Source organism: Pantoea sp. C1E2 (genome assembly GCF_056491465.1).
The window spans coordinates 1,381,050-1,492,427 of the sequence record NZ_JBSZHT010000002.1 but is presented as its reverse complement, the minus strand read 5'-3'; the positions used below and the strand labels follow the sequence as shown (position 1 = coordinate 1,492,427).

The 111,378-nt window shown below is 51.9% G+C and carries 127 protein-coding genes, 9 tRNA genes and 3 pseudogenes (2 of these 139 running past the window's edge); 81 read left to right on the top strand and 58 right to left on the bottom strand.

The window, feature by feature from the left end; genetic code table 11:
• The 9 genes from asnB to ACXI0A_RS07220 form a co-directional block, all read left to right on the top strand.
• On the top strand, positions 1-772 hold the 3' end of the coding sequence (gene asnB / locus ACXI0A_RS07260; protein WP_224930091.1) for an asparagine synthase B. The gene continues 896 nt to the left of window position 1, outside the view; only the last 772 of its 1,668 coding nucleotides appear in the window; its start codon lies off the left edge, out of view; its stop codon occupies positions 770-772.
• 215 nt (positions 773-987) lie between these two features.
• Positions 988-1,064 (top strand) — tRNA-Met (locus ACXI0A_RS07255).
• Positions 1,065-1,075: 11 nt separating this feature from the next.
• Positions 1,076-1,160, top strand: a tRNA-Leu gene (locus ACXI0A_RS07250).
• A 20-nt stretch (positions 1,161-1,180) separates the two neighbouring features.
• Positions 1,181-1,255 (top strand) — tRNA-Gln (locus tag ACXI0A_RS07245).
• A 34-nt stretch (positions 1,256-1,289) separates the two neighbouring features.
• Positions 1,290-1,364 (top strand) — tRNA-Gln (locus ACXI0A_RS07240).
• Between the two features lie 28 nt (positions 1,365-1,392).
• Positions 1,393-1,469 (top strand) — tRNA-Met (locus tag ACXI0A_RS07235).
• A gap of 6 nt (positions 1,470-1,475) precedes the next feature.
• A tRNA-Gln gene (locus ACXI0A_RS07230) sits at positions 1,476-1,550 on the top strand.
• Positions 1,551-1,580: 30 nt separating this feature from the next.
• Positions 1,581-1,655, top strand: a tRNA-Gln gene (locus tag ACXI0A_RS07225).
• 27 nt (positions 1,656-1,682) lie between these two features.
• Positions 1,683-1,757 (top strand) — tRNA-Gln (locus ACXI0A_RS07220).
• 85 nt (positions 1,758-1,842) lie between these two features.
• On the opposite strand, the gene ubiF is transcribed toward ACXI0A_RS07220, so the two are convergent.
• Positions 1,843-3,015: a 3-demethoxyubiquinol 3-hydroxylase gene (gene ubiF / locus ACXI0A_RS07215; protein WP_476149621.1), complete on the bottom strand. Its 1,173-nt coding sequence runs from the start codon at positions 3,013-3,015 to the stop codon at positions 1,843-1,845.
• A gap of 169 nt (positions 3,016-3,184) precedes the next feature.
• On the opposite strand from ubiF, the gene miaB reads away from it, so the two are divergent.
• The 9 genes from miaB to ACXI0A_RS07170 all read left to right on the top strand — a co-directional run bounded on the left by miaB (position 3,185) and on the right by ACXI0A_RS07170 (position 12,496).
• Complete coding sequence (gene miaB / locus ACXI0A_RS07210; RefSeq protein WP_476149622.1) at positions 3,185-4,609, top strand: tRNA (N6-isopentenyl adenosine(37)-C2)-methylthiotransferase MiaB; 1,425 nt, start codon at positions 3,185-3,187, stop codon at positions 4,607-4,609.
• 208 nt (positions 4,610-4,817) lie between these two features.
• A complete protein-coding gene (locus tag ACXI0A_RS07205; RefSeq protein WP_476149624.1) occupies positions 4,818-5,891 on the top strand; it encodes a PhoH family protein in 1,074 nt (357 codons plus the stop codon).
• On the top strand, positions 5,888-6,361 hold the full coding sequence (ybeY, locus tag ACXI0A_RS07200) for an rRNA maturation RNase YbeY (protein WP_224930103.1): 474 nt from the start codon (positions 5,888-5,890) through the stop codon (positions 6,359-6,361). The genes ACXI0A_RS07205 and ybeY overlap by 4 nt, the downstream gene beginning before the upstream one ends.
• 84 nt (positions 6,362-6,445) lie before the next feature.
• Positions 6,446-7,327: a CNNM family magnesium/cobalt transport protein CorC gene (gene corC, locus ACXI0A_RS07195; protein ID WP_034829075.1), complete on the top strand. Its 882-nt coding sequence runs from the start codon at positions 6,446-6,448 to the stop codon at positions 7,325-7,327.
• Between the two features lie 4 nt (positions 7,328-7,331).
• Positions 7,332-8,858 (top strand): apolipoprotein N-acyltransferase, encoded by a 1,527-nt coding sequence (lnt, locus tag ACXI0A_RS07190; protein ID WP_476149626.1) that lies wholly within the window; start codon positions 7,332-7,334, stop codon positions 8,856-8,858.
• 439 nt (positions 8,859-9,297) lie between these two features.
• A complete protein-coding gene (locus ACXI0A_RS07185) occupies positions 9,298-10,191 on the top strand; it encodes a glutamate/aspartate ABC transporter substrate-binding protein (protein WP_224930109.1) in 894 nt (297 codons plus the stop codon).
• A 161-nt stretch (positions 10,192-10,352) separates the two neighbouring features.
• Positions 10,353-11,093 (top strand): ABC transporter permease subunit, encoded by a 741-nt coding sequence (locus ACXI0A_RS07180; RefSeq protein ID WP_476149627.1) that lies wholly within the window; start codon positions 10,353-10,355, stop codon positions 11,091-11,093.
• The gene (gene gltK, locus ACXI0A_RS07175) at positions 11,093-11,770 is read left to right on the top strand and encodes a glutamate/aspartate ABC transporter permease GltK (RefSeq protein ID WP_476149629.1); all 678 of its coding nucleotides are present in this window, start codon (positions 11,093-11,095) and stop codon (positions 11,768-11,770) included. Before ACXI0A_RS07180 ends, gltK begins: the two co-directional genes overlap by 1 nt.
• Positions 11,771-12,496, top strand: a complete 726-nt coding sequence (locus tag ACXI0A_RS07170) for an amino acid ABC transporter ATP-binding protein (protein WP_038648298.1) — start codon at positions 11,771-11,773, stop codon at positions 12,494-12,496. It begins immediately after the preceding gene.
• Positions 12,497-12,591: 95 nt separating this feature from the next.
• On the opposite strand, the gene ACXI0A_RS07165 is transcribed toward ACXI0A_RS07170, so the two are convergent.
• On the bottom strand, positions 12,592-13,074 hold the full coding sequence (locus ACXI0A_RS07165; RefSeq protein WP_476149631.1) for a zinc ribbon-containing protein: 483 nt from the start codon (positions 13,072-13,074) through the stop codon (positions 12,592-12,594).
• 343 nt (positions 13,075-13,417) lie between these two features.
• Here ACXI0A_RS07165 and leuS point away from each other — a divergent pair, with 343 nt between their 5' ends.
• The 13 genes from leuS (at position 13,418) to lipA (ending at position 26,946) form a co-directional block, all read left to right on the top strand.
• The gene (leuS, locus tag ACXI0A_RS07160) at positions 13,418-16,000 is read left to right on the top strand and encodes a leucine--tRNA ligase (RefSeq protein WP_476149633.1); all 2,583 of its coding nucleotides are present in this window, start codon (positions 13,418-13,420) and stop codon (positions 15,998-16,000) included.
• A 14-nt stretch (positions 16,001-16,014) separates the two neighbouring features.
• Positions 16,015-16,614, top strand: coding sequence for an LPS assembly lipoprotein LptE (gene lptE / locus ACXI0A_RS07155; RefSeq protein WP_476149635.1), 600 nt, complete (start codon positions 16,015-16,017; stop codon positions 16,612-16,614).
• Positions 16,611-17,642, top strand: a complete 1,032-nt coding sequence (gene holA, locus ACXI0A_RS07150) for a DNA polymerase III subunit delta (RefSeq protein ID WP_224930126.1) — start codon at positions 16,611-16,613, stop codon at positions 17,640-17,642. Before lptE ends, holA begins: the two co-directional genes overlap by 4 nt.
• Entirely contained in the window at positions 17,635-18,279 is a 645-nt protein-coding gene (gene nadD, locus ACXI0A_RS07145) for a nicotinate-nucleotide adenylyltransferase (RefSeq protein ID WP_476149637.1), read from the top strand. The genes holA and nadD overlap by 8 nt, the downstream gene beginning before the upstream one ends.
• A gap of 91 nt (positions 18,280-18,370) precedes the next feature.
• Positions 18,371-18,688: a ribosome silencing factor gene (gene rsfS, locus ACXI0A_RS07140; protein ID WP_038648315.1), complete on the top strand. Its 318-nt coding sequence runs from the start codon at positions 18,371-18,373 to the stop codon at positions 18,686-18,688.
• A 3-nt stretch (positions 18,689-18,691) separates the two neighbouring features.
• Complete coding sequence (gene rlmH / locus ACXI0A_RS07135) at positions 18,692-19,162, top strand: 23S rRNA (pseudouridine(1915)-N(3))-methyltransferase RlmH (RefSeq protein ID WP_034829053.1); 471 nt, start codon at positions 18,692-18,694, stop codon at positions 19,160-19,162.
• Between the two features lie 34 nt (positions 19,163-19,196).
• Positions 19,197-21,101, top strand: a complete 1,905-nt coding sequence (gene mrdA / locus ACXI0A_RS07130; protein ID WP_476149640.1) for a peptidoglycan DD-transpeptidase MrdA — start codon at positions 19,197-19,199, stop codon at positions 21,099-21,101.
• An 8-nt stretch (positions 21,102-21,109) separates the two neighbouring features.
• The gene (gene mrdB / locus ACXI0A_RS07125) at positions 21,110-22,222 is read left to right on the top strand and encodes a peptidoglycan glycosyltransferase MrdB (RefSeq protein WP_476151128.1); all 1,113 of its coding nucleotides are present in this window, start codon (positions 21,110-21,112) and stop codon (positions 22,220-22,222) included.
• 10 nt (positions 22,223-22,232) lie between these two features.
• Positions 22,233-23,327 (top strand): endolytic peptidoglycan transglycosylase RlpA, encoded by a 1,095-nt coding sequence (gene rlpA, locus ACXI0A_RS07120; protein WP_476149642.1) that lies wholly within the window; start codon positions 22,233-22,235, stop codon positions 23,325-23,327.
• A gap of 122 nt (positions 23,328-23,449) precedes the next feature.
• Positions 23,450-24,661, top strand: coding sequence for a D-alanyl-D-alanine carboxypeptidase DacA (gene dacA / locus ACXI0A_RS07115; protein WP_034829047.1), 1,212 nt, complete (start codon positions 23,450-23,452; stop codon positions 24,659-24,661).
• A 159-nt stretch (positions 24,662-24,820) separates the two neighbouring features.
• Positions 24,821-25,084 (top strand): DUF493 family protein YbeD, encoded by a 264-nt coding sequence (gene ybeD, locus ACXI0A_RS07110; protein ID WP_034829045.1) that lies wholly within the window; start codon positions 24,821-24,823, stop codon positions 25,082-25,084.
• A 69-nt stretch (positions 25,085-25,153) separates the two neighbouring features.
• Positions 25,154-25,804, top strand: coding sequence for a lipoyl(octanoyl) transferase LipB (gene lipB, locus ACXI0A_RS07105; protein WP_476149644.1), 651 nt, complete (start codon positions 25,154-25,156; stop codon positions 25,802-25,804).
• Positions 25,805-25,980: 176 nt separating this feature from the next.
• Positions 25,981-26,946 carry a lipoyl synthase gene (lipA, locus tag ACXI0A_RS07100; RefSeq protein WP_038648336.1) on the top strand — a complete coding sequence of 322 codons (966 nt, stop codon included), beginning with the start codon at positions 25,981-25,983 and terminating at the stop codon, positions 26,944-26,946.
• A 133-nt stretch (positions 26,947-27,079) separates the two neighbouring features.
• Here the strand turns inward: lipA and tatE are convergent, their stop codons facing one another.
• The 6 genes from tatE to ACXI0A_RS07070 all read right to left on the bottom strand — a co-directional run bounded on the left by tatE (position 27,080) and on the right by ACXI0A_RS07070 (position 31,769).
• Positions 27,080-27,283: a twin-arginine translocase subunit TatE gene (gene tatE, locus ACXI0A_RS07095; RefSeq protein WP_034829040.1), complete on the bottom strand. Its 204-nt coding sequence runs from the start codon at positions 27,281-27,283 to the stop codon at positions 27,080-27,082.
• A 106-nt stretch (positions 27,284-27,389) separates the two neighbouring features.
• Positions 27,390-28,160, bottom strand: a complete 771-nt coding sequence (locus tag ACXI0A_RS07090; protein WP_476149645.1) for an ATP-binding cassette domain-containing protein — start codon at positions 28,158-28,160, stop codon at positions 27,390-27,392.
• A complete protein-coding gene (locus tag ACXI0A_RS07085) occupies positions 28,157-29,107 on the bottom strand; it encodes an amino acid ABC transporter permease (RefSeq protein WP_479485205.1) in 951 nt (316 codons plus the stop codon). Before ACXI0A_RS07085 ends, ACXI0A_RS07090 begins: the two co-directional genes overlap by 4 nt.
• Entirely contained in the window at positions 29,104-29,991 is an 888-nt protein-coding gene (locus ACXI0A_RS07080; protein WP_224930149.1) for an ABC transporter substrate-binding protein, read from the bottom strand. Before ACXI0A_RS07080 ends, ACXI0A_RS07085 begins: the two co-directional genes overlap by 4 nt.
• A 21-nt stretch (positions 29,992-30,012) precedes the next feature.
• Positions 30,013-30,807 (bottom strand): deaminated glutathione amidase, encoded by a 795-nt coding sequence (locus ACXI0A_RS07075; RefSeq protein ID WP_476151130.1) that lies wholly within the window; start codon positions 30,805-30,807, stop codon positions 30,013-30,015.
• A gap of 2 nt (positions 30,808-30,809) precedes the next feature.
• Positions 30,810-31,769: an ABC transporter substrate-binding protein gene (locus ACXI0A_RS07070; RefSeq protein WP_476149649.1), complete on the bottom strand. Its 960-nt coding sequence runs from the start codon at positions 31,767-31,769 to the stop codon at positions 30,810-30,812.
• Between the two features lie 135 nt (positions 31,770-31,904).
• Between ACXI0A_RS07070 and ACXI0A_RS07065 the strand changes: the two genes are divergently transcribed.
• Positions 31,905-33,260, top strand: coding sequence for an aminotransferase class I/II-fold pyridoxal phosphate-dependent enzyme (locus tag ACXI0A_RS07065; RefSeq protein ID WP_476149650.1), 1,356 nt, complete (start codon positions 31,905-31,907; stop codon positions 33,258-33,260).
• Here the strand turns inward: ACXI0A_RS07065 and ACXI0A_RS07060 are convergent.
• From ACXI0A_RS07060 to ACXI0A_RS07045, 4 genes are all read right to left on the bottom strand, one after another.
• Positions 33,238-33,669 (bottom strand): GNAT family N-acetyltransferase, encoded by a 432-nt coding sequence (locus ACXI0A_RS07060; RefSeq protein ID WP_224930161.1) that lies wholly within the window; start codon positions 33,667-33,669, stop codon positions 33,238-33,240. The genes ACXI0A_RS07065 and ACXI0A_RS07060 overlap by 23 nt on opposite strands.
• 359 nt (positions 33,670-34,028) lie before the next feature.
• Positions 34,029-34,238: a transcription antiterminator/RNA stability regulator CspE gene (gene cspE, locus ACXI0A_RS07055; protein WP_034829024.1), complete on the bottom strand. Its 210-nt coding sequence runs from the start codon at positions 34,236-34,238 to the stop codon at positions 34,029-34,031.
• Between the two features lie 150 nt (positions 34,239-34,388).
• The gene (gene pagP / locus ACXI0A_RS07050; RefSeq protein WP_414004069.1) at positions 34,389-34,961 is read right to left on the bottom strand and encodes a lipid IV(A) palmitoyltransferase PagP; all 573 of its coding nucleotides are present in this window, start codon (positions 34,959-34,961) and stop codon (positions 34,389-34,391) included.
• 608 nt (positions 34,962-35,569) lie between these two features.
• Positions 35,570-35,653 carry a small membrane protein YohP gene (locus tag ACXI0A_RS07045; protein ID WP_085982349.1) on the bottom strand — a complete coding sequence of 28 codons (84 nt, stop codon included), beginning with the start codon at positions 35,651-35,653 and terminating at the stop codon, positions 35,570-35,572.
• Positions 35,654-35,913: 260 nt separating this feature from the next.
• On the opposite strand from ACXI0A_RS07045, the gene ACXI0A_RS07040 reads away from it, so the two are divergent.
• Positions 35,914-36,159 carry a hypothetical protein gene (locus ACXI0A_RS07040; RefSeq protein ID WP_008103719.1) on the top strand — a complete coding sequence of 82 codons (246 nt, stop codon included), beginning with the start codon at positions 35,914-35,916 and terminating at the stop codon, positions 36,157-36,159.
• 108 nt (positions 36,160-36,267) lie between these two features.
• Entirely contained in the window at positions 36,268-37,350 is a 1,083-nt protein-coding gene (locus ACXI0A_RS07035) for a malate/lactate/ureidoglycolate dehydrogenase (RefSeq protein ID WP_476149653.1), read from the top strand.
• Between the two features lie 47 nt (positions 37,351-37,397).
• Here the strand turns inward: ACXI0A_RS07035 and gntT are convergent, their stop codons facing one another.
• Positions 37,398-38,714, bottom strand: coding sequence for a gluconate transporter (gene gntT / locus ACXI0A_RS07030; protein WP_224930167.1), 1,317 nt, complete (start codon positions 38,712-38,714; stop codon positions 37,398-37,400).
• 125 nt (positions 38,715-38,839) lie between these two features.
• On the opposite strand from gntT, the pseudogene ACXI0A_RS07025 reads away from it, so the two are divergent.
• Positions 38,840-40,152 (top strand): annotated as a pseudogene (locus ACXI0A_RS07025) (iron-containing alcohol dehydrogenase).
• Positions 40,153-40,305: 153 nt separating this feature from the next.
• On the opposite strand, the gene ACXI0A_RS07020 reads toward ACXI0A_RS07025, so the two are convergent.
• From ACXI0A_RS07020 to ACXI0A_RS07010, 3 genes are all read right to left on the bottom strand, one after another.
• Complete coding sequence (locus ACXI0A_RS07020; protein ID WP_476151132.1) at positions 40,306-41,133, bottom strand: Cof-type HAD-IIB family hydrolase; 828 nt, start codon at positions 41,131-41,133, stop codon at positions 40,306-40,308.
• A gap of 108 nt (positions 41,134-41,241) precedes the next feature.
• Positions 41,242-41,715, bottom strand: coding sequence for an RcnB family protein (locus tag ACXI0A_RS07015; protein ID WP_476149655.1), 474 nt, complete (start codon positions 41,713-41,715; stop codon positions 41,242-41,244).
• A 188-nt stretch (positions 41,716-41,903) separates the two neighbouring features.
• Complete coding sequence (locus tag ACXI0A_RS07010) at positions 41,904-42,248, bottom strand: hypothetical protein (protein ID WP_476149656.1); 345 nt, start codon at positions 42,246-42,248, stop codon at positions 41,904-41,906.
• A gap of 275 nt (positions 42,249-42,523) precedes the next feature.
• On the opposite strand from ACXI0A_RS07010, the gene ACXI0A_RS07005 reads away from it, so the two are divergent.
• A complete protein-coding gene (locus tag ACXI0A_RS07005; RefSeq protein ID WP_476149657.1) occupies positions 42,524-43,015 on the top strand; it encodes a 2-thiouracil desulfurase family protein in 492 nt (163 codons plus the stop codon).
• Here the strand turns inward: ACXI0A_RS07005 and ACXI0A_RS07000 are convergent.
• The gene (locus ACXI0A_RS07000) at positions 42,988-43,227 is read right to left on the bottom strand and encodes a DUF1272 domain-containing protein (RefSeq protein WP_224930181.1); all 240 of its coding nucleotides are present in this window, start codon (positions 43,225-43,227) and stop codon (positions 42,988-42,990) included. The two genes, ACXI0A_RS07005 and ACXI0A_RS07000, sit on opposite strands and share 28 nt — an antisense overlap.
• Before the next feature lie 182 nt (positions 43,228-43,409).
• On the opposite strand from ACXI0A_RS07000, the gene ACXI0A_RS06995 reads away from it, so the two are divergent.
• Positions 43,410-44,513, top strand: coding sequence for an AI-2E family transporter (locus ACXI0A_RS06995; protein ID WP_476149658.1), 1,104 nt, complete (start codon positions 43,410-43,412; stop codon positions 44,511-44,513).
• A gap of 63 nt (positions 44,514-44,576) precedes the next feature.
• Complete coding sequence (locus ACXI0A_RS06990) at positions 44,577-45,578, top strand: AI-2E family transporter (RefSeq protein ID WP_476149660.1); 1,002 nt, start codon at positions 44,577-44,579, stop codon at positions 45,576-45,578.
• Position 45,579: 1 nt separating this feature from the next.
• On the opposite strand, the gene ACXI0A_RS06985 is transcribed toward ACXI0A_RS06990, so the two are convergent.
• A complete protein-coding gene (locus ACXI0A_RS06985; protein WP_476149662.1) occupies positions 45,580-48,279 on the bottom strand; it encodes an HAD-IC family P-type ATPase in 2,700 nt (899 codons plus the stop codon).
• Positions 48,280-49,024: 745 nt separating this feature from the next.
• Here ACXI0A_RS06985 and ACXI0A_RS06980 point away from each other — a divergent pair.
• Together ACXI0A_RS06980 and ACXI0A_RS06975 are read left to right on the top strand one after the other, a co-directional pair.
• Entirely contained in the window at positions 49,025-49,648 is a 624-nt protein-coding gene (locus tag ACXI0A_RS06980; protein ID WP_476149664.1) for a response regulator, read from the top strand.
• Positions 49,649-49,655: 7 nt separating this feature from the next.
• Positions 49,656-53,264 carry an ATP-binding protein gene (locus ACXI0A_RS06975; RefSeq protein WP_476149666.1) on the top strand — a complete coding sequence of 1,203 codons (3,609 nt, stop codon included), beginning with the start codon at positions 49,656-49,658 and terminating at the stop codon, positions 53,262-53,264.
• 14 nt (positions 53,265-53,278) lie between these two features.
• On the opposite strand, the gene ACXI0A_RS06970 is transcribed toward ACXI0A_RS06975, so the two are convergent.
• Positions 53,279-53,905 carry a response regulator gene (locus tag ACXI0A_RS06970; RefSeq protein WP_476149668.1) on the bottom strand — a complete coding sequence of 209 codons (627 nt, stop codon included), beginning with the start codon at positions 53,903-53,905 and terminating at the stop codon, positions 53,279-53,281.
• A gap of 264 nt (positions 53,906-54,169) precedes the next feature.
• Entirely contained in the window at positions 54,170-55,054 is an 885-nt protein-coding gene (locus tag ACXI0A_RS06965; protein WP_476149670.1) for an alpha/beta hydrolase fold domain-containing protein, read from the bottom strand.
• Between the two features lie 101 nt (positions 55,055-55,155).
• On the opposite strand from ACXI0A_RS06965, the gene ACXI0A_RS06960 reads away from it, so the two are divergent.
• Positions 55,156-56,085, top strand: coding sequence for a LysR substrate-binding domain-containing protein (locus ACXI0A_RS06960; protein ID WP_476149672.1), 930 nt, complete (start codon positions 55,156-55,158; stop codon positions 56,083-56,085).
• Entirely contained in the window at positions 56,082-56,444 is a 363-nt protein-coding gene (locus ACXI0A_RS06955; protein ID WP_476149674.1) for a hypothetical protein, read from the top strand. The genes ACXI0A_RS06960 and ACXI0A_RS06955 overlap by 4 nt, the downstream gene beginning before the upstream one ends.
• Before the next feature lie 158 nt (positions 56,445-56,602).
• Here the strand turns inward: ACXI0A_RS06955 and ACXI0A_RS06950 are convergent, their stop codons facing one another.
• The gene (locus ACXI0A_RS06950; RefSeq protein WP_476149676.1) at positions 56,603-57,550 is read right to left on the bottom strand and encodes a hypothetical protein; all 948 of its coding nucleotides are present in this window, start codon (positions 57,548-57,550) and stop codon (positions 56,603-56,605) included.
• 716 nt (positions 57,551-58,266) lie between these two features.
• Here ACXI0A_RS06950 and ACXI0A_RS06945 point away from each other — a divergent pair.
• From ACXI0A_RS06945 to ACXI0A_RS06870, 16 genes are all read left to right on the top strand, one after another.
• On the top strand, positions 58,267-60,804 hold the full coding sequence (locus ACXI0A_RS06945) for a type VI secretion system tip protein VgrG (protein WP_476149678.1): 2,538 nt from the start codon (positions 58,267-58,269) through the stop codon (positions 60,802-60,804).
• Positions 60,801-62,945, top strand: a complete 2,145-nt coding sequence (locus ACXI0A_RS06940; protein ID WP_476149679.1) for a T6SS effector phospholipase Tle3 domain-containing protein — start codon at positions 60,801-60,803, stop codon at positions 62,943-62,945. Before ACXI0A_RS06945 ends, ACXI0A_RS06940 begins: the two co-directional genes overlap by 4 nt.
• The gene (locus ACXI0A_RS06935) at positions 62,939-63,691 is read left to right on the top strand and encodes a T6SS immunity protein Tli3 family protein (protein WP_476149681.1); all 753 of its coding nucleotides are present in this window, start codon (positions 62,939-62,941) and stop codon (positions 63,689-63,691) included. Before ACXI0A_RS06940 ends, ACXI0A_RS06935 begins: the two co-directional genes overlap by 7 nt.
• The gene (locus ACXI0A_RS06930) at positions 63,691-64,446 is read left to right on the top strand and encodes a T6SS immunity protein Tli3 family protein (protein WP_476149683.1); all 756 of its coding nucleotides are present in this window, start codon (positions 63,691-63,693) and stop codon (positions 64,444-64,446) included. The genes ACXI0A_RS06935 and ACXI0A_RS06930 overlap by 1 nt, the downstream gene beginning before the upstream one ends.
• On the top strand, positions 64,446-65,201 hold the full coding sequence (locus ACXI0A_RS06925) for a T6SS immunity protein Tli3 family protein (protein ID WP_476151134.1): 756 nt from the start codon (positions 64,446-64,448) through the stop codon (positions 65,199-65,201). Before ACXI0A_RS06930 ends, ACXI0A_RS06925 begins: the two co-directional genes overlap by 1 nt.
• Before the next feature lie 16 nt (positions 65,202-65,217).
• Positions 65,218-65,502, top strand: a complete 285-nt coding sequence (locus ACXI0A_RS06920) for a PAAR domain-containing protein (RefSeq protein ID WP_476149685.1) — start codon at positions 65,218-65,220, stop codon at positions 65,500-65,502.
• On the top strand, positions 65,503-66,927 hold the full coding sequence (locus ACXI0A_RS06915; RefSeq protein WP_476149687.1) for a hypothetical protein: 1,425 nt from the start codon (positions 65,503-65,505) through the stop codon (positions 66,925-66,927).
• Positions 66,928-67,626: 699 nt separating this feature from the next.
• Positions 67,627-69,720, top strand: a complete 2,094-nt coding sequence (locus ACXI0A_RS06910) for an AAA family ATPase (RefSeq protein WP_476149688.1) — start codon at positions 67,627-67,629, stop codon at positions 69,718-69,720.
• Positions 69,721-69,741: 21 nt separating this feature from the next.
• Positions 69,742-70,722 carry a WYL domain-containing protein gene (locus ACXI0A_RS06905; RefSeq protein ID WP_476149690.1) on the top strand — a complete coding sequence of 327 codons (981 nt, stop codon included), beginning with the start codon at positions 69,742-69,744 and terminating at the stop codon, positions 70,720-70,722.
• Between the two features lie 208 nt (positions 70,723-70,930).
• On the top strand, positions 70,931-71,593 hold the full coding sequence (locus ACXI0A_RS06900) for a dynamin-like protein LeoC (RefSeq protein WP_476149692.1): 663 nt from the start codon (positions 70,931-70,933) through the stop codon (positions 71,591-71,593).
• Positions 71,594-71,595: 2 nt separating this feature from the next.
• Positions 71,596-73,311 (top strand): DUF1269 domain-containing protein, encoded by a 1,716-nt coding sequence (locus ACXI0A_RS06895; protein WP_476149694.1) that lies wholly within the window; start codon positions 71,596-71,598, stop codon positions 73,309-73,311.
• Positions 73,283-75,013, top strand: coding sequence for a LeoA/HP0731 family dynamin-like GTPase (locus tag ACXI0A_RS06890; RefSeq protein WP_476149696.1), 1,731 nt, complete (start codon positions 73,283-73,285; stop codon positions 75,011-75,013). Before ACXI0A_RS06895 ends, ACXI0A_RS06890 begins: the two co-directional genes overlap by 29 nt.
• A 191-nt stretch (positions 75,014-75,204) precedes the next feature.
• The gene (locus ACXI0A_RS06885) at positions 75,205-75,951 is read left to right on the top strand and encodes an HNH endonuclease (protein WP_476149697.1); all 747 of its coding nucleotides are present in this window, start codon (positions 75,205-75,207) and stop codon (positions 75,949-75,951) included.
• An 82-nt stretch (positions 75,952-76,033) separates the two neighbouring features.
• Entirely contained in the window at positions 76,034-78,082 is a 2,049-nt protein-coding gene (locus ACXI0A_RS06880; RefSeq protein ID WP_476149699.1) for an AAA family ATPase, read from the top strand.
• A gap of 13 nt (positions 78,083-78,095) precedes the next feature.
• Positions 78,096-80,018: a UvrD-helicase domain-containing protein gene (locus ACXI0A_RS06875; RefSeq protein WP_476149701.1), complete on the top strand. Its 1,923-nt coding sequence runs from the start codon at positions 78,096-78,098 to the stop codon at positions 80,016-80,018.
• A gap of 229 nt (positions 80,019-80,247) precedes the next feature.
• Positions 80,248-80,868, top strand: a complete 621-nt coding sequence (locus ACXI0A_RS06870; RefSeq protein ID WP_476149703.1) for a poly-gamma-glutamate hydrolase family protein — start codon at positions 80,248-80,250, stop codon at positions 80,866-80,868.
• Between the two features lie 215 nt (positions 80,869-81,083).
• Here the strand turns inward: ACXI0A_RS06870 and ACXI0A_RS06865 are convergent.
• The 12 genes from ACXI0A_RS06865 to ACXI0A_RS06810 all read right to left on the bottom strand — a co-directional run bounded on the left by ACXI0A_RS06865 (position 81,084) and on the right by ACXI0A_RS06810 (position 90,718).
• Positions 81,084-82,204, bottom strand: a protein-coding gene (locus ACXI0A_RS06865) for an IS3 family transposase (RefSeq protein ID WP_476148337.1) whose coding sequence is annotated in 2 segments (ribosomal slippage) — positions 81,084-81,946 and positions 81,946-82,204 — 1,122 coding nt in all. Because the reading frame shifts where the segments join, the coding sequence is not laid out codon by codon here.
• Between the two features lie 115 nt (positions 82,205-82,319).
• Positions 82,320-83,576 (bottom strand): integrase arm-type DNA-binding domain-containing protein, encoded by a 1,257-nt coding sequence (locus tag ACXI0A_RS06860; protein WP_476149705.1) that lies wholly within the window; start codon positions 83,574-83,576, stop codon positions 82,320-82,322.
• 590 nt (positions 83,577-84,166) lie between these two features.
• Positions 84,167-84,487 carry a phage repressor protein gene (locus ACXI0A_RS06855; RefSeq protein WP_479485204.1) on the bottom strand — a complete coding sequence of 107 codons (321 nt, stop codon included), beginning with the start codon at positions 84,485-84,487 and terminating at the stop codon, positions 84,167-84,169.
• Complete coding sequence (locus ACXI0A_RS06850; RefSeq protein ID WP_476149709.1) at positions 84,487-84,726, bottom strand: hypothetical protein; 240 nt, start codon at positions 84,724-84,726, stop codon at positions 84,487-84,489. The genes ACXI0A_RS06855 and ACXI0A_RS06850 overlap by 1 nt, the downstream gene beginning before the upstream one ends.
• Positions 84,727-85,001: 275 nt before the next feature.
• The gene (locus ACXI0A_RS06845) at positions 85,002-85,424 is read right to left on the bottom strand and encodes a tail fiber assembly protein (protein ID WP_476149710.1); all 423 of its coding nucleotides are present in this window, start codon (positions 85,422-85,424) and stop codon (positions 85,002-85,004) included.
• Positions 85,424-86,761 carry a glycine-rich domain-containing protein gene (locus ACXI0A_RS06840; RefSeq protein WP_479485203.1) on the bottom strand — a complete coding sequence of 446 codons (1,338 nt, stop codon included), beginning with the start codon at positions 86,759-86,761 and terminating at the stop codon, positions 85,424-85,426. Before ACXI0A_RS06840 ends, ACXI0A_RS06845 begins: the two co-directional genes overlap by 1 nt.
• Positions 86,739-87,425 (bottom strand): baseplate wedge 1 family protein, encoded by a 687-nt coding sequence (locus tag ACXI0A_RS06835; RefSeq protein ID WP_476149714.1) that lies wholly within the window; start codon positions 87,423-87,425, stop codon positions 86,739-86,741. Before ACXI0A_RS06835 ends, ACXI0A_RS06840 begins: the two co-directional genes overlap by 23 nt.
• The gene (locus ACXI0A_RS06830; protein ID WP_476149716.1) at positions 87,422-88,660 is read right to left on the bottom strand and encodes a baseplate J/gp47 family protein; all 1,239 of its coding nucleotides are present in this window, start codon (positions 88,658-88,660) and stop codon (positions 87,422-87,424) included. The genes ACXI0A_RS06835 and ACXI0A_RS06830 overlap by 4 nt, the downstream gene beginning before the upstream one ends.
• 7 nt (positions 88,661-88,667) lie before the next feature.
• Complete coding sequence (locus ACXI0A_RS06825) at positions 88,668-89,027, bottom strand: contractile injection system sheath initiator (protein ID WP_476149717.1); 360 nt, start codon at positions 89,025-89,027, stop codon at positions 88,668-88,670.
• A 66-nt stretch (positions 89,028-89,093) separates the two neighbouring features.
• Positions 89,094-89,798 carry a Rha family transcriptional regulator gene (locus tag ACXI0A_RS06820; protein ID WP_476149718.1) on the bottom strand — a complete coding sequence of 235 codons (705 nt, stop codon included), beginning with the start codon at positions 89,796-89,798 and terminating at the stop codon, positions 89,094-89,096.
• A gap of 64 nt (positions 89,799-89,862) precedes the next feature.
• The gene (locus ACXI0A_RS06815; RefSeq protein WP_476149719.1) at positions 89,863-90,570 is read right to left on the bottom strand and encodes a P22AR C-terminal domain-containing protein; all 708 of its coding nucleotides are present in this window, start codon (positions 90,568-90,570) and stop codon (positions 89,863-89,865) included.
• Positions 90,560-90,718 (bottom strand): hypothetical protein, encoded by a 159-nt coding sequence (locus ACXI0A_RS06810; RefSeq protein WP_262287643.1) that lies wholly within the window; start codon positions 90,716-90,718, stop codon positions 90,560-90,562. The genes ACXI0A_RS06815 and ACXI0A_RS06810 overlap by 11 nt, the downstream gene beginning before the upstream one ends.
• 95 nt (positions 90,719-90,813) lie before the next feature.
• On the opposite strand from ACXI0A_RS06810, the gene ACXI0A_RS06805 reads away from it, so the two are divergent.
• Positions 90,814-91,173 (top strand): Arc family DNA-binding protein, encoded by a 360-nt coding sequence (locus ACXI0A_RS06805; RefSeq protein WP_479485202.1) that lies wholly within the window; start codon positions 90,814-90,816, stop codon positions 91,171-91,173.
• Positions 91,174-91,186: 13 nt separating this feature from the next.
• Here the strand turns inward: ACXI0A_RS06805 and ACXI0A_RS06800 are convergent, their stop codons facing one another.
• The 24 genes and pseudogenes from ACXI0A_RS06800 to ACXI0A_RS06685 all read right to left on the bottom strand — a co-directional run bounded on the left by ACXI0A_RS06800 (position 91,187) and on the right by ACXI0A_RS06685 (position 101,797).
• Positions 91,187-91,582, bottom strand: a complete 396-nt coding sequence (locus ACXI0A_RS06800) for a hypothetical protein (protein ID WP_476149723.1) — start codon at positions 91,580-91,582, stop codon at positions 91,187-91,189.
• Positions 91,582-91,932, bottom strand: coding sequence for a hypothetical protein (locus tag ACXI0A_RS06795; RefSeq protein WP_479485286.1), 351 nt, complete (start codon positions 91,930-91,932; stop codon positions 91,582-91,584). The genes ACXI0A_RS06800 and ACXI0A_RS06795 overlap by 1 nt, the downstream gene beginning before the upstream one ends.
• Before the next feature lie 84 nt (positions 91,933-92,016).
• Positions 92,017-92,223: pseudogene (locus ACXI0A_RS06790) on the bottom strand (DUF2184 domain-containing protein); the annotation flags it as partial.
• Positions 92,223-92,705 carry a structural cement protein Gp24 gene (locus ACXI0A_RS06785; RefSeq protein ID WP_479485201.1) on the bottom strand — a complete coding sequence of 161 codons (483 nt, stop codon included), beginning with the start codon at positions 92,703-92,705 and terminating at the stop codon, positions 92,223-92,225. The pseudogene ACXI0A_RS06790 and the gene ACXI0A_RS06785, both read right to left, overlap by 1 nt.
• Position 92,706: 1 nt before the next feature.
• Positions 92,707-93,687, bottom strand: a complete 981-nt coding sequence (locus ACXI0A_RS06780; protein ID WP_479485200.1) for a DUF2213 domain-containing protein — start codon at positions 93,685-93,687, stop codon at positions 92,707-92,709.
• Between the two features lie 19 nt (positions 93,688-93,706).
• Positions 93,707-93,871, bottom strand: coding sequence for a hypothetical protein (locus tag ACXI0A_RS06775; RefSeq protein WP_479485199.1), 165 nt, complete (start codon positions 93,869-93,871; stop codon positions 93,707-93,709).
• Positions 93,868-94,473: a recombination protein NinG gene (locus tag ACXI0A_RS06770; RefSeq protein ID WP_479485198.1), complete on the bottom strand. Its 606-nt coding sequence runs from the start codon at positions 94,471-94,473 to the stop codon at positions 93,868-93,870. The genes ACXI0A_RS06775 and ACXI0A_RS06770 overlap by 4 nt, the downstream gene beginning before the upstream one ends.
• Entirely contained in the window at positions 94,448-94,639 is a 192-nt protein-coding gene (locus ACXI0A_RS06765; RefSeq protein ID WP_479485197.1) for a protein NinF, read from the bottom strand. The genes ACXI0A_RS06770 and ACXI0A_RS06765 overlap by 26 nt, the downstream gene beginning before the upstream one ends.
• Before the next feature lie 98 nt (positions 94,640-94,737).
• Entirely contained in the window at positions 94,738-94,944 is a 207-nt protein-coding gene (locus ACXI0A_RS06760) for a hypothetical protein (RefSeq protein ID WP_479485196.1), read from the bottom strand.
• Between the two features lie 500 nt (positions 94,945-95,444).
• Positions 95,445-95,867, bottom strand: coding sequence for a NinB/YbcN family protein (locus tag ACXI0A_RS06755; RefSeq protein ID WP_479485195.1), 423 nt, complete (start codon positions 95,865-95,867; stop codon positions 95,445-95,447).
• A 153-nt stretch (positions 95,868-96,020) separates the two neighbouring features.
• Positions 96,021-96,215: a protein NinD gene (gene ninD / locus ACXI0A_RS06750; protein WP_479485194.1), complete on the bottom strand. Its 195-nt coding sequence runs from the start codon at positions 96,213-96,215 to the stop codon at positions 96,021-96,023.
• Positions 96,212-96,418, bottom strand: a complete 207-nt coding sequence (locus ACXI0A_RS06745; protein ID WP_479485193.1) for a phiTE_015 family protein — start codon at positions 96,416-96,418, stop codon at positions 96,212-96,214. The genes ninD and ACXI0A_RS06745 overlap by 4 nt, the downstream gene beginning before the upstream one ends.
• A complete protein-coding gene (locus ACXI0A_RS06740; RefSeq protein ID WP_476149727.1) occupies positions 96,415-96,627 on the bottom strand; it encodes a hypothetical protein in 213 nt (70 codons plus the stop codon). Before ACXI0A_RS06740 ends, ACXI0A_RS06745 begins: the two co-directional genes overlap by 4 nt.
• Positions 96,628-96,810: 183 nt before the next feature.
• Positions 96,811-97,347 (bottom strand): HNH endonuclease, encoded by a 537-nt coding sequence (locus ACXI0A_RS06735; protein WP_476149729.1) that lies wholly within the window; start codon positions 97,345-97,347, stop codon positions 96,811-96,813.
• Positions 97,326-97,754: a DUF551 domain-containing protein gene (locus tag ACXI0A_RS06730; RefSeq protein WP_476149731.1), complete on the bottom strand. Its 429-nt coding sequence runs from the start codon at positions 97,752-97,754 to the stop codon at positions 97,326-97,328. The genes ACXI0A_RS06735 and ACXI0A_RS06730 overlap by 22 nt, the downstream gene beginning before the upstream one ends.
• Positions 97,751-98,104: a hypothetical protein gene (locus ACXI0A_RS06725; protein WP_476149732.1), complete on the bottom strand. Its 354-nt coding sequence runs from the start codon at positions 98,102-98,104 to the stop codon at positions 97,751-97,753. Before ACXI0A_RS06725 ends, ACXI0A_RS06730 begins: the two co-directional genes overlap by 4 nt.
• 1 nt (position 98,105) lies before the next feature.
• Complete coding sequence (locus ACXI0A_RS06720) at positions 98,106-98,324, bottom strand: hypothetical protein (protein WP_476149734.1); 219 nt, start codon at positions 98,322-98,324, stop codon at positions 98,106-98,108.
• Positions 98,321-98,665 (bottom strand): LexA family protein, encoded by a 345-nt coding sequence (locus ACXI0A_RS06715; protein WP_476149735.1) that lies wholly within the window; start codon positions 98,663-98,665, stop codon positions 98,321-98,323. Before ACXI0A_RS06715 ends, ACXI0A_RS06720 begins: the two co-directional genes overlap by 4 nt.
• Positions 98,662-98,817 carry a hypothetical protein gene (locus tag ACXI0A_RS06710; protein ID WP_476149737.1) on the bottom strand — a complete coding sequence of 52 codons (156 nt, stop codon included), beginning with the start codon at positions 98,815-98,817 and terminating at the stop codon, positions 98,662-98,664. Before ACXI0A_RS06710 ends, ACXI0A_RS06715 begins: the two co-directional genes overlap by 4 nt.
• Positions 98,814-99,509, bottom strand: coding sequence for a replication protein P (locus ACXI0A_RS06705; protein ID WP_479485192.1), 696 nt, complete (start codon positions 99,507-99,509; stop codon positions 98,814-98,816). The genes ACXI0A_RS06710 and ACXI0A_RS06705 overlap by 4 nt, the downstream gene beginning before the upstream one ends.
• Positions 99,506-100,510 (bottom strand): replication protein, encoded by a 1,005-nt coding sequence (locus ACXI0A_RS06700; protein ID WP_476149740.1) that lies wholly within the window; start codon positions 100,508-100,510, stop codon positions 99,506-99,508. Before ACXI0A_RS06700 ends, ACXI0A_RS06705 begins: the two co-directional genes overlap by 4 nt.
• Positions 100,507-101,160, bottom strand: a complete 654-nt coding sequence (locus ACXI0A_RS06695) for a phage antirepressor KilAC domain-containing protein (RefSeq protein ID WP_476149742.1) — start codon at positions 101,158-101,160, stop codon at positions 100,507-100,509. The genes ACXI0A_RS06700 and ACXI0A_RS06695 overlap by 4 nt, the downstream gene beginning before the upstream one ends.
• A gap of 41 nt (positions 101,161-101,201) precedes the next feature.
• Complete coding sequence (locus ACXI0A_RS06690) at positions 101,202-101,498, bottom strand: CII family transcriptional regulator (RefSeq protein WP_476149744.1); 297 nt, start codon at positions 101,496-101,498, stop codon at positions 101,202-101,204.
• Between the two features lie 110 nt (positions 101,499-101,608).
• Positions 101,609-101,797 carry a Cro/CI family transcriptional regulator gene (locus ACXI0A_RS06685; RefSeq protein ID WP_476149746.1) on the bottom strand — a complete coding sequence of 63 codons (189 nt, stop codon included), beginning with the start codon at positions 101,795-101,797 and terminating at the stop codon, positions 101,609-101,611.
• 104 nt (positions 101,798-101,901) lie between these two features.
• Here ACXI0A_RS06685 and ACXI0A_RS06680 point away from each other — a divergent pair, with 104 nt between their 5' ends.
• A complete protein-coding gene (locus ACXI0A_RS06680) occupies positions 101,902-102,612 on the top strand; it encodes a S24 family peptidase (protein WP_476149748.1) in 711 nt (236 codons plus the stop codon).
• Between the two features lie 21 nt (positions 102,613-102,633).
• Here the strand turns inward: ACXI0A_RS06680 and ACXI0A_RS06675 are convergent, their stop codons facing one another.
• Positions 102,634-102,840 carry a DUF2767 family protein gene (locus tag ACXI0A_RS06675; RefSeq protein ID WP_476149749.1) on the bottom strand — a complete coding sequence of 69 codons (207 nt, stop codon included), beginning with the start codon at positions 102,838-102,840 and terminating at the stop codon, positions 102,634-102,636.
• Positions 102,841-103,081: 241 nt separating this feature from the next.
• Between ACXI0A_RS06675 and ACXI0A_RS06670 the strand changes: the two genes are divergently transcribed.
• The 21 genes and pseudogenes from ACXI0A_RS06670 to ACXI0A_RS06570 all read left to right on the top strand — a co-directional run.
• Positions 103,082-103,214, top strand: a tRNA-Arg gene (locus tag ACXI0A_RS06670).
• 22 nt (positions 103,215-103,236) lie between these two features.
• On the top strand, positions 103,237-103,482 hold the full coding sequence (locus tag ACXI0A_RS06665; protein ID WP_476149750.1) for a transcriptional antitermination N peptide: 246 nt from the start codon (positions 103,237-103,239) through the stop codon (positions 103,480-103,482).
• Positions 103,483-103,484: 2 nt separating this feature from the next.
• Positions 103,485-104,060 (top strand): hypothetical protein, encoded by a 576-nt coding sequence (locus ACXI0A_RS06660; RefSeq protein ID WP_476149752.1) that lies wholly within the window; start codon positions 103,485-103,487, stop codon positions 104,058-104,060.
• Positions 104,061-104,231: 171 nt separating this feature from the next.
• A complete protein-coding gene (locus ACXI0A_RS06655) occupies positions 104,232-104,498 on the top strand; it encodes a hypothetical protein (RefSeq protein WP_476149754.1) in 267 nt (88 codons plus the stop codon).
• Between the two features lie 63 nt (positions 104,499-104,561).
• Complete coding sequence (locus ACXI0A_RS06650; RefSeq protein ID WP_476149756.1) at positions 104,562-104,924, top strand: hypothetical protein; 363 nt, start codon at positions 104,562-104,564, stop codon at positions 104,922-104,924.
• 11 nt (positions 104,925-104,935) lie between these two features.
• Positions 104,936-105,160: a DUF551 domain-containing protein gene (locus ACXI0A_RS06645; RefSeq protein WP_476149758.1), complete on the top strand. Its 225-nt coding sequence runs from the start codon at positions 104,936-104,938 to the stop codon at positions 105,158-105,160.
• Between the two features lie 153 nt (positions 105,161-105,313).
• Entirely contained in the window at positions 105,314-105,466 is a 153-nt protein-coding gene (locus ACXI0A_RS06640) for a protease FtsH-inhibitory lysogeny factor CIII (RefSeq protein ID WP_476149760.1), read from the top strand.
• Positions 105,466-106,017: an NUMOD4 domain-containing protein gene (locus ACXI0A_RS06635; protein ID WP_476149762.1), complete on the top strand. Its 552-nt coding sequence runs from the start codon at positions 105,466-105,468 to the stop codon at positions 106,015-106,017. Before ACXI0A_RS06640 ends, ACXI0A_RS06635 begins: the two co-directional genes overlap by 1 nt.
• Positions 106,018-106,132: 115 nt before the next feature.
• Positions 106,133-106,438 (top strand): hypothetical protein, encoded by a 306-nt coding sequence (locus tag ACXI0A_RS06630; protein ID WP_476149763.1) that lies wholly within the window; start codon positions 106,133-106,135, stop codon positions 106,436-106,438.
• Positions 106,438-107,349, top strand: coding sequence for a recombinase RecT (locus ACXI0A_RS06625; RefSeq protein WP_476149764.1), 912 nt, complete (start codon positions 106,438-106,440; stop codon positions 107,347-107,349). The genes ACXI0A_RS06630 and ACXI0A_RS06625 overlap by 1 nt, the downstream gene beginning before the upstream one ends.
• Positions 107,346-107,828 carry a siphovirus Gp157 family protein gene (locus tag ACXI0A_RS06620; protein WP_476149766.1) on the top strand — a complete coding sequence of 161 codons (483 nt, stop codon included), beginning with the start codon at positions 107,346-107,348 and terminating at the stop codon, positions 107,826-107,828. The genes ACXI0A_RS06625 and ACXI0A_RS06620 overlap by 4 nt, the downstream gene beginning before the upstream one ends.
• Positions 107,829-107,838: 10 nt before the next feature.
• Positions 107,839-108,234: a hypothetical protein gene (locus tag ACXI0A_RS06615; protein WP_476149767.1), complete on the top strand. Its 396-nt coding sequence runs from the start codon at positions 107,839-107,841 to the stop codon at positions 108,232-108,234.
• Between the two features lie 11 nt (positions 108,235-108,245).
• Complete coding sequence (locus ACXI0A_RS06610; RefSeq protein WP_476149769.1) at positions 108,246-108,515, top strand: DUF7446 family protein; 270 nt, start codon at positions 108,246-108,248, stop codon at positions 108,513-108,515.
• Positions 108,508-108,804 (top strand): hypothetical protein, encoded by a 297-nt coding sequence (locus tag ACXI0A_RS06605; RefSeq protein WP_476149770.1) that lies wholly within the window; start codon positions 108,508-108,510, stop codon positions 108,802-108,804. The genes ACXI0A_RS06610 and ACXI0A_RS06605 overlap by 8 nt, the downstream gene beginning before the upstream one ends.
• Before the next feature lie 106 nt (positions 108,805-108,910).
• A complete protein-coding gene (locus ACXI0A_RS06600) occupies positions 108,911-109,099 on the top strand; it encodes a hypothetical protein (protein WP_476149772.1) in 189 nt (62 codons plus the stop codon).
• A 274-nt stretch (positions 109,100-109,373) separates the two neighbouring features.
• A complete protein-coding gene (locus tag ACXI0A_RS06595) occupies positions 109,374-109,934 on the top strand; it encodes an HNH endonuclease signature motif containing protein (protein ID WP_479485191.1) in 561 nt (186 codons plus the stop codon).
• Positions 109,924-110,148, top strand: a complete 225-nt coding sequence (locus ACXI0A_RS06590) for a hypothetical protein (RefSeq protein WP_479485190.1) — start codon at positions 109,924-109,926, stop codon at positions 110,146-110,148. The genes ACXI0A_RS06595 and ACXI0A_RS06590 overlap by 11 nt, the downstream gene beginning before the upstream one ends.
• Complete coding sequence (locus tag ACXI0A_RS06585; protein ID WP_476149776.1) at positions 110,145-110,351, top strand: hypothetical protein; 207 nt, start codon at positions 110,145-110,147, stop codon at positions 110,349-110,351. The genes ACXI0A_RS06590 and ACXI0A_RS06585 overlap by 4 nt, the downstream gene beginning before the upstream one ends.
• A 45-nt stretch (positions 110,352-110,396) precedes the next feature.
• Positions 110,397-110,594 carry a hypothetical protein gene (locus ACXI0A_RS06580; RefSeq protein WP_476149778.1) on the top strand — a complete coding sequence of 66 codons (198 nt, stop codon included), beginning with the start codon at positions 110,397-110,399 and terminating at the stop codon, positions 110,592-110,594.
• 170 nt (positions 110,595-110,764) lie between these two features.
• Positions 110,765-110,857: pseudogene (locus ACXI0A_RS06575) on the top strand (helix-turn-helix domain-containing protein); the annotation flags it as partial.
• 134 nt (positions 110,858-110,991) lie between these two features.
• Positions 110,992-111,378: the 5' end (the start) of a tyrosine-type recombinase/integrase gene (locus ACXI0A_RS06570; RefSeq protein ID WP_476149780.1), read on the top strand. 777 nt of this gene lie beyond the right edge of the window; the window shows 387 of its 1,164 coding nt (coding positions 1-387); its start codon is at positions 110,992-110,994; its stop codon lies beyond the right edge, outside the window.

Below are 111,378 nucleotides of genomic sequence, written 5' to 3'. Positions count from 1 at the left end.
CTTCACCGTGCAGGAAGGTCTGGATGCGATTCGCGATGTGATTTACCACATCGAAACTTATGACGTCACGACGATTCGTGCCTCCACGCCAATGTACTTGATGTCACGTAAAATCAAGGCGATGGGCATCAAAATGGTGCTGTCAGGTGAAGGCGCGGACGAAGTGTTTGGCGGCTACCTGTACTTCCACAAAGCGCCAAACGCTCAGGAATTCCACGAAGAGAACGTGCGCAAACTGCTGGCCCTGCACATGTTTGACTGTGCGCGTGCCAACAAAGCGATGTCGGCATGGGGCGTTGAAGCACGCGTTCCCTTCCTCGACAAGAAATTCCTCGATGTGGCGATGCGCATCAACCCGGAAGACAAACTGTGCGGCAGCAACGGCAAAATGGAAAAACACATTCTGCGTGAATGCTTCTCTTCTTACCTGCCGGAAAGCGTCGCATGGCGTCAGAAAGAGCAGTTCTCGGATGGCGTAGGCTACAGCTGGATCGATAGCCTGAAAGAAGTGGCCGCGAAGCAGGTCACCGATCAGCAGTTGTCTACCGCGCACTTCCGCTTCCCGTACAACACGCCGAACTCGAAAGAAGCGTATTTGTACCGCGAAATCTTTGAAGAGCTGTTCCCGATTGCCAGCGCTGCAGAGTGTGTACCGGGCGGTCCATCCGTTGCCTGTTCTTCAGCGAAAGCCATTGAATGGGATGAAGCCTTCAAGAACATGGATGACCCTTCAGGTCGTGCTGTCGGTGTGCATCAGTCCGCCTACAAATAAGCTTGTGAATGAGTAGGATAAGGGGTCTGAATAGGCCCCTTTTTGTTTTTATCGTCGATGTTGCGATCGAAAACTGCTGAATAAATCGCCACCCTGGTTACAAGCCAGTCAAACAGGCGTTTTAAGGCAAAAAACGGCAAAAAACTTGTTGACGCTACAAAGCTCAATACGCATAATGCGCCCCGCAACGCCGATGAAGGTTAGCGAAAAAAGATGGCTACGTAGCTCAGCTGGTTAGAGCACATCACTCATAATGATGGGGTCACAGGTTCAAATCCCGTCGTAGCCACCATCTTTTTTTTCGCGGGAGTGGCGAAATTGGTAGACGCACTAGATTTAGGTTCTAGCGCCGCAAGGTGTGCGAGTTCAAGTCTCGCCTCCCGCACCATTTCAGTCTCGGCAGCCGGATGGGGTATCGCCAAGCGGTAAGGCACTGGTTTTTGATACCAGCATTCCCAGGTTCGAATCCTGGTACCCCAGCCAATCCGATATTTACTCGTGGATACGAGTCGACAGATGGGATATCGCCAAGCGGTAAGGCACCGGTTTTTGATACCGGCATTCCCTGGTTCGAATCCAGGTATCCCAGCCATTATCGGAAGTAATAAGCAGTAAACTCAGGCTACGTAGCTCAGCTGGTTAGAGCACATCACTCATAATGATGGGGTCACAGGTTCAAATCCCGTCGTAGCCACCAAATTTTTGGGGTGTCGCCAAGCGGTAAGGCTCTGGTTTCTGATACCAGCATTCCGGGGTTCGAATCCCTGCACCCCAGCCATATTTAAGAAGAATTTGTAACACCATTAATTGGGGTGTCGCCAAGCGGTAAGGCTCTGGTTTCTGATACCAGCATTCCGGGGTTCGAATCCCTGCACCCCAGCCAATTAAAGACAATTTGAAAACGCATTATTGGGGTGTCGCCAAGCGGTAAGGCTCTGGTTTCTGATACCAGCATTCCGGGGTTCGAATCCCTGCACCCCAGCCAAATTGCACAATAAAGCCCGCTTTTGCGGGCTTTATTGTTTTCTGCATCCGGGTAAAGCAAAGAGCGCCTTGCGACGCTCTGACACTTACAAGCCCAACGCGTATTTCAGCGCCTTGCGTTTCAACGCTCCGGCATTCTCCGCCGCAATCAATGCCAGATTTCGCGCAAATCGCAACGGTGAAAGCGCATTGCTGAAGGCAAAATAGAACAAATCCATTCCGCCCTGCATCAGCAAATTATCTTTATAGCGTTGACGATGATAACGCTGTAACACCGCATCAGATGACCACAACTGAGCCTGGCTGCGCGCATCAACCAGTGTATTGATTAAGGCATCAACATCACGATAGCCGAGATTCACGCCCTGTCCCGCGAGGGGATTGATGGTGTGTGCCGCATCACCTACCAGCGCTAATCCTGGCAAGACATAGCGCGAAGCGTGGCGACGCACCAGCGGGAATGAGGCCGCCTTCTTCACCCGAATCCGCCCTAAACGTGCCGGGAAGTGGGCATGAATCTCTTTTTCAAGCTGTGACAATGGCATTGCCTGTAGCTGGCGAATACGCGCCGGTGCGTCATACCACACCAAAGAGGCGTGATGATCAAACAGCGGCAGGAACGCGCGAGGTCCCTCTGGCGTGAATTGCTGCCAGGTCGAATCCCCCACTTCCTGCTCGCACTCGACGCTGATCAGCATACAGGACTGGGCATATTGCCAGCCACGTACCCCAATCCCCGCCAGTTGGCGCACGCGCGAGTTAGCACCATCAGCACCGACCACCAGACGTGTATCCAGCGTGGTGCCATTATCCAGTTGAACATGCCAGCCGCCACTGTGCGATTGAAGCTGTTGCAGGCTGGCGGGACAGATCAGCGTGATGCCCTCTTCCTGCATCTTTTCCCATAACGCACGTTGCAGCACGCTGTTTTCCACCATATATCCCAGCTCTGGCAGGCCCAGCGAGGCAGCATCAAAGGTCACATGCGCACTTTGCCACTCCCAGGTTTCGAGTTTACGGTAAGGGGCACAACGCATCGCCTCTACGCGCTCCCACACATTCAATTGACGCAGCAGTGCCACCGACGAAGCACCGATAGCAGAAATGCGCACATCGGGCGGGCTTGCGGCATCAAACACAGTGGGTTCGGCGCGTTCAATCACCGCCACGCGAAATTGCTGCTGTGCCAGGCCACAGGCAAGCGCCGCGCCCACCATGCCGCCACCCACCACCACCACATCAAAATGTGAATCCTGCATTGACTCTAATCCTTCTGCTTGCCGTGATTGCTCACGTCATCACGTTGATAGATAAAGTGTACCGGAAATTGGCTGCACAATCTCAGGCCCTGCTGTGCTGGTCACAACAGCAGCAAAGCATTACAATACGCGCCCTGCACTTCCCTGCACTGAATCAATGGCTAGTTCGATGACCAAAAAACTGCATATTAAAACCTGGGGCTGTCAGATGAATGAGTACGATTCATCAAAGATGGCCGATCTGCTGAACAGCACGCACGGTTACACTCTGACCGAGGACGCTGAAGAGGCCGACGTACTGCTGCTCAACACCTGCTCGATCCGTGAGAAGGCGCAGGAGAAGGTTTTCGCCCTGTTAGGACGCTGGAAGAAATTGAAAGCGATAAATCCTGACGTGATTATTGGCGTCGGCGGCTGTGTCGCTTCGCAGGAAGGCGAACGTCTGCGTGAACGCGCCAACTGCGTGGATATTGTGTTTGGCCCACAGACGCTGCATCGCCTGCCAGAGATGCTTAATCAGGTGCGCGGGACGAAAAGCCCGGTGATTGACATCAGCTTCCCGGAAATCGAGAAATTTGACCGCTTACCGGAACCGCGCGCAGAAGGCCCGACTGCCTTTGTGTCCATTATGGAAGGCTGCAACAAATATTGTACTTTCTGCGTGGTGCCTTATACGCGCGGCGAGGAAGTGAGCCGTCCGTGTGACGATATTCTGCTGGAAGTTGCGCAGCTGGCCGCGCAGGGCGTGCGAGAAGTGAACTTGCTGGGTCAAAACGTTAATGCCTATCGCGGCTCGACCTTTGATGACCAAATCTGCAGCTTCGCGGAACTGTTGCGTCTGGTGGCGGCCATTGATGGCATCGACCGCATTCGTTTCACCACCAGCCATCCCATTGAATTCACCGATGACATTATCGATGTCTACCGGGACACGCCAGAGCTGGCGAGCTTCCTGCACTTACCGGTACAGAGCGGTGCCGATCGTATCCTGACGCTGATGAAGCGTGCGCACACCGCGCTGGAATACAAAGCCATCATCCGCAAGCTACAGAAAGCCCGCCCGGATATTCAGATGAGTTCAGATTTCATCATTGGTTTCCCTGGCGAAACGCAGCAGGATTTTGAGCAGACCATGAAACTGGTGGGCGACGTGAATTTCGATGTCAGCTTCAGCTTCATCTATTCGGCACGTCCGGGAACCCCTGCCGCTGATTTGCCTGACGATGTTTCCGAAGAAGAGAAAAAGCAGCGCCTGTATATTCTGCAGGATCGCCTCAATCAGCAGGCGATGGCCTGGAGCCGCCGCATGCTCGGTACCACGCAGCGTGTGCTGATAGAAGGCATCTCACGTAAAAATGTGATGGAGTTGACCGGACGCACCGACAACAACCGCGTGGTAAACTTCGAAGCGCCTGTGGAGATGATCGGCAAGTTTGTTGACGTAGAAATTGTCGATGTTCATGCCAACTCGCTGCGCGGCAAACTGATCCGCACCGAAGATGAAATGGCGTTACGCGTCAGCCTCAGCCCCGATGCCGTGATAGCCCGCACACGCCGCGAAAATGACATCGGCGTAGGTCTTTACCAGCCTTGATGCCCCCTCGCTTTGCGCGGCAGTGCACAAGGTGCTGCCGCCTGTTTCATCCCGTACCCCTTGCATTCCGCCTGCAACGCCCAAATATCGCTTTTGCAACTTGCAGCCGGGCCTTGCCCCATAAATAATTCCGTATAGATGCTTATCTCTGTGATGAAGCATTGGATACATCTTCTTCAACTGGCCCTGAGTGACCCAAAGGATTCAATTGAATATCGAAACTCGTGAAATCGCCCTTGAACCGGCCGATAACCGCCGACTGATGAGCCTGTGCGGTCCGTTTGATGACAATGTGAAGCAGCTGGAAAAACGTCTCGGTGTCGAAATCAACCGCCGGGACAATCACTTCAAGCTGGTGGGCCGATCGCTCAGTGTCGACGCGGCCATCAATATTCTGCGCGACCTGTACGTGAGCACCGCGCCTGTGCGTGGCCAAATCCCGGATATTGAACCGGACCAGGTGCATCTGGCGATCAAAGAGAGCCGTGTACTGGAGCAAACCGCCGAAAGCGTGCCGGAGTTTGGTAAAGCCATCCACATCAAAACCAAGCGCGGTGTGATTAAGCCTCGTACGCCAAACCAGGCGCAGTACGTGGCGAACATCCTCGACCATGACATCACCTTTGGTGTGGGTCCTGCGGGTACCGGTAAAACCTATCTGGCGGTTGCCGCTGCCGTTGATGCACTGGAACGTCAGGAAATTCGACGTATTCTGCTAACGCGTCCTGCGGTTGAGGCCGGTGAGAAACTGGGCTTCCTCCCGGGTGACCTGAGCCAGAAAGTCGATCCTTATCTGCGTCCACTCTACGATGCCCTGTTCGAAATGCTCGGCTTTGAGCGCGTGGAAAAGCTGATGGAGCGCAACGTTATCGAAGTGGCTCCGCTGGCTTATATGCGCGGTCGAACGCTCAATGACGCCTTTGTGATTCTCGATGAGAGTCAGAACACCACCACCGAACAGATGAAGATGTTCCTGACCCGTATCGGCTTCAACTCCAAAGCGGTGATCACCGGTGACGTCACGCAGATTGACCTGCCGCGCAGCACCAAATCCGGCCTGCGCCATGCCATTGAAGTATTGGCGGAAGTCGATGAAATCAGCTTTAACTTTTTCCACAGCGAAGACGTGGTGCGTCATCCGGTTGTCGCACGTATCGTGAATGCTTATGAAGCATGGGAAGAAGCCGACCAGAAACGCCGTGACAAACTGGCAGAAGAGCGCAAGCGTGAAACGCTGACGACTCAACTTGCTACCCCATCCAGCCCGCAGGAGCCTTCATGAGCGCGGTGATTTTAGATCTACAGTTGGCTTGTGCCGATGAAAATGGCCTGCCAGCCGAAACCGCTTTCCAGCGCTGGCTTGAAGCCGCAGTAACGCCTTTCCAGCCGGAAAGTGAAGTGACCATCCGTCTGGTGGATGAGGCAGAGAGCCATGAGCTTAATCTGACTTATCGCGGTAAAGATAAGCCGACCAACGTGCTCTCTTTCCCGTTTGAAGCGCCACCGGGAATTGAACTGCCACTGCTGGGCGATCTGATTATTTGTCGTCAGGTTGTTGAGCAAGAAGCGGAAGAACAAGGCAAAACCGTTGAAGCCCACTGGGCACATATGGTGGTCCACGGCACGCTACATCTGCTGGGCTATGACCATATTGAAGATGAAGAAGCCGAAGAAATGGAGGCGCTGGAGACCGAGATAATGCTTGCTCTTGGTTATCCTGACCCGTACATTTCGGAGAAAGAAGACGCCTGAGCCCATTAGGTTCAGGTTATTGCGCTGCTGGCGCGGATGCCAGCAGTTACTTTCCCTCACCAGAGAGAACGAAATAAAAACGCCATGAGCGACGACCATTCTCAAAACAGCGACGCACCCAGTAGTAAAAAGGGATTTTTCTCCCTGTTAATTAACCAACTTTTTCACGGTGAACCTAAAAACCGTGATGAGCTACTGGGACTGATCCGCGATTCTGAGCAAAAAGAGCTGATCGACCAGGATACCCGCGACATGCTCGAAGGGGTACTGGATATTGCCGAGCAGCGCGTGCGTGACATCATGATCCCGCGCTCCCAGATGATCACCCTTAAACGCAACCAAAGCCTTGAAGAGTGCCTTGCGGTCATTATTGATTCCGCCCACTCACGCTTCCCGGTGATCAGCGAAGATAAAGACCACGTCGAAGGCATTTTGATGGCCAAAGACCTGCTGCCGTTTATGAGCAGCGCGTCTGAGCCTTTCAGCATTGAGAAAGTGCTGCGCACCGCCGTGGTGGTGCCTGAAAGTAAGCGTGTCGACCGCATGCTGAAAGAGTTCCGTTCCCAGCGCTATCATATGGCGATCGTCATTGACGAATTCGGCGGCGTTTCCGGACTGGTGACGATTGAAGACATCCTCGAATTGATTGTCGGCGAAATTGAAGATGAGTATGACGATGAGGAAGATCGTGATATCCGTCAGTTGAATCGCCACACCTACACAGTGCGTGCGCTTGCGCCTATCGAAGATTTTAACGAGGTATTTGGTACCAGCTTCAGTGATGACGAAGTGGATACCATTGGCGGTCTGGTGATGCAGGGATTCGGCCACCTTCCCGCGCGCGGTGAAAGTATCGACATTGATGGTTACCAATTCAAAGTCGCGATGGCCGACAGCCGCCGTATCATCCAGGTGCATGTGAAAATTCCGGAAGATTCTCCACAACCGCAACTCGAAGACGAATAATTATATGGCATTAGCCTCTCTCTACTCGCAGCAGCGGGTTCGCCTGCTGCTGGCTTTGATTACGGGTGCCGTTGGCACCCTTTCCTTTTCTCCCTACGATTTTTGGCCTGCCGCATTAGTTTCCCTGGCGGGTCTGCAGCTGTTGCTGCTGGATCGTCGCAGCCCACAAGCTGCTGCCATTGGCTTCGTCTGGGGCTTTGGTCTGTTCGGCAGTGGCATTAACTGGGTTTACGTCAGCATCGCCACCTTTGGCGGTATGCCTGGCCCGGTTAACGTCTTCCTGGTGATATTGCTGGCCGCTTACCTCGCCATCTATCCGATGCTATTTGCGGCGGTGCTCAATCGCCTGTGGCCGCGCGCATCTATATGGCGTCTGGTGCTGGCCGCACCGGCACTGTGGCAAATCAGCGAATTCCTGCGTGGCTGGATCCTCACCGGATTCCCGTGGCTGCAGTTCGGCTATAGCCAGATCGATGGCCCGCTCAAAGGTCTTGCACCGCTGGCGGGCGTTGAGACCATCACTTTCCTGATGATGGTGATCGCCGGTCTGCTGGTGCATGCGCTTTACCACCGCACGGTGAAAAGCCTGATTGCGGCAGTCGTGTTATTGGTGCTGCCATTACCGCTGCGCATGTTGCAGTGGTATCAGCCATTGCCGGAACGCAGCGTGGATATCGCCATGGTGCAAGGTAACATCCCGCAATCCATGAAGTGGGATCCGCAACAGTTGCTGAATACGCTACGCGTGTATACCTCTTACAGCCAGCCTTACATGGGCAAAGCGCCGATCATCATCTGGCCAGAATCCGCCATCACTGACCTGGAAAGCAACCAGCAGCCGTTCCTGAAATCGCTGGATGCTGAACTCCGCGCGCGCGGCAGTACGCTGATTACCGGCATTGTCGATTCGCGTGTTGAAGGCGACAACCGTTACCACGATTACAACTCCGTGATTGTTTTAGGTGGTGACCAGCCCTACAGCTATCAAAGCCACAACCGTTATCAGAAGAATCATCTGGTGCCGTTTGGTGAGTTTGTGCCGCTGGAAGACCTGCTGCGTCCACTGGCGCCATTCTTCGACCTGCCAATGTCATCGTTCAGCCGTGGTGCCTACGTGCAACCGCAGTTAAAGGTGGCGGGTTATGACCTCACTAGCGCAATCTGCTACGAGATTGTGTTGGGTGAGCAAGTGCGGGCCAACTTCCGTCCTGACACCAACTTCCTGCTCACCGTGTCCAACGATGCCTGGTTTGGTCATTCCATCGGCCCGTGGCAGCACTTCCAGATGGCGCGTATGCGTGCGCTGGAGCTGGGCCGTCCGCTGTTGCGATCGACGAACAATGGCGTCACGGCGGTGGTAAATGCCAACGGTGATGTTGAAAAAGAGATCCCGCAGTTCACGCGTGACGTGCTGGAAGCCAAAGTCACTCCGACCACCGGTGAAACCCCTTATGCTAAAGCGGGCATCTGGCCGGTGTGGATTCTGACGCTGATTGGCTTGGTGCTGGCGATAATGCGTCGCCGGCACTGACACCCCGATCACATTTTGACAGGCGAAGTGCTCACTTCGCCTTTTTTTTGCGCTGTTTTCCGCTCCCCTCGGCTACGCTTTACCAGATTCTCTGCTGGCTTTTTTGCGCATTCCACCGTGCTGGCACGATCATTGCTATTTATTTCAGTGGTTTTCTAAACATCAGCGGTTTGTCAGCGTAATGCCATGTTCACGCACTACTATCTGGCACTGACACGCACCGAAACGGCGCAATGGCTTTTTATTGCCTCTTATTGGTGCGGAGCGGCTCGCAAAAAACAAACTTTTTTGTTTCATTGCGTTAACAATTCGCTATGTTAATCACTATCCTGCGCGCAGTTGCGCTAAGGGATAACTAAAAAAGCAGCACGAAATACACACAACATCACAATCTGCGCAGTTTATGTTCTGCGCGACATCCATTCAAAGGAGTAGGAACATGCAGACACGCAAAGTGGCATTATCTCTTCTGCTGTTGGGAGCAGCAGCGGGAGCGGCCCAGGCGGAAGATCTCACCGGCACCCTGAAAAAAATTAATGATAGCGGCGTGATCGTCGTTGGGCATCGTGAGTCATCAGTTCCCTTTTCTTACTACGACAACCAGCAAAAAGTAGTGGGCTACTCGCAGGATTATTCCAACGCCATCGTGGCGGCGATCAAAGCCAAGCTGAACAAGCCTGATCTGCAGGTGAAAATGCTGCCGATCACTTCTCAAAACCGTATTCCACTGCTACAGAACGGCACTTACGATTTTGAATGTGGTTCTACCACCAATAACCTGGAACGCCAGCAACAAGCGGCCTTCTCCGACACAGTCTTCATCATCGGTACCCGTCTGCTGGTGAAAAAAGGCGGCGACATCAAAGATTTCGCTGACCTGAAAGGCAAAACCGTTGTCGTGACCTCCGGTACCACTTCTGAAGTTCTGCTGCACAAGCTGAACGACGAGAAGAAAATGGATATGCGCATCATCAGCGCCAAAGACCATGGCGATTCTTTCCGTACGCTGGAAACCGGTCGTGCCGTGGCATTTATGATGGATGATGCCTTGCTGGCAGGTGAGCGCGCGAAAGCCAAGAAACCAGACAACTGGGAAATTACCGGCACTCCACAGTCAAAAGAAGCTTACGGCTGCATGCTGCGTAAAGAAGATCCGCAGTTCAAACAGCTGATGGATGACACCATTGCCAAAGCGCAGACCTCAGGCGAAGCGGGCAAATGGTTTGAAACCTGGTTCAAACAGCCGATTCCACCAAAGAATCTGAACATGAACTTCGAGCTGTCATCTGACATGCAAGCGCTGTTCAAAGCACCAAACGATAAAGCACTCTGAATTAACAACGACAACAAGGGCAGTTCTGCTGCCCTCTCGATTGCTGAACACGCGGTGCGGACAGACAAACTGTAACAGGCCGTTCCCCTGAAACAGTCAGCAAGACACCGCTCAACAATCTTATGGGTAGCCTCGCTACCCTTTTTTTACCGGAGCTCGTTATGGGTATCGATTGGAACTGGGGCATCTTTTTACAACAGGCCCCGTTCGGCAATACGACTTACCTTGGCTGGCTGTGGTCCGGATTTCAGGTAACCATTGCGGTTTCCTGCTGCGCCTGGATTATCGCCTTCCTGGTAGGTTCCTTCTTTGGCATTCTGCGTACCGTGCCTAATCGACTGCTGTCGACCATTGGCACCTGCTACGTGGAGCTGTTTCGTAATATCCCGTTGATCGTCCAGTTCTTCTTCTGGTATCTGGTAGCACCAGAACTGGTTGGTGAGAAACTGGGGATGTGGTTCAAAGCCGAGCTGGATCCTAATATTCAGTTCTTTGTTTCCTCGACCATTTGCCTGGGCTTGTTTACTGCAGCCCGCGTGTGTGAACAGGTTCGTGCCGCGATTCAATCCCTGCCGCGCGGTCAGAAAAATGCGGGTCTGGCGGTCGGCCTCACGCTGCCACAAACCTATCGCTACGTATTGCTGCCTAATGCCTACCGCGTGATTGTGCCGCCGATGACCTCGGAAATGCTGAACCTGGTGAAAAACTCGGCCATCGCTTCGACCATTGGTCTGGTGGATATGGCGGCGCAGGCCGGTAAGTTGCTCGACTACTCGGCACACGCCTATGAATCTTTCACCGCCATCACCCTGGCTTATGTAGGCATCAACCTGGTGATCATGCTGATTATGAGTTTGGTAGAACGTAAAATTCGCCTGCCCGGCAATCTGGGAGGCAAATAATGTACGATTTTGACTGGAGTTCAATTCCTCCAAGCCTGCCCTATTTGTGGAACGGCCTGATCATTACCTTCAAAATCACCGCCGTTGCGGTGGTGTTCGGCATTATCTGGGGCACCATTCTGGCGGTGATGCGTCTGTCGCCGTTCGCGCCGATTCGCTGGTTCGCCAAGCTGTACGTCAACCTGTTCCGCTCGGTGCCGCTGGTGATGGTACTGCTGTGGTTCTATCTGGTGGTGCCCGCATTACTGCAACAAGTATTGGGACTGTCGCCTAAAACCGACATTCGCCTGATTTCTGCCATGATCGCTTTTGCCCTGTTTGAAGCGGCCTACTACTCGGAAATCATCCGTGCCGGTATTCAGAGTATCTCGCGTGGGCAGTCGCATGCTGCATTGGCGCTGGGTATGACGCACTGGCAGTCGATGCAACTGATCATGCTGCCGCAGGCGTTCCGCGCTATGGTGCCGCTGCTGCTGACGCAGGGCATCGTATTGTTCCAGGATACCTCGCTGGTGTATGTCTTGAGCCTGGCTGACTTCTTCCGCACTGCCTCCACCATTGGCGAACGTGACGGTACCCAGGTTGAAATGGTTCTGTTTGCCGGTCTGGTCTACTTCGTGATCAGCCTGAGCGCTTCGCTGTTGGTTAGCTATCTGAAAAGAAAGAGGACGGTTTAAATGATTAGCCTGAAAAATGTTTCTAAGTGGTATGGTCACTTTCAGGTGCTGACCAACTGCTCCACCGAAGTGAAAAAAGGTGAAGTGGTGGTGGTTTGCGGTCCGTCTGGCTCAGGTAAGTCTACGCTGATCAAAACCGTGAACGGTCTGGAACCGGTGCAGGAAGGCAGCATTCAGGTTAACGGTACCGAAGTGAACAACAAGAAAACCAACCTGGCGCAACTGCGCAGCAAGGTCGGCATGGTGTTCCAGCACTTCGAACTGTTCCCGCATCTGAGCATTGTCGATAATCTGGTGCTGGCGCAGGTGAAAGTGTTGAAGCGTGATAAAGCCGCTGCACGTGAGAAAGGCCTCAAGCTGCTGACGCGTGTTGGTCTGGCTGCACATGCTGAGAAGTTCCCTGGACAGCTTTCTGGCGGCCAGCAGCAGCGCGTGGCGATTGCCCGTGCGTTGTGCATGGATCCGATTGCCATGTTGTTCGATGAACCGACCTCAGCGCTCGACCCAGAGATGATCAACGAAGTACTGGACGTGATGGTTGAGCTGGCGAACGAAGGCATGACCATGATGGTGGTCACGCACGAGATGGGCTTTGCGCGCAAAGTAGCTAATCGCGTGATCTTTATGGACGAAGGGAAAATTGTTGAAGACACCAATAAGGATGACTTCTTCAATAATCCGCAGTCTGACCGTGCGAAAGACTTCCTCGCCAAGATCCTGCATTAATTAGTGTGATAAATGCGCCGCGACAACAATGTGCCTGTTGTTCATCAACAATGCACGATTGTCGCGGCGCGGTTCATCGCGCTGATGGCAAAATATTAAGGCTCAAAAGGCTGACGCTGGAAATGATCGTGCCCGCATTCCGGGCAACGCGTCAGGCTCTCCGGGGTGTAAATCGCACGCGTGAATCCACACTTCTCACACACCAGATTCCCTAACCCCACCACTTCACCGCTCTGATAAACGCCATGATGGCGCAAATCCTGAAACACTTCGCGCCACTCAAGCTGACTTTTGTCGGTGATATCCGCCAGCTCTTTCCACACGCTTTCGCGGATTACCCGCAGAAACACCGAATCGCCGAGCACATCTGAGGATTCCTGGTAGCTCAGCGCAAACTCATGTAAATCGCGCCTGACCGCCCGCATCACCTCATTCACTTCAGATGAGGTCAGCGTATTTTTTGCGACTAAATCCTGCCGCGCCTCGGCGACCAGCGCATCGACATCGCGCTCGCCCTGCTCCAGCCGTTGGGTTAATGCCGCTATCGTTGCACGATACTCCTGCGCCACGTTATTCATTTTGTTCTCCTTTCCGCGGGAATAGCTGATAGTAAGTTTAGCTGTTCTGTCATATTTGCCGTGTCGAAAGCGGAGTAAATCGCAAAAGGGTGAAAGCGGCGGCGCATTGATTAGAAATCCGGCCGTCTGGGGCGTGAAATGTTGTTGAGGAAGGGGCTTATGGGTATGCTATGCGGATCTAAATGTATGCGAACCCGTCATACTTCAAATCACAGGTGCGTTGGCTGCACGTGTTCACTTCGTCACTTACTTCGGTAAGCGCCAGTGTATTCACACCTTTGCCGCCTTCCCGTGACGCGAAATATTCAGGGTTAACGATTTTCATAAAGGACCACAGGCAGCCATGCAAGAGCAATACCGCCCGGAAGAGATAGAATCCCGCGTCCAACAGCACTGGGACGAAAACGAAACCTTTAAAGTGACCGAGCAGGAAGGCAAAGAGAAATACTACTGCCTTTCCATGCTGCCCTATCCTTCTGGCCGTCTACACATGGGCCACGTGCGTAACTACACCATTGGCGATGTGATTGCGCGTTATCAGCGCATGCTGGGTAAAAACGTCCTGCAGCCGATTGGCTGGGATGCGTTTGGTCTGCCAGCTGAAGGCGCTGCGGTAAAAAATAACACCGCACCTGCGCCATGGACTTATGACAACATCGAATACATGAAGAACCAGCTCAAACTGCTGGGCTTTGGCTATGACTGGAGCCGTGAATTGGCCACCTGCCAGCCAGAGTACTATCGCTGGGAGCAGTGGTTCTTCACTAAGTTGTACGAAAAAGGCATGGTCTATAAAAAGACCTCGGCGGTGAACTGGTGTCCACACGACCAAACCGTGCTGGCCAACGAACAGGTTATCGACGGCTGCTGCTGGCGCTGCGACACCAAAGTTGAGCGCAAAGAAATTCCACAGTGGTTCGTGAAAATCACCGCTTATGCGGAAGAACTGCTTAACGATCTGGATAAGCTGGAAGACTGGCCTGAAACGGTCAAGACCATGCAGCGTAACTGGATTGGCCGTTCTGAAGGCGTGGAAATCACCTTTGATGTGGCGTACAGCGAAGAGAAGTTGACCGTATATACCACGCGTCCTGACACCTTCCTCGGTGCGACCTACGTTGCTGTGGCAGCCGGTCACCCGCTGGCGCGTCAGGCTGCGGCCAGCAACCCTGCTCTGTCTGACTTTATCGCTGAATGCAGCACCACCAAAGTGGCTGAAGCGGATATGGCGACGATGGAGAAGAAAGGCATGGCCACCGGCCTGTTTGCTATCCATCCGCTGACGGGCGAAGAGATCCCAGTCTGGGTCGCTAACTTTGTCCTGATGGAATACGGCACCGGCGCAGTGATGGCCGTTCCAGGCCACGACCAGCGTGACTGGGAGTTCGCCACCAAGTACAACCTGAACATCAAGCCAGTGATCCTGAATCTGGATGGTTCAACGCCTGATCTGAGCGAAGCGGCGATGACCGACAAAGGCGCGCTGTTCAACTCTGGTGAGTTCAACGGGCTGGATCATCAGGCAGGCTTCAACGCCATTGCTGAAGCGCTGGCCGCGAAAGGCGTCGGCGTGCGTAAAGTGAACTATCGTCTGCGCGACTGGGGTGTATCCCGTCAGCGTTACTGGGGTGCACCAATTCCAATGGTGACGCTGGAAGACGGCACTGTGATGCCAACACCAGAAGATCAGCTGCCGGTGATTCTGCCGGAAGATGTCGTCATGGACGGTATCACCAGCCCAATCAAAGCCGATCCTGAGTGGGCGAAAACCACGGTCAACGGCCAGCCTGCGCTGCGCGAGACCGATACCTTCGACACCTTTATGGAGTCGTCCTGGTACTACGCGCGTTACACCTGCGCTAACTATAACGAAGGCATGCTGGATCCGGCCGCAGCAAACTACTGGCTGCCGGTCGATCAGTATGTGGGTGGTATTGAACACGCCATCATGCACCTGATGTATTTCCGCTTCTATCACAAGCTGCTGCGCGATGCGGGCCTGGTGAACTCTGATGAGCCAGCCAAACGTCTGCTGTGTCAGGGCATGGTACTGGCCGATGCGTTCTATTACACCGGTACCAGCGGCGAGCGTAACTGGGTTTCTCCGGTTGATGTCACCGTTGAGCGCGATGATAAAGGCCGCATCACCAAGGCTGTCGATAACGCGGGCCGTGAAGTGGTTTATGCCGGCATGAGCAAGATGTCGAAGTCAAAAAACAACGGCATCGATCCACAGCTGATGGTTGAACGTTACGGTGCTGATACCGTGCGTCTGTTCATGATGTTTGCTTCACCAGCCGAAATGACGCTGGAATGGCAGGAATCTGGCGTTGAAGGTGCGAACCGCTTCCTGAAGCGTGTGTGGAAACTGGCCTACGAACACGTGGCTAAAGGCGCTACCGTTGCGCTGGACCTCAATACACTGAACGACGATCAGAAAGCGCTGCGTCGCGATCTGCACAAAACCATCGCCAAAGTCGCTGATGATGTCGGTCGTCGCCAGACCTTCAATACCGCTATCGCAGCCATTATGGAGTTGATGAACAAACTGACCCGTGCCCCGCAGGAAAGCGAGCAAGATCGCGCTCTGATGCAGGAAGCGCTGGTGGCGGTTGTCCGTCTGCTGTATCCGTTCACGCCGCACGCCAGTTATGTTCTGTGGCAAGCGCTGGGCGGAGAAGGTAACGTAGATGAAGCCAGCTGGCCGGTTGCGGATGAATCCGCCATGGTAGAAGATTCATTGCTGGTCGTTGTGCAGGTGAATGGCAAAGTGCGCGGCAAAATTACCGTTGCGCCGGATGCTACGCAGGAGCAGGTTCAGGCGCGTGCTGCGCAGGAGCATATTGTGGCGAAATATCTGGAAGGCGTCACACTTCGTAAAGTGATTTATGTCCCTGGCAAACTGCTTAACCTGGTCGTAGGTTAAGTTCAGGAGGAACTGTGCGACAACTGATTATCAGGCTGTTTGTCCTGCTTGCGGTGATGATCACTGCAGGCTGTGGTTTTCACCCGCGCGGTACCACTGCGGTGCCGCAAGAAATGAAGACGCTAATCGTTCAGACTGGCGATCCTTATGGACCGCTGGCGCGTGTTGTGCGTCAACAACTGCGCATTAACAACGTCAATATCGTTGAAGATAGTGATGCGAATACGGCGGAATACCCCACTTTGCGTCTTGGGGCGGCAAGAACTGGACGAGACACTGCATCGGTGTTCATCAGCGGAACCACAGCTGAATACTCACTGGTGATGACTGTTACCGCACAGGTCGTAGTTCCGGGTAAGGGTATCTATCCGATTAGCACAACTGTGTATCGTTCCTTCTTCGATAACCCTAACGCCGCACTGGCGAAAGATGCTGAACAATCGATGATTTATGAAGAGATGCGTCAGCGTGCCGCCGAGCAACTGGTGCGTAAGCTGTTAACGGTTCATGCCGCGCAGGAAAGCAACAAAGACACATTGCCACAGCCGGAGATCATCGCACCGGGTGAGAATTCACCAGAAGTGTCGTCTTCGTCAGCAACCAGTCTGCAATGATCAGGATTTATCCTGAACAACTGAGCGCGCAGCTTCGTGAGGGGCTGCGCGCCTGTTATTTTCTGACCGGTAATGAACCGCTGCTGATTCAGGAAAGTGCGGATGCCATTCGTACGGTTTCCGCTTCTCAAGGCTTTGAAGAACACTTCAGTGTCACTCTCGATGCGCAAACCGACTGGGATGCGATCTTTACCAGCTGTCAGGCACTCAGCCTGTTCACTCAGCGCCAGACCTTAACCCTGCAACTGCCGGAAAACGGTGCCAATGCGGCGATGGCCGAGCAACTGGTTAAACTAGCCAGCCTGCTGCACAGCGATATCCTGCTGGTGCTGCGCATGGCAAAACTGACCAAAGCGCAGGAAAATAGCGCCTGGTTTAAAGCGCTCAGCGCCCATGCCGTGCTGGTTCCCTGCCAGACGCCCGAACAAGCGCAGTTGCCACGTTGGGTCGCCAGCCGCGCCAAAGCCATGAAGTTGAGTGTTGATGACGCAGCGATTCAGCTGCTGTGCTACTGCTATGAAGGCAATCTGCTGGCGCTGGCACAGGCGCTGGAACGTCTGTCACTGCTGTGGCCAGATGGCAAACTCACCCTGCCCCGCGTTGAAGACGCGGTGAATGACGCTGCACACTTTACGCCATTCCACTGGGTCGATGCCTTGCTGGCGGGCAAAAGTAAGCGCGCCCTGCATATTCTGCATCAGCTGGAAAAAGAAGACGCTGAAGTGGTGATTTTGCTGCGTACTCTGCAACGTGATTTACTGACGCTGCTGCATTTGCAGCGCAATCAGGCCAAACAGGGTCTGCGTACGCTGATGGATCAACAACGCATCTGGCAGAACCGTCGCGCGCTGTTTACTGATGCGCTACAACGCCTTGATGCACGCCGTCTGCAACGCGCCGTGCATCTGCTCGCCGAACTGGAACTGACCATGAAGCAGGACTACGGTCAGAATCTTTGGCCGCAGCTCGAGACATTGTCGCTGCTGCTATGCCACCGCGATTTTCCCCTGAGCTTTACTGATGTCTAAACTCTACGCGCTGTTCGGCGGCACCTTCGACCCAATCCACTTTGGGCATCTGCGCCCGGTGGAAGCACTGGCGCAGCAGGTGGGGCTGAAAAAGGTCACGCTGCTGCCGAATAACGTGCCACCACATCGCCCACAGCCCGAAGCCAGCGCCCGGCAACGCGTGGAGATGTTGCGCTGTGCCATTGCGACCCGCCCACTGTTTGATATTGATACGCGTGAGCTGGAGCGGGATACGCCGTCATGGACGGTCGCAACCCTTGAAGCATTGCGTGCGGAACGCGGCGCAGAACAGCCCCTCGGGTTTATCATCGGACAAGATTCTCTGCTAACGTTAGCCAAATGGCATCGCTGGCAGGATCTCCTCTCTCTGTGCCATCTGTTGGTGTGCCAACGGCCAGGCTATGCGACGCAGATGGAAACACCTGAGATGCAGCAATGGCTGGATGTGCATCGGGCGCAGCACGCAGAACAGTTGCATCATTCACCGGCAGGTCGTATCTGGCTGGCGGATACGCCGCTGTTTGACATCTCCGCCACGGAAATACGCCAGCGTCGTCACCAGGGGCAATCCTGCACCGATCTACTGCCCGACGAAGTTATCGATTATATCGATCGCGCTGGCTTATATCGCGGTTGATCGTTGCGTGCTATACTGCGCCGCTTCATTTTAGGCTATGTTTTCCGGGCGTTCAGCCTGCTCGTAATCACCTGTTTTTAAGGGGAACCTTTTGCAAGGTAAAGCACTCCAAGATTTCGTTATTGATAAGATTGATGATATCAAAGGCCAGGACATCATTGCTGTTGATGTTCAGGGCAAATCAAGTATCACCGATTGCATGATCATCTGCACCGGCACGTCGACGCGTCACGTTGTTTCGATCGCCGATCACGTGGTGCAGGAATCCCGTGCCGCGGGTTTGAAACCGCTGGGCGTCGATGGTAAAGCTGCCGCTGATTGGGTGGTGGTTGACCTCGGCGAAGTGATCGTACACGTGATGCAGGAAGAGAGCCGCCAGCTGTATGAGCTGGAAAAGCTCTGGAGCTAAGCCTTGAAACTGCAGCTTGTCGCCGTCGGCACAAAAATGCCCGACTGGGTTCAGACCGGTTTCATGGAGTATCTGCGCCGCTTCCCCAAGGATATGCCGTTTGAACTGACCGAAGTGTCCGCGGGTAAACGTGGCAAGAACGCTGACATCAAGCGCATCCTGGAAAAAGAGGGTGAAGCGATGTTAGCGGCCGTCGGTAAAGGCAATCGCATCGTCACGCTGGATATTCCAGGGCAGCCGTGGGAAACCCCACAGCTGGCGCAACAGCTTGAGCGCTGGAAACAGGATGGCCGCGATGTCAGCTTGTTAATTGGCGGTCCGGAAGGACTGGCACCGGCATGCAAAGCCGCTGCCGAGCAGAGCTGGTCGCTGTCCACGTTGACGCTGCCACATCCGCTGGTGCGTGTGCTGGTTGCAGAAAGCCTGTATCGTGCCTGGAGCATCACCACGAATCATCCTTATCACCGTGAATAAACGCCTGACAACCTCCAGACAATAAACGCAGCGGATGAAATTACAGAGCAACGCCTTTCGCGATTATACTGCCGAACAGAAACTCTTCGTCCGCCGGGCTTTGGTGGCTTTTGTTGGCATCTTCCTGCTCTCCAGCGTGCTGGTGGTCAACCTCTATCATCTGCAAATCCTGCGATTCGACGATTACAGCACTCGTTCAAATGAGAACCGCATCAAGCTGGTGCCCGTGGCACCCAGCCGCGGCATCATCTTTGATCGCAACGGCGTCCCGCTGGCGCTGAACCGCACCATTTATCAGGCCGAACTGGTACCCGAAAAAGTTGATGACCTGAAGCAGACGCTGCAGGCCCTGCGCCCAATTCTGGATCTCACTGACGACGATCTCGACGCCTTTGAAAAAGAGCGTAAGCGCTCACGCCGCTTCACCTCCATTCCGGTTAAAACCGCGCTCAACGAAGTGCAGGTGGCGCGTTTCGCCGTCAATCAGTATCGCTTCCCCGGCGTGGAAGTGAAGGGTTATCAACGCCGCTATTACCCTTACGGCCAGACGCTGACGCACGTGGTGGGCTACGTCTCTAAAATTAACGACCGCGACGTTAAACGCCTCGATGATGAAGGTAAATGGCCTAACTATGCGGCAACGCATGATATCGGCAAGTTGGGTATCGAAAATTATTATGAAGATGTGCTGCATGGCAAAACCGGCTATGAAGAGGTTGAAGTTAACAACCGCGGTCGGGTGATCCGCCAGTTGCATGAGCAATCTCCGCAGGCTGGTCGCGATATCTATCTGACCGTTGATCTGAAACTGCAGCAGTACATCGAAACCCTGTTAACCGGCAGCCGTGCGGCAGTGGTGGTAAGCGATCCGCGCACCGGTGAAATTCTGGCGCTGGTGTCCAACCCCAGCTACGACCCCAATTTGTTTGTCGATGGTATCTCCACCAAGGATTACAAAGCCCTGCTGAGTGATGAGAACCGTCCACTCTACAACCGCGCGCTACAGGCATCCTACCCACCCGCCTCTACGGTGAAACCTTATGTTGCCGTCTCTGCGCTAAGTGCAGGGGTGATTAACCGCAATACCAGCCTGTTTGATCCCGGCTGGTGGCAGTTGCCGGGGTCGGAAAAGCGCTACCGCGACTGGAAAAAATGGGGACACGGGCGTTTAAATGTCACCAAATCGCTGGAAGAATCTGCCGATACCTTCTTCTATCAGGTCGCCTACGACATGGGCATTGATCGCCTGTCCGAGTGGATGACCAAATTTGGCTATGGCCATCGCACCGGCATCGATTTGCCGCAGGAAAGTCCCGGCAACATGCCAACGCGTGAATGGAAACTGAAGCGCTTTAAGAAGCCGTGGTATCAGGGTGACACCATTCCGGTGGGCATTGGTCAGGGTTACTGGACCGCAACGCCGATACAAATGAACAAAGCCATGATGATTCTGATCAATGACGGCATCATCAAAGTGCCGCATTTACTGCGCGCCACCCGTGAAGGCCAGGCCATGGTGCCTTATCGCCAGCCGCCAGATGCACCGATTGGCGACATCCACTCGGGATACTGGGAAATTGCCAAAGATGGTATGTACGGCGTGGCCAACCGCGCTAACGGTACGGCGCACAAGAGCTTTGCTGATGCGCCTTACAAAATCGCCGCGAAATCCGGTACTGCGCAGGTGTTCGGTCTGAAAGAGAACGAAACCTATAACGCGCACAAAATTGCCGAACGCTTGCGTGACCATAAATTGATGACGGCTTTCGCGCCTTACGACAAACCGCGCGTCGCCGTGACCATGATTCTGGAGAACGGCGGTGCCGGCCCTGCAGTGGGTACGGTGATGCGCCAGATTCTCGACCACATAATGTTAGGCGATAACAATACCGTGCTGCCTGAAGCTGCACCGACGCCGCCTGGCTACGAAGGTGAATAAAGATGTCCATGAACGATAGCCCGCAGAAAAGATCGATCTGGACGCGTATCCATATCGATCCCCTGTTTATGCTGATTATCCTTGCGTTGCTGGCTTACAGCGCCATCGTTATCTGGAGCGCCAGCGGTCAGGATCCGGGCATGATGGAGCGCAAGCTCGGTCAGATTGCCATGGGTGTCATCATTATGCTGGTGATGGCGCAAGTGCCACCGCGCGTCTATGAAAGCTGGGCGCCCTATCTCTATATCGTCTGCGTCATCTTGCTTATCGCGGTAGATGCTTTCGGTCATATCAGTAAAGGCGCACAGCGCTGGCTGGATCTCGGCTTCGTGCGCTTCCAGCCCTCCGAAATAGCCAAAATTGCGGTTCCGTTGATGGTCGCACGGTTTATTAACCGTGATGTCTGTCCGCCAACGCTGAAAAACACCGGTATTGCGCTGGTGCTGATCTTCATGCCGACGCTGTTAGTGGCAGCCCAGCCAGACCTCGGCACCTCGATTCTGATCGCGGCATCCGGCCTGTTTGTGCTGTTCCTGTCGGGGATGAGCTGGAAGCTGATCGCCGTGGCGGTGCTGCTGGTGGCGGCCTTTATCCCGGTGCTGTGGTTCTTCCTGATGCATGATTATCAGCGCGACCGCGTGATGATGCTGCTCGATCCAGAGAGTGACCCGCTCGGTGCCGGTTATCACATTATTCAGTCCAAGATTGCGATAGGTTCGGGTGGCTTGCGTGGTAAAGGCTGGCTGCATGGCACCCAGTCACAGCTGGAGTTTTTGCCTGAGCGTCACACCGACTTTATCTTTGCGGTACTGGCAGAAGAACTCGGCCTGGTCGGGGTATTAGTCTTGCTGGTGCTGTATCTGCTGCTGATTTTGCGCGGCCTGATTGTTGCGGCGCGCGCGCAAACGACCTTTGGTCGCGTGATGGCCGGTGGTTTGATGTTGATTTTATTCGTCTATGTTTTCGTTAACATTGGTATGGTAAGTGGTATCTTACCCGTGGTCGGTGTTCCGCTGCCGCTGGTGAGCTATGGCGGATCGGCGTTGATTGTATTAATGGCCGGATTTGGCATCGTGATGTCGATCCATACTCATCGAAAAATGTTATCTAAAAGCGTTTAAGAGGCTGCACATGCGTAAGGATTGGCTTGGGGTTGCACTGGCATCATTGCTACTGGCTGCCTGTTCCGCACCGGAACAGCAGAATAATACTGCGCCACCACAGCCGGCCTATAATGGCCCGGTGGTGGAAATCCCGGGCGTTGAACCGCGCTATGAACCCATCAATCCTTCTACCAGCCAGGATTACAGCGTTAATGGTAAAAATTATCGCGTGATCAAAGATCCTTCGAATTACAGCGAAGTTGGACTGGCCACCTGGTACGGTGCAGAAGCGCAAGGCAATCGCACGGCGATTGGCGAATCCTACGATCCGGAAGCCATGACGGCAGCGCACCCTACTTTGCCACTGCCAAGTTATGTGCGCGTCACTAACCTCGCCAATGGTCGCCAGATCGTGGTGCGTGTTAATGACCGTGGCCCGTATACCCCCGGCCGCATCATTGACCTGTCTCGCGCGGCAGGCGACCGTTTGAATATCTCGAATAATTCGCGTGTTCGCGTGGATTACATCAAAGTCGCACCGGATGGTTCTGTTTCCGGCCCCGGCACCATTGGTACCACGGTGGCGAAGCAGAGCTACGCCCTGCCCGCGCGCCCAGACCTTAACGGCGGCATGGTGATGATGGGCGGCAGTAGCACCAATACCACGCCAGCCCCTGCGCCACAGGATGTTCGCGCAGTCGATAACAGCACCCTGCAGAGCAACGGTGGCCTCGGTGCGCCGGTGCAGAGCAGCGGTTTCCTCGGCGCGCCTCAGCCTTTAGCAAACGGCGTGCTGGAAGGCAGTGAACCGACAGCCGCGCCTGTGCAGGCAACGTCTGCTGCGCCTGTCGCGGCACCGGTTTCTGCACCAGTCAGTCAGAGTGCACACACTGCCGGTGGTTACGTGGTGCAGGTCGGTGCAGTCAATGATGCGGCGCGCGCCCGTCAACTGGCGACCAGCCTGGGTAAACGTTTTGGCGTGCCGGGTAACGTGGAAGCCAATGGCAATGTTTATCGTATTCAACTCGGCGGTTACAGCAGCCGGGCGGAAGCCGCAGCGTTACAACAGCGTCTGACCACTGAAGCACAGATGAGCTCATTTATTACTACTGCCCGTCCTTAATGTCACGGGCAGTTACCTTTACTGCTGAAACTGATTTGCAAAGCAAGATGTCGCCCGATCGGGCGTTTGCTATAGTAAGGCACTTTTTTCACTCTTAGCCCACGGATGTTGTAGTCCTTAACATGAATACGCTGAAACCCTCTCGTTTTCTGAAACGCCTGACAGTGGGATCACTGGTCGCCCTTTCTCTCAGCCATGCCGCCTTTGCGGACGATGTTAACCTTAAGACGATGATCCCGGGCGTCCCGGAAATCGATGCTGAAGCTTATGTGCTGATCGATGCCAACTCCGGCAAAGTCCTGGCTGAAAAGAACGCCGATGCACGCCGTGATCCAGCCAGCCTGACCAAAATGATGACCAGTTACGTGATTGGTCAGGCGGTCAAAGCGGGCAAAATCCATAACGACGACATCGTCACCGTAGGTAAAGATGCATGGGCAACCGGTAATCCGGTGTTCAAAGGCTCTTCACTGATGTTCCTGAAGCCAGGCGATCGTGTACCGGTTTCTCAGCTGACGCGCGGTATCGTGCTGCAGTCAGGGAATGATGCCTGTGTAGCGATGGCCGATTACGTTGCCGGCAGCCAGGATGCATTTGTTAGCCTGATGAACAACTACGTTGGCGCGTTAGGTCTGAAAAACACCCACTTCCAGACGGTGCACGGTCTGGATGCTGAAGGCCAGTACAGCTCGGCGCGTGATATGGCGCTGATCGGTCAGGCACTGATTCGTGATGTGCCGGACGAATATTCGGTCTACCGTGAAAAAGAGTTCACCTTCAACAATATCAAACAGATGAACCGTAATGGTCTGCTGTGGGATACCAGCCTGAACGTGGACGGCATCAAAACCGGTCACACTGACGCGGCAGGTTACAACCTGGTGGCTTCTGCGACTGAAGGACAGATGCGTCTGATCTCTGCCGTCATGGGCGGTCACACCTATAAAGGTCGTGAAACCGAAAGCAAAAAACTGCTGACCTGGGGCTTCCGTTTCTTCGAGACCGTGGCGCCACTGAAAGCAGGTAAAGAGTTCGCCTCTGAGCCGGTCTGGTTTGGTAACAGCGATCGCGTCCAGCTTGGCGTTGAAAAAGATGCCTACCTGACGATTCCACGCGGCCGTATGAAAGACCTGAAAGCCAGCTACGTGCTGACCAACACCGAACTGCATGCTCCGCTGCAGAAAAACCAGGTGGTGGGTAGCATCAACTTCCAGCTGGATGGCAAAACCATCGAACAGCGCCCGCTGGTCGTCCTGAACGAAGTGCAGGAAGGCGGGTTCTTCAGCCGTATCATTGATTACATCAAACTGATGTTCCATCACTGGTTTGGCTAAGACGCTTGAAAAATCGTCTGTCTGATACCATATAATTAGAAACCCCCGTTTCAAACGTATAGGGGAGGCTGGAAAGCCTCCCTTATCGATTTTTATGCACCACCTGTAGTAGGGGCGGCCTGCGGGCTGCTCTTCTCAATTTTAAGCACCGGAGCCAACATGAAAACCAAACTGAATGAACTGCTCGAATTCCCTACCCCCTTCACCTATAAAGTAATGGGTCTGGCGCAACCGGAGCTGGTTGATCAAGTGGTTGAAGTGGTGCAGCGCCATGCACCCGGCGACTATACCCCGGCAGTGAAACCGAGCAGCAAAGGTAACTACCACTCGGTTTCAATCACCATTACCGCAACCCATATCGAACAGGTAGAAACCCTGTACGAAGAACTGGGTAACATCGATATCGTGCGCATGGTTCTGTAATACCCGCGCTGGCAAAGGCGGCTTTGCCAGCGTTATACTCAGCCCTTCACTCTCTACCGGATCTCCGTTTTGTCAGCTAACACGCTTCTTGTTCGTCAACTGGGCCAGCGCGACTGGCAGCCTGTCTCCGATGCGATGCATCAGTTTACCGATCAACGTGACAACAGCACTGCCGATGAAATCTGGCTGGTGGAACATCATCCGGTGTTTACCCAGGGCCAGGCAGGCAAAGCCGAACATCTGCTGATGCCGGGCGATATTCCGGTGGTACAGAGCGATCGTGGCGGTCAGGTGACCTATCACGGGCCTGGGCAGCAGGTGATGTACGTTTTGATTGATATTAAACGTCATAAAATCGGCGTCAGAGAGCTGGTCACCGCGCTGGAGGAAACCGTGATCGCCACCCTGGCGGATTATGGTATCGCTGCGCGCGCACGTGCTGACGCACCCGGCGTGTATATCGGCGATGACAAAGTGTGCTCATTGGGATTACGCATCCGTAAAGGGTGCTCCTTCCACGGTCTGGCACTGAACGTGGCGATGGATCTGGCGCCTTTCCTGCGCATCAACCCCTGCGGCTATGCCGGGATGCGTATGACACAGCTCAGCGAAAAGCAGCCAGGCGTGACACCTGCTGATGTGCAGCCACGTTTAGTGCAACATTTCGCCCGTTTAACCGGCTTTAGCCAACTGAAATGGCAAAATGAAACCGCGGTCTGACCTTGACTGTCTGTGCTCATTTACAAAATTGTAACTTTAGCGCTCGCATATCGGCTGCTTATGCGCAGACGAAATGATATAATTTTTGCCATATTTTCAAATAAAGTTGAAAGCCTGGTTCTCAGTTTGAGTGAGGAAGCTTTCAAATCGCAATCCCGACCGGAACCTGCAGATTTATGAGTAAACCAATTCAGATGGAACGTGGCGTCAAGTATCGCGATGCCGACAAAATGGCGCTGATCCCGGTGAAAACTGTGATGGTCGAGCGTGAAGAAATTCTGCGTAAGCCGGAGTGGATGAAGATTAAACTGCCTGCGGATTCCAGCCGCATTCAGGGTATCAAAGCCGCCATGCGCAAAAATGGTCTGCATTCGGTGTGTGAAGAGGCCTCCTGCCCTAACCTCGCAGAGTGTTTTAACCACGGCACCGCCACCTTTATGATCCTCGGCGCGATTTGTACGCGTCGTTGTCCGTTCTGCGACGTCGCACACGGCCGTCCGAATATGCCTGATGCCAACGAACCGCTGAAACTGGCACAAACCATTGCCGATATGGCGCTGCGTTATGTGGTGATCACCTCGGTTGACCGCGACGATCTGCGCGACGGCGGGGCTCAGCACTTTGCGGATTGCATCACTGCCATCCGTGAGAAAAGCCCAACTATTAAAATCGAAACGCTGGTGCCTGACTTCCGTGGCCGTATGGATCGTGCGCTGGAAATCCTTACCGCCACGCCACCAGATGTGTTCAACCACAACATGGAAAACGTGCCGCGCGTTTACCGTCAGGTGCGTCCAGGCGCTAACTATGACTGGTCACTGAAGCTGCTGGAGCGTTTTAAAGAAGCGCATCCGGATGTGCCAACCAAGTCTGGCCTGATGGTCGGATTGGGTGAAACCAATGCGGAAATCGTTGAAGTGATGCGTGACCTGCGTCGTCATGGTGTCACCATGCTCACCCTCGGCCAGTACTTGCAGCCAAGCCGCCATCACTTACCGGTACAGCGCTATGTTAGCCCGGCAGAGTTTGATGAGATGAAAGAAGAAGCCATGGCGATGGGCTTCACCCACGCGGCCTGTGGCCCGTTCGTACGTTCTTCTTATCACGCGGATATGCAGGCTAAAGGGCTGGAAGTGAAATAATCGGTTCTGCGGGTGTGATGCCCGCAACCAGGCATTTTTTTACCCGTGCCAAAAAACAAAAACCAGACTGGAAGCAGTCTGGTTTTTTTATCAACGTCATAAATATTTACACTTATTGACGTTTGAAGTGAGATTACTCTTTGTGGCTCACGCGTTCAGCCGGCGCTTCTTCAGCGGTGCTTTTGGTTGCGGTGGATTCATCGTCTTTCATGGCTTTCTTGAAGCCTTTAATGGCGGAACCCAGATCACCACCCAGTGAACGTAACTTGTTGGTACCAAACAGCAGTACAATAAGTGCACCGATGATCAGCAGTTTGGCAATGCTGAAACCTTCCATACTTTACCTTCAACCTTAGCGAAAAACAGACATGACTATTAACGCGCAGTTTATCAGCTGTCTCAACTGGAATCTGTAACAGATTACGATCAACATCCGCGCAACATTAAATAAAGCGGCTCAAAAATGCCTGCGTACGCGGGTGCTGCGGATGGCTAATCACCTGCTCCGGCGTCCCCTGTTCAACCACCACACCGCCATCCATAAACACCACGCGATCCGCCGCCTCTCGTGCAAAGCCAATCTCATGCGTCACCACGATCATGGTTAACCCGCGATCGGCCAGCGTGCGCATCGTCGCCAGCACTTCGCCCACCAGCTCGGGATCCAACGCTGAAGTCGGCTCATCAAACAGCATCAGCGCCGGTTTGATGGCTAACGCACGAGCAATCGCCACGCGCTGCTGTTGCCCGCCGGAAAGATGACGTGGCCATGCATCGGCTTTATCACTTAATCCTACCGTCGTCAGCAGCTCGCGCGCATGCTGTAGTGCCTCCTGGCGTGGAAACTTGTGCACACCGATGGGCGCTTCGATGATGTTCTGCAGCACGGTCATGTGCGGATAGAGGTTGAACTGCTGAAACACCATGCCGATTTTCTGACGCTGGTGAGCTATTCGCCGTGCCGACAAGCGATGCAGAATCCCGCGCTTCAATTCGTAGCCGATCTGCTCGTCACCGACCATGATGGAACCGGCATTCATATCTTCCAGATGGTTGATGCAGCGCAGGAAGGTCGACTTACCCGAGCCCGATGGCCCGAGAATCACCACCACTTCGCCGGGAAACACATCCAGATCGATACCTTTTAATACTTCGTTATCGCCATAGCTCTTATGGACATTGCGCGCACGCACCAGCGGCTGAACCTCACTCATACATCCTCCTTCAGCTGATGTGTCGCTGCGACAGCCGTGTCTGCCCGACGTTTATTCACCACGGTACGTTTGGTGCCGCGTGCGTAGTAGCGTTCAATCGCTGACTGCCCAATATTCAGGATCGAAGTGATCAGCAGATACCAAATCACGGCCACCATCAGCATCGGGATAATTTCAAAGGTGCGGTTATAAACGGCCTGCACCGAGTAAAGCAGATCGCCCATGGCTATCACGCTTACCAGCGACGTCGCTTTGATCATACTGATCAGCTGATTGCCGGTCGGTGGAATGATGGATCGCATCGCCTGCGGAATGATGATGCGGCGCAGCGCACGACTGCGGCTCATGCCAAACGCCTGAGTGGTTTCCACCTGTCCCTGATCCACGGACAACAGCCCGGCGCGGATGATCTCGGCCATGTAGGCCGCTTCATTGAGGGCCAGTCCGGCAAATGCAGCGGTCAGCGGCGTAATCAGATCGTTGGTATTCCAGCTGGCGAAGGTGATGTCCGTCCAGGGTACGGTAATCGAAATGTTCGGAAACAGCGTCGACAGGTTGTACCAAAAGATAAGCTGCACCAGCAGCGGCGTACCCCGGAAAAACCAGATATAGAGCGACGAGATACCGCTCAGCAGCTTATTTTCCGAAAGACGCCACACCGCCAGCAACAGGCCCAGCAGCGTACCAAGGATCATCGAGACCACCGTCAGCCCGAGCGTCACCTGCAGCCCTTTCATCACCGAGCCTTCGGTGAACCACTGCATCACCACTTTCCATTCAAAATTGGGATTGGTCGCCACCAGCCAGAGGAAGTTGGCCGCGACCACCAGTACCACAATCCATGAGATCCAGCGTCCATAGGTGGGCGCACTGCGGGCGAAAGCGACATCGCGCTGCTGCACGTTGGCCTTATCCCTGGCTCGCGTATTGTGGGTGACCGGATTCATTTTGCTGTCCCCTGCGCCAGATTACGACCCGGCTGCTGCAAGATATTGCCGTCGAGTTTCCACTTCTTCATGATCGCCGCGTAGGTGCCGTTGGCGAACAGCTCTTTATAGGCGTCGAGAACTACATTGCCCAGTTCGGAACCTTTTGGTACCACCGTGCCCTGGAAAATATCGCCAAAGCCGTTTTTCTGCCCTTTACCGGAAAGCTCCAGCTGGCCATTGGCTTGATCGATAAAGTAAGTCAGCGGTGCCTGTGAAGAGAAGAATGCATCAGAACGCTTAGAGCGTACTGCCAGAATCGATGAAGGCTGGTCGGTAAAGGATTGCACCACCACCGCTGGCTTGCCCGCGGCGACGCAGGCATCTGACTGCTTACGAATCACCTGCTCGGCAGAACCGGCCGCCATCACGGCGATACGCTTGCCGCAGGTGTCTTCCAGACCATTAATCTTCGCTGGATTGCCCTTCTGCACGCCGAACACCACGAATTCCTGCACAAAATCGATGAAATCGACTTTCTGCTGACGATCCGGGTAATCGCCAATCGGCCCAATCGCCATCTGATAACGGCCAGAATTGATACCAGCCAAAACACCTGACAAACCGCTCACCGTGGCATGTTCAATTTTTACGCCCAGCAGCTGAGCCAGTGCATTCGTCAGATCTGCAGAGGCGCCGTCCATCGAATGTGGTCCGTTAACGATCTCATACGGAGGAAAAGAGCCGTTATTTACCGAAATCATTTTCCCGGCGCTTTTAATCTCTGCTGGCAGGCGGTCATGCAGCGCCTGATCGACTTTCTGCGTTGGGATCGTCTCCGCTGCCTGCACCGCGCTGACCGTCAGCCCCAGAGCCAACGCTATTGCTGTTGTTAATTTATTCATGTGCCAGTTCCCCAAAATCTATCAAAGTGGTTTCAGTTCAGGACGAGCAAAACGGCGGTTTTCCAGCACCGGCAGTACGCTGCGCGCGTAGGCAATGCGTTGCGGATCGAGGTCAGCGAACACCAGCGCCGCCGACTCTGGCGCTTTGGCAATTGCTACGCCGAGGGGATCGATTACCAGGCTATTACCAATATTGCGCGGACCACACTCACCCACGGCCACCATGTAACAGGTGTTTTCCAGCGCACGTGCGGTACACAGCAATTCCCAATGCATCTCTTTCAGCGGGCCTTTGACCCACGCAGCAGGCAATACCAGCACATCAGCACCGTCCAGCACCAGACGGCGCGCCAGCTCTGGGAAGCGCACGTCATAGCAGGTCATCAGGCCCACTTTCATTCCCGCCACTTCCACCAGCGGTGGGATTTCGTTGCCTGGATTCACGCGCTGCGACTCCTGCATCGCAAACGCATCATAAAGATGCAGCTTTTCGTAGGCGGCGATCAGTTCACCGTTACGCATCGCGATCAGCACATTGAGCGCTTTGTTGCCCTCTGTCGGCACGTGCACGCTCATCATGGTGGTTAAATCGTTACCCTTACTCACCGCCAGCAGCTGTGTGATGAAAGGACCATCCAGCGGCTGTGCGGCTTTCAGTACCAGATCAGGGTCGGCAATATCACGCGCCAGCACGCCTTCTGGCAGGACCAGTAAATCCGCGCCTCCGGCCAGTGCATTGTTCATTAAACCGATGCAGATATCGGTGTTTTCCTGCCATTCACGGCTGACAGCAAACTGCCCCATTGCAACTTTCATCATCACTCCCCTTGCGCTGCAGCCGGGAAAATCGCTTCCGGCGTCAGTAATGTTTTGGTTAAGCCTTGCTGGAACAGCTCGTTAGCAAAATCGGCGATCATCTTTTTGTTAGCGGAGAATCCGTTTTGATTCCAGTCCGCCGGTAATTCCTGCGCGGTGCGTCGCAAATCATCCAGCAGCCACGGCGTGGTGTCGGCGTATTTCTCGCGTTTCTGCATCCACATCTGGTAAGAACGATCGATGATGTCGCTCAGCGCCTGCGGCAGCCAGGGGTGCATTTCCGCCAGTGCTGGTTTCATCGCCAGCAAATGGATGCCCGGCACGTAGCCGACGCGGTTGAAGTAGTCACGCTCAGCAGTCACAAAGTCGTTTTGCAATTGACGCAGGCCAGAATTCTTCAGGAAGAAACCTTCCGGCATAAACGGCGTGAACACCGCATCCAGCTCACCAGACTTCAGCAGGTCGATCAGCGGACGTTCGCCCAGTGCAGGTTCAATGCGGCCCGGACGACCGAAGCCTGCAAGGCGATCAACAATCGGATGTTCTTCGGTCAAACGTCCAGCAAACCAGTACGCATCATCGATCTCCACGCCGGCTTCACGCAGCACGGTGCGCGTCCAGGTATTGCCAGAATCCTGCCAGCCGGTTACACCGATTTTCTTGCCTTTCAGCTGTGCTGGCGTGGTAATTGGGCTGTCGGCGGTGGTGATGATGCAGCGCTGGCGGAAGCCGCGCATCAGGAAATGCGGCAGGCCGAGCAGTGAGTTATCGCCTCTGGCGCATGCCTGAGCATAGCGGCTGAATGACACTTCACCCGCATCGTATTTATCGCTGGTGGCGAGGTTATCAACCAGTGTGCCAACGCGATCGATCTCCAGCGTAAAGCCTTCCGGTTTGATATCGCCGAGTGCCAGCGGGGTGAAATAATCCCAGTCACGCACCGCCAGTCTGATGGTTACCATAATTGTGCTTTCCCCGTTTTCGGCCAGAGATCTGGCGCTGTTTATTTATTCAGCAAATAGTGCTTGAATTTGAGTCTAAAACGCGAATACTAATCTGAACAAACAATTCTTTGTTACTGAACAAATGATTTTCTTATGACGCAAACGGTAGATGTCGAGTGGCTTAGCCAACAAATAGTTGATGCTTCGGTGAAGGGGATAACGCTCACCGCTTCATCCTTGATTCGGGACGGCGAAATCGCTGTCGGCATGCAGATGCCCGCGGTGCGCGAACTGGCAGAAAGATTGGGCGTCAGCCCGGCAACCGTTTCTGCTGCCTGGGCGCAACTCAAGAAGCAGAAAGTACTGGCGGGTAAAGGACGCAGTGGCGTGTGGGTGTGTGGCAACAGCGTGCTGCCCCGTCCTATACGCTTTGAGAAGATTGGTAACTATGGCGAGAACATCCGTGCAGCGCTGGCGATGGCGTCACCCGATCCGGCGCTGCTGCCCGACCTCAAACGGGCGATCCACGCCGGCATTGCCTCGCCGGAGTTAAACAGCTATCAGCGCGAGGCGATCTCCCCACAATTGCAAGCGGCCATCAGCCCACGCTGGCCCTATCCGGCGGAAGCCTGGCTGGCCACTGATGGGGGGTTTGATGCCATGAACCTGATTGTGCAGACGCTGTTGTCGCCGGGCGATCGGGTGGTGATTGAAGATCCCACCGCCACGCGTTTACTGGATATGCTGGAAAATATCGGGGCAGAAATTTTGCCGCTGCCTTGTGATGATCAGGGTCCGCTACCCACGGCGCTGGCCACGTATCTGCAGAAATCACCGGCGATGTTTATCTATCAGCCCCGAACGCATTCGGCAACTGGCTATAGCGTGACCCAGCGCCGCAGCGCCGAGCTGGCGCGGGTGCTGGCGAACAGTAACACGATGATTGTCGAGGATGATGGCATTGGCGATCTGTCTCGCTGGCCCGCCTGGAGCCTGGGTTTCCACTTCCCGGAACGCGTCATCCACGTGCACTCATTTTCTAAAGCCTACGGCCCGGATCTACGCCTGGCGGCGTTATCCGCTACGGCAGACATGGTGAAGCGTTTACAGTCGTGGCGTAACTTTGGCGTCAGCTGGACCAGCCGTATCTTGCAGGACGCGGTGGCATGGATGCTGACAGATGAGGCCACACAGCAGAGTATTCAACAGGCGAAAACCGTTTATGCGCAGCGTCGTCAGCAGCTACTGGCGGCACTGGCCAAACGCGGTCTGGTGTTAGAGGAGCGAGATGGGTTAAGCGTGCAGATCCCGGTGGAATCTGAGCAATACGCCATGATAACCCTTGCAGCACGCGGTATTGCCGTACTGCCGGGAGAACGCTGCTGCCTTAACGGGGAACCCTTTATTCGCGTCAGCGCCTCGCTACTGCCGTTCGATCAGCTAGAAAGCATTGCAGACGCGCTGGTCATCGCCTCCGGACGAGAGCTTAAAGCGAGCCCAGATCTTTGATGTGATACCGCGGGGATTCCACATAGCCTTCACGCGAATAGAACTGGTTGGCTTTCAGGCGTGAGGCGTGACAATGCACTTCCATGCGGTCACAGCCGCGTGAGCGCGCCAGTTGTTCAGCATGGCTGAGTAACTGCTGGCCACTGCCTTTACTGCGCTCGCCTTCCGCAATGCAAAAATAGCTGATGCGGGCGAAATCACCGGGCAGTGCCAGTTGGGGAATAAAGTGCAGCGAGAGAAAACCCAGAACCTGATTGCCGTGTTCCGCCACCAATAAAATTTCGTCGGGATGGCTGCATAACTGCGCCAGACGCGTATCGATAAACTTTTCCGTGCCGCTGTATCCCAGTTCGGTTAACAGCGCACTCAGGGCAAAACTGTCTTTTGCCAGTGCCTGACGTATATTCATCCTGCCTCCTCATGAGTCCTTGCATGCAGTTATATAGCGTTGTCGCGTAAAAAGCTGCAAGTAAGGATTGTTATGAGAATGTTACTGGCAGTATCTGTGAAATACACCGCAGAATGTGCCCTGTCATCATACTGTCATCACGGCTTAAGGATGGCTTAACCTGCCTTTGCGATGCTCAAGGAAACACATCTCTGGGGCGCGTACATGAAAGATCTGATTCCACGTAGCTATGATGAAATGATGGCGTTAGGCATCGCCATGGCAGCCGTGTTGTGCTACTCCCTGACCTGGTGGCACATGTAAAAAAAGGACAAAAAAAACCCGCCATAAGGCGGGTTTTCAAAATTCTAACTGTTAACTTACAGAGCGATAACGTTAGCAGCAGATGGGCCTTTAGCGCCGTCAGTGATTTCGAACTCTACACGCTGACCTTCAGCCAGAGTTTTGAAACCATTGCTCATGATTGCAGAGAAGTGTACGAATACATCTTTGCTGCCATCTTCTGGAGTAATGAAACCGAAGCCTTTCGACTCATTAAACCACTTAACGTTACCTTTGATCTTGGACATCTATATTACCTTTACATGAAAAATGGACACTAAACTGTGTCGGCATCTAGTACAGCAATTGCGGTGACATTTGTCCAGTGCGAATTGATGAAAAAGTGATAAATATTGATTTTTTGTACCCCCTTCACACTTTTTGACGTTTTACACGCGCTAAAACTGGAATCTCAACCAGGCAAAGTAGACGTTGCCGTTGTTATAAGTGCCTGGAATATAAGTCATTTGGAAAGTGGCTGGACCATATCCTATTGATGCTAATGGTAAAACCAGTGGGACAGGGATATAACGCCAGTTATCTCTCGCTGTTACGCCTGCGGTGTAGCCTGCACCGATGTGGAAATTCTGGTCGTTCAAGGGTCGCCAGGTCGCTTCCCAACCATAACCGGCGATAGGCTCCCATTTGTTGAACGAGTCTTTGAACACCATGGCATAGATCCCATGCCAGTTACCTTTTTCATCCCAACGGGACACGCCACCCCCTGCGCCCCAGGGCCGCTCGTTATACTTTTCGATGTGCTCATCATCATAGGTCCAGCGGTTGTGCCAGGTGATAGCCGGCAGGTAAAAATCATCATGCTGCGGCTGCGACCAGGTTTGCTCAACATTGCTGCTAAAAGTATTCCACCCCGATTCAATGGCTTGCGATGCTGTGACTGCAGCAGCCGAAAACGTCATTGATAAAGTCAAAATGCCGCCCAAAAGAGCGGAAAAAATGTGCCGATTCACAAATCTGTCCTATTAAATCATCTCTTAAACTCAACCCAACCCAGTAAAAAACCCGTTATTCGGTGAGTGGGCGATTATTAGCGCTACGACTTAAAAGGGTATTTAAAAAAGCGGCTAAAAACTCCAGGTATAGTCTGGGATACAAGATTATTTGCCGATGATTTAGATTAGGTTGGGGTTTATCTGTTGAAAGGGAAATGTCGGACCGCTGGGAAAAATGCACATTAAGTGCACTTGATACGTCATAATGGCTCACAGATATAAGTTACTTTTCAGCAAGTTAACGCCGATCGTTTACTTAAGAAATAAATTAATTAAATTTATGAATTGATCTCTGCAAACGAATAAGATAAATCTCATCTTTCCAGGATGGAAAGGGAGGAACATTGAGATGACTATTCGCTGTCGACGCTGCGGCTGCGCTAAATTTTATTTCACATCGGCTAAAATGGAAGAGATGCGGAATATCTCACACCACGGTGCATGTTGCGCGGGCTGTCATAAACCTATTGACTGGCGCGACCTCATTCCTGCAGCGCTCATAATTAAAGAATATGCCGTGTCTCAGGCAGAATAACGAATTCAGGCACCTGAGGTGCCTGTTCGCGTTAGAAAATCAGTTTAAACACACCCGTAATCGTCAGTAATCCCACGATAAAAATGATGGCAATAACCCACAGAATTATTTTCATTGTTCGCTCCTTCAGTGATGAAAAATAACGCGTCTGTTATCCAGTATAGATGATCATTCTGTGTTCGCTGCGCAGTGCGAGCACTGTCACGCATCCGGATGATTGTTGCCTTCCGTTCAGTTTAATTTCTGCGAGACGGGTCGCAGGTCGCGATTTTACCCCCCTCTCCCGCTGCGCACTGCCAGCCCCTGCTGTCTAAACTTACAGCGCCTGTAGCAGGCCTCAATTGTTATCACTGCCTACGTAACAAGGAGATCTTAATGAGCACGATTAATACCAGCATGGGGCGTTATAGCCTGAAGGCAAAGGACTATGGCAACCACATCAGTGGCAGCATTGCTATCAATGATGAAGGTGGCACCCAACTCACCATGCAAGAGTTTGAAGAGCATTACCTTGACGATGTCGTCAACAATGTCATTTATCCGGTCACGGGTGGGAACCGTGAGATTACCCGCGCACTGCGCGATCAGATGGTTAAAGCGGGCTTTGAACAGCCGCATTGAGTTTTTGGGCCACAGATTGTGGCCCTTTGCTTTTGATAACGCTCACTTGCGGTAATGATGGCTTTAAGCGCAGGATGCCCTATTGAACATGACAAGGAGATTGACCGCGTGAGTGCCCTTTATCGACTTCCCCCTTCCCAGTTACATCAGTTTGTTCAGGCCATCTGGTTACATGCCGGCAGCAGCGCCGAAGAGTCACAACTGGTGGCCGATCACCTTGTCGCTGCCAATCTGGCCGGCCACGATTCCCATGGCGTGGGAATGATCCCGAGCTACATGAGTTCACTCAAGCAGGGTTTCCTGCAGCTTAATCAGCACACCACCATTGAAAAGGATGCTGGCGCGGTGCTCACGCTGCATGGTCACAATGGCTTTGGTCAGGTGGCTGCACATCAGGCGATGCAACTGGGGATTGAACGTGCAGCCAAACTGGGGATCGCTGCGGTAGGCTTACACCATTCCCACCACATTGGCCGCATCGGTCATTGGGCGGAACAGTGCGCAGCCGCGGGATTTGTCTCTTTCCATTTCGTCAACGTGATGGGCGATCCGATGGTTGCGCCTTTTAACGGCAGCGATCGTCGCTTCGGTACCAACCCCTTCTGCGCCATCTTCCCGCGTCACAATGCTAAACCGCTGCTGCTCGATTTCGCCACCAGCGGCATTGCCTACGGTAAAACGCGTGTGGCGTGGAACAAAGGGCAACAGGTCGCACCGGGCTATCTGATCGATCACCAGGGCCAGGCCACCACCGAACCCGGCGTGATGCATCAGGCACCTTATGGCTCGCTGATGCCCTTTGGTCTGCACAAAGGTTACGCCCTGGCCACGATGTGCGAAATTCTTGGCGGGGCACTCTCTGGCGGCCGCACCACGCACGATGCCACGCTGGTCAGCAGCCATGATGCTATTTTCAACTGCATGACCACCATCATCGTTAATCCTGAAGCGTTTGATGCCCCTGCGATGCAGGAAGAAGCAGAATCTTTCCTGGAGTGGGTAAAACGTTCGCCACAGAGCGGCGATGCGCCAATTCAGGTGCCGGGCGAATGGGAAGAGCTGAATCGTATCGAACGCGATCGCGAGGGGATTCCGCTCGACAGTAACAGTTGGGAACAGATTTGCGCAGCGGCGTCACAAGCGGGCATGTCCGATGAGGAGCTTGCGGCCTTCCGCGCGCTGGCGCAGTAGACCGCAGCAGTTAAGAAGCTGAGGCGCGTCGCCTCAGCTGAATTCCGTCAGATGACGTTAGCGAGCAGCAAGCAGCCCACCAGGCCACACACCGAAATGATGGTTTCCAGCGCCGACCAGGAGCGAATGGTTTCGCCAATGGTCAGATTGAAATACTCCTTAAACAGCCAGAAGCCCGGATCGTTGACGTGAGAGAAAATCACGCTGCCGGATCCCACCGCAATCACCATTAACTCTGGGCTGGCGCCGCTGGTGGCAATCAGTGGCGCCACAATCCCACCGGCAGTAATCGCCGCCACAGTAGCTGAACCCAGCGCGATACGCAGCACTGCAGCGATTGACCACGCCATGAAGATCGGCGACAGGTTAGTGGAATGCATCATATTCGCGATGTATTTATCAACGCCGCTGTCCACCAGCACCTGCTTGAAGGCCCCGCCGCCGCCAATGATCAACAGCATCATGGCGATGATTTTGATCGAGTCGGTGATGGTGCCCATCACTTCATCCATGCTACGTCCACGGTTCAGACCAAAGGTGAAGATGGCGATCAGTACCGCAATCAGCGTCGCCATAATCGGGTCACCAAAGAACTCCGCGTAAGGCAGCAGCACATGTCCTTTTGGCAGCACCATTTCCGCGACGGCACGCAAGGCCATCAGCACCACCGGCACTAACGCCGTCCAGACGCTGACGCCAAAACCTGGCATTTCGGCTTCGGTAAAGGTTTTCGGGTTCCATAAGCCTTCCGGAATCGGTTTGTCGATGCCTTTCAGGAAGCGCGCATACACCGGGCCCGCCAGAATCACGGTAGGAATTCCCAGCAGCGTGCCATACAACAGCGTTTTACCCATATCGGCATTGAACAGCGTCGCAATCGCGGTGGGGCCAGGATGCGGAGGCAGGAATCCGTGCGTCACAGACAGTGCCGCAGCCATCGGCACGCCGACGTACAACAGCGGTACGCGCGCGGATGCCGCAATGCTGAACACCAGCGGCAGCATCAATACAAAGCCCACTTCGTAGAACAGCGCGAAGCCCACCGTGAAGCCGGTTAAAACCAGCGCCCACTGAATGTGCTTTTGACCAAATTTAGCAATCAGCGTGGTGGCAATACGCTGGGCACCGCCGCAGTCAGCCAGCAGTTTCCCCAGCATGGCGCCAAAGCCCATGATCAGCGCCAGGCTGCCAAGGGTGCCGCCCACACCGGTTTTGATCGATCCAATCACTTTGTTGACGGGCATGCCCTGCATCATCCCCACCGCCAGCGCGACCAGGATCAGCGCAATAAATCCGTTCAGCTTGAAGCGAATCATTAACAGCAGCAGTAAGGCTACGCCAATCGCCACATAGAGTAATGGCATAATTTTTCTCCACTTTTGCGCACGACAGCATGTCGGCAGCGGTTTGTTTTGTAGATCCCAAAGGACAGTCGATTCGGTGACATCGATTCAAGGCATGCGGTCTGCCGCACAATGTTACGGGTATCATGTTAAGGGTAACATTGCGCACAAAGCATCAGCTGCGCGCGGTGAATTTCTGTTTTGCGAAGGTGATCAACTTTTTGCCAGGCAGTTATCAGAATGTTTGCAGCGGAGGTGTTACGGGATTTGGTTACACTAAGGTCTTTATGCCCTTCAAAAAAAGGATATGCAGGTGAGTGAGAATCTGATCGAGTTGTACAGTAATCAACAAACCCTGTTTGGACGTGGCAGCATCGACCGATTAATACCACTGCTGGCCGCCAATCCCCAACCGACGCTGCTGTTTTGTGGCCGCTCTTTTCTTAACGGCCCTGCCTGGCAAAGACTCGGCGCGGCACTCAATGACCAGATTCTGGGCTATGAAATTGTCAGCCATGAAGCCTCACCCGATGAAATTGATGCCTGGGTGAATCGCTGGCGCGGCCATGTGGATCGCGTAGTCGCGATCGGCGGCGGCAGCGTGCTGGATGCGGCTAAAGCCTTCAGCGCCATGATGCAGCATCCGCTCAACACCGCACGCTATCTGGAGAAAGTCGGCGATACGCCGGTTCAGGCGATTACTCTGCCGCTGATCGCCATTCCGACCACCGCGGGAACGGGCAGTGAGGCGACGCAAAACGCCGTGGTGACCGACCAGCAGCATATTCAAATCAAAGCATCGCTGCGCCATCCGGTATTCGTGCCACAGGTGGCGATTCTGGATGCCGATTTGCTTAAGGGCACGCCGGATAGCGTGCTGGCGACCTGCGCCATTGATGCCTTCACTCACCTATTCGAAGCGTATCTGTCGCGCAAAGGCAATCTCTTTACCCAACAGACTGCGCTGAATGGGCTGCGGCTGTTCTTTAAGGCGTGGCCAAATCTGAATCGCGACGATGCGCAAGGTGATGAAGCGCGGGAAGCGATGATGATGGCTTCCTGGTTGGGCGGCGTTTGTCTGAGCAGTGCAGGATTAGGCGTGATTCATGGGATTGCCGGTGAACTGGGCGCCATCAAGCCTTTCCATCACGGTGAAGTGTGTGGACGCCTGCTGTTCCCGTTCCTTGATGTGCTGGCTGAAACCGAAAACGCTGAACAGCAGCGGTTGATGGCACAGCTGGGGCAAGCGCTGCTACCGGACGATTCGGCACCGCCAGCATTAGCGCTGAAAGCCTGGCTGCAGCAGCAGGCGATTGTTCCATTCTGGCTGGAAGGCCCTACTCTGAGTCCCACCGACGTTGACTGGATTGTCGCCCGCGCCAACAGTAAAAACGGCTGGGTCAGTTACGATGCACCCACCATCACCGAGATGATCACCGCAGCCTGGCATGTGGCATAATTACGGTTGATTTCGACTGTGCGGGCGCGCCAAAGCACGCCCGCACACCTTCACTATCCCGCCACTTTCCAGCGCAATGTCGCGCCGCTTCATCTCGCCGCACCTGGATATGTTCAGCGCATCAGCAAATATAAATTAAGTGTCAGATGACGCTCAGTTTGCAAACGGCGGTTTGCCCGCCAGCATCTGTTCAATCACCTGCAGTACACCCTCTTCATTGTTGCTCGGCGCTTCAAAGCGTGCGGCGTCTTTCACCTTTTGCGGTGCATTGGCCATGGCGAAGCTAAAGCCGGATTGCTGCAGCATCTCCAGATCGTTACCGCCATCGCCGAACACTAAAATCTCACTGCGATCGATGCCCCAGCGTTTGCCGAGCAGATCGAGTCCATGGCCTTTGTGATTGCCAGGTACGATCAAATCCACAGATCCGTGGCCGCTGGACGTCGCCGCAGCAGAACCCTTATGCAGGCGTTCGATATCGGCCATTAAGGGCTCAACGAATTCATCGGAGAGATTGAGGGCGAACTTGAAGAGTTTGTCATCCGCGACCTCATCAAGGCTGCGAATCGGCTTCAGACGGTGGCAATAATGCCGCATCTTCACCAGCCAGCTTTCGTCGAGACCTTCGAAGTAGTAAGCACTTTCACGTCCGCAGAGGATGTACCGCAATTCAGGATAGTGCCCGTTGTGCAGGGTATCGAGCACCGCATCGATATCGGCGCGGCTGAACGCACCGCAGAACAGCTCTTCATCGCGATCGATGATCCACGCACCGTTTTCGGCGACGAAGGCAATTTCACTGGAGATATCGGGGAAGAAGGATTTGAGTTGGTAATACTGGTTACCGCTGGCGACCACAAACTTAATGCCGCGCCGTTTCATTTCCTCATAACAAGCCTGAAAACGAGCCCGGTTATACTGCTTTTTATCGTCGAGAAAGGTGCCGTCCTTGTCTACTGCCACCATTTTTACCACGGTCATCATGACTCCTTAGCGCATTGTAGGGAAAAAAGGGTCGCAGAGAGAATAACCTGGTGAGGGCAGAAAGCAGAGAGAAACACGGATGGCCGTAGCCATCCGTGAGAGAGATTAGTTGAAAGCGCCGTTCAGCAGCAGAGAGGTGATCACGCCAGTGGCGGCAGCAATCAGGACGTAATTGCCATCAACGTAAGACCAGTACTCACCGCGCGGTGGCTCCGGCAGACGACGTTCACGCCAGTCATCTACACGATAGTGCGGGCCACGGTATTCTGGCGGCATTGGGTGACCGCGACGGAAGTCATGGCCGTTCCAGGCGAAATGATCGCCGTCGTGGTGTCCATCTGGGCCGCGATGGTCGGCGTAACGATCATGATGGTCTGGGCCACGATCGGGGCCGCGATTATTGCCGTGATCCGGACCGCGATCGCCGCCATGGTCAGGGCCACGCCCATGATCCTGACGCTGGTCGCCGCCGTGCTGCTGCCAGCGTTGGTCGCCCGGGCCATCTGCCCAGGAGACGGAAGAGAACAGTGTGCTGCATGCAATAAGTGACGCAATAAGACTTAATGTTGTTTTTTTCATGATGTTGCCTCCAATGATAACGGCAGTTACTGCGCCGTCGAGAGATACTATTCACCAATCGGAAGCAAAAGAGGATTTCCAAAACTCTTAAAAACCGGAGACTTACAATACATTACTGCAAATTAGCGCTTTCTTAACGATTGTGTCTTTTCTGACATTATCTGGTCTTAAAGTGAGCGGGATTGATATTACAGGGGAAAGGAAAGAAACCCGATCGCGAGGATCGGGTGGAGAATGCTATTTCCATAAATTGCATAAAGCGGGTAAACCCTAAAAAATGAGGGTAAAACTGAAGCACACAACGCCACATCACTAGCATTGCGGGTAAACAATACCATTTTAAAATGCAAAATTCTTTTAAAAACCCCTGCTTTTCGGAAAAAACCGTAAAAATAAAACGGCTCAAAGAAATAATCTGCTGTGTGACAGTTCTGACGCACAAATAAGGTCTGTGCTCTGACCAGAATAGCTGGGGTTGATAAATTTCGCGCCAGCGTGGTGATTGAAATGAACCTTTCACCCGTGATAACCACACAATAACCAGGCAATAAAACGCAACCAAATCAATGCCATTGGTTTCACAATGCGCTTTCAGTCCTGTTTGCCCGGCAGACTTCAGCGTTATTCATCAATTTCCACGGCATTAATAAGTTAGAATCCCGGCGCACCCCAATTAATTCACGATCGTGATTAATATCGCGCTAAATATAGCGCAGCTTTGCATTGATGAATGGATGTTTATTTCAACTTCGTTGTCAGCGTTAGAATATTGGGTTACCGCGGCAATTTATTTCCGAGGGAGGGAGTCATGGAAAGAATATTAGTCAGTGCCTGCCTGATGGGATTTACGGTTCGTTATAATGGCAGCGATAAGTTGCTCTTCTCCCGCACGCTGGCGCGGTGGCGCGCCGAACATCGTCTGGTGATCCACTGCCCCGAGTTGGCGGCAGGCCTGAACACCCCGCGATTGCCGGCTGAAATTCGTGGCGGCAGTGCTGAACAGGTTCTCATGGGTGAGGCGAAAATTCTTGAATCCAACGGCGACGATGTGACACAGCACTATGTGCTGGCAGCCTGGCTGGCGTTGCGCGCCGCGCAGGAAGCGCAGTGTCGTTTTGCCCTGCTCACCGATGGCAGCCCAACCTGCGGCAGTCGGCAGATTTATGATGGCCACTTTAGCGGCGAAAAAATTGCAGGCAACGGGGTGGCCGCCGCCCTGCTGCGCCAGCACGGCATCGAAGTCTTTAACGAAGCGCAGCTGTGCGAACTCATTCAGCGCGTTGCGGAAGCCGATAAATGACGCGTGGTCGAGGCCGGATGACGTGCTAACGCCGCCGCCGGTCGCACCGGACGGCGCACCAATTCACCCTCACAGTTCGGGCAGCGGTGGTTCAGCGTGGTTTCCACGCACTCGACACAATAGGTGCATTCGAACGAGCAGATACGCGCATCAGGTGAGTCCGGCGGTAAGTCTTTATCACAGCATTCGCAGTTGGGACGCAGTTCCAGCATGGTTCATCTCCTGTCAGATTTTTTACCATCATCACCGCGATTCAGCTATTGCACCAGCCCGCTTGCAGACATCAGCGGGACAGATCGGGACATCCGATGTCCGCACGCCTTGGCTAAAAGCATTACATTCCGCGAATCACGTTCTATAGTTCAATCGCCACGTTTACTTACGAGACTATTGAATGCGTATCAAAGGCCTTAACTTCGGTTTCTTTATTGTGATTTTAGCGATCGTCACGGTCGCCTTTTTCGATGTGCTGACACCTTATTTCTCCGCCATTTTCTGGGCTGCCATTCTGGCGGTGATCTTCCATCCACTGAAGTCGCTGTTACGCCGCAAAATGGGCGATCGTAACGGACTGGCTGCCTTTGCCACCCTGGCGATCATCTGCCTGATCGTGTTCACGCCATTAGCAATCATCACCTCGTCAATGGTGGTGGAAGTCAACACGGTGTACACCAAGCTGCAGAACAACTCCTCGCAGTTCCCGGCGGTGTTTGCTGATCTGATCCAACATTTACCGGGTTGGGCACAGAGTTATCTCTCCGATCATAATCTGAATGACGCTGGCAAATTGCAGCAGAAGCTGTCTGAGTTCGCGCTTAAAGGCGGTCAGTATATGGCGGGTAGCGTCTTCCTGATCGGCAAAGGCACCTTCACCTTTACCGTCGGATTTGGCGTCATGCTCTACCTGCTGTTCTTCCTGCTGAAGGATGGCGCGTGGTTGGTCAACTTAATACTGGAAGCCCTGCCGCTCTCCACCTATGTTAAACATCATCTGATGGTGAAATTTGCCGCCGTCTCACGCGCTACCGTCAAAGGCACGGTGGTGGTCGCGGTGGTTCAGGGTGTGTTGGGCGGTCTTGCCTTCTGGTTCACCGGCATTGACGGCAGCTTACTCTGGGGTGCCTTGATGGCGTTCCTGTCACTGATCCCTGCTGTGGGTTCAGCGATTGTCTGGGTGCCTGCTGCCATCTTCTTCTTCGCCACCAGCGCAGTATGGAAAGGCTTGTTCCTGGTCGGCTTCTTTGTGGTGATTGTAGGCCTGGTGGACAACATCCTGCGTCCGCTGTTAGTGGGTAAAGACACCAAAATGCCGGACTACTTGATCCTGATCGCTACACTGGGCGGCATGGAAGTTTACGGTATCAACGGTTTTGTCATTGGTCCGCTGATTGCAGCGCTGTTTATCGCCTGCTGGAATCTGCTCTCGGGTCGTGACAACCGTGAAAATGCCGAAGAGATCGACGAAGAGTTTATCGAAGAGGGAAAAACGCGCGAGTAAGCCGTTTCCCCATCAGGCGGTTGCTCTGTTTTGGCAACCGCCGCTTACTGGAGAATCGCACCCATGCACCAGGGTTGGTTAAAATCCCTCTCGCCACTGGCACAAGCCCTGTTTTTACTCGCTTGCCTGACAATTGTGTTGTTAGGACTAAGGCTCGGCGCGCCGCTGATTAATCAGGTGCTGCTGGCCATCTTCCTCGCCGTGATGCTCGATCCGCTGATTAGCCGCCTGGCGCACTATCGTATTCCGCGCGTGCTCTCTTCTTTGCTGGTGATTGCCATCCTGCTGCTGCTGATCGTCATCACCATCATGTCACTCAGCGCCTCCGCGCCCGATCTGATCAAACTCAGCCGTCAGGCACCCAATCTGGTGGCAGCCAAGCTGCAATACCTGACGCTTTCCCTGAGCCAAATGGGCATTGCCCTGACCGCCGATGAGATGCTGGACTTTGTCGATGCCGGTGCCGTGGTGCGTTTCGTCACTACGCAGCTGTCGATGATCCCTGGCCTGCTTTCATGGTGGCTGATGGTGTTCCTGATGCTGCTGTTTATGCTGGTTGAACTGCCGCTGCTGAAACGCACGCTGCGCGCCAGTAAGCAGCACACTGCGCTGTTCATCGCGCTGGAAGAAGGGATTCAGAGTGTGATTGTTTATGCGCGGGTGAAAACGCTAACCGGCCTGCTGGGCGGCGTGATTGTCTGGGGCATGGCGCATCTGCTGGGATTAAAGTTCGCCTTCCTGTGGGGCGTGCTGATGTTTATCTTCAATTACATTCCGGTGCTCGGATCCTTTCTGGCGGCCATTCCACCGGTGATCCAAACCTTCATCCTGTTCGATATCCAAACCAGCCTGATGCTAGTGGGATTCTTTGTGGTGCTGAACCTGTTGCTCAGTTCGGTGCTGGAGCCACTGATGCTCGGCAAGCGCCTGAATCTCACCCTGACCGTGCAGCTGCTGGCCTTCCTGTTCTGGCAAGCGCTGCTCGGCATGACCGGTGCGATACTGGCGATTCCTCTCACCTTCCTGCTGAAAAAAGTCTGGCTGGCCCTGCGCCAGCCAGCGTGAACTATCGGGCGACGCGCCAGCCGCGCGTCAACTGTTTCTCGATTTCCACCAGCACGAAAATCACGGCGCTGACCGCCAGCGAGATAAACCAGTATTTGATCGGCAGGGGCTCGGTGCCAAACAGCGTATTCATCAGCGGCAGATAAATAATCATCGCCTGCAGCGCCACCAGTACCAGTGTCACCAGCCAGATGCCGCGATTTTTCAGCAAGCCTTTATCCAGTGAGAAGCCCTCGCTGTTGCGGCAGTTGAGCATATACGCCCACTGGGCAGTGACCAGCATCTGCAGCAGCACCGTTCGGATAAACTCTGGCGAGTAACCGCGCGGCTGCAGCCAGGCTTCCAGCACAAAGGCGCTAATGGAAATCAGCAGCCCAACAAAGATCACTCGCCAGATGGCGTAACCATCCATCACATGGCTGCGCACGTTACGCGGTGGCCGGCGCATGATATTTCGCTCGGCGGCTTCGAATGCCAGCCCAAATGACAGGGTCGCCGAGGTCGCCATGTTCATCCAGAGAATCTGCACCGGCGTCAGTGGCAGCAGGTTGCCCATCAGAATTGCGATGATGATCAACAGCCCCTGCGCGAGGTTGGTCGGCATCACAAACAGGATAGTTTTCTTCAGGTTGTCGTAAACGCGACGCCCCTCTTTCACCGCCGCCGCGATAGTAGCGAAGTTGTCATCAGCCAGAATCATGTCCGCTGACTCTTTGGTCACCTCGGTGCCTTTAATGCCCATGGCGATGCCGACATTGGCCTGTTTCAACGCAGGCGCATCATTCACGCCATCGCCGGTCATCCCGACGATTTCCCCGCTCTCTGCTAGCGCTTTCACCAGACGCAGCTTATGTTCCGGGCTGGTGCGCGCGAAAATGTCGTACTCACGCGCCGCTTTGCCCAGTTCTGCATCGTCCATATGCTCCAGCTGATAACCGGTGATGGCGCTGTCGCTGTTACCGATCCCCAGCATCTGCCCGATGGCCATCGCCGTTTCCGGGTGATCGCCGGTGATCATCTTGACGCGGATCCCAGCCTGCTGACAGTCGCGAATGGCGGTAATCGCTTCCGGACGTGGCGGATCCATCATGCACGCCAGACCCAGCATCATCATGCCCTCGCGCAGATCGGCGTGATCGATCTGCTGCAATCCCTCTGGCAGCCAGCGCCAGGCGGCGGCCACGGTGCGCAACCCTTCGCTGGCATAAGTGGTGATCGCGGCGTTCCAGTAATCACTATCCAGCGCTTCAGCGCCGTTCTCGCCCTGCTGCTGCTGGCACAGCGCGAGCAGCACATCCGGTGCGCCGGTCAGCAGCAGGCAAGCCTTGCCATCAATCAGGCAGCTCACGGCCATGTATTTGTAGGCCGAATCAAACGGCAGCTTACTCAGCACCTGCACAGATTCCGAGTTGATACCTGCTTTCGCCGCCAGCACCTTGAGCGCGCCCTCGGTGGGCCCACCCACTATCCCCCAGTGACCCTGAGTATCCTGACGCAGTTGGCTCTCGTTGCAGATATCCACCGTCTGTAAAAAGCCGTTAAGCAGCACCTCATCGCGCTGGCCGCTTTCCAGATGAAACTCTCCTTTCGGCTCATAGCTGTTGCCACTGATGCGCCAGTGACTGTTCGCCAGCACCAGCGCTTTCACCGTCATTTCATTCATGGTGAGCGTGCCGGTTTTATCGGAGCATATTACCGACATGGCGCCGAGAGTTTCGACCGTTGGCAGTTTGCGAATGATGGCGTGATTGCGCGCCATCGACTGTACGCCGAGTGAGAGAATGATTGAGATAATCGCCGGTAAACCTTCTGGCACCGCCGCGACCGCCAGGCTGATCACCGCCAGCAGCAACTCCGCCAATGGAATATCGCGCAGCAGATAACCGAACACGAACAGCGCGGCCATCATTAGCAGAATGATGTAAAAAATCGCCTTGCCGAGTTTATCAATCTGCACCAGTAGCGGCGTTTTTGTTTCTTCGATGGAAGAGATCATCGCGTTGATGTGCCCTAACTCGGTATCTCCGCCCGTGGCGATCACTACGCCAGCGGCAGTGCCGGAACTCACCGTGGTGCCGGAATAAGCCAGATTGAGTCGATCGCCCAGTGACTTTTCGCCCTCCAGCGCGTCGCTCAACTTGGACACCACCGTGGATTCTCCGGTGAGAATGGCCTCTTCCACCCGCAAATTGTGCACGTCGAACAAACGCAGATCGGCAGGGATTTTGTCGCCAGGACGCAGCAACACCACGTCACCGACCACCAGCTCTTCGGTCGGCACGGTAATCTGCCGCCCATCACGTAATACCATCGCTTCGTTCGACAGCATGTTCTGAATACTTTTCAATGACTTCTCGGCGTTACTTTCCTGGATAAATCCAATCAGTGCGTTGATGACAGCAACGCCGAGAATGACAAAGGTATCTACCCAATGGCCCATCACCGCGGTAATCACCGCTGCCGCCAGCAGGATATAGATCAGCACATCTTTGAAGTGCGCCAGAAAGCGCATCAGCAGTGATTTTTCGGCTTTCTGTGGCAGCACGTTGCGCCCGTTAGCCGCCAGACGCGCCTGCGCCTCTTCGGTCTGCAAGCCACTGGGCGAACTGTTTAAGCGGGTAAAAGCGCTGGCACTGTCGAGCTGATATAAAGGTTGATCAGATGAGTCTGATCGCCCGGGACGGAAAGGAACAACGGTCATAATTAACCCCGTACGGTTGATAATGAAATGAAAAAAGGAAAAGCAAAAATAAAAGCCTACTTTAATAATATTCACTGCCACCGTGATGACCGGGGTCATGTTTTTGTTAATTACACCTTCAATTGAATTAAGTTAATTGACGCTTCTGACGGGATTAATACTGACAGATGTAATCGATTCATTAGGGCTATTAGCCCTTCAAAAAATCCACAATAGAATAAATTTATTTATTCAATTAAAACAGTCAACTAACCATAGCACCACCAACACCACCGCAAGATGATGTCATTTGGAAATTATCAACATGGTGACATTTCATGACGTAAATCTCAGAGCCACACAAATAACTTTACATTCAGATGAAAGTTAAACCTTATCTAAACAAGATTGGGCTTTCACTCATCACTTCCCTAACCTCATCCGTTATCATCGCAACTCTGGTGAGCCACCGACCCTGCGCAACTAAACATTAATCGATGGCGAAAATTTTATTGATACCCTTGAATAGTCGATTAAGGTTAAGTTTCCATTATCACCCTAAGACAAAATCATTTATCACTTTTTAAAAACTCAGAAAACACCATCGTAAATATATAAATAATGCGTCAGGGCATGATATTTATCGCATCAGGAAACCCCTACAAAATAATCATTTGCGCCATTTAAACTTTACTCTTAAAATCCGTTAACCAATAAAATCAATTCTTATTAATATTCCATTCACCACAATAAACAGGACAGCCATATGAAGGAAGTTCTTATCGTTGATGACCATCCGGTGGTTCGGATGGCGTTAAGACTGCTGCTTGAAACGGACAACATGAATGTGGTGGGCGAAACGGATGATGGGTTTGAAGCATTAGCGCTGACCAAAAAACTGTCGCCGGATTTGATCATCGTTGATATCGACATGCCTTCCTACAACGGCATCGATCTGGTACAGAGGCTACGCCACAACGGCTTCAACGGCGGCATTCTGGTGCTGACCGGCAAGGACGTTGACCACTACATCAAGCGCAGCGCCAACGCAGGTGCCGATGGCTTTATTAGTAAACGCAATAATATGACCGAACTGCACGATGCCATTCGCGCGATTAATGCCGGATATGGCTTCTTTCCTTTAAATCGCAGACGTCAGGGATTACCGGATGATATTCAGGAAGACAAAAATAAAATTGCCGGCCTCTCCAGTAAAGAATTGCAGGTGCTGGTGTATTTATCCAAAGGAATGAAAGTGGTGGAAATGGCACAGCGAATGAAAATCAGTGATAAAACGGTAAGCACTTACAAACGTCGATTAATGGAAAAGCTCGACATTCAAAATATGGTCGGCCTTTACGAGTTCGCCAAACGCAATAATATCGCCTGACGCATTGATGTTGAAATTACTCCTCCTGATTGGCCTGGTACTCTGTCTGATGAGTCAGCCAGTCAGGGCTGAAGATCCACGCATTATGCAGTTGGTCAGCCGTGAACAAAATGTCCTGCTGACCTTTGATCTGCCCGACAACGACTGGCGCTGGCTGGGCGAAAAGCGCGAAGTCAGCGTCGCCATCTACTCGCCTGAAAATCCGCCATTCGATATGGTCATCGATGCCAACACGCTGGAAGGGATCTCCGCCGACTACACCGCTTTAGTCCTGCATTACCTCGGTTTGCACATCAACACGCACTATTACAGCAGTCGCAGTGCGGCGCTCGACGCCCTGCAACAAGGCAAGGTGGATATGCTGGTGGACAGCGCGGGCAGCCCGGAACCCACTGGCGCGGAACTGCTGTTAAGTACCCCGTTTGCCTCTGATTATCCTGCGATGGTGTCACGCGATAACATCATGTCTGAAATGAGTGATGATAATTCGCCGATGCAGATCGCCATGCCGCGTGGCTACCTGAGCGACGCCTGGATCGAGGCGCGCTATCCGGAAGCGAAAATCACCCGCTATCCTTCTGCGCTCAGTGCGTTGGCGTCATTAGCCTTTGGCGAAAACGACTACTTTATTGGCAATCTCAACACCGCCAACTACCTGATTGAACGCAACTACGCCTCAACGCTTTCCGTGATACGCATTTTTGAGCCCACCGATGCCGGACCGCGCTTTGTCTTTCCCATTCGCAATTCGCCGCTGTATCGGGGCGTCAATGCGGTACTGAACGCCATTCCCTTGCAGCAGCACAAAGCCATCTTCCATCAGTGGGTGCAAAGTATGCCGCCGATGATGGCGGCACCCTCTCTGCAACTCACCGATCGTGAGCGGCGCTGGCTGGCTCAGCATCAGACACTTCGCGTGGTGATGAACCCGCTTGATGCGCCTTTCACACTCAAAGACCAGCACAACAAATTTAACGGCATGACCGCAGACTTACTGCGCTTGATCCATCTGCGCACCGGCATCGATTTCACCATGGTAGAAGCCTCCTCCGTCAATGCGATGTTTGACCGTCTAAGCCGCCATGAAGTTGAACTGGTGGGATCGATTGCCCACAGCCCGCAGCGAGAAGCGCGCGCCCTTTTCTCTCGCCCTTATGTGCTGCCGCCCTATGTGCTGGTGAGCAAAAACACGCTGGGTGCGCCCAAATCACTCAACGATACCGACACGCTGGCGATCACACCTCAGCATGAACTCACCAGTTGGCTGACGGAAAATTTCCCCCACATCAAGTTGGTCACCGTCGAGAACGCCAGCATCGCGCTGCAGATGGTTAACGAAGGCCGGGTGGATAGCGCGGTGAATAACCTGATTGCCGCACGCTATATGATCGATCGCTACTTCAGTAATCGCCTGCAGATTGTTTCACGCCTCGGGGAAAACCCGGCGCGGATTGCCTTTGCTGTAGGGCGCGATAATCCGGAACTGCTGAGCATCCTAAACAAGGTGCTGGCGACCATTCCGCCGCGCGATATCTCGCTGCTGGCGATGAAATGGCAGGGCACGCCCGATGTTAAACTCGATACCTGGATGGCCTATCGTCACGAGTTCTACTGGCTGGCGGGGATCTTCGCGGTGCTGGTGATCACCTCGCTGTTCTGGAACTACCATCTGCATCGCGCGGTGCGTCAGCGCAAAGAGGCTCAGGCGCGGCTGCAGGAACAAGCCACCTTCCAGAAAACCCTGTTCAACGGCACGCCGGTGCCGATCTACGTCATCGATCACAAAGGCGAGATGACCAACAAAAATCCGGCCTGGAGTCAGTTCTTTAACGATCCACACTCCAATATCAGCCAGCTGCCACTCAACGACAGCGCGCATCCGCTGTACGCTATCTGCCAGGCGCAAATGGCCTTGCTGGCCGAACAAACGTCTTTGGAGATGGCACCGCAGCGCGGCCAGATCGACAACGGCCACGAACTGCGTGATGTGATCCACCGCGCGGTGGCGTTTCGTGATAATCACGGCAACCTCGCCGGCATGATTTGCAGCTGGCAGGACGTGACGGAACATGAACAGCTGACCCGCGATCTGCTGCAGGCCAGCGAGCGCGCCGAACAGGCCAACCGCACCAAAAGCACCTTCCTCGCCACCATGAGCCATGAAATCCGCACGCCGATCAGCGCGATTATTGGTTTGCTGGAGCTGGCGGTCGCCAACCGTCTGCAACAGCCGTGCGATAAAGAGTCGGTGCGCGTCGCCTATGAATCCGCGCAATCGCTGATGGGGTTGATTGGCGATATCCTCGACATGGCAAAAATCGAATCGGGCAAGCTGGAGCTGTCGCCGGAATGGGTGCGCTTCGATACGCTGGCGGAACCGGTGGTGCGCGTGTTTGAAGGGCTGGCGCGCCAGAAAGGATTACTGCTGCACTATCAGATAGACGTGCTGCATCCGGACGAACTGCTGCTGGATCCGATGCGTCTGCGGCAAATTCTCTCCAACCTGATCAGCAACGCCATCAAATTCACCGAGCGCGGCACGGTGGAAGTACAGGTACGCAGCAAACCTGGTGAAGGCGATCGCGCCACGCTGGAACTTACGGTGCAGGATACCGGCATCGGCATCAGCGAAGAGGATCAGCAGCTGATATTCAATCCTTACGAACAGTCCGCATCGGGCAAAAAACAGAGCGGCACCGGACTCGGATTAGCGATTTGCGAACAGATGGTGGCGATGATGGCGGGCAGCCTGACGCTGCACAGCCAACCGGGGCGCGGCACCCGCATCTGCGTGCGCATTCCGGTGGATTGCCGTGAAGCGGTGAGCGCGCCGGTGGAACCGATACGCCAGCAAGATGCCTGCGGCCTGCCGTTAACCATCCTGACGGTGGATGATCATCCTGCCAACCGCCTGCTGCTGAGACGCCAGCTCACCCGACTGGGACACAAAGTGATCGAAGCCGAGGATGGCGAACAGGCGCTGTGGTTGTGGCAGGAAAACCAGATTGATTTGGTGATCACCGATTGCAGCATGCCGGTGATGGATGGCTTCACCCTGACGCGCGAACTGCGAAAGAAACAGCGTGAACCGCTCACCATCATGGGGCTGACCGCCAACGCCCAGCCGGAAGAGCGATCGCGCTGCCTGGAAGCAGGCATGGATGACTGCCTGTTCAAACCGTTGCGCCTGCCGCAACTGGAAGCGCTGTTGCAAAGGGTTCCGCGCCCGACAGTTGTGCCCTATCCCGGCCATGTCGCACTGAATCATCTGCTCGATCTCAATGCCCTGCGCGAACTGGCCCATCAGGACAACGAGATGCTGCAGCGCCTGCTCAGCGCCACCCGCGATGAAAACCTGCAGGATATGCAGGTGGCCTGCGCCTGTTTCGACAATCGCGACTGGCCCGCGCTGGAACGCAGCCTGCACCGTCTGGCAGGTTCGGTGCAGATCATCGGCGCAGTCTCGATTGCCGATCAGTGCCGCGAATTAGAGCAAGCCTGTAGCGCCCCAGCCGATGAACGCCATCTCGGCCAGATGCTCGATGAAACGCTGGGCTGCGTGCATGTGTTGAATCAGGCTATCGAAACCTTTCTCAAAGACGAGTTCAGCGCATGAACCGCCACTGCGCCTCAATCCAGATTGTGCCGCTGGGCAAAATCGAGCACATCCACCAGGTTCTTTAACTCCAGCTTCATCATCAGCCGGCTTTTATAGGTGCTGACGGTCTTATCGCTGATATTCATGCCTCGGGCGATATCCACCACTTTCTCGCCGCGCGCTAGCTGACGCAATACATCCAGCTCTTTCGGCGACAGCTCATCAATTTTTCGCTGATCACTGCTTTCCTCATCAAGGTGCGAGCCCTGACGAGCACGATTCATCGGGAAAAAACCGTACCCTTTGCTAATGGCGCGAATCGCATCTCTCAGCTCCGCCAAATCTTTGCATTTACTCATAAATCCGTTGGCACCCGCAGTGGCGCAGCGGCGAATATAGTGCTCGCTGTCTTTGCCGGAGAGCACCAGAATGCCCATCTCGTGCCCACTTTGGCGCACGCGCTTAATGACATCGATACCGTTGAGCACCGGGATATCAATATCAATAATCACTAAATCCGGCTGCAGCTTTTTCACAAACTGGATGGCCTGAATGCCATCGCTCACTTCGCCCACTACTACCCGATTATCTTCTTCAATCAGTAACTTGAGCGCTAATCGCGTGATTGGATGATCGTCAACAATCAGTACCTTTTCCATTTTTCACCCCGTCCCGCGCATTGACCGATAAATTAGAGCGGCTGGGTGAATTGACGTGCGTCATTAACCGTCAGGCATCAGCTTCAAATTGACTCTTCCTTGTCTCGCCAGCCACCACTCTCCGAAAACGATCCCTTAACGGTTATATCGGTGGAAGTGGGGATCGCTAAAATAAATGCGTGTGGGGTGTGATGGGACGGAGATGTGAGGAGGAATTTGTGCCCGGCCTGTGTTGCGGGAATTGCTGGCCGGGCACGCGAAGGGTTACTGATGCTGGCGAATAAAACGGGCGGCGGTATCCAGTGCGTGATGCGCAGCATCCAGGCGGATATCCCGCTGAAACACGTGGTGCATGCCTTGATAGATATCCAGCTGCACTTCACCGCCCTGCTCAGCTAATTGAGCCGCTAAACGCGTTGCGTCATCCAGCAACAGTTCTTCGGTGCCAACCTGAATCATCAGCGGTGGTAAGTGGCTGTATTGCGCAAAAAGTGGCGAGGCACGTTGATCCTCCGCCGATGCGCCCTGCAAATAAGCCGCAGCGGCATTCTGCAGGATCGATGGCTGGAAAATCGGATCGTGCATGTTGGGATCGTTAAATGAAGCGCCGCTGAAGGTCAGATCGATCCATGGCGAAAACAGCACGGCAGATCGGATTTTCTGCACCAGCTGTGGATGTTGCAGCGCCACCAATGACAGCGCAGCACCCGCTGAATCACCCACCAGCGTGATATTTTCAATGCCGCTGTCTATTAGCCCTTTCAGTATCTCAATCACCCTGTCCGGCGCGGCCGGAAATGGTTGTTCCGGTGTCAGCGGATAGTCCAGCACAAAGGTTGAATAGCCAGTGCGCACCGCAAGTTGGCTGGCGAATCCGCGATAGGCCTGCGCGCTGCCGAGCATATATGCCCCGCCATGGATGAACACGATAACCTGCTCGGTGCGTGTCTCCTGCGGATGCAGCCACCAACCCGAATCCGCGACGTGCTCACAATGCACGCTTGCTGCCAGCGGTGTCTCCGCAGTCATCTCGTCGTAGTACTCACGCATGCTGCCGCTAAAGTGCTCGCGATGCGCTTGCTGTTCGGCCAGTGAATGCTGCACCTGCAAACGATCGTGTTCAGTTAAGGAGTGCTGTGCCTTGTTCATAAGTTGCTCCGGTAAAAGGGTGTGGAGAAACCTTATGCCATTCCAATTTTCGCAACTAGCTGGCTTAATGGAATACCTTCTATTCCCATTAGGACTACTGAATGGATCGACTTGATGCTATCCGGCTGTTTCTGCGCGTGGTCGAGTGCGGTAGTTTCTCCGCCGCCGCCAAAGAAGCTGGTATCGGCCAATCTGCAGTCAGCAAACAGATCGCCGCACTGGAGAAGCAGTTCAATCACCCGTTACTGAAACGTTCCTCTCGCGGCATCGCCTTAACCGACGCAGGCCGAACCTTTTATGACGGCGCACTGCGCCTGCGCGATGAATTCGACCAGCTAGAATTAAACGTCAAATATGGCGCGGATGAACCGGCAGGCACGCTGCGTATCTCTGTAGCACCGGTATTTGGCCGCTTCTACATTGTGCCGCGCCTGCCTGCGCTGCTGGCACGCTATCCGGCGCTGAATTTGGAACTGCGCGTCTCCGAGCGGCATGTGGATTTGATTGAAGAGAATATCGATGTCGCCATCCGCCACGGCGAACTGCAGGACTCTGCTCTGACGCAACGCAAGCTGGCCGATGGCCCGCTGATCACAGTGGCAAGCCCGGATTATCTGGCGAAGTATGGCGTGCCCGCCTCACCAGCTGAACTGAGCGAGCACCAGTGCATCTCGTTCAATGCCGGACGCGGCATGCATCCGTGGCGGTTTGTGGATGGGCACGGTAAGTCGATTACGCTGATGCCTCAAGGGCGGTTTCAGAGTAATGATGGTGAGCAACAACGCGCCGCTGCACTGGCGGGGTTGGGGATTACGCAGTTTCCCGCCTGGCTGGCGGGACCGGATTTGGCTTCAGGGGAATTGGTGCCAGTGCTGGAGGAATTTGCAGTGGGATCGATGCCGGTGAGTGCGGTGTTCGCAACAAAGCAAACGGCGAATAGCAAGGTAAGGGTTTTTGTTGAGTATTTGATAGGGACGTTGGGGGAGGATTTGCCGTTAGTGGCTGGGGATGATTCTGGGAGGTTAGTGTGAAGCCAAGTTTGGAAGAGGTGATTGAGTTTGTGCGTGAGTTTTCGGTGGATCACAAGTCTGTGATTACTGAGCATACCCTGCTGGATGCTGATCTGGGTATTACCGGAGATGATGGAGTTGAGTTGCTGGAGGACGCGGAGAAGAAGTTTGGGGTTTCGTTTGTGACCGAGGAGAGATCGATTCAGGAGACTTTTGGGCTCGGGGATAATGAGTATCTGTTTAATTCTGAGGGGCTGGATCTGTTGGGGATTGGGCGATTGGTGAGTTGGTTGAAGAAGGAGCCGCGTTCAGTGGTGAAGGATTTGAGTGTGGGGGAGTTGTGCCGGGTTTTGGGGTTATTAAACGATAAGATCCGATAATTTATGTCGGATACAGGTTGTTTTTTAATTTCATATCTTTCCCCATTAAGATTGCAAAAAATTTCAGACATAACCATATGAAGTATTAGTTCCAGCCCCCCATAAAACGGTTTAAAGGTAAATACGCTGATAATTTCTTGATGATGTCTTTAAAAAACTTATTCTTTGAACCATTTAGGCATTTTTGATTGACTTACAAGCACACGCTTGAAGGCGTCTTGATTTTTATCGTCCTTAATACAGTTGATTTCTTCAAAACCCCAGTTCCCATCACGATTGGAAAAATAGACCGTGTATTTATCAGCATTAAAACCAAAATAACGCTCTACTGGATTGCTTATATTTAAAGAGCCACAAGATGCATTAGTGTGCCATTCACTATTTGTTGCCCAATCCAATGAAACCACTAAAAAGTTATTAGCCCAATGAAATACAGCAAACGATAAAAATGATGTGAGTAACAAAACCCCTAAAACATTCATCACCTTATGATCTTTGAATTTATTTGACACATACATGAAAAAACCATACGAAATTGGTTGCAGGATAACAAAAAACCAAAGCGCGAAAAATGCAGACTTCCATCCTAATTCCAGGAGTGGAGAGTCACTAATATCCATGTTACTAAACTGCAAGAAATAACTTGATGCATAAGCACTTGTAAAAAAATACAGCATAGGAACGCCACCGAAAAACAATGGTTTGAATTTATTTATAATAACATCATTCACACGCCAGAGATCATAAAAAACAAATGCGCCCCCAATGATTACCGTAATAATAAAGAGCAAGAATAACCACCTTGCCAACCATACATACTCCATATTTAGCAAGAATAAAGAAAACGAAAATAAAAGCCAAGAAAATAAAGATATACCACCGGATATTTTCCTTACGGCATCATCATTATTTAGGTGGATAAAGTATCGCACAATGATTCCAATCTTATCCTTATTAAATAAAGATAGCACCGCCGTAATAAAAAGAAGAACTAATAAGAATGACTTCTTGAATAAAAATGGCTGTTCAACAAGAAAAGGATTAATTATTAAAAATGAAGACAAAATAACATAAAAACCATATCTTTTTATTTTATCGAAAATCACAACAATCCATCCTTAGGTTATTTGATATAATGTAAAAATATTTAACTATGCACTTCTTCCCTCATGCGATCCCTTAAACTCTTCCCTAATCATCTCCAGAGCCCTCCATCATTGCGGCACCATCCTCCATTATTCAATATGCTCAAACTTATAGATAAAAGCCGTCCGCACGACATTGCGCTATCAACGACTCATTTACCCCTCAACCACATCTCGCGACCTTCGCTTCGATGCAATAATTGGCCTCGCCTGAATTTCAGATGCGCATTACCATTTCTGAAAGTGGCAGATGGGAAGTAAGTCACCCTCTAGTATAACGGGTACGACGTATTGACTGTGTAGTTCATCTCGATCGTTACGCAATCGTCACCAGCCTCTTTGCGAGAACGCCTTTCAGTGGTCCTGCCGTCGCGCTCCGGGTTCCATGTTCCACCTCATTTCCGAACCTTCATCAAGGATGGTCGGGCTAAGTTTTTGCCAGACAATTTCATTCACCGACTCGGCTCATCTTCCCAGCACAGCAGGATGCGTGCCTTCGACTTGATGCTGTCGAGGTTGTGGCACTGTTCAATCATTCGACGGTGTTCATCGTGGAAATCGACTGCCGCCCCCGAAAATCAGATCCAAACTTAAGTCAAATTTTACGGTGTACTAACCAAGGTAAATTATTTACACTTGTCCTTATTTTTTGTAATGCCATTTAAATAAGGATATTTATGACCCTAACAGGAAGTTCGGGCTCTTCCGCCTATGATGATTCACTCAACCGCTATCTGCTCGCCTTTGAAAACAGCGAAGTCGCTGTAGACGTCGAATCATTTGAAGGGCGTGAATCCCTCAGCCAACCTTATCGGTTTACCATCCGCTTCACCTCGCCCGTTCAGGACATTCCACCTGAAAAAATCATGATGCAGCCCGCAGTATTTATGATGCGATCCCCCTCCCGAGAATGGTCCCGATTTCGGCCTGACGAAGACCCCTGGCACTCATTACGCAAAATCCATGGAGTTATCACGCGCCTTTCCCGCATTTCAACTAGCGCTGACGAATCAACGTATGAAGTATTGCTGGAACATCCGCTGTCCCTGCTGGCCAGCACGCGCCGATACGCTATCTATCAACGTACTTCCGTTCCCCAGCTCGTCAGTTCAGTACTGAAGTCGCACGGCTTTCAAGGCTATGAAATTGACATGAGCCTGCTGCAGTGGCGCTACCCCGAGCGTGAAATGATTGTCCAATGGGGGGAAAGTGACCTGTGTTTCATTCGGCGTCTGCTTTCCGAAGTCGGGATCTGGTTCCGCTTCCGTAAACACGAAACCGCCGAAGAAATGACCGTTATCGTATTTGGCGATCAGCAGGCCGGCTATGTTTTTGGCACGAAAATTCAGTCACTGCCTGAGGCGGGTTTAACGGGCAATACCCTAACAATCCGGCAGATGCGCTGCCATTCTGCTGTGGTTCCCGCATCAGTGCGTGCGCGTGATTATGACTACCGACAGAGCAAGTATATTCCGCCGGAACACGATGCGGACATGGGCGGCGAAGCTCCCTTCACCACAGGAAGGGATTACCACTACGCTGACATTCAGCACAGCGCTGGCGATCAGTGGAGCAGCATGCAAGGCGGTGACGCTGAAACATCCTGGCACTATGCCCGCATCCGCCATGAGCGCCATTTATCCGGCCGGACGATTCTGGAAGCCATTGCTGACGATCCCGCGCTGCAGCCGGGCATGGTAGCTGAAATTGTGGGTGAGCAGTCTGAAGCATTTGTGCCCGGCTTTCTCATTATTGAGAGCGTCTGCCGCGCAGGCCGGGCGGCGGGGTTTCAAACTGAAATCAGCGGTATTCCTTACAGTGAACGCGCCGCTTTCAGACCAGAGCGCCTGCCGAGGCCGGTTATCTCAGGGACGGTTCCCGCACGCGTCTCAGGGGCCGTCATGAACGACAGCCTTGCCCGTCCCGACAGAGAGGGACGATATCGGGTGAAATTCTGTTTTGATCTCGACAGCTGGGAGAAAGGCAGGGAAAGCATGCCTGTCCGTCTGGCACGCATCTATGCAGGTGATAAGTTCGGCGTGCACTTCCCGTTGCTGGACAACATGGAGGTGGCGATCGCCTTTGAAGGTGGCGATCCTGAGCGACCCTATATTGCGCAGGTCCTGCACGATGCGCTGAATCCTGATGTGGTGAACGACCTCAACAGCACGCGCAATGTTATCCGGACGATGGGTAAGAACAAGATCCGGATGGAGGATGCGGCAGGCAGTGAGCACGTCAAGGTATCAACCGAGTTCGGCAAAACGCAGCTTAACCTCGGCCACCTGGTTGATGCCGATCGTAAAGAACGCGGCGAAGGTGCAGAGCTGCGTACCGACCATCACGCCGCCGTGCGAGCCGCAGAAGGGATTTACCTGACGACCTCGGCGCAGACGGGCGCGCGTGGAAAGCAGCTGGACATGGCCGAAACCATCACGCATCTGGAACAGGCGCTTAGCATTGCTTACAGCCTGCAATCTGCTGCCACCGGCGCCGGCGCTAAGGGCGTAGACACCGCACCGCAGCAGGCGCTTCAACAGGCCGTTTCCGGGCTGGCGAAGCCAGGGATTCTGTCCTGGGGTGAAGCGGGCATTGCGCAGGCGACGCCTGAGAGCCTCCACCTGGCCGCCGGTAAAGATGCGGTGATCACAGCCGGCAACAACGGCAGCATCAGCGTGTTCAAAGCCCTTTCCGTGGCGGCGGGTCAGGGAATTTCCGCTTTTGTCCGCAGGGTCGGCATCAAACTGATTGCCGCATCTGGCGATATCACCCTTCAGGCGCAGCGGGGTCAGCTGGCGGCACTTGCCGATCAGAACATGCAGATTACCAGCGTCAACGGTGAGCTGCAGATAAGCGCGAAAAAGGGCCTGTATCTTCACTGCGGCGGCGGCGGGATCCGCCTGCACCCGAATGGTGGCGTGGAAATATTCTCCCCGGCGCGCATCGAGCAGAAAGCCCCGACCCTCATTTATCAGAAGGGTGAATCGGCGAAAATTGTCGATCCGGTGTTTAAGGATAACCCGCTGGCGCGCGGTGTGCGCCTGTTCAGAAACGGCGACAGGAAGCATCCACTTGCCAGTCAACCCTTCCGGGTGACCCGACCGGACGGCAGCACCGTGGACGGTATCACCGATGGTAACGGCCATTCCCCGCTGCTGGATCTCGCAGAAACCGAACAGCTTGTCGTCACGCTCATCAGGGAAGCAAAGCAATGACCAGTGAAAAACCAAAGAACAACGCATTTAACAATCCGGAACTGGGAAGCTTTATCGGCCTCAACCGCGATACCGCCGGTGGCATGCTGATGCAGGAGTTTCCGGTAAACAGCCCGCTGCCCTGCATTGTTATCCTCGTGCACGGTGTTAACGACATCGGTGAAGCATACGAAACACAGGAGAAAGGCATTATCGCCGGGCTGAACGCCCGCCTGGCGCGTGACGACATGTACCCGCACCAATGGAGTGAAATTGCGGGACTGACCGACCTAAAGGGGGCGCCAAAACGCGTGACGGCCAGCGGGCGGTCACCGGTTATCCCGTTCTACTGGGGATATCGCCCCGTCGACCATGAAACCTACAACGAAGACCAGCGCCGCTACCGTGATGAGGTCGCCCGGCTCGGACTGGAAACCGTCCTGCCCTACGACTCTTTTTTGGAAGATGCCCCTAAGCGACTGAAAAAGCTGAATTCTGAAGGGCGTGGCTTTTGTAACGACAATTATGGCAACGTCCTGAACCTGGCAGCGGCGAAGAATGGCGGCACCTTTGCCAACGCGACCACCTGCATTCCGGACATGCTGGGACCCGGCGCGAACGGCGGAGCCACATGGATGGCGGGGATCTACAGCCGCAAACTCAACGGCGGGGACTTTACGCACCCGATCTACGGCAACCCGCACCGTATTTACCAGTTTTTTGCTGCGCAGCGACTGGCGGATTTGATCTTGGCCATTCGCAGAAATCCCAACACAACATACGACACCATTAACATCGTCGCGCACAGCCAGGGCACCATCATTACCATGTTGGCGAATATGCTGGTTAGCCAACAAGAACCCGATTATGTAGTTGCTGACAACACAATCCTCTGCCATTCCCCCTACTCGCTTGAACCGCGGTCCATGGAAAATATGCTGCCCGGCAACCAACAGACGGCGCACGGGCGCCATGAAACGTTGCGTAATTTCTGCCGGCTGATGGCCACTAACCCGAAGTACGACGCCACCGGTCGCTACAACCCGGACTTTGTCAAAGCGATGTACGCCGATGCCACCCTGTGGCGCAAGCACCGCTGGGACAGCGATCCCCGCTTCAGCCGCAACAACTTCGGCCGGGTCTATAACTACTTCTGCCCGGATGACGGTACCGTTTCGCTCTCAAACGTGCAGGGCATGGGGTGGCGCGGTATTCCAGATTCGTTCGCCAGAGGCATACCCAACCTGTATCAGCGCGCCTTCTGCCAGCACCACAGTACGGGCTTTACCCCGACCGGTACGCCTTTCGAAAAGCCCGCTTTCCGTCCCGGTGATTTTAAGTATGACGGCTGGCCAACTAACGCCGCTTATCCGATGAAAAGCGGCGTGACCGAAAACGCAGAGGCTCTGCCCGAAGTTATTGAGCTGACCCTGATGGGACAGGGCAACAGTGGTGAAATGAAGTACAAAACCGGTGTCGGGGGGGAAGATCGCTATATCGATTATTCCGCACGTGAACATGAAAACGCCTGGCAGGTGGCCGAGTTTCGTCCAGTGATCAGATTTGCTTATCCGCATCGCACCGGTCAGGTGCTGTCTGAAACGGAGCTGGCCGAGATCAACCGCCACTACGGCACCGCGTTTGTCGCCGGTCGCGTGGTGGGCAGCGCAACGCAGCGCTATCAGCTGAAGCGACGCAAAACGGATGATGAAATTAACGAGATGGAAAAATACGGCGACCCAGTCAAATTCAGCCAGCACTCTTCAATAGTGATGGACTCGAAAGTGCAGGAAAAGGCCGTGGCCTATGACCTAGCCATCGGTAACTGCATGGCCTTTGAAGACCCGTCGTTCTGGCTCAGCCTGCGCAAACGTGCCGACTGGCGGCACGAGTTTAACCCGGATGCAAAAACCAAAATGTATTACAAAACTGGCATTTTGCATGAGGAAGAAACCAAACAATTTATGAATAAACCGGATAAAGCGCTGCCGACTGGGGAGTTTGGCGTGGTGAATGATTACGGTCCAAGAACGCGTATCAAACCAGCCCGACATCCGGAGGTGCACAATAAAGAAGAGCCCGTTCATCAGTGGAGCCAGCCTGAGCCGGCAGGCTATCGGGACGTGCCGGCGTATAGGAAAACCGAGGGAACAACATGGTGATGTTTAGGAAAAAGTCTGTAGCTACTACGCTGGCTGCCCTGATGGTGCTGAGCGCGAATGGATGCAGCAGTGTCCAGCTGAAGAAAAGGGAGAAGCCGGTTCAGGTGGTTTACCGCTTTGACGACCACCGCTGGTTGGAGTTGCATGGCTTTGCTTGCGAGGGCGCGCTTTGGTTCGTGGATGAAAAACGCGACATACGTAGTGAGATAACTTCACAGTTCTATCGCATTTTTACTCACACTTACATCAACGCCTCAGAACGGTACATAGCTGTTCCGTGGTGGGGCTCCTCCGGAATGACGATTTCACGGGATTATGGCCGTACGTGGAAATCTGCAACAGTGAAAGGACGTGAAGACGATGAGGCGGGTTCAGATTCTCCTGAATACGAAAACATTAAATCCCTGACCGTGGTTAATGACCAGGGTTTTTTGCTGACGAAACAGGGGCACTTGTATATGTCTTCCTACCCCTTTGACGATCCGCGCATCATGCCCGGCGGAAAAGGCATTGACTACAGCTTTACGTTTAAAGATAAAGTTTATCATCGGCGTATTGAAGTTATCCGCTCGAAGGAAGGGGATGATGTATCACGCTGGGGACTTTTCTATGTTGATCCCCGCATTCTACCTGAGCTTGTCTATCAGTATTACGCCAACTTCCAGAACCTTCCAACCCGCGTGCCTGAGGTTACGGGATATATGGGCTGGACGCATATGCAGTGCGACATGAAGGCCGGTCTCTGATGCTTAGATTCGGTCTTAATAAGCAGGTCGCTTCGGCGCTGGTAGGCCTGATTGTTTTAACTACAAGTGGCTGCAGCGGTAATCCGCTGAAGAAACGACAGAAGCCGGTTCAGGTAGTGTACCGCTTTGACGATCATCGCTGGCTGGAACTGCACGGAATCGCCTGCCAGGGCGCGCTGTGGTTCGTGGATGAAAAGCGCGATATACGCAGTGAGGTGTCCTCGCAGTTCTACCGCATCTTTACCAAACCCTACATAAACGCCTCTGAGCGTTACATTGTTGTACCGAGCTGGGACTCTGCGCATTTCTCTGTTTCCCGCGACTATGGCCGGACATGGATATCCTCTGACATAAAAGGTCGTGAAGACGATGAGGCGGGTTCAGATTCTCCTGAATACGAAAACATCAAATCCCTGACCGTGGTTAACGACCAGGGGTTTCTACTGACGGAACAGGGTCACCTGTATATGTCCTCCTACCCCTTTGACGATCCTCGAATCTTGCCCGGTGGGGCAGGAATTGAATACGACGTAACATTTAGGGGTAAAATACGCCATTACAGGCTAGAGCCGAGAAAGGAGTGGTCGGGAGTCGATATTTCAGATTGGGGTCTTCTGTATATCGATCCCCGTATTTTGCCTGTAAGAATGGAGCAGTATTACGCCAACTTCCAGAACCTGCCAACCCGAGTGCCTGAGGTTACGGGATATACGGGCTGGACGCACATGCAGTGCGATATGAAGGCCGGTCTGTGATGCTTAAATTCGGTCTTAATAAGCATGCAGCTTCGGCGCTGGTAGGCCTGATTGTTTTAACTACAAGTGGCTGCAGCAGTAAACCCATGAAGAAACGGCAGAAACCAGTTCAGGTAGTGTACCGCTTTGACGACCATCGTTGGCTGGAGCTCCATGGAATCGCCTGCCAGGGCGCGCTGTGGTTCGTGGATGAAAAGCGCGATATACGCAGTGAGGTGTCCGCACAGTTCTACCGCATCTTTACCAAGCCCTATATCAACGCCTCTGAGAGCTACATCGCTATACCGAGCTGGGATTCAGCACATTTCACCGTATCCCGTGACTATGGCAGAACATGGGCACCTTCCTGGATCAGAGGGCGTGAAGATGATGAGGCCGGCTCTTTCTATCCGGAATCTAAGAATATTGAATCCTTGACCGTGGTTAACGACCAGGGGTTTCTGCTGACGAAGCAGGGACACCTGTATATGTCGTCTCATCCTTTTGACGATCCTCGCGTGATGCCGGGTGGAGAAGGTATTGATTACAGCTTCACACACAGAGGGAAAGTTATTCATTATCGGATTGAAGCAATCAAACCCGGCAAGGGAGAAAACGTTTCCCGATGGGGCCTTTTCTATATAGATCCCCGCATTCTACCTGAGCTTGTCTATCAGTATTACGCCAACTTCCAGAACCTGCCGACCCGCGTGCCTGAGGTTACGGGATATACGGGCTGGACCCACATGCAGTGCGATATGAAGGCCGGAATGTGAGTGAATTCCCGCAGAAATGAATAACAAATTAAAAGGAAGAAATTACATGGACGGCGTCATTCGTTTGGGAGACCGACTTTCGTCGGGCGGCTGCGTTACCGAAGCTAGCGGAGAAATATTCGACAGTAAGCCGGTCATGCTGACCGGTGACAAAGCACAGTGTAGTCAGCACGGTGAAACGGTTGCAATTGAAGGGCATCCTGCCTGGATCATGAACGGTCGCAGCGTCGTTACTGATCGCTGCAAAGCGAAGTGTGGATGCCTGCTGTTAACCTCTTTGCCCGAAGCGGGAGCACGGTAAATGAAATACTTCTGGAAGCCGCTGCTTTCCTATCCAGGCAAAACGGAGACACGTTTTCCCCGTCTGTTTACGGCGTTTGTGGCTATTGGGGCCACCCTTCTTACGCTGATGTTCAGTGCCCTTACGCTTGAAAGTGAGCCGTTAACTCTCAGCTTGCTTATCTGGCGATTATTGGCGTTGCCTGTGGCGGCAGGTTCTGCTGTTGTTTCGCTATGCTTTGTTGTTTTTCACCTTATCTGTATCTGGCGAATTTTCATGCAACTTGCGTACAGCGGCATCGAGTCAGATTGGAAGTCCCGAGCTTCTGAATGTATTCGTTTAGCTGAACATGCATCGATCTTTCCGGTTGATAACGCAGCGCTCAAAATGCTCAAGCTCGAGGGAGAAATGCCCGTGGATGGCGATATTTCTCTCAGACTTTCCGTTGAAGATGATGAAACTTCAGGCATGAGCCGAATGCAAATTGTGGTTCAGCGCCTGCTGGAACAGTTGGATCTGAAGCATATTGACGCGAGAACCGAACGCCCTGAACTGTTCCTGTACGTCGGAAATAACGCGGAGTCTGTACGCGATGACTTAACATCGCTGATTCAGTCTGCCCATGCCTCTTTGAAACAGGCCAGTTTCCGCTACTTTGAAGAAGTGCCTGACCTGTCACTGGTGCAGGAATGGGCAGACTCGTCATTTAGCGGATTTCGCCTGCTAATCATTGCCGAACTGCACAACGGCGATAGCCGTAATTTCTGCGAATATGCCTGCGCACTGCTCTTTTCCCGCAACCGGATAATCGGCGGTGACAGAATGCCTGTCTGCTGCTTTAAAGGAATGAGCTCAAAAGTTCATCACCTGGGTAAGAAGATAGACGTACTGCTGTCTGCGGAGCAAGTTAAGGCCGCTGACCTGCGACACGTCTGGACGGGCAACCTGCAGGGGGAAAGCCTTCATTTGCTGATGGATTCACTGAAGGAAAATAAAGCAGGTATCAAAATCCGGAGCTGGCAAAACATGCGAATAGCCGATACATGGACGGCTGGTTATCAGTGGCTGATGATGGAATGGTCAGCGAAGGCAGTTCGTAACGGACAGCGTGGTCAACTCCTGGCTGCCAGAGAGAGTGCAGGCGAGCAGGTCCTATTTCTTCAGATGCACAGTGAACTCACCCGGTGTACGGATAATTACAGCCCTGTTTGTTTAAAAAGTATTAAAAAGGTTGGCAGCCTGTTTGGCTGTAGTTTTATGCTTGGCACTTCACTACTGCTGATTGCCACCAGTATTCAGAAAGGATGGGCTTTTGAAGAAGATTACTTTATTCTTAGTGCGGTGTTTATCATACCGCTAATGATGGCGTTGATAGCTACTGGATTTACGCTGGATAAAAGTCACAAGCGAGAAGCTGAGCTGACTGGTTATTACGATTATGAATAAATAACAACGTTCGCTATCAATGACTCTGCCTGAAAAAATCCGCTATTTTACTGATGGTTTACAAAACATCACGCCATCGCTAATTTGTCTTTAATTTCCCCTCCACCTTAGCAGCCTTGTTTTTCAGGCAAAGCTGCGAGGGATGAATTATCAAAAGATATGTATATCATCCGCGTTCTTATTGAAGTCACCTGATTTAATTCCCACATTCAGATAAACTGACTTCTGTTGGAGCCTATTCAAAGTCAGGGTCATGAGGGTTCGCTAGTCAAGGCTGCAGCTGTCGAATCCCCCGCTATCATTAAGTCAATATCCCGGATCATTTTTCACGAAGACCCATTCACCTTTTCCACTCACTCAAGACATTAAAATACCTGATGAGCAGTGTCCTTCTGGCTGTATTGGATGTAAAATTTCCACCCACTAGATAAATATCCATACCATACCAGCTCACTTATTTCGACATCTATGATTAAAAAAATGCGTTTCTATATATAAAAACCCATAACGTAAAATATAAGAATGGCGGGGTTTATAAAAAAAACAAATAAGCATTCATCTCATTTAAGAAAAACCCATTCATACGCTTGCGACATCTTGTGTCGCAAACAGCCAAAACCCCAAAAAAACCTTTTCATTTCATGCGACACAAAATGTCTCAGCGCAAGATAAAAATAGCGTTTTTGAAAGGAGAAGAATATGAACACTGTCATGTCTGCTGAAGTAAATGAAGTCGCTGAAATGAATTATCAGGATACCAAAATGCAGCAGTGGATTTTTCGGATACTATTTCGCCTGGGCGCACACAAACAGTTTATTACACAGCATGGATTCAGTAGCCAACCGCTGGCTGATTATCTTCACCTCAACAATGAGCATACTTTTAACCTGAGCCATCAGGATCACGATTCGTTGCTGAAGAGATTACGCAAACATTATCAGGATGCTGAACAGCATAACTCATTAACCCAGGCTTCTATTTTTCAAACTGCAGTGAGCAGATTTGCCACGCGTATTGGCTTGAACAGCGCTGAAAAATCTATTCTAGAGTTCACATTACAGCTCCATCAGGAAAGGCTGCTTGACGACGTCACGGAGTGGCTTGGGCCACTCACCTCCGCCAAAGTTTATCGCACACTGGCGATGACTTTGGATATCACCGAAACCGAGGTACGCGAAGCACTTGGCCCCTCCAGCACTCTGACCAAAACCGGTCTGGTTAGCCTTGAAATGAACGGCGCGCATCTACTACGCAATAAACTTGAACTATTCTCACCCACCCTGGCAGAACGCCTTTATGCAGGTGAGACAAGTCCATCGCGTCTCCTGCAAGGCATGATCAACATCTGTGGGCCAGCCCATCTGAAGCTTGATAATTATGCCCACATCCCGGCAGTTAATATTCTGCGTCAGTGGTTGCATCATGCGCTGAGCACCCAACGTATCGGGGTCAATATCCTGATTCATGGCCAACCGGGTAGCGGCAAAAGCCAGCTTTGTCGTTTGATTGCCAATGAGTTGCAAACTCCCCTGTATGAAGTCAGCAGTGAGAATGAATCCCTGCGCCCGATCAGTGGCAGCCGTCGTTTACGTGCCTGGCGTGCTGCGCAGCGCTTATTCATCGACGAACGAGCCATCATCCTTCTCGATGAGGCAGAAGATGTTTTTGTCGAAAGCCCCGGGATACATAACAGCAGTCCACTTCCAATAGCGAAAGCCTGGATCAATCGTCTGTTGGAAGAGAATGTGGTTCCCTCTTTATGGGTAGCCAATGACATTGATTGTATGGATCCAGCAATGGTACGCCGCTTTGACATGGTCATTGAGCTCAATGCCCCACCACGTCATCAGCGGACAGAGATCATTCAAGAGGCTTGTGGCGAAATACTGGTACCAGGCGCTGTTGCCCTATTAGCGGAGGCCTCTTATCTGGCCCCTGCGGTTATTAACCGGGCAGCAAACGTCCTCTCGGGCATTGGCGACAAGCTCTCAAAGGAAAAACGCCCTGAGACTTTAATGTATTTAATCAATAACACCCTAAAGGCTCAGGGGCATAAGCCGATAAAAAACCATGTTGCGGCCCAAATACCCGCGTTGTATGACACGGCATTTATCAATTGTGATAACCCACTCGATGAGATTGGTAAAGCTCTGACACCTGGCCACTCAGCGCGTTTTTGCCTCTCTGGCCCTTCGGGCACGGGTAAAACGGCATGGGCACATTGGCTTGCGAAGCAGTTAGATAAGGTCGTTATAGAACGCAAGACTTCACAGATTTTTGGCCGCTACGTTGGTGAAAGTGAACAGAACATTGCGGCGTTATTTGAACAAGCGCATCGCGACAATGCGATCCTGCTGATTGATGAGATTGATAGTTTTCTCAGCGCACGCGACGAGTTTCAGCACCATTGGCAAGTGAGTAGTGCCAACGAAATGTTAAGCCAGATGGCACTGTTTGAAGGTGTGCTGATCGCCACCACGAACAGATTTGATGTGCTGGATGCCGCGGCGCTACGTCGTTTCGATATTAAGGTGCGATTCAACTATTTGTGTGATGACCAGGCGGTCGCATTGCTGAATCTTTACTCTCGTGAGCTTCAGCTCAATGAACCGCAATCTGCTGACATGAAAGAAATATCAAAACTGGACTACCTGACACCCGGCGATTTTGCGCTGGTAGCACGTCAGCACCAATTTAAGCCAGTGAGTTCGACAGAGGCTTTTGTTGCCGCACTGAAAGCCGAGTGCTGGATGAAGAAACGCGAAAAACCGGCGATTGGCTTTTTGCACTGAGTAATTTGATAGGAAATCAAAATGGCTAAAAGACCTGTAACCATTGAGACTACCGTGCTCGCTATTGAACTTCTGCGCCGAATTCCACGCGGTAGAAAAACCACGGCAAAAGAGCTTCATGAGCAACTGCAGCATGCTGGAATCGAGCGCGATGTAAGGACTATTCAGCGTAATCTGGAGATGCTTTGCGAACATTTTGATATTGATTGCGACGACCGCAACCGCCCTTATGGCTATCGCTGGCTTGAAAATTCAAGTGGCGTCTCACTTCCAATGCTGACGCCGCAAGAATCGTTGCTATTAGCGATGGCGGAAGCACATCTGAAACCTATTTTGCCAACCCGGCTCATTAAATCCATGACCGGGTTGTTTACCCAGGCGCAGCGTAATTTGCATGACAACGGCCCTACCCGCCTGGAAGCGGAGTGGCCGGATAAAGTGCGTATCGTGGCAACGAGCCAGCCATTACTGCCGCCCCCCATCGCTGAAGGTGTGTTTGAATCCGTCAGTGAGGCGCTGTATCTCAATCACTTACTACGCATCACCTATCGCAATGCGGGCGGCAAAGAAAGCGAAAACACAGTGATGCCATTGGGTTTGGCGCAGCAAGGGCCTCGCCTCTATCTGGTTTGCCGCTTCGAAGGTTACAACAACGAACGCAGTCTTGCGCTCAACCGTATTCTATCCGCGAGCGTCAGCACCTTTACCTTCGAGCGACCAGTCGAATTCAACTTAAAAAAATATGACGACGACGGACGCTTTGGATTTGGTGAAGGGCAAATGATTTTCCTTACTTTCGAGATTGACCGCGCTGCTGGGCTCCACCTGATTGAATCTCCGCTATCAACCGATCAAACGCATCGGGAAATTGGTGAAGAGCGACTGGAAATTTCCGCCACCGTGGTTGATAGCGCGATGCTGAAATGGTTTTTGGCCGCGTTTGGTGATGCGGTGAGTGATGTTCAAAGGCAGGCGGTTGTGGAAGGAAGTATCGGAGAATGAGTATGAACAATATCTCTTGGGATCTTTGCACAGCGGCTACTGTAAATTCCGTTAGCCAGCACACTCGCACAGTAACTTTCTTAGTAAATAATTTACTTTTGCTATAACGATAAAATTGCCACGAGATAAAACCGCAACAAGTAAGTCTGATGGGTAGAACTCATGGCAAACCACACTGGCTAAAATAGACCACTAATGAGAATTTAATATGAATAGCGTTGAGGACTTCAACCGGCTTTATGCCGATGTAGGACGTAACATTGAGCAAACACTAGCTGATATTTCGGGACTTCATGTCGAGAACGAAGATGGTAAAAAACAGCTTAATGTGATGAGAGCGCAACTACAGATTCTTCAGGATAATTTCAACCAGAAGTTAGACTACCTGCAACGACATGCCGAGTGGGATAAATTTACACTCGCGTTTTTTGGCGAAACCAACGCGGGAAAAAGCACTATTATCGAATCTCTAAGAATCGTGTTTGATGAAACCTCTCGCCGACAATTTCTGAAAAAAAATCAAAACGATCTACTCAAAACTGAGCAAGAACTTCACGAGAATCTAACCCAATTTCGCAGTGATTTAGGGCAGGTCTATGGCGATGTAACCGATAAAATTAGTGCTATCAGTTTTTCTGCTATTCGACTACAGCAAATCATGACTAATGAAAGCGCTTTACGATTAAAAATGGAAGAAGAGGCCAGTAAAGCACGTCATCTGCTAGAACAAAATGAAAGCCAAACACGTCTGCAAATGTTGCAACAGCAAGCTACCAAAAAGGCGCGGATAGCCTTGATCATCACTACAGTTGTGGGGATGATTATTGGTGCTGGAGCGGTGGTGTTGATAAATATGCTGGCGAGGAATTAAAAGTGAGTGATGCTCTTTATATTGCAGAGGATAGTGCTGCACGCATGGAAAATACCACTCTCAACGACTTAAAATCGACGATCAACATTCATCAATTACTGGATCAGAGTTTGCCACGTCTTATCCAGTCAATCATTGAGACGGAGAAATTAAAAGCGACGGCAACGCGTGTTGATGGCTTGATTATTGGTACTGGTGAGTCAGATTTTACCAAAGGCAACACCCATTACACGCTACATATCGACGATAGAGACTTTCAACTGATTGACGTACCGGGGATTGAAGGTAATGAGGCACGCTACGTTCACCTTGTGAAAGAAGCTATTGCGCAAGCTCATATGGTGGTTTACGTCAACGGCACCAATAAAAAACCAGAAACGGCAACCGCAGAGAAGATTAAGTCATATCTGGAATATGGCACACAGGTTTACCCCCTGGTTAACGTTCGTGGTTTTTCCGAAGCCTATGAGTTCGAAGAGGATCGTTCGGATCTTACCAGGCAGGGCGGCGCTGACGACGCACTTCGCCAGACCATTGACGTTCTGGCTCCGGTCCTGGGAAAAGAGGTGCTCCAAAATGGCCATTGTGTTCAGGGCCTGCTGGCATTTTCGGCGCTGGCTTATGACGACAGTACGCAAAGTACAACCATTCATACTTCCCGGGAACACAATCTGGCTATATCTCAGCAGGAGTTCTCAGACGTATTTTCTGACCGTCAGGAAATGCGAAAATTCAGTCAAATCGATTACGTAGCCCAGACGATCAGAAATAAGGTTGCTACATTCCGGGAGGATATTGTCGAAAGTAACAAAGGCAAGGTCCGTGAAACGCTTGGGCAATACTTAACTGTGCTGGAAACACAATTAGCCGGACATCGGTCCTTCTTGAAAGGGACGGAACCGGAGTTTGATAAATGTCGGGTAGCGTTCACTAAGGCAATTGCTGAGTTTGAACGTCGAATTGTAAATAATCGTCGCAACCGGTGGAATACCTTTTTCAACGAACTGGCAGAAGACAGTGACAATATAGTCGAAGACGATTTCGGTGATAGCGATGCGATTTCTCAACGGATTCAGCGCGAATTTAAAAAACGTCGCATCATAGTTGAGGAAAAAATGTTGAAAGATACTGAAAATGCCGTGGAGGTATTACAGCAGCTGATGCTCCAGGCGGTGGAACGTCTGCTGGAAGATATCAAGCATGTAGATTTTCAACAACGCGTTAGTTTTGATCGTAGCGGCGGCATCGATTTCAGCAGTGATATGGCGCTAGGCTACGACCTTGGATTAGGCGATTTTGGCTCGATGGCCTTCAAAATTGGCACGTATGCGATGACGGGTGGCACGATCGGCAGCGCATTTCCGGTAATAGGAACAGCTATTGGTGCTATAGCCGGGGCGTTGGTGGGCGTAGTGATGACTGCAATCGGCCTTTTAACCAGCAAATCCTCAAAAATCCGCAAAGCGCAGGGAAAAGTGCGTGACAAGCTGGAGGGTGCAAGGGAACAAGCGCTAGAAGGTGTGAGCGATGAGGCCCGTAAACTGGTTTTGGCGATAGATAATGAGCTGCAGAGTGGCCTGCTAAAAAAAGTGAATAATATGCAGAGTGCCTTACAGCAGCCGATAACTATTTTTGAAACGCAAATTGCCCGAATAACGCGACTTAAAAATCAACTTGAGAAGATGCCTTATGGAACAATTCAAACAGTTCAGTATTGAGAAACAAGCGGCTATTGATACGCTATTACAACTGCGAGGCATGTTAGAGACGCTGAGCGAAATGGATATAGACGTAGGTGAAGATCTGCAAAAAATAGCCTCCAGCATTTCTTCCGTCGAATCTGATGTGCTGCGTATTGCGTTGCTTGGGGCGTTTTCGGATGGCAAGACCAGTGTCATCGCCGCTTGGCTGGGTAAGATAATGGAAGATATGAATATTTCCATGGATGAATCATCTGATCGGCTGAGTATTTACAAGCCTGAAGGTCTTCCAGGTCAATGCGAGATTGTTGATACGCCGGGGCTATTTGGCGATAAGGAGCGCGAAGTCGATGGCAAACAGGTCATGTATGAAGACATGACCAAACGCTATATTTCTGAAGCGCATATGATTTTTTATGTGGTTGATGCCACCAATCCACTCAAAGAAAGCCACAGTGACATCGTAAAGTGGGTATTACGCGATCTGAATAAACTCTCTTCAACCATCTTTGTAATTAATAAAATGGATGAGGTGACTAACCTAACCAACCCAGCATTGTTTGAAGAACAGGCGGCAATTAAAAAAGAGAATCTAAAAGGAAAATTGCAACGAGCCTCTAATCTAAGCGCAGCAGAATGTGAACAACTGCAAATCGTCTGTATTTCTTCAAATCCTAACGGTCGCGGTCTATCGTTCTGGTTCGACAAACTTGAGCATTACGAAAGCCGCTCGCGCATTAACGATCTTAAAAACACCGCGGCCAAGGTTTTGCAAGCCAATGTACCTGAAGTACTGTTGGCTAAAACCGGCATGGACGTTGTGAAGGATATTGTAAATCAGCGAGTTACGCAGGCCAGGTTACAGCTCAATGAATTAAATGCCTTTGTTGAAAAAAACGACGAAGATACAAGCCGCTTTCGTAAAGATATCATGCACAGTCGCACAGAGGTTAAGCGCCTGGCGCGTGAACTGTTTGAAGAGCTTAACCTGATGGAAAAACAGCTCATGAGCCAGCTACGACCACTTGGCCTTGAAGACATTCGCCCGTTCATGGATGATGAGCTGGGCTATTCCGAAGAAGGGGTTGGCTTTAAGCTTCACCTGCGTATTAAGCTCTCTGTCGATCGCTTTTTCGATCAGTCAACATCGGTCACGCAGCGCTTATCTGATGATATTACTCGCCAGTTAAACTCCAGTGAAAGCTTTTTAAGTGGTCTGAGTGAAGGGGCGTTTCGCTCTATAGGCGGGGTTTTTGAGGGCGTGTCGAAAATTAGCCCAACCACCCTCAAAACAACGATTTTTGCAGCACGCGATACCATTGGCAAACTAACAGGGTATGTCTACAAATTTAAACCTTGGGAGGCGACAAAACTGGCTGGAGGCATTGCCAAATGGGCAGGCCCAGCGGGCGCGGCATTTACGATTGGTTCCGATCTATGGGACGCCTATAAAGCACACGAGCGCGATCGGGAATTAGAAGATGTGAAATCTTCGATGGTGAAAATCATTAAAGAGCCCTTTATGGATATCTATGAGCTGCTTAACTCTGATGAAAAAATGTTTGCTTTTTTTGCGCCACAAATCTTAAACATGGAACAGGTTGTCACTGAGTTGACCGCGAAAAGCCAGACTATACGCGACAACAAGCAAAAACTGATGCTTATTCAGTCGCAACTTGCGCAATTAACCTTGCCCTTGTCAAAAACCCTATCATTTTGATGAGAAAATCGCGCTACCGCACCGTGAACCAATGGCGGTAGCGCTGAAAATTATAATTAATAATGGCTTATGAAAGAGACTCGCGTCTACATGGGCAATGACCCGGGCGCGAAATCCTGTCCCATTTAGAATTAGACTTGCCTCATGATGTTCACCACTTCTACTGGAAAACAATTAAAAGGTATATGTTGATGACACAACGCTATACACCGGAACAAGCCGAACGGATGAAAAAAAGGCGATATTGGGTATACGTAGATGGAGAGCGTTTCAGCAGCGCAGCGGCAGCGAACAAATACGTGGGCGAGAACATTTTCCACGCCGCGTGGCGTGCCGACCTTATTGCTGAATCCGGCGGGGAGGCGATGCAGGTCGGTGACAGAACAAAGTCTGTCCGGCGCGGTGATCATAGCGTTGTGCTGGAGCGTCGGGGCGACCTGTCGGATAAATCCGTCCGTGACTACAATGCCGCGCGTAGGAAGTTGTTGAATGCTGGCTGGCGCGACGATGAGCTTGACGAGATGGAAAATGGCGAGCTTTATTCGCAATATAAAAGTGAGTTAGAGCGCGAACGGCTATTGGTACCGCATTTTTCTGGTTATGAAAAAAAGTACTCTCGAGTGGAGATCCGCCCAGCACAAGGGCGTTTCAGACGCGAAGTGATGTCTAACTGGGAAAATCAGTGTGCCATTACCGGTACACGACTTGCTCTTGAGGCTGCACATATCGTAAGTCACGCAAGTGGCGGCACTGCGAGTGTGGAAAACGGCATCTGCCTTGCTGCGGATTTGCATACGCTGCTGGATTCTGGCCACCTGCTTATTCTTGATGGCATTATCCACCTGTCGGATGAAGCAAAAGACGATCTCCGCTATGTAACGTTGGAAGGTTCTTTGCTGCGAATCCCGCGCGTCAAAGTTCATTTCCCGGCACTTTGACGAATTTAGACTCAGAACGTAATGCCATCCTTTCGTTAAATCCACGATGCATGAAATGAGAGAATGCGATTAAGGAGAGAACGTGTATTTGAAGCACATCAGCGCACGCAACTATCGTGCTTTTGGAGATAATACATCCGCACCTGCACTCGACTGGGAGCTGAATCCGGGGCTAAACATCCTTGTGGGAGAAAATGATGCAGGAAAGTCCTGTATCGTTGATGCTATTCGCCAAGTGTTGCTGACGACCAGTTATGAAAACATTCGGCTCTACGAGCAAGATTTTCACATTCACGGCGCAATTCGTTCTAATACCCTTTGCATTGAAGCCACTCTATGTGGGCTAAGTGCCGACCAGGAGGCTTCAGTTCTAGAATGGTTGACCCTTGGTGAAGATGGAGCTTGCTCTCTCATTCTACATCTTGAGGCACGCTTTCATCCGCCCCAGGCAACTAAGCGTTCACGTGTTGAAACAATTGTGCGAACTGGAGTAAATGGCAGCGGGCCAGAAGTGGGTTACGCGGTAAGAGAGCTGGTGCGGGCAACTTACTTAAGGCCCCTACGCGATGCTGAGGCGGAGTTAAGTTCAGGGCGCCAATCACGTTTGTCCCAGATTCTTGGTGCCCATAATCTTATTGCTGGCCAGGAAGTAAACGACTTCGATCAGACAATGCCAGCTAACATTCCTACGCGATTAGTCGGCCTGATGGCGTTTACTCAGCACCATCTTGGTCAGCATCAAGTCATCAAAAGTGTAGAGAAGGACATCAATGACAACTATTTGAGCCAGTTTGCATTTTCAGGAGATGCAATTCAGTCGCGCATCCGTATCGCCCCCAATCTAGCACTCACGCCTATTCTTGAGAAGTTCGAGCTGTCGCTGCTCCCCGGAACACACATTGATCCTGACGCTCGTTGCGCTCGCGGTCTTGGGTATAACAATGCATTGTTTATGGCTACTGAACTGGTGCTGCTACGAGATGGCGAAGAACTGGGCCTCCTTCTCGTTGAGGAGCCAGAGGCGCATCTCCACCCTCAGTTGCAAGAGCGTGTAATGGATCTCCTGAAAGAGCACTCTAACGATGATCAGGCGCATAAGCGGGTTCAGGTTATTATGACGACGCACAGCCCTTCTTTGGTATCAACTGCACGCATTGAAGATATAACACTGGTGCACAAGGCACAGACTTTCCCTTTAGCTGTCGGTAAAACGAAACTTAAGCGCACCGACTACTCTTTCCTACGCCGCTTCATCGATGCAACCAAAGCTAACCTGTTTTTTGCACGCGGTGTCATGATGGTGGAAGGACCTGCTGAAGCAATCTTGCTCCCAGCTATAGCAGAGATGTGTGGTCGCTCATTCTCAAACCACGGTGTATCACTTGTTAACGTTGGAAATACCGGGCTTTACCATTACGCCCGCATTCTCCAACGAGAAGGCACCGGCCCGGATATCCCAATACCGGTCGTATGCCTGACAGACCGGGACATTGTGCCTGATGTAGCAAAAAACTACGTTTCGAAACCCGCTCAGGGTAAACGCTTCGATTCGGATTATGACGCTGATGCAATTAAGCAAGTGGTGCAAAACAAGAAGGACCGAGCGGAAGGCGGTAACACGATCGTCTGCGTTTCAGATAGGTGGACACTAGAATATGATCTCGCGCACTATGGTTGCGCCAAGCTGATGTACTTGGCCATTTCTCTTGCCGTAAAGGCTAAGTCACGCGATGAAAGGTTAGAAGAAAGCGACGAAGTTGAAACACTCGCAGCGGAAGAAACGAACTGGTTAGCGCTGGAGGCTGCGGGTCACTCCGACGAAGCTCTCGCTGCAATTATTTATCAACCTCTTCAAGAGAAAAAAGCTTCGAAAGCCATAGCTGCTCAGTATGCAGCTGAGCTGGTTTCTACAGGCGCGTATGGCACAAATGACGAACTGTTCAATAAACTACCTCCATACGTACAAACTGCACTATCACACCTGACGATAGATCTAAAATCCAAATCCTCTGCGCTGACGGGGGCTGTTACCGGAGCTTCCATATCGACTGGTGCAACTACTGCGGCAGTAACAACAGCCATGTCGGCAAGCTCTACCGTTCCGGCTAACGCGGCAACAAACGGTATCTAGGAGATCATAAAAAATGAGTGCTGTCCATCTGTCTCCAGACGACTTAGTCGAACTGACGACGCTAGCCAGAGACCTGAACTTTGACGATGCTGAACGTCGTTCTGCCCTACTTGAAAACGGATCGCGTGATTTTAATGCAGTACCTGGGAGTGGGAAGACATCGCTGCTTGCTGCAAAACTTTTGTTGCTGGCTAGGAAATGGCCTCATGCACGAAGAGGCATATGTGTTCTAAGTCATACTAACGTTGCTCGTAATGAGATTGCACATCGCCTGGCGGGAACGGTCGAAGGATCTCAGCTTCTGAGCTACCCCCATTTCATCGGTACTATCCATAGCTTCGTCAATCATTTCTTTGCAATGCCCATACTGCGTAGCTTGGGAGAAAAAATTGATGTCATTGATGATCTGGTGTTCGCGGATAAAGCTCGTTCTCTATTGCTAACTAGAAAATTTGCAGGCCTTCGCATTTATCTGGAAAACCAGAGGAATGGTGAAGGTATCGCCACTACGCTTTTCTATCGAACGGCGGCGCTTAGCGTGCATGCTGAAAGTGGCAGCCTGCCCGCATCGCATACAAAGTCTTACAGCTCTTTGATTGAGCTAAAGAATATTCTGTCTTCTCTGGGTATTTTTCGCCATCGTGACATGTTTGCATTTGCTGACCTAGCGCTCCAGACCTGCCCGAGGCTTCTTGATGTTGCCCATCGTCGCTTCCCGATGGTGTTCATCGACGAGATGCAAGATACCTCCTGGGATCAAGAGTCTTTGTTAAATAGTATTTTCAATGGTCGGTCAGTAATGCAGCGTTTTGGGGACATCGATCAGAAGATTCTTTCCGATGAAGAACAAGCTGAATTACTCACATTCCCTAGGGCTGGATATGGATGCATAAGTACCAGCAAGCGGTTTGGTAAAGCAATTGCCGATGCTGTAGGGTGTGTCCGTGTTAGTGGTGAGGCTGTTGTTGGAGAGGCCGAAGATGTCCATGCGCCAGTCCTGCTCCTGTACAAAACAGATAATGCAATCAAAGTGGTCGAACGCTTTGGTCGAATCGTTATTAGCCAATTAAGCGAAGACAACATTGGTGCTCGAGAGGTTAAGGCGATGAGCGCTCGCAAAACCGGCGAGGGCAACGTTGATGCAGGTCGTCACCTTCTTGATTACTGTCCAACATATGGCGGAGACAAGCTTACTGCAGGAATACGCCTTGAAAGTTTCTGGAGTCTTGTCGGGGACTGTAAAGGGGCTTTGAAGGAAACATCGTTGAGTTCCAGAGTTTCTGACGTTCGCAGAGCATTATTGCTAGTTCTACGTGCAGCTGGGGCATCGTTTGTGCAAGACATTCATGATGCACGAATACTTCCACGAGCGGCAAAGGCTGTTACGCCCACAGGGACAATTGATAAGTTAACACGGCAGCTCGCATTGTTCGGAAAAGAACTTTGTTCAGATGGCTATCAACATGCATTAATAAATCTGCTTTACACGCAACTAAAGCCATACTTTCCCGATGAGCTAAGCCTTGAAATATTCAAGGGACTGGGTATCTTTAAAGACGCAGCCGAGAAGCAGATACTGAACACTTCTACCTCGGGTAGATGTGAAATTAGTTTTGAGGGAAGGATCCTCGACATTGGGCTCGGTACGGTTGCAGGGATGAAAGGCGAAACTCATGCTGCATCTTTAATACTGGAATCCTACGGTGGGATCAGTCGTAAGTTCGATGTTGCTCTGGGGCTCGAGTATTTGGCAGGGACGGCGACCAAAAACATTTCAAAGCTTCCAAAAACTCAGCAGGCACAAATGCGCAACCTTTACGTAGCAATGTCTCGGCCAACGAAATTATTATGCCTCGCAGCAAACGAAAACCGAGTTTCAAATGACCTACGTGATGCACTTGTATCTAAAGGATGGATTATCGAGGAAATAACCTAAAAGATCATGCCGGAATGGGCTATGTTTGTTCTTAACTGTTCAGTGTTCACTCGTTCAGTTACGATGCCACAACAGGAGTAGCTAAGGATGCGAACAGAAAACTAAAGCGTAACGCGGTATTGCAGTCTGTCTCGCTCACTAACCCGACGTACAGAGGCATCATGAACAGTACCCTCTAAGAAAATCAAAGACACCAAGCATTTATTCACATGCAATTAAATGAGGTATTATGAATAAAGACATATACTCTTGTTTCACTGATTTAAAAGAAAATGAGCCTGATGGGAGTTTTGACATCAGCTGTGAAATAGAAAACCGTAGCAGTGTATATGCGGTTATTGCTCCACATGGAGGAAAGCTAGAAACAGGGACAACAGATATATCTCTAGCCATCTCTCGTAAAGATCTATCCCTCTATACGTTCAATGCAAATAAACCCAATAATAATAGAACCCTTCACATAACAAGCACTAATTTCGATGAACCACAATGCGAGAAAATATTAGGAAGTGTAGAAACGGTTCTGGCTATTCATGGTGCAAGAGATCCCGAAACAGAACCGAAAGAAAGAGTCTGGGTTGGAGGAAACCTCCGTGAAACATTTGAAGTGAATTTGAAGGAAAGATTGAAACCTTTAGAGCTTTTAGTTGAAATAAACTCAAAATTTTTAGGAAGAGAACCTAACAATATCTGCAATCGAGGCATTAGCCGACTAGGGATGCAGCTTGAGCTAACAAAGTCACTCCGTGACAGGCTAAAAACGGATAAAAAATTTCTAGAGCAATTCAGTGACGCTGTCCGTACTGCGATGATGCTTACCTATCCAACTGAATCATCAAGGATAATCTAGACACTTCCGAGCCGTTGATGGACTGACCCCGCCCTGATAGATCGCTCCGAAGCTTACTGACACGCCCTACATCGCACATCACTTTTTGCATCAGGTATCGGCTTGTGATGGCTAAAGATGATAAGATTAGCACCATTTAATCTGCATGGTGTTCATTCAAGGGCATCTACCTCCCAGCAGTTCAGGTGACCTGCCCCCAGTATTAGATACAACCTTCAGTTAGTAATGTCGGTTGGTTTTTCTTCATGTTTCCCGTTTCGCCAGCATGCTGCAAATTCAAACGGCGTCTGGTAATTCAGCGATGAATGAGGTCTGGACTCGTTATAGTCCTGCCGCCAGTCATTAATGATTTTCCGGGCATGAAGAATATCGCTGAACCAGTGCTCATTCAGGCATTCATCCCGAAATCGTCCGTTAAAACTCTCAATAAATCCGTTCTGTGTTGGCTTACCCGGCTGGATAAGTCGCAGTTCTACACCATGCTCAAAAGCCCACTGATCGAGCGCTCGGCAGGTAAATTCAGGGCCCTGATCGGTTCTTATCGTTGCCGGATAGCCACGAAACAGCGCGATGCTGTCCAAAATACGCGCGACCTGAGCGCCTGAAATACCGAAAGCAGCGGTGATCGTCAGACACTCCTTCGTGAAATCATCCACGCAGGTCAGGCACTTAATCCGTCGGCCGCTGGCAAGTGCATCCATGACAAAATCCATCGACCATGTCAGGTTCGGCACATCCGGGCGGAGAAGCGGAAGCCGCTCAGTCGCCAGACCCTTGCGGCGTCGCCTGCGTTTTACACCCAGACCGTTAAGGTGATAGATGCGGTAAACCCGCTTGTGGTTGACGTGAAGGCCCTCCCGACGCAATAACTGCCAGATGCGCCGGTAACCAAATCGGCGACGTTCAAGTGCCAGCTCTGTGATACGCAGAGATAGCTGCGCGTCAGCATCCGGACGCTGAGCCGAATAACGGCAGGTTGAAAGGGACAGACCCGCCAGCCTGCATGCACGGCGTTGCGACAGACCCGTTGTCTCACACATGACTTCCACGGCTTCCCGCTTCTGGTCTGTCGTCAGAACTTTCGGCCCAGAGCCACCTGAAGCGCCTCCTTATCCAGCATGGCTTCAGCGAGCAGCTTCTTGAGACGGGCGTTCTCCTCTTCAAGTGACTTGAGCCGCTTCACTTCAGGAACCTCCATGCCGCCAAACTTCTTGCGCCAGGTGTAGAAGGTAGCGTCTGAAATAGCATGCTTGCGGCAGAGTTCCCGGGCTGAAACCCCGGCTTCGGCCTCGCGGAGAATACTGATGATCTGTTCGTCGGAAAATCGCTTCTTCATGGGGATGTCCTCATGTGACTTATGAAGACATTACTAACATCGCGGTGTATTAATCAACGGGGAGCAGGTCAATTCAATTAAATGTGTCCGGGTAGCAAACGCTACCCGGACACATTTACGTGTTTACTTTAGCAAAATCAAAAGGACTAATCCCCTTCTCCCGATTAGCATCCAGATAATCCGCCCACCATTGCACCATCAGTCTACGCTCCCCTAAGTGCTCGGCCTTATGAATATAAGCCGCACGCACAGAGTTACGCTCCTGATGACTCATCTGCCGCTCTACCGCATCCTTCGACCACAAACCCGACTCAATCAGCGAACTACAAGCCATGGTTCTGAAACCATGCCCGCATACCTCAACCTTTGTATCGTAACCCATCACTCGCAGAGCCTTATTCACCGTATTCTCACTCATCGGCTTACGCGGATCGTGATCACCAACGAAGATCAGCTCTCGGTTTCCACTCATGCTTCTGATCTTTTCAAGAATGGTCAGAGCCTGGCGGGATAAAGGAACAAGATGAGGAGTTCGCATTTTCGATCCCCGATGTGAATGCTTTACACCTTCCAGTGGTTCTCGCTCCCCCGGGATCGTCCACATAGCAGTTTCAAAATCCACTTCTACCCAACGGGCAAAACGGAGCTCGCTTGAACGGATGAAAACTAATAACGTCAACTCCACAGCTAAGCGTGTTAACGGTCTACCCGTATATGTGTCGATATGATGAAGTAGTTCAGGAATGCGATTAAGTTCTAGCGCAGCGCGATGTTGCCGTTTAGCTGTGGCAATCGCTCCAGCGAGCTCTTGCGCGGGGTTGTAGTCAATTAAACCGCTCTGCACGGCAAATCGCATAATGGCTGTTGTTCGTTGTTGTAGACGCGCCGCCACTTCAAGACGTCCAGACATCTCTACGGCCTTGATGGGAATAAGTAAATCTCTGGTTTTTAGCTCGGCAATATTCCGCTTACCAATCGCATCGAACAGATTATCTTCTAGACTTTTAAGAACACGGCCACTGTGCGACTCAGTCCACTTTTGATTGCTTGCGTGCCAGTCTCTGGCAACCAATTCAAAAGTGACGACCTCTTTAGCCTGTTCTTCTTTTACTGCACGCTTATGCTCACGGGGATCAACACCGGCAGCAACAAGCCTCCTGGCCTCCTCCCTCTTTTGACGAGCATCAGCCAAGGACGTTTCAGGGTAAACACCAAAAGCCATCAGGTGTTGTCTACCCCCAAAGCGGAAACGAAAGCGCCAGTATTTGGAGCCGTTAGGGTGTACCAGTAAAAACATGCCGTCGCCATCTACTAGCGAGTATTCCTTTGCTTCGGGTTTTGCCGAACGCCCCTTGGTATCAGTCAGGGCCATGATGGTATTCCTTCCATATGCTGCTGTGAGTATATAAGCATTATCGAACCAGCATAAATACTCGGTTCTATACTCACAAGCATGTTGATGTGGGGTAACTCAGATTGACGTCGGTTGACTGAAAAGCGGGGCAAAGCCTTGCGGGGACTGGATTTTAGGCATAAAAAAAAAGACCTCAGTTGAGGTCCATTTACATACTGTTGGTGCGAAGGCCGGACTCGAACCGGAGCCTCTCATTTAGATTATTTTAAGCGGTTTAATATTATTTATTTTATATAATTCATTTACATAATCTTCAGGCAATACTCGCTATCAAACTATCTTAATAAGCTTCAGTTTCATGCAATTAATCGTGAAATTTTGAGTGAATAAATGAAGGTGAAATAAAGGAGAGTTCAGTTGAAATGTGTTGTGTAAAATGGCACGCCCTACAGGATTCGAACCTGTGACCTACGGCTTAGAAGTTCCTAGAACCACCTTTTAACACAACAACTTACCGCATCTGACCGCGCTCACACGTCCCACGATGCCAAAACATGCAAAGGCTTGGAAAAGGTCTCAAACCTTTGTGTGTCCCAAATCTGTCCCACTCAAATCGTCGGCCGCCACTTCTCATCCAAAGTCAGCACTTCCACCGTCACCGCACCCAGCACAATCACCTCTTCCAGTTGCTCGCCCTCTATCAAACCGTCCTCTGTCATCAGGTGTTTCGGGTACCACTTCCCGAGCATGGGGTTACCTTCCATCTGGAAAGCGACCAAATCACCTGGCGAAACCTTAGCCACCCGGTCAACCAGCATGTAACCAGTCGCAGTCTCGATCATGAATGTGTTCGCCGGATTAGGTATGAATATGCGGTTGAGATTAATGCGCTCTTCAACGTAATCGGTAGCCGGTGAAGGAAATCCCATTAGAGAACCCTCCCCATGTTGCGCAGATAGTAGGTGCGATCGTCAGCATCACCTTCTGTCACGTCCTTAAAGCCAGTCTGGTGACGCACAATCCACTTGTTACACAGATCAAGCGTCCAGTAATGGTTTACGGCCGCAAGGCTGGTGCGGAACGCTGAACTGGTCACCATCAGGCAGCCAGAAGCATCTCGCTTGATAGCGTCGGTGAAAGCTATGGGTATGTCGGAATCGCGGGGCATGGTTTGGCCTCCCTGATAGTTACTGTATTTACATACAGTATTATTGATCGGTAGAACTGATCAAGAAGATCGAACAATTGATTTGTGAAGTACATGTGCAGGAAGGAGATTTAATTTTGAATGGTACATATGAGAGGAAGTTATGGAGGTGATTTTATTCGTGGTTGGTGTGATGGGCTTTTTGATGTTATCAGGGCTTGTAGGATGCCTGATTATTGCAATGCGGATTTTGAGGAAGGTAAAGAAGAAAGCCCCGATCTTGCCGGGGCAATCCATCATGAAGGCATAACAGGCCAGTCGATATCATCAGCAGTGTTTGCATCAATCCGATTTACAGCCACACGATACTGTTTCCAAGCCTTGAGAGAAGCAGTTTCCACATCAGTCGCCTCATCCAAATCTACAGCATCCTGAAGTGGCGCGATCGCAATCGTTGCCTGAGCTATCAAAGTGGCTTTGGTGGCAATGTTGTTATCAATTTTCTGCTGATTCTGAGCAGCTGCTTCTTCATCAGTCAGAGGCGGTGTCGTAAATGTTGCGCCATCATACAACCAACCTGTGGAAGGGTAGTTTCCCGCATCATCCGGAATCAATGCATACGTAACTCCTTCATCAAACTGCATGGGTGATTCTTCAGGCCCATCCCATACAATAGTGTTTAGTACCTTTCCATCCAGAATTAATGCGTATGTAGCCATTATGAATACTCCCAAACGATAACAAAGCCATTGCCGCCATTTCCGCCTTTCTGCGCCGCTGCGCCACCGGAAGACTGAGCAGAAGAGCCACCCGCACCGAGTATCGCATCCGTTCCTACTCCAGATGCGCCACCAATAGCCCTAGGACCTCCTGAAAACCTCGAAGATCCACCGCCTCCAGATATGGATGAAGATGTGACAGTGAAAAGGTTTTTATCACCGAAGCCACCTTTAGCATTCAATATGTTTCCACCTGAACCAACTCCACCATCACCTCCCCTGCTCTGACCCGGCGTACTACCTGAAGTTACTGGTGTGGTGCCTGTGCCGCCGCCGCCTCCACCGCCTGTGGCTTGAAGAAGTGTTCCAAATGAAGTAGTACCCCCAGATGCTGCTCCACCCCCGTCACTCTGCACGCCAACGCCTCCGGTTCCTATCGCTATGGCAACAGAAGAAGGAACCGAAGTGATAAGTGATGATGCATATCCGCCACCACCACCACCCGCACCGCCTGCAATTTGGGTTGATGTTGTTGCAATTGCACCTGCACCCGCACCACCTCCACCAACTAACTCAACGATGATCTGCTTCGTTCCAGTAGTAGGGGTGTATGTTCCGGATGAAGTGAACATCTGGACATTCAATAGAGCGCCAGGGCTCGATCCGCGAACAATATTCGTTCCATCACCCTGAAGGATTGCACTAACGCCTGCAGGCACTGCAATACCAGTTCCGCTAGGTGTTTTAACTGTGACACTGAACGCCCCGGTGCAGTTATTAATAATTTCCCAGCGCTTAATCCATGCAGGAACAACCAGGTTGATGTTGGCGGTAAGGGCTCCAGCCAGTGTGATGCGGTCTCGTCCTGCCTGGAGCGTGGTCAGCGTGACGCTAGAGCCAGCCAGCCCGGTCAATGCCGCTACACCATAGAAACCTGTTGGCACCCATCCAGTAAGCGCAGATGTGGTGTTTTCCGGGTTAACGGCATTGCCATCAGTTGTGTTTAGCCAGAAACCATCAAAGGTGGAGTTGGGAATTTTCGCCCCTTTCGGGAATCCAGTGATCGCCGTGTTGAATGTCGCGTTAAACGGATAACCTGCGCCCGCCTGAGCCCATCGTAGAGCTGCGGTAATGTCATTCAGCACGCCGTTAAAGTCGGTGCTGAATGGTGGCACACCACCGGCAGCCAGTGGCGTTCTGGTCAGCGGGGGAAATCCATCAGTATAAGATGCACGACCCGCAGTGATGCCAATCTGTGAATCGTTCGGGATATCCTGTTTAGATCCGCCATTGGCGAAAGGAACCGGTAAAAGTTTAGGCTGTGAGCTGGTTTGCATTTTTAATTCCTGAATCAGGGAAGAAGGTGCCGCTTTCGAATGGCTGTAGCCCGGCCTCTGCGAAGCCAAATGTGTTGTCGAAGTCGAGGGACATAATGTTGACGCTCACGCCTGCAGGCTTTGCTATGGCGGTGGAGTTCAGCAATATCGCCCACTCAACGTCACTAAGGTTGAAGTTGAATACATAGCTCATCGACATCACGCCGGTGATAGCCACGAAAGCATCACCTTCTTCACCAAACAGATAATGTAGAGCGCTGTTTAGAGTGGGTATCGTGCAGTCGGTGATGTTTGCCATCGCCTTAGCCATGATGAGCTTTCTGTATCCGTCGTCAGCCAGTCGCACGGTTGTGGTTAGCTGAAGCCCCTCAAAAAAAGGTGCTTCATTGAATGGCTTAGGTGAGTCTTCGCCTGCGCTTGTGAAGGACTCATCAAACCCGAAATATGTTGATTGCTGCGGAACGTTAAGCAGCCTGGACACGCCGACTATCTTCCCCCACACATCAAGCCCGTAACCGGTAGCCGTGGAAACATCCCAAATGGCCGTCAGGAATTCATCGGTGAACTCCGTCATATCCATCGTGGTGTTGAATGATTCAATCAGGCTTCGTAGATTGGGGCTGGCGGCGTATTGCGTGAGGATTGTGTCTCTCACATTATTCATACGAGCGTCACGCTTATGTCGTTAGCATCAAGAGATGGAATCTGGTCAACGCCGTATTCGACTGACGTTCCGTAGTTGGTGCCGTCGATACTCACCAGAACGGAAAGCACGTTGACTGATGTGGTGTCGATGTTATTCAGCACCGAATAGTAGCCACCGGCGAACACCTTGGATGCGATGCGCGCTTTGGATACCAGGTCACTGTTACCATTGAACGCGCTGATAATCTCGCTCTGAGCCTGCGCGATGATGTCAGATGGCAGTGTTGATACGTTCTCAAGCTGCACTTTGAAATAGGTGCGCGTCTGTGTCGGCGTGTTCCAGGTGATCGTGTATTGCGGTGAGATATTGGTGCCGCGTGACGTGTCGGTCACGACTGCGGATGTGTTACCCACCATGCCGCACGCTGCCTGATTCTTCACGTAGATTGCCTGAGCAATATCAGCAGGCTCACCACCATAGACGGCGATATAAACGCTGTGCTCTGGTACTGGATAGTTCGTGGATCCGATGTTTATCGTTGCGCCGGTATGGTTTGACCAGACATAGGCATCTGCCACGCCGTCAACATCGAGCACGGCCGCATAGATAGACTCAGGCGTTCCCTTTGCGTTCAGGGCTACTGATTGCTTGCGGCGATACTCAAAGTTGGCGCGGGATTCAACTGCGTTGCCCAGCACGCCTGCCGCAGCGTTGGTGATGCCAGACCAGCCGTTTACGGCGCGGTAAATCGTATTCAATGAGCCAATCGGGCAGGCAATAGCGCCTGTTGTCTGATTCTGGAAAACGATATCCACCGCACCCGATGCGGGAATCGTCGCATCGGCCAGTGAAGAGTATATGTAACCTGCATCGTCCTGCGCGGTGCTTCCGGCAGGGATAACCGTGCCAACTAATCCGGTAGCGGTGGCTGTAACCGTGGTCCCCTGAGCCGCAATCCTGTCGATAAAGTAGATGCGCCCAATAGCATCCTGAAATCTCCCGGTGGCGTAATCGGGGTTGATGCCGTTAACGATTGAAAGCAGCTGATCGTTCTTATCCGCGATGATGGCTGTTTCGCTCATAGCGATTTGCCCCTGCGGAGTGGTCAGGCTCTTGCTCATCCCGCCGCCGAGCGCATCATCCAGATCGCTTAATCGCCCATCGAGGATATCTTTCTCATCCGGTACCGACAGGCCGATATCGGAAAACGTGGCCGCCGGCACGGAGGTTGTGACAATTACGGTATCTGCCATGTTGGCCTCAGAAATTAATGGTGCTCTGGTTGTAGTTTTCGTCGGTGATGGTCATCACGCCGGATGCGATGCGATCCTGCTTTCCGATGGCAGTTGTGCAGGTTGCAGACTGGACGTAATCCAGCTTCAGCGCCTCGGACTGCATCTTGGTGTTGATTAACTGAGTGCCGGGCCAGTGACCGAGAATTCGCTGGTAATACGGGATGCCCAGCGTGGTGTCATACCAGACCTCACCCAGGAATGTTTTGCAGGCGCAAGCCACATCCTGAGCCACTGCGTAGGGGTTCTGCGTTTGCGCCAGATTGCCAGAACCATCCAGGGTGATGTCCCAGGCATCCGTGTTCAGAAGAAGGCTTTTGGTGAGCATGTGATCTCCGGGCAATAAAAAACCCGCCGGAGCGGGTTGGATTAAGGGGTTACTTCAAGTAAGGGCTTACGCAACATCAGCGCCGTGAATCAGGTGGCGAAGAGCTTTGACCCCTTCGGCGTTGTAGCGGAACGCTTCAACCTGCTTGCTGCTGTATGCCGACTTATCCATGACCGTGATGCCGTACTGCTCAGTTTTCAGGTTGTTCGCGTTTGCCACGCGTCCGATCTTCTGAGCTGACACTCCAAGCATTTCGCCAACCTCACCAGCAGAGTGGTAATGCTCTTCCAGTTTAGGTAGGGGCAGCAACTCAATACCAGCGGCATCATTGACTGCGCGAGCCATTGCTGTTTGCTTCGCAACATCACTCAGCTTCGGCATAAATGAAAGTGCCAGGCTAATCGCCTCAACTTCCATTTTGATGGCGCGTGCTCGGCGATACTCAGGAAGATGCGATTTCGATTTCTGCGGCAGAACCTCACCGCTTTCAAGTTGACGCCAGCGAGTTGCAACTTTGTGGCGCAGTGGGATGCTGTAGCCAGTCATCAGAGTAAGCGTCAGATCTTGGTCGAGCCAAAACTCTTGGTAGGTGCGCCCCTTATCATCTTGGTAATCGGCCGAAAAGTCGGCCGATTGAAGATTGAGCGCTTCGAAGAGTTTGCGGCAATCATCGAGAACGTGTTTATGCTGCTTGCCCGTCAGTGTCGCAATCTCACGGCTAGACATTTTGGTGACAGCTGATCTTGCATTTGCTACAGTTACTTTATTCATAGATTTCGCCTTCTATGTAGTCGATGTAGACCGCCAGCTGTAACTGGCGGTTTTTCTTTTTGCGTCACTGCAATCTCTGCTGGCGCAGGAACGGCAATACCCTGCTCCAGTTGTCATCCTTCCATGGTTGATGTTCGATGTGCTCCACTTCCCTCTTGATGATCTCTCTCGCCTTCTCCAGCGTTCTCGGATACTCATGCGTAATTGAGTAAAAGTGACCGGCCATTCGGTGCTCCGCTACACGCAGCAGCGGGTAAACCTCATTGCATGCATTCATCATCACTGAGCTGGCGCGCCACAACCAGGCTAGATCGCAGAGTTCTTCATCGGTAAGTCGCTTGGTCAGCGGTGAGTTAGCAACCTCGCGATCCAGAATGTCCAGCACCCAACGGCGGAATTCTTTAGCCACATCAGTGCGAGCAAACATTGCGATGAGATGAGCGCCACGCAGACTGAAAACACGAACTTTTTTGCGGTAATTTCCTGAGGTACTCACTTCGAGTACCTGAGTCATAGCGCTGGTAAACTCGTCGGCGTACTTGTTGTAGATCATCGTAACTGCGCGACTGTTGGAGTATTCAAGCGCCTTAGCAAGGTCTGAAGAGGTAAGCCATGTTCCAGTGATGTTTGATACCGGAATGAGTACTTTACCGTGGAAGTTGAGATCTGATTTAGCTACAATGTTCATGTTGGTTTTCTCGCAAAGGTTAACCGGCAAATTAGAGGCCCCGACTGTTAGCGCAGCTGGGGCTTCGTCGTTTTTACTGTGCATGCATTTGATCTCTAAACTTCAAAGCCCACACCAACGCCTGAACCAGAGCGGCGTTCTCAGATAAACCCTCTTCATCAGCAATGCGCTTAAACTCTTCTTTAAGCTTTTGCGGGTAACGCAGGGTTGTCTTTGCTTCGTTCTTTTCCATTACATTCTCCATGATGGCACTTTGCCGTGAAAGCAATATGCCATCATTGATTTTGGATAGCAATATGCCATCATCACATTTTTTTGGAGGTGGTGATGGCTGAACGTCCCGTTAAGGATTACGACAAATTTGTGCTGCGACTGCCGGAAGGAATGCGCGATTCAATTGCCAGCCGAGCAAAGCGAAATGGCCGATCAATGAACTCGGAGATAATTCTTACATTATTGAAAGACATATCTACTGAGGCTAAGCCTGATGCTTGGCTTGATGCCCTTATGAAGGCTCTAGAAGAGGTTGACATCTCAAGTGAGCACGGCATGGGTATTTTTAACCGGTCTGCTTCAGCGGCGATAAGAGATATCAACCAAAGGATTGAAATTGAAAATAGCAGGCTATCTTGGGTAGCTGATGCCTACGCCAAAGTTCTGGAAGATTCAAACAAAAAACCCACCTGATGGTGGGTTAGTTTCACATTCCTAGCGAGTAGCTCATGCTCATCAATGATGTGTACCCTCCGCTCCCGCACACCGAAAAGCTAATCCAATATTTCTGTCCTTCATCAATAATTTTCTGAAGATCTGAATACTGACTCTTGGTTAGCTGGTCAAAGTTGGTGGGGATTGCAAATACCTCGCCATCTTGCCTAGAGAACTGAATTAACTTAATCATATTGCCTGAATCGGAGTACTGGATTCTTTTCGCTCTAAAAGCGCCAGAGTGAGTCTCACATCCCTCCAAAGCCTCTGAAAGATTCCTCACCCCACCAGTCAAAGTGACTTGGTCTCTATAGACTTCCGGCTTAGCTGCGGCATTTGAAATTGCCGGAACAAGCAATAAAGCAAAGACAAGCGCACTAACTTTCATCACTTAGGTCCTTGTGTGTTTGAATTCCCTGATTCTACACCGCCATGCACGTGAGTAGAAAGGTTAATGCCTTTGGCTGTCACTTCGCCGGTAGCGGTTATGTTCCCGCCAAATGTGGCATTGCCTGCATATGTTCCCGCACCCTGAGTGAGTTGCCCGTTGGCCTCAATAATGGGTGAGTTTAGAGATATTTTGTCATTTGCATTCAGGATAACTGAGCTGCCATTTACGGTGACCACCAACGGCGAAACGATGTCGATACCATCATTCGCAAACTTCACGTACTGGATAGGGTCGCTGTTCAGCAGGCCGCCCAGATAAACACCGTCTGACTTACTGTGCGTCCGCATGGATGCAGGGAGTGACTCTTTTTTCTCTTCCTTCACGTTCGTGATGTCACGATCACAACAAAGCATGATGCCAATATCACCTGCTACCAGTACGCGGATCAGCTCAGGGTCAACGTAGTTGGTGAAGTAAGCAGGGATACCTGAGTTACCGGTGGTAACCATGGTTGGCTGAGCATCCATTGCCAGTGCGAAGTTATCCGCAAATTCCGGCTTCAGGTAATCTTTCGCGCCCGGCAGCACGATGCCGTACTTGCCGCTTGCTGCGGCGTAGTGCTGTTGAAACTTATTCATTAGTTGCTCCAGGTGCTGATTTTGACCAGTTCGCCTGCTGCTGCGATACTGCCTACTTTGAATGGGGTTTCGACGTAACCGGTGATGGTTGCGCCAGCGGCACCAGTCTGAACTTCACCAGTGGTCAGGGATGCAAACACTTTCTGTCCGCGCGTAGCAGCGGTAGAGGTACGCGCCCAGAAGTCACCAGCAACCATCAGGGTTACTTCGCGACCGGACTGGATAACGTTTGATGACGCGCCCAGCCAGGTGGTGATGACAGCCTGACCGTCACGATGCACGAAACCAGATGGTGCGCCGGTGCCTGCATTCGATGCCACGCCGCTGACGTCCCACGCAAATCGACCGATAGTCAGGCCGCTTGTGCCAGCCACCAGAGCAGCCTCACCAGCCAGGTAGGTGGCATGTTCGTTGGTGCTCGCAAAGCCACCTTCAACGCCCGGTGCCGGGTATTGATTAATTACACTCTGAAAACCTGCCATCTCAGTAACCTCGTTTCAGTTTGCCAGCGGTCGGGAAATCTTTCTCGAAGTCGCTGATTGATGCGGCATCCTGAGCCAGTGGAGCAGGACGTGAATTTTCTTTGTGGCTAATAGCCTGAGCCACCATTGCGCGGAACGCTGAAGGATGGACACCTTCGACATCAACTCCGTGCTGCTCAAGCGCAGTGCGGTAGACATCTTCAGCGGAGTCCATTGCTACCAGGTCGCCAACCAGTGGCTTGACGTCCTGCTCGGCCTGACGCATCAGGCGGAAGTTTTCAGCGGCTTTCTTCGTGGCGCTGTCAGCAGCCAGTCGGATAGCGGCATCCATAGCGGGTTTATCCACTTTTTTGTCCTTATCGTCTTTGTCTTCTTTGTTGTCGTCTTTATCTTCATCAGCAGCAACGGCAGGTGACAGAGCGGCGGCAATCTTGGCGATCAGCTCTTCAGATACCCCTGCTTCACGCAGCGCGGCCATGATGCCTTCTTTGTCATCATCGCCACTCACCTTCACTTCTTCGTCAGGCTCAACGCCTTCAGATGATGCTTCGATGATTTCAACCAGTTCTTCCGGCTCAAGCTCCATGTCGGCAGCCAGTGACGGTTTGTATTTGGCAGTAATGGCCTGCGCGATTGCCTTCGGTGTTTTGTGGGCATTCAGGATGGCCGTCAGGTCTTTCGGGGCTGCATCCTGAGCCAGTCGCGGCTTAAGGATCGCTCCCAGCGCTGCACGAATGGCTACGCCTTTGCGGTCTAACTTCATGTGTTTAAACTCCTGTGGGAGAGAATCGCCGACGACAACGTCAGCTCCTGCGCGGCCGGTTTCGACCAGTGCAACGTGGTTCCCGACGATGTCACGCATCACGCCTTCAAACTCATCGCCTTCAGGTGATTCGCCGGGAGTCATGTCAGCCCTGTATTGGTACGAGGACGACAGTTCTTTCTGCTCTTCAGTCTCAATGCCTGCGATAGCCTGAGCCACTTCTCTTTGAGGTATTCGGTCATAATTCTCTTACCCTTCCGATTCGTTCAGCTCGCGCCAGCGCTTCAACGACTTCATTCGCGTGCTTGATGGCCTCCGGGAAATAAAGCGGGATAATCCTGCCGTTACTGGTTTTCACTTCAGCCAGATATCGCTCATAAGCCTTTTGCCATTCCTCTTTCATGCTGCCTCTCTTTGCTTATTCAGCTCTCGGGTTTTCTGCCGGTAATGCGCCGCAAGTTCCTGCAACTCTTCCCGCGTCCACTTTTTCAGCTCATGAGGTCCCATCAGGCGATCGAAAGCTTCCTGCCCGATTTTCTTAATCAGGTTGGGCGTGTAGTTTTCGATGTTTCCTGACAGGTGCTGATTACAGGGAACGCACTGTTTATGGCAGTTGGTTTCGTCGTAACGCGTGGCCGGTGATGCGCCGCGGGTGCGGTAATGGCCTGCGTCATATTTGCCTTCATGAAAACGCCCACAGCTAATGCATGGCGCTTCTGCGTCACGGGTGCGGATGTATTCGTTGAAGGCGGCTTGTGCTTGTTTGTGGAAGTGACTGAGGGGTTGTAGAGCTAATTTGCGGATCTTTGTGTTGCGCTTTCCCTGCTGTGCTTCTTCCTTTCGTCGTCGCTCGGCTTCCTGTATGGCTTTCTGTCGGTCTTTATCTCTTCTGGCTAATGCGATTACCGTTCCACATTCCGGGCTGCACCACGTTTGATTATGGAATGCTGGGTGGAACCATTCTCGGCAATCGGGGTTTTTACACCGGCGCCTGGCTTTCTTCATCGCCCCCTCCGTGCATTCTGAAGTTGTCGTCTTGCATCCATCCGGCCGCGCAGCCATCGCATGCATAGGTTTCCTGCTGCTGCAGGGGAATGCCGCAACCAACGCAGGCCAAAGCAGATTGCTCGCCAGCGCCAGTGGGCTGATTTGATGGGGTTGAGTTGCTCATATTCCTCCCATTGCATATCGCAGTCGCAGCTTTCGCAGCTGATGGAGTAGTGATACCTGTCTTCACTGGTGAGGATGGTATGGCAGCGGTGGCAGCGTTCACGGCACATTGGCGGCATCCTGTTTGTTTTTGGTGTAAATAGCCCACCCGATGTTGTCCAACTTCTTCCGGCCCTTTGCGTCGACCAGGTAGATACCATCGTCACAAGCATGCTCTTTCGTTACTTTCCGGGACAATGTCTCCAGCTCGTCGTAGCTGAGCGCGGTCATCTTCAGGCGGTCATAACCGAACGTCTTTATTTTCATCGCGTGAACCTTACTCTGTTAGCCACAGTCCGGCGCAGCGCTTCCACATAGCTAAAGGTGGGCACTTGCGATTCGGTCAGTTGGGGTTTGGGTTTCTTGCGGGATGATTTGGTGTCGTAGATGGCGTGTTGTTCGTAGCGCTCCCATAGGGATTTGCGTTTCTTCATCGCGCCCTCGCCAGCATTGCCCGACCGCTGCTCTCGTTGATGCCTAGGCGTTCTGTGATGACTCGCCATGAGAGCCCCTGCTTACGAAGCTTGGCGATGTGGTTGCACTGCTCCTGGGTAGGATGCTGATATCTGCCTCTGTTCATGCTGCGCACCTGTAGTCAGTGGTTGCGGTTCCGGGGGTGCCGGTTGTGTACATAGGGTTTCGGTCTGGATGTTCCGGCGTAACTTCCATCAGGCCGTCAAATCGTTGGTAAACGCAGTGAGGCTTCTTATGGACGAACGCCAGCCACGCAGCTTCTTCGATGGCTGCGCCTATATCGGTGAAGGGTGTCATTGGTTCTGCTTGTCCTTGAGCGCCTGATACTCCGAGTCACCGGGGATTGTCAGTCGTAGCCCTTTCTGGTGAGCCCAGCGGTCTATCTCTGACAGGTAGTGATGCATTTCTCCGGTATCGAGAAGGCGGGTTGATTTGATGTATCTGGTTAATCCTGCAATGGTCACTGGCTTAGCGGGGCAGAACATATCCTTGAGCCACTCATGCACTTCTTCGTCGGAAAATGTCGATGTGCCGGCACCGGTCAGCTGGTCGGCAACTTCGTTGTTCCATTTCCAGAGAAGGCTGTTTTGCGGGAGTGAGCGCTTTTCGCGGTACTCAGTGATTTTTATGCGCCAGCGTTTGCCGGTTGGGAGAATTTGCTGAAGGATTTGCCAGAACTGTTTTTTGTTGGATTCGTGAAGTACGAAGTCCTGCACTGTTACCTCCCTTCGATTGTCTCCACGTAGTCATAGAGATTGTCGGCAACGGCGCTCAGTAGCAGTTCTATGCTCTGCTTGCTGTGTCCGCCTTCGTGAATCATCTTGATTACGGTGAGTACTGCTGTGTGAGAGTCTTTGATGGGTTGGTGCTTAGGTCTGAGGGGGATTACGTTGCTCATCTGGTTTTCTCCGATGCTCATCTGTTTCCGGGATAGGGAATTGACCTACTGGAGATGCTTCGCAGCGAATGCACCACTTATTCCACCACGGCTGGTCTTTGCGGTAGCGTTCAGGTGGCTTCTTCACGCCGCAGCGGTCGCAGCGGTAGTGTGGTTCGTTAGTCATGACAGCCCCTGCTTGCTGCTGAACGCTGCCTGCCAGACTATCCACGCCTGTCGCGTCTTCATGCTGGCGTAGGTCTTTCTTATTTGGCAGGAATATCGCAGGTCGAATCGACACTGGTTAATCGCCCAGTCTTCGAATGCGCGCCTGCTGGTTTCCCCCGCTCCACTTTCACGGCAATCATCGCCGTTGGTTTGGATTGTCATGATGCCTCCGATGCCACTTGCGCAGCGAGTCGTGCAGCTTCGCGAGCGTCCCATTCAACCGCATGAGCTATCTGGCGGGCAGACGATACTGCACGCTCAATCAATCCATCACACTCGCTGATGATGCGGCGCAAATCAGGGTTGCGTTCTAAAATCATCGCGCGCTCAATTTGCCAGTCGTTGCAGACTTCCAGTAGGTTTTTGCTCATCCTTCCCTCCCATCATTTCAATCACCCGGCCGCATCGCTTGCAGTATTGCTTTCTTTCCAGTTTTAGCGGGCCGATGCCATGCATAAAGAACACTCCTCGCTCACCTATTTCAGCGGCTACAGGCTTTAACTCAACATGCCAGTTGTGCCCGAATATCAACCCAATGCCTTTGCATATACTCATTACTCACCACCATCATTCTCAATCACCCGATAGGCGATGATGTCGCGTTCGCAACTGGCGAATTCGCCATGCAACTTCTTACGCGCGACTGCTGCGACAGCAGCTGCTGTTTCCAGGTCGTCATACGCCCCAAAGCTATAACGCTTACCGTTTAATGCGAACCGCACACGCCATTTACCTTCCTGCTTGTGCCAATTAACACCGCGAACGCCACTGGTATTGTTTACCTGCAACCCCGTGTTTTGTGCATTTTGTGAACGCGTAGCCTCCCGCAAATTACACCAGCGGTTATCAGCTTTGTTTTGGTTGATGTGGTCAATCATATCGGCTGGCCAGTTGCCGGTCTTGTACAGCCATGCAAGGCGGTGCGCTAAATACATTTTGCCGACCGTCCCAATTAGTATGTATCCGCTATGATGTAAAACCCCAGCAACATCACCTGATTTTACCGCTCCGCCGCGGCTCTTCAGCCAAGTAAACACCCCTGTATCAGGGTTGTAGTGCATTAGTTCTTTTAGTCGTTCTTGTGACAACATTTTTTGCCTCCATCATTATCAATCTGAGGGTTGGTGGAGGGTTGGGATTTCGGTGGACTTGGCAGTGGTTGCCAAGCGACTGGATTGCATCTTGACTCACCCCAAGGGTCTGGCTTACTGAAAAAGCCAATGGGCGAACCTAATGGGTGTCCTGGAGCTACGCCTGCTGGTCGCACAATGTCTATGCGCCCCTGCCCAACACCGATGCCGTCAAAAATGATTACATCAACGGCGGCATCCGGCATCCGCTCACTACAGCTAATCCAGCCACCCTGCTCCAGCACTGGCAGCGCAATCTCAAGGGCCGCAAGATATAGCTCTTCTTTGGTCGACAATCCTGACTCTTCCCATTCACCATGCATATTGGTTATGAGTGTTTTGCACTTCTCAGCGGTTAGTTTGTTCATTGGCGAATCCTTGTGACTTTCAGGAGCTGATATTTTGATGCACATCCCGTGCATTTGGCCTGCATACTTCCTGAGCGGCTTTGTTTCAACGTGCCGCCGCACTTACGACATGAAACTTCTTTGACGCGCTCAGCCATTTTCTCGTTGATGGTGTCGCTGTTGTTAGCTCGCTTTTTCGTTGGCATGTCATATCCAAGAGCTTTCGCTACCCGGCGGTATTCTTTAGAAATCCACTTGCCGTCTGATTCAAGGTGCAGGCCATCGCCCATCATGTCGCCAAGTCTAATTAGCTGGCGAGATAGGAAATCACGGTCTTCTATGAAATCTGTTTTGTCGCGTTTAGCTTCCATCTCACTCCCCCTTGTTGCTCTTGCCGCCATTGTTAGAACGGGAATCGCACAACTTCCTGAGAGCTGCGATTGTCTCTTCCGGCTTCATTATGACCACGCCATCTTTGCTGATTGTGTACTTGTCACGGTTCTCAATCAGCGCTTTAAGCAGGCGATCTTTCGGGTCAAACGTCAGCCCGGTTAACTGCTCGCGGGTCAGTCCGTGAATTACCTGTGTCATGATGGCTCCTTAACTTTCATGCCAGCCGATTTGATAGCTTCCACCACGTCACGCTGGTAAAGCTGCGGCTTGAATACGCCTTCGTACCAGTATTCGCTGTCGTTGATGTCGGGCAGGCTGATGCCGTTGTCGGCGATAACGATGCTGCGGCTTCGTTTATGCTTGCGCTGCACGATGCCCTTTTTCTCCAGCGCTTTGACGTGCAGGTAAGCAGTATTGCGCGACTTCCAGCCCATAGCCTCTGTGATTTCGGTGATGGTCGGGAAGAAACCGTGCTCGGAGCTGTAGCGCTTCATGAAGTCCAGAGTGGCTTCCTGAATTTGGGTAACACGAATAGTCATGATGCTGCCCCTTCCCGGCCTTCCAGCCAGAAGAAAAACGCGCGATCGACAATGGCATCCCGATAGCCTAAGTACGTGCGGCGCAGGTCATGCTTTTCGCCGTGCACGCTGCGGTACAGTCGTTCAAAACTGATGCGGATTCCTTCGCTCATGATTTGCCTCTCTTCAGGGTGGCTCGAAGCATTGCAACGCCGTCCAGTGCCTTCTCGCTGGTTGATGGGATGGAGAGCTTCAGCAGCTGCTTTCGCGGCTCCGGTATGTCTTCGCCAGATTCGATACGCTGCGACATCTTGCGTAGCTCTGACCGGCACTTAACGCGCAGTTCTGCTTCGCTCAGATTTCCGGCGCGCATCATGCTGTACAGGCCGGTGACCATCCAGTATTCGGCGTTGCTGCCCCATGGGTATTCCTCGGCAGTGACATATCCGCCCCGCTTGGCGCAGTAGGCCATCACCAGCGAATACAGCGTGTCTTCGTCTGGTAGTCCTGCGGCGACTGAGGCGCCCTTCTTGCACCAAGCGATGAATTCACCAGGTGAAGGCAGGAACGGCGAACCACTTGCGCGCGCTTCACGCATACCGGCCGAAAGCTGCTGGCGATTGTGAATGCCGTTCTCGGCGAATGCGGCGATCCACTGGCGTTTGGCTGCTGCTTCATCATTTGGGTTCTTCCAGGCGGTGCTGACCGATGCCGGGAATACCTGCTTGAGGTTGCTGAACAGGGCGTCTACCAGGCGCTCCACGTCTTCGTGCACGCCACGATCGACAGGTTGCGGTCCATCACCAGCGATGCGAGCGAGAGCGCCAGCGTCACGGTTTTGAATTGCTGATACGAGGTTTCTCATAGGAAATTATTCTCCCACTCTTTTTTATCGTTCCAGTGCGCCGCTGGTTGCTGCGGTTCGCTGGCTGGTCGATTGCGTTTGGCCTGATTCATCTGGGCTTTCAACGTTTGCCACTTCTCGCGAAGCTTTGCAGGGCTCATTACGTTGGTTTGCCAAAAGTGATCAGCGTTAGCCCATTTGAATACTTCGCAGATGTCGTGATGTGAGCACTTCAGCGCATTGCGCATAAGGCGAATATCATTCGACCAAGTTGGCCAGTTGGGCTCTTGCGCCGTTGGGGCGACAACTCGAACTTTGGCGAAGAGCCATTCAGCCGCTTTCAGGTCGTCCGATGTTCCCCACTTATCTCCTTTCGGTGATTGAATGGCTGCATCAGGACGAAGAGTTGGAAGCCGCTTAGGGGGTGAGTCAGGGGATTCGTTAGAATTCTCTGACGTAGTCTTTTTAGTATTATTGTTTTTATATTCTTGTTCATGATGCGCGGCTTTATGCTCGGACATATGCGCGGGGGTAGCATCTGAAGCCTTGGTATCACTGGCTTCGTTATGCGCGGACATATGCGCGGCTTTATGCGCGGGGGTGGAGGCTATTTTTTCGGCATATTCGGCGTAATTCAGGATGGTGATCAGCGTTCCTTTTCGGCGTTCAGCCAGTACAGAAATCATCTCTTCCTTCACGAAAAATGCCAGCATCCTTTCTACTGCGTGACGGCTGGTTGGCTCACCATTGCGATCACACAGTGATAGTCCAATATCTGCTGAGGTTGTTACCAGTTGCCCGATTTCCAGCGGCCATCTGTGGCCTTTGTAATTCGCCGTATATGGCTGTCTGGCTGCGTCAATAAGAAGGTTTTCCCACAGTGTCCTGAGAAAGACATCCTTTGCCCAAGGCTGCTTTTTGACGCTCCGGTACAACGGGATGTAACCATGTTTCTGGTTCTCCATCCTGTTGCTCCTGAGTTGCTTTGCAGCATTAAAATCAAATACTTTTGCGGTACTCATGCGGCGCGCTCCTGAACCTGATGAGCGGCCCATAGACCGGCGATCCACTGGATGCCTTTAGGCGTGAATTTGTTTTGTGTGAAGGCGTGTCCGTTGTTCTGGTTCTCACCAGTCTTCACGGTGAAGCGGCCTGCATCGATATGCTGAGCGTATGGGGTCAGCTTGCCAGCCAGCAGATACATGATCTCGCTTTCCAGCAGGAACTGACGGAAGGCGTTCTCTTTGATGTGCAATAACTTGCAGGTCTCGCGAAAGCCGAGTGATCCGCTGGCGTTAACGTAGCTGTCAACGAATTGCACTTTCGGCGCGGCGATTGCCAGCTGGTTTTCCAGAACCTGACGCTGCTCAACTTCTACGGTTAGTGCCTTGAGTGCAGAAAGGTAATCGGTAGGCAGGCTGTTAGAGCTTTCAAGCTCACGAAGGCGTTTAATCACCTTCATGCGCAACATAGCGCTGTAGCCGGTAACAAGGCACTCAGTGTGCTCACGATCTAATGAGTACTCGCTGTACTCCTGTCCGTTCTGGGGGTGTACGAATTTTTTCGCACACCCCTTCACATCTTCACCTAACTGCTCATACATACGCTCGATGTCGCGCATCACATCAAAGTGGCGCTTATCAGTAAGATCAGCAATTTCACGGCTTGTCATCGTAGTGTTTACTGCTGTAGATAATTGCATGTATAATTACCTCAGAAACTTAGTGTGAATTGAGAATCCTCAACTGTTCGAGCAGTTGGGGATTTTTGCTTTTGAAGAAGCGACGCAACCTGCTTTGCCAGCCGGGCTAAGTCGTCATCCACAACACCCCACTCCAATACCGAAAGCAGCATTGAAATCTTTGGGATGAATGTTTCCTTCCATCTGGTGATCTGCGAACGGTCAACGCCAATTGCTTCAGCCACTTGCTGGCTTCCCTTAATGGCGATCTTGTTCAACAGGGCGCTTTCAATACTTCGCGCACTTGTGCGGTTCTGTGTACGTTCCATTCGTTAGTATTTCCTTGTGATGTAAGAACTTGCTGTACCTTGCAGTAACAAGGTCAGTTGGTATTGCCCTGGATTTCCGAGGGCGGTCAGATTGATAAAGAGCGTGGTGATTATTTCTTGCTGCTAGGGAAAGGCTTTGACTCCTCTCCCTCGACTGATCCATCCGCATGAACGGTTACGAAAATTTTTCGCCCAGTACGGATGGCCTTGCTGATAGCGCACTGGATTACCCCAAAATCTTTCGCGGCCTTAGCCTGACCGTGAATTTTTGCGTAATCCTCAAGTGTCATTCGGTTCATAGGCCTGCTCCTTGAAGGTCACAACAGAAGAATACTACGGGTATTTGTTTTTGTAAATATCCCCGGTATTTTGATGTAATTACCTGCGGTATTAGAATGAGGTAATGGAAAACAAAAAATCCCTGACGGCAGAACAGCTAAGAGACGCGCAGCGCCTTAAGGCTTTGTATGAGTCGAAGAAAAAAGAATTAAAAATAACCCAGTACACGATCGCTGATGCGCTGGGGATTTCTCAGGGTGCTGTAGGGCATTACATGAATGGCAGGATCGCTTTGAACGTTCCGGCTGTGACTGAGCTTGCTCGCATTCTCCAGGTAAACGTCTCTGATATCAGCCCAACGCTGGCTAACGAGGTAAACAGATACAACAGCTTCATGGATAACAATGTATCGAATCCAAGGGCTCACGTTAGGGGCTCTAGGTATCCGGTTTTGAGCAAGGTTCAGGCTGGCGCATGGGCTGAGGCATGCGAGCCTTACACACTAAAGGATATTGATCTTTGGCTGGAGTCAGACGCGCATACTCAGGGAGATGCTTTCTGGCTTGAAGTAGAGGGTGATTCCATGACCGCACCTATGGGCTTGAGCATTCCAGAAGGAACGTTCGTCCTGTTTGATACGGGTCGTGAGGCGGCTAACGGAAACTTGGTGATTGCTAAGTTGGTAGATGACAATGAGGCTACCTTCAAGAAGCTTGTGATAGATGGAAGTCAGAAATTCCTGAAAGGCCTTAATCCGCAATGGCCTTTAACGCCGATCAATGGCAACTGCAAGATCATTGGCGTAGCCATAGAAACTAAATTGCGCCTGCTTTGATATAAGCCCGACATCGGGCTTTCAACGATCTAAAACTTTCATCGCCGCTTCCATTGCCTTCACCAGTAAAGCTGATCGCTCGGGGTTATTAGATGCCAGCGCCGTCCTGAGCGCATCAGCTATCACCAATTGCTTAGACTCCACGCCAAAATCATTCAGCGTAAAAACCATGTCGCCCACCACACGGCACATCTCGTCATAAAGCTCGTCTGATTCCTTAGAATACATACCCCACCCCGCTCAAATAGTGACCACCAGAGAATAACATCAAGCCAGTAAAAAAATAAATTTACTTAAAAATCAATACTAAGGCTATTTATTGAAAGAAATGAATACTACGGGTATTTACTTAATTAAATACTGTGAGTATTCTTTATCTCATCAGCAGGACGCTGGCGAACAACTAAACGGACTTTTGCTCTTTAACAATTTAGCCCTGTGAATACACAGGCCGAGGCGAGTGCTTCGGGGTGAGGTGAAGCTCAATGGCGAGCTAGCAGATAGGCGGTCGTGAAACACCGGTTATGTAGCGAAACGCCGCGCGTACTGCGATCGGCAGCGCACCGATGGAAGCTGGTTCGATTCCAGCCATCTCACCACCAAAGCACTCATCGAGGAACACCCATGACCAGAAATCAACGCCGCATGGCGGCCTACAACGCGAAGAAAGCAGCAGAGGCTACCGACGCTAACCGCTTTGGTAAAAAGCTTACTGTGGCTCTCTCAGGATGCAGCTTAAACGTAGCCCGCGCCACATCCTCACCAAGTCTGCGTGAGAAGCATGAGAGCAAGTCAGCGTGCTTACCGGAAATCGCGATATTTGCCGCTGGCTATCGCAAATCAAAAGACATCTTAACGGCGAGGAAATGAATATGAGCAGTATCGATTTAGCAGCATTGGGCATTACACAGGAAGAATTGCAGGATCGCGTTGTTGAAAGCATGGTTTCTAAGTTATTCAGCAGTTACTCAATGGACGAAGACGGCGATGAATACGAAGTTCCAAGTCAGTTAAAGCGCCGCTTGGACGACCAGATCCGCAAAGCTATCGACGAAGGTATCAATAAGGTTGCCGAAAAGCACATTTACCCAATCGTGAATGACAAGCTCGAGAGCCTGGTACTGCAAGAAACCAATTCATGGGGTGAGAAGAAAGGTGAGCCTGTAACGTTCATCCAGTACCTGATTGGTCGATCTGAGAAGTGGTTAACAGAAGAAGTTAACTATGAAGGCAAGCCGAGAAGTGCTTCAGACTCATACGGATGGAAAGGCACTCAAACACGCGTAAGCCACCTGATTAACAACCACCTACATTACAGCATCGAAACAGCTATGAAACAGGCTGTTCAGCAAGCGAATACCGTTATCGTTGGCGGCATTCAGGATACCGTGAAGCTCAAGCTTCAGGAAGTGAGTGATTCGCTCAAGGTCATAGTGAAAACCAACTGACAGGTCGCTTAGGCGGCCTTTTTTATTGGAGGCACCGCATGGAAATTTGTTTAGCACTGTTCGTACTGGCAATGCTTTCTCTGGTTTTATGCGCTGCCGATGCTATCCGGGATTGGTTGGATATTTAATCGTTCACCCATCGTGGGCGCAGCAGAACTTATAGAGGTGAGTATGGCAACTGTGACGATGTACCGCGGCAAGCACCCGTTCGCTGAGCGAGGAATGATTGCAATTATGGGTGATTACGTTTGCCTGTTAGATGATGACGGTGGAGACGAACCATGGCTTGACCCCATCAGCGCCGCAGGATTTGAACACCCAATGATTTGGGAGTGGTGCAGAAAGGATGACTTACCTGAAGGTTTGATAGACGGACTTACCCCCATATGGACACATGATTATGAGGGTGTCGACATCAAAAATTTGCAAGTTGTATAGCCCGCCCCGAGCGGGTTTATTTTTGTCAGTAGTTCGGTAATGCCGGACATGAGGGAGTGAGTGATGAAACACACGTTGAAAGTTTACAAGGATACGGCACTTCACGCCGAGTACATGAAAGTCAGATTCCCGCGTGGAACTCCATACCCAAGCAATTTTTGGCTGGAAGGCCATCGCTGGGCATATGAGCACACATCATTCGATGATGATGGCGACTTCGATATGCTTTATCGCTTCACAGAGGATGGCCCTGAGCAGCCTGACACCACTGATTTGCGTGACACGTTCGCGGCGGCAGCACTGATGGGAATGATGGGCAATCGTTCAATCTCGGACAATGTAACTTCTGAATTCGCAAAATTCAGAGCTGATGATGCGTGGCTGCTGGCTGATGCAATGCTCGCGGCCCGATCCAGTAACACCTGACAGGAGGATGTATGGAGTGGATTAGCGTGGATGAAAGAATGCCTGTCGGTCTTCCGCCAGAAGATAAGCACTCCCTGTCTGTGGAAGTGATAGCCACTGACGGCGTTCTGGTGGGAATCTGTGAATGCATGTCAGGAAAGCTACCTAAGCCATGGATAGCGTTCTCATCATATGGTGATGTTAAAGGGACAGATATCACGCACTGGATGCCGATACCTGAACCACCAACCGAGTGACACCGCAATGCCGTTATCTCTGACGGCATGACGATGCATTCTGCATCACCGCCTTAGAGGGCTTCCAGAACCAGAAAGTATCATCCCTTTCGGCACCGCAATGGTGCCGTTCTTTTTTCCAACACCAATCAACTAATTTCAGGAGCAATACCCATGATGAGCTATTCCATCGCGGGCGGCGTCAGCATGGGCGCTGCTCAGTTAAACGAATCACAACTCGACCGTGTCATCGGACGCATCCAAACCAGTGTTAAGAAAGGCTTGCGCTTGATTGTTGACACACTGAATCAGCGAGGTACGCCGTAATGGAGATTTGGCTTCCAGTTAAAGGATATGAAGGCATAGCTGAAGTTTCAAATTTGGGGGCAGTAAGGACAGTTGACAGGGTTGTTAGTTCTGGTCACAGGCGCAAGGGAAAGCTATTGGCTCTGCAAATAAATAAATATGGATATCCGAGTGTAGGGCTTTGGAGGGAATGTAAGTCGAAAACATTTCAGGTCCATCGACTTGTTGCTACGGCATTTGTGGCTGGAAGTGGCCCCCAAGTAAACCATATCAATGGCATTAAAACTGATAATCGACCCGAGAATTTAGAATGGTGCACTGCATCGCATAACCAAAAGCACGCGTTCCGAATCGGTCTTAATAAAATTCGCCCTGAAACTCTTTATGGACGAAATCACGGCAAGTTCGGCGGATTTATCATCGCCACTGAAATTTCCACAGGGTTAGAGCAAGTGCTTGAGGGTCGAAGAGATATTGAATCTAAGGGATTCACTCAGACCTGCGTAACGAGATGCATTCGAGGGAAAAGCCCTGCACATAAAGGCCATACCTTCAAGTTGATGGAGGGCTAAGTACTATGAAAAACCGCTATTTCACGAAGGCTCAGGAGCTTTCACGAGAGGCCCATCTCTTCGGCGACAAAGCGAAATGGGCTATGGCAATGCAGCTGTTACGGAGGTCAGTTAAATGAGCCGATTCACACTGAACGCACGCGACAAGGTTCGGGTGCTGAGTATTGCCGCGGCACTTCCCGATCGCGATAAGCAGGAAGTTGCCAAAGAGGTTGATGATTACCTCGATACGCATCACGTCAACCCGCTGATGATGGCTGCTCAGAACTTCCTGCAGCAGCACTACGGCGGCGTAGCGGCTCAGATGCTGGACTCGGATGATGATGCCCACATCGAGCTTGATAAGGTGCTGCGCGACCTGATGGTTGCAGCAGGAGAACGAATGCGTGGTGTAAATGTGATTCACAACGAGGTGGCGTGATGAGCTTCGATTTAGTTGAATTCGTAAAAAAGCAGGAGCCGCTGTTCGTTGGTGCGGTTTCCGACCAGTCAATCACATGGGCTAAGGAAAGCCAGTTCGCCATTCAGCTGTTCCAGAAAAATGACTGTCTGGCTAAGACAGCCATTAGCAACCCCACCAGTGCACAGAACGCGATCATCAACGTTGCAGCCATTGGCATCAGCCTCAACCCGGCAAGCAAGCTGGCATACCTGGTGCCGCGTGACGGGATGATTTGCCTCGACATCAGCTACATGGGCCTGCTGCATATCGCTCAGGCAGCAGGCGTCATCAAGTGGGGACAGTGCAAACTGGTTCACGCCAGCGACACATACGAACCGAACGGACTTGATAAAGCGCCAACCCACAAATACAGCGCCTTCGTGACTCCAGAGGAACGCGGCGCGGTGATTGGTGGCTACTGCACAGTTAAGACGGCAGACGGGGATTACCTCACGGAAGAGATGAGCCTGGCTGAGATTGAAGATATCAGGAAGGTGAGTAAAGCCGGCACATCACCAAAGGGACCATGGGTTAACTTCTGGTCTGAGATGGCAAGGAAGACCATCGTTAAGCGCGCCAGCAAGTACTGGCCTCGTGCAGATCGTCTCGATAATGCAACGGACATGCTGAATGAGACCGAAGGCGTTTTCACTGAGCCGACAATGCCATACGTACCAGAGGAAAAAGTTGTTCAGGACGAACAGCAGCGCAACGAAGAATTCAGCAATAACCTCAATGAACTCTGCGAACAGATGCCACTTTGCTCGTCAATTAACGAGCTTAAATCGGTATTCCAGAAAGCCTACAAGATGACAGCTGGAATGCCAGTACAGCAGAACGTTCAGCAGATTTACCACGAAGCCAAAAACAAACTGGAGGCAGTCGTATGACCGCTCTATACCAAATCGCCAATGACTTTGCTGCATTAACCGATTCTGGCATGGAGCCGGAGATGATTGCTGACACGCTGGACGCTATCGAGTGGGAGCTTGAGGGGAAGGTTGAGCAGTGCCTGGCCGTATGTAAAAACGAATCGGCATACGCGGAAACCCTCAAGGAAGAGAGCCGCAAGCTTGCAGAGCGCGCCCGTGCTGCTGAGAATCGTGTGACAAGCATCAAAGATTACGTTGCCAAATCGCTTGAAACCGCAGGCAAGAAATCGCTCAAGGCCGGAATTCATCAGGTTACCGTCCGCGCACCGTCCAAGTCAGTTGAAATCACAGATGCTGGCTCGATCCCCGCTGACTATGTCGAGTACGAAACCACGATTAAGCCTAACAAACTGGCTATAAAACAGCAGATTGAGGCAGGCATCGAGATTCCCGGAGCTCACATCAAGCTGGGCAAGCCGTCACTCATCATTAAATAGGCGGTTAGCCATGATGAAACTTCCTAACTACCGCCGCAACAATCACCCGAATTCGGGATTCAAGGAAAAGGTAGTTTTCCAACTGAGTAAGGGACCGAAGACTGGGCGCGAATTAAGCGACCTTTTTCATATGTCGCTGGGCCAGTTCAACAGCATTATGCGCGGCTGCCTGCGCGGTGAAACGGCGGTAATTACCGCTACTGACCCGGTGCTGGTAGATGGCTGCACCGACTTCACTTACACGCTTGTCAGCACCAAACGCATCACTCACAAAAACCCGAAGGCCATCGTCGTTTCATGGCGCGCTTTCGGCATGGCTACCAACGACAGCCAGCGCATAAACACAGAGGCGGCACAGCGCCGCGCCAGATTAATCAAGGCTGGCCTGTGGCCGGTTGGCGAATAAGGGGAAAGAACATGGCACGATTAGAACTTGGTTTCTCACCATTCAGTAAAACTATCCAACTCGCTAAGATGAAAGACCTCGGCAACGGCGTTCGCCAGCGCGTTGGTAATGATCGCGGCCGTGACGTGACTAATGAAGCTGCGCAGATGGTTTGGCAGCTAGTTATAGCTGAGGGTGGTCGCGTTGAATGGGGGTTGGATGATGGCAGCAAAATGGTGTTAGAAGCCACGAAAGAGTTACCAAAATCGAACGACACAGCTAAAGGTGGCAGCGATGATTAGCAGCCGCGCAGCACAGCGGGCACTGGCGCAGGGAAAGCGACAGAGGATTTTTCGTATCAGCAACAGAAAAATCATGCTGCACGGAGAAAATCACCCACCTTGGTTTTATGTCAAAACTACAAAACCCTCACGAAGCCAGTCGAAAGCAAAACGCAGGGTTAGAGAGTACCGCCTGAATATTCACTATGAGCGCTTTATCAGGCTGGGCTACGACGAAAAGGAAGCGTGGTTCTGGGCGAATGATGTTCTGGAAAGCAACTTCAGCAAGCCCGCCGACAGCACCACTTGAGTGCTCACCTACTGATAGCGCATTTACAATTCCCCGGCAATTTAAGTAATCATTGGTGATATAAATAAATACTCAGCGATTCGGTTTATTAGAAAGAGGAAGGTAAATGAAAGATATTAAATTTTCATGGTTCGTTAGATATTCCTTCACCAAAGATGGTGAAAAGGTTACCAATTATGGCATTGTGAAGGGAGAGGATGCTTCTAACGCATTCTCATCCTTTGGTAAGTACCTTGCTGAAAAGAATGACATTAAAGTTGATGAAATTGATATTCTGGCATTTAACAAGGTTTAAGAATATTGAGTATGAAAGGGTCGCTTCGGCGGCCTTTTTTATTTCCTGCAATCTGGAGAAATACCATGTGCGATGAAATTGACGCAGCATCAGACCTCGAAATCCTCAACACAGAGATAGCGCTGGCTAATCGCCCGATACCCGCGCCGCGCTCACCGGTATGTTTAAACGCTGACTGTGGCGAGCCATCACTTGAAGGCACAAGCTATTGCTGCAGTGAGTGCCGGGAAGACCATGAGAAGGAATTGTGGGCGCAGCGGCACAGAAAGGTGGCATGACGATGACTAAAAGGCATCTGGATTTATCGCAAGAGCTATTGAAGTGCTACTTAATCTACGACCCAGTCACGGGCGTTTTTACAAGAAAGGTATCGATAAATAACAACTGCAGAAGGGGCGATGTGGCAGGAACCATATCGCGCGGTTATGTAACGATAGCCATTGAAGGGGTACGCTATCGCGCCCACCGACTTGCTTGGCTATACATGCATGGAGAGCTACCTGATAGCGAGATAGACCATATAAACAGGAATAAACAAGACAATAGAATATCAAACTTGAGGCTTTGTTCAGGCAACGAAAATGCCGTGAACCGCTCAATGAGGTCGGATAACTCATCTGGATTTAGAGGTGTTTCATTTCATAAGGGCTTGGGCAAATGGCACGCTAGAGCATGCATAAATGAGCAAACTCACCACATTGGATATTATTCAACACCCTTAGAAGCGAGCAAGGCATATCACCGCTTCATAAAAGAAAAGCATGGTGATTTCTATGTAAGTTTTGAGGATGAGCAAGCCAATACGGGGTGCCTAGATGCAGGCAATGAGTGTTGAAACTCAAAACATTATGCGCTCCGTAGCGCGTAAGTGCAGAACGGAAATCCTCACCGCCATTGATGGCAGGCCCAAATCAGAACACGATCGCATCATCACCAACATTCTTGATCGCCACGCCAAAACCATTGACTGCCTGCCACCCAATACATTCCGGCCAAAATCCTGGCTCGTGTATTACGTGCGCCAGATTGAAAAGGAGATGTCGAAGTGAAAGAAATGCCATCACGCCAAATGGCTGTTGTCGGTACTCACAAAGATACCGGCGAGCAGGTGTATTTCCGTTCAGCATATTACGCGCCTGGCTTCCACCGTTCCGGCATCAAAGAAGCAATCAGTGGCCGTGCTAAGTCACATCGTGGTTACACGTGGCGATACGCGACAAAGAAAGAACGCGAGCAGCACACCAACCACTAATCCTCCACCACAAAACCTTTATCGCGCTCTGCGTGAGGAGTTGTTATGTCCGTTTATTTTTATAGCGGGTTAATTTTTAAGTCTGGAGTCGTAGTTCGTGGATTCAGCGGCACCGTAGAAATGGAGCATGCAAGTGATGCCTATCGTTACGCTCATGCCGTTCAAGTTCAAACTCTAAAAGACGAAGAGATTTACACCGGTGATTACTTCATCCACATGAAGCAGTTGAACAAAGTTGAATGACCACCACCTGCGACGAACCCATAACGCTTGGCGACCTGCTTCAGTGGGTTGCCCTGATTATCTCAATCATCATCGCCTGGCTATGGCCTGAACCAAAGTAATGTTGCCATATAGCCACATCCCACCCGATTAACCACTTTTGTTGTCATATACCAACATCCGGAGAGCCAATGGAAAGCTATTCACTTTCTATGGATGAGGCCTGCGCGTTCCTCGGAATTTCCCGACCAACCTGCCAGCAGTGGATTCGAACCGGCAGGCTGACGGCAACGCGCAAAGACCCGTCTAAACCGAAGTCACCCTACCTTCTCACCCGCCAGGCATGTATTGCCGCACTCAATAATCCAATGCACACTGTCGCCGTGAGCGCGGCAGATGCACATGAGGAGAAATCAACATGTCGATCTTCCGCAGGGGCTCCGTCTGGTACGGGAGCTACACGACGCCAGGCGGCAAGCGCATTAAAGAATCTCTTGGGACAGAGGACAGAAAGCAAGCGCAGGAGCTACACGACCGCAGAAAGGCTGAACTGTGGCGAATAGAGCGTCTCGGGGATTTCCCTGATGTGACGTTCGAGGAGGCCTGTATGCGCTGGTTTGAAGAGAAAGCGCATAAGAAGTCTATCGATGCAGACAAGGGCCGGATCGGATTCTGGCTCATGCATTTTGAAGGGGTATTGCTGAAGGACATCAGCGAAGCGAAGATTTATGCGGCCGTCAGTAAAATGACCAACCGTAAATCAGAGGAGCGATGGAACCAGCGTTCGGCCACGATGGCGAAGAAG

Coding starts and splice junctions, on each gene's coding strand:
- ubiF (WP_476149621.1), bottom strand. CDS start 3,015: ATGCAGGATTCACATTTTGATGTGGTGGTGGTGGGTGGCGGCATGGTG.
- miaB (WP_476149622.1), top strand. CDS start 3,185: ATGACCAAAAAACTGCATATTAAAACCTGGGGCTGTCAGATGAATGAG.
- ybeY (WP_224930103.1), top strand. CDS start 5,888: ATGAGCGCGGTGATTTTAGATCTACAGTTGGCTTGTGCCGATGAAAAT.
- corC (WP_034829075.1), top strand. CDS start 6,446: ATGAGCGACGACCATTCTCAAAACAGCGACGCACCCAGTAGTAAAAAG.
- lnt (WP_476149626.1), top strand. CDS start 7,332: ATGGCATTAGCCTCTCTCTACTCGCAGCAGCGGGTTCGCCTGCTGCTG.
- ACXI0A_RS07185 (WP_224930109.1), top strand. CDS start 9,298: ATGCAGACACGCAAAGTGGCATTATCTCTTCTGCTGTTGGGAGCAGCA.
- ACXI0A_RS07180 (WP_476149627.1), top strand. CDS start 10,353: ATGGGTATCGATTGGAACTGGGGCATCTTTTTACAACAGGCCCCGTTC.
- gltK (WP_476149629.1), top strand. CDS start 11,093: ATGTACGATTTTGACTGGAGTTCAATTCCTCCAAGCCTGCCCTATTTG.
- ACXI0A_RS07170 (WP_038648298.1), top strand. CDS start 11,771: ATGATTAGCCTGAAAAATGTTTCTAAGTGGTATGGTCACTTTCAGGTG.
- ACXI0A_RS07165 (WP_476149631.1), bottom strand. CDS start 13,074: ATGAATAACGTGGCGCAGGAGTATCGTGCAACGATAGCGGCATTAACC.
- leuS (WP_476149633.1), top strand. CDS start 13,418: ATGCAAGAGCAATACCGCCCGGAAGAGATAGAATCCCGCGTCCAACAG.
- holA (WP_224930126.1), top strand. CDS start 16,611: ATGATCAGGATTTATCCTGAACAACTGAGCGCGCAGCTTCGTGAGGGG.
- nadD (WP_476149637.1), top strand. CDS start 17,635: ATGTCTAAACTCTACGCGCTGTTCGGCGGCACCTTCGACCCAATCCAC.
- mrdA (WP_476149640.1), top strand. CDS start 19,197: ATGAAATTACAGAGCAACGCCTTTCGCGATTATACTGCCGAACAGAAA.
- mrdB (WP_476151128.1), top strand. CDS start 21,110: ATGAACGATAGCCCGCAGAAAAGATCGATCTGGACGCGTATCCATATC.
- rlpA (WP_476149642.1), top strand. CDS start 22,233: ATGCGTAAGGATTGGCTTGGGGTTGCACTGGCATCATTGCTACTGGCT.
- dacA (WP_034829047.1), top strand. CDS start 23,450: ATGAATACGCTGAAACCCTCTCGTTTTCTGAAACGCCTGACAGTGGGA.
- ybeD (WP_034829045.1), top strand. CDS start 24,821: ATGAAAACCAAACTGAATGAACTGCTCGAATTCCCTACCCCCTTCACC.
- lipA (WP_038648336.1), top strand. CDS start 25,981: ATGAGTAAACCAATTCAGATGGAACGTGGCGTCAAGTATCGCGATGCC.
- tatE (WP_034829040.1), bottom strand. CDS start 27,283: ATGGAAGGTTTCAGCATTGCCAAACTGCTGATCATCGGTGCACTTATT.
- ACXI0A_RS07090 (WP_476149645.1), bottom strand. CDS start 28,160: ATGAGTGAGGTTCAGCCGCTGGTGCGTGCGCGCAATGTCCATAAGAGC.
- ACXI0A_RS07085 (WP_479485205.1), bottom strand. CDS start 29,107: ATGAATCCGGTCACCCACAATACGCGAGCCAGGGATAAGGCCAACGTG.
- ACXI0A_RS07080 (WP_224930149.1), bottom strand. CDS start 29,991: ATGAATAAATTAACAACAGCAATAGCGTTGGCTCTGGGGCTGACGGTC.
- ACXI0A_RS07075 (WP_476151130.1), bottom strand. CDS start 30,807: ATGAAAGTTGCAATGGGGCAGTTTGCTGTCAGCCGTGAATGGCAGGAA.
- ACXI0A_RS07070 (WP_476149649.1), bottom strand. CDS start 31,769: ATGGTAACCATCAGACTGGCGGTGCGTGACTGGGATTATTTCACCCCG.
- ACXI0A_RS07065 (WP_476149650.1), top strand. CDS start 31,905: ATGACGCAAACGGTAGATGTCGAGTGGCTTAGCCAACAAATAGTTGAT.
- ACXI0A_RS07060 (WP_224930161.1), bottom strand. CDS start 33,669: ATGAATATACGTCAGGCACTGGCAAAAGACAGTTTTGCCCTGAGTGCG.
- cspE (WP_034829024.1), bottom strand. CDS start 34,238: ATGTCCAAGATCAAAGGTAACGTTAAGTGGTTTAATGAGTCGAAAGGC.
- ACXI0A_RS07045 (WP_085982349.1), bottom strand. CDS start 35,653: ATGAAAATAATTCTGTGGGTTATTGCCATCATTTTTATCGTGGGATTA.
- ACXI0A_RS07040 (WP_008103719.1), top strand. CDS start 35,914: ATGAGCACGATTAATACCAGCATGGGGCGTTATAGCCTGAAGGCAAAG.
- gntT (WP_224930167.1), bottom strand. CDS start 38,714: ATGCCATTACTCTATGTGGCGATTGGCGTAGCCTTACTGCTGCTGTTA.
- ACXI0A_RS07020 (WP_476151132.1), bottom strand. CDS start 41,133: ATGACCGTGGTAAAAATGGTGGCAGTAGACAAGGACGGCACCTTTCTC.
- ACXI0A_RS07015 (WP_476149655.1), bottom strand. CDS start 41,715: ATGAAAAAAACAACATTAAGTCTTATTGCGTCACTTATTGCATGCAGC.
- ACXI0A_RS07005 (WP_476149657.1), top strand. CDS start 42,524: ATGGAAAGAATATTAGTCAGTGCCTGCCTGATGGGATTTACGGTTCGT.
- ACXI0A_RS07000 (WP_224930181.1), bottom strand. CDS start 43,227: ATGCTGGAACTGCGTCCCAACTGCGAATGCTGTGATAAAGACTTACCG.
- ACXI0A_RS06995 (WP_476149658.1), top strand. CDS start 43,410: ATGCGTATCAAAGGCCTTAACTTCGGTTTCTTTATTGTGATTTTAGCG.
- ACXI0A_RS06990 (WP_476149660.1), top strand. CDS start 44,577: ATGCACCAGGGTTGGTTAAAATCCCTCTCGCCACTGGCACAAGCCCTG.
- ACXI0A_RS06985 (WP_476149662.1), bottom strand. CDS start 48,279: ATGACCGTTGTTCCTTTCCGTCCCGGGCGATCAGACTCATCTGATCAA.
- ACXI0A_RS06980 (WP_476149664.1), top strand. CDS start 49,025: ATGAAGGAAGTTCTTATCGTTGATGACCATCCGGTGGTTCGGATGGCG.
- ACXI0A_RS06975 (WP_476149666.1), top strand. CDS start 49,656: ATGTTGAAATTACTCCTCCTGATTGGCCTGGTACTCTGTCTGATGAGT.
- ACXI0A_RS06970 (WP_476149668.1), bottom strand. CDS start 53,905: ATGGAAAAGGTACTGATTGTTGACGATCATCCAATCACGCGATTAGCG.
- ACXI0A_RS06965 (WP_476149670.1), bottom strand. CDS start 55,054: ATGAACAAGGCACAGCACTCCTTAACTGAACACGATCGTTTGCAGGTG.
- ACXI0A_RS06960 (WP_476149672.1), top strand. CDS start 55,156: ATGGATCGACTTGATGCTATCCGGCTGTTTCTGCGCGTGGTCGAGTGC.
- ACXI0A_RS06945 (WP_476149678.1), top strand. CDS start 58,267: ATGACCCTAACAGGAAGTTCGGGCTCTTCCGCCTATGATGATTCACTC.
- ACXI0A_RS06940 (WP_476149679.1), top strand. CDS start 60,801: ATGACCAGTGAAAAACCAAAGAACAACGCATTTAACAATCCGGAACTG.
- ACXI0A_RS06935 (WP_476149681.1), top strand. CDS start 62,939: ATGGTGATGTTTAGGAAAAAGTCTGTAGCTACTACGCTGGCTGCCCTG.
- ACXI0A_RS06930 (WP_476149683.1), top strand. CDS start 63,691: ATGCTTAGATTCGGTCTTAATAAGCAGGTCGCTTCGGCGCTGGTAGGC.
- ACXI0A_RS06925 (WP_476151134.1), top strand. CDS start 64,446: ATGCTTAAATTCGGTCTTAATAAGCATGCAGCTTCGGCGCTGGTAGGC.
- ACXI0A_RS06920 (WP_476149685.1), top strand. CDS start 65,218: ATGAATAACAAATTAAAAGGAAGAAATTACATGGACGGCGTCATTCGT.
- ACXI0A_RS06915 (WP_476149687.1), top strand. CDS start 65,503: ATGAAATACTTCTGGAAGCCGCTGCTTTCCTATCCAGGCAAAACGGAG.
- ACXI0A_RS06910 (WP_476149688.1), top strand. CDS start 67,627: ATGAACACTGTCATGTCTGCTGAAGTAAATGAAGTCGCTGAAATGAAT.
- ACXI0A_RS06905 (WP_476149690.1), top strand. CDS start 69,742: ATGGCTAAAAGACCTGTAACCATTGAGACTACCGTGCTCGCTATTGAA.
- ACXI0A_RS06900 (WP_476149692.1), top strand. CDS start 70,931: ATGAATAGCGTTGAGGACTTCAACCGGCTTTATGCCGATGTAGGACGT.
- ACXI0A_RS06890 (WP_476149696.1), top strand. CDS start 73,283: ATGGAACAATTCAAACAGTTCAGTATTGAGAAACAAGCGGCTATTGAT.
- ACXI0A_RS06885 (WP_476149697.1), top strand. CDS start 75,205: ATGACACAACGCTATACACCGGAACAAGCCGAACGGATGAAAAAAAGG.
- ACXI0A_RS06875 (WP_476149701.1), top strand. CDS start 78,096: ATGAGTGCTGTCCATCTGTCTCCAGACGACTTAGTCGAACTGACGACG.
- ACXI0A_RS06870 (WP_476149703.1), top strand. CDS start 80,248: ATGAATAAAGACATATACTCTTGTTTCACTGATTTAAAAGAAAATGAG.
- ACXI0A_RS06860 (WP_476149705.1), bottom strand. CDS start 83,576: ATGGCCCTGACTGATACCAAGGGGCGTTCGGCAAAACCCGAAGCAAAG.
- ACXI0A_RS06855 (WP_479485204.1), bottom strand. CDS start 84,487: ATGGGATTTCCTTCACCGGCTACCGATTACGTTGAAGAGCGCATTAAT.
- ACXI0A_RS06850 (WP_476149709.1), bottom strand. CDS start 84,726: ATGCCCCGCGATTCCGACATACCCATAGCTTTCACCGACGCTATCAAG.
- ACXI0A_RS06845 (WP_476149710.1), bottom strand. CDS start 85,424: ATGGCTACATACGCATTAATTCTGGATGGAAAGGTACTAAACACTATT.
- ACXI0A_RS06840 (WP_479485203.1), bottom strand. CDS start 86,761: ATGCAAACCAGCTCACAGCCTAAACTTTTACCGGTTCCTTTCGCCAAT.
- ACXI0A_RS06835 (WP_476149714.1), bottom strand. CDS start 87,425: ATGAATAATGTGAGAGACACAATCCTCACGCAATACGCCGCCAGCCCC.
- ACXI0A_RS06830 (WP_476149716.1), bottom strand. CDS start 88,660: ATGGCAGATACCGTAATTGTCACAACCTCCGTGCCGGCGGCCACGTTT.
- ACXI0A_RS06825 (WP_476149717.1), bottom strand. CDS start 89,027: ATGCTCACCAAAAGCCTTCTTCTGAACACGGATGCCTGGGACATCACC.
- ACXI0A_RS06820 (WP_476149718.1), bottom strand. CDS start 89,798: ATGAATAAAGTAACTGTAGCAAATGCAAGATCAGCTGTCACCAAAATG.
- ACXI0A_RS06815 (WP_476149719.1), bottom strand. CDS start 90,570: ATGCACAGTAAAAACGACGAAGCCCCAGCTGCGCTAACAGTCGGGGCC.
- ACXI0A_RS06810 (WP_262287643.1), bottom strand. CDS start 90,718: ATGGAAAAGAACGAAGCAAAGACAACCCTGCGTTACCCGCAAAAGCTT.
- ACXI0A_RS06805 (WP_479485202.1), top strand. CDS start 90,814: ATGGCTGAACGTCCCGTTAAGGATTACGACAAATTTGTGCTGCGACTG.
- ACXI0A_RS06800 (WP_476149723.1), bottom strand. CDS start 91,582: ATGAAAGTTAGTGCGCTTGTCTTTGCTTTATTGCTTGTTCCGGCAATT.
- ACXI0A_RS06795 (WP_479485286.1), bottom strand. CDS start 91,932: ATGCGGACGCACAGTAAGTCAGACGGTGTTTATCTGGGCGGCCTGCTG.
- ACXI0A_RS06785 (WP_479485201.1), bottom strand. CDS start 92,705: ATGGCAGGTTTTCAGAGTGTAATTAATCAATACCCGGCACCGGGCGTT.
- ACXI0A_RS06775 (WP_479485199.1), bottom strand. CDS start 93,871: ATGAAAGAGGAATGGCAAAAGGCTTATGAGCGATATCTGGCTGAAGTG.
- ACXI0A_RS06770 (WP_479485198.1), bottom strand. CDS start 94,473: ATGAAGAAAGCCAGGCGCCGGTGTAAAAACCCCGATTGCCGAGAATGG.
- ACXI0A_RS06765 (WP_479485197.1), bottom strand. CDS start 94,639: ATGAGCAACTCAACCCCATCAAATCAGCCCACTGGCGCTGGCGAGCAA.
- ACXI0A_RS06760 (WP_479485196.1), bottom strand. CDS start 94,944: ATGAAAATAAAGACGTTCGGTTATGACCGCCTGAAGATGACCGCGCTC.
- ninD (WP_479485194.1), bottom strand. CDS start 96,215: ATGACTAACGAACCACACTACCGCTGCGACCGCTGCGGCGTGAAGAAG.
- ACXI0A_RS06745 (WP_479485193.1), bottom strand. CDS start 96,418: ATGACAATCCAAACCAACGGCGATGATTGCCGTGAAAGTGGAGCGGGG.
- ACXI0A_RS06740 (WP_476149727.1), bottom strand. CDS start 96,627: ATGAGCAAAAACCTACTGGAAGTCTGCAACGACTGGCAAATTGAGCGC.
- ACXI0A_RS06735 (WP_476149729.1), bottom strand. CDS start 97,347: ATGTTGTCACAAGAACGACTAAAAGAACTAATGCACTACAACCCTGAT.
- ACXI0A_RS06730 (WP_476149731.1), bottom strand. CDS start 97,754: ATGAACAAACTAACCGCTGAGAAGTGCAAAACACTCATAACCAATATG.
- ACXI0A_RS06725 (WP_476149732.1), bottom strand. CDS start 98,104: ATGGAAGCTAAACGCGACAAAACAGATTTCATAGAAGACCGTGATTTC.
- ACXI0A_RS06720 (WP_476149734.1), bottom strand. CDS start 98,324: ATGACACAGGTAATTCACGGACTGACCCGCGAGCAGTTAACCGGGCTG.
- ACXI0A_RS06715 (WP_476149735.1), bottom strand. CDS start 98,665: ATGACTATTCGTGTTACCCAAATTCAGGAAGCCACTCTGGACTTCATG.
- ACXI0A_RS06710 (WP_476149737.1), bottom strand. CDS start 98,817: ATGAGCGAAGGAATCCGCATCAGTTTTGAACGACTGTACCGCAGCGTG.
- ACXI0A_RS06705 (WP_479485192.1), bottom strand. CDS start 99,509: ATGAGAAACCTCGTATCAGCAATTCAAAACCGTGACGCTGGCGCTCTC.
- ACXI0A_RS06700 (WP_476149740.1), bottom strand. CDS start 100,510: ATGAGTACCGCAAAAGTATTTGATTTTAATGCTGCAAAGCAACTCAGG.
- ACXI0A_RS06695 (WP_476149742.1), bottom strand. CDS start 101,160: ATGACAAGCCGTGAAATTGCTGATCTTACTGATAAGCGCCACTTTGAT.
- ACXI0A_RS06690 (WP_476149744.1), bottom strand. CDS start 101,498: ATGGAACGTACACAGAACCGCACAAGTGCGCGAAGTATTGAAAGCGCC.
- ACXI0A_RS06685 (WP_476149746.1), bottom strand. CDS start 101,797: ATGAACCGAATGACACTTGAGGATTACGCAAAAATTCACGGTCAGGCT.
- ACXI0A_RS06680 (WP_476149748.1), top strand. CDS start 101,902: ATGGAAAACAAAAAATCCCTGACGGCAGAACAGCTAAGAGACGCGCAG.
- ACXI0A_RS06675 (WP_476149749.1), bottom strand. CDS start 102,840: ATGTATTCTAAGGAATCAGACGAGCTTTATGACGAGATGTGCCGTGTG.
- ACXI0A_RS06665 (WP_476149750.1), top strand. CDS start 103,237: ATGACCAGAAATCAACGCCGCATGGCGGCCTACAACGCGAAGAAAGCA.
- ACXI0A_RS06660 (WP_476149752.1), top strand. CDS start 103,485: ATGAGCAGTATCGATTTAGCAGCATTGGGCATTACACAGGAAGAATTG.
- ACXI0A_RS06655 (WP_476149754.1), top strand. CDS start 104,232: ATGGCAACTGTGACGATGTACCGCGGCAAGCACCCGTTCGCTGAGCGA.
- ACXI0A_RS06650 (WP_476149756.1), top strand. CDS start 104,562: ATGAAACACACGTTGAAAGTTTACAAGGATACGGCACTTCACGCCGAG.
- ACXI0A_RS06645 (WP_476149758.1), top strand. CDS start 104,936: ATGGAGTGGATTAGCGTGGATGAAAGAATGCCTGTCGGTCTTCCGCCA.
- ACXI0A_RS06640 (WP_476149760.1), top strand. CDS start 105,314: ATGATGAGCTATTCCATCGCGGGCGGCGTCAGCATGGGCGCTGCTCAG.
- ACXI0A_RS06635 (WP_476149762.1), top strand. CDS start 105,466: ATGGAGATTTGGCTTCCAGTTAAAGGATATGAAGGCATAGCTGAAGTT.
- ACXI0A_RS06630 (WP_476149763.1), top strand. CDS start 106,133: ATGAGCCGATTCACACTGAACGCACGCGACAAGGTTCGGGTGCTGAGT.
- ACXI0A_RS06625 (WP_476149764.1), top strand. CDS start 106,438: ATGAGCTTCGATTTAGTTGAATTCGTAAAAAAGCAGGAGCCGCTGTTC.
- ACXI0A_RS06620 (WP_476149766.1), top strand. CDS start 107,346: ATGACCGCTCTATACCAAATCGCCAATGACTTTGCTGCATTAACCGAT.
- ACXI0A_RS06615 (WP_476149767.1), top strand. CDS start 107,839: ATGATGAAACTTCCTAACTACCGCCGCAACAATCACCCGAATTCGGGA.
- ACXI0A_RS06610 (WP_476149769.1), top strand. CDS start 108,246: ATGGCACGATTAGAACTTGGTTTCTCACCATTCAGTAAAACTATCCAA.
- ACXI0A_RS06605 (WP_476149770.1), top strand. CDS start 108,508: ATGATTAGCAGCCGCGCAGCACAGCGGGCACTGGCGCAGGGAAAGCGA.
- ACXI0A_RS06600 (WP_476149772.1), top strand. CDS start 108,911: ATGAAAGATATTAAATTTTCATGGTTCGTTAGATATTCCTTCACCAAA.
- ACXI0A_RS06595 (WP_479485191.1), top strand. CDS start 109,374: ATGACGATGACTAAAAGGCATCTGGATTTATCGCAAGAGCTATTGAAG.
- ACXI0A_RS06590 (WP_479485190.1), top strand. CDS start 109,924: ATGAGTGTTGAAACTCAAAACATTATGCGCTCCGTAGCGCGTAAGTGC.
- ACXI0A_RS06580 (WP_476149778.1), top strand. CDS start 110,397: ATGTCCGTTTATTTTTATAGCGGGTTAATTTTTAAGTCTGGAGTCGTA.